At 35.9% G+C, this 82,219-nt stretch carries 77 protein-coding genes and 2 pseudogenes; 22 read left to right on the top strand and 57 right to left on the bottom strand.

Annotated elements, in window-relative coordinates; all coding sequences use genetic code 11:
* Positions 1-89 precede the first annotated feature (89 nt).
* A complete protein-coding gene (locus ACHABW_RS12555; protein WP_435755622.1) occupies positions 90-380 on the bottom strand; it encodes a DUF5316 family protein in 291 nt (96 codons plus the stop codon).
* A gap of 72 nt (positions 381-452) precedes the next feature.
* On the bottom strand, positions 453-584 hold the full coding sequence (locus ACHABW_RS12550) for a hypothetical protein (protein ID WP_435755621.1): 132 nt from the start codon (positions 582-584) through the stop codon (positions 453-455).
* A gap of 152 nt (positions 585-736) precedes the next feature.
* On the opposite strand from ACHABW_RS12550, the gene ACHABW_RS12545 reads away from it, so the two are divergent.
* Both ACHABW_RS12545 and ACHABW_RS12540 read left to right on the top strand, forming a co-directional pair.
* Positions 737-1,159: a VOC family protein gene (locus ACHABW_RS12545; RefSeq protein WP_435755620.1), complete on the top strand. Its 423-nt coding sequence runs from the start codon at positions 737-739 to the stop codon at positions 1,157-1,159.
* Between the two features lie 24 nt (positions 1,160-1,183).
* Positions 1,184-2,266: a DNA alkylation repair protein gene (locus ACHABW_RS12540; protein WP_435755628.1), complete on the top strand. Its 1,083-nt coding sequence runs from the start codon at positions 1,184-1,186 to the stop codon at positions 2,264-2,266.
* A 221-nt stretch (positions 2,267-2,487) separates the two neighbouring features.
* On the opposite strand, the gene nasC is transcribed toward ACHABW_RS12540, so the two are convergent.
* From nasC to ACHABW_RS12455, 17 genes are all read right to left on the bottom strand, one after another.
* Positions 2,488-4,626, bottom strand: coding sequence for an assimilatory nitrate reductase catalytic subunit NasC (gene nasC, locus ACHABW_RS12535; protein WP_435755619.1), 2,139 nt, complete (start codon positions 4,624-4,626; stop codon positions 2,488-2,490).
* Positions 4,627-4,672: 46 nt separating this feature from the next.
* A complete protein-coding gene (gene nirB, locus ACHABW_RS12530; RefSeq protein ID WP_435755618.1) occupies positions 4,673-7,033 on the bottom strand; it encodes a nitrite reductase large subunit NirB in 2,361 nt (786 codons plus the stop codon).
* A gap of 353 nt (positions 7,034-7,386) precedes the next feature.
* On the bottom strand, positions 7,387-7,746 hold the full coding sequence (locus ACHABW_RS12525) for a hypothetical protein (protein WP_435755617.1): 360 nt from the start codon (positions 7,744-7,746) through the stop codon (positions 7,387-7,389).
* 153 nt (positions 7,747-7,899) lie between these two features.
* A complete protein-coding gene (locus tag ACHABW_RS12520) occupies positions 7,900-8,163 on the bottom strand; it encodes a stage VI sporulation protein F (RefSeq protein ID WP_435755616.1) in 264 nt (87 codons plus the stop codon).
* A 194-nt stretch (positions 8,164-8,357) separates the two neighbouring features.
* Complete coding sequence (locus ACHABW_RS12515) at positions 8,358-8,678, bottom strand: LOG family protein (protein WP_110935992.1); 321 nt, start codon at positions 8,676-8,678, stop codon at positions 8,358-8,360.
* Positions 8,679-8,687: 9 nt separating this feature from the next.
* A complete protein-coding gene (locus tag ACHABW_RS12510) occupies positions 8,688-9,968 on the bottom strand; it encodes a peptidase (protein WP_110935991.1) in 1,281 nt (426 codons plus the stop codon).
* Between the two features lie 22 nt (positions 9,969-9,990).
* Positions 9,991-10,653, bottom strand: coding sequence for a 3-oxoacid CoA-transferase subunit B (locus ACHABW_RS12505; RefSeq protein WP_435755615.1), 663 nt, complete (start codon positions 10,651-10,653; stop codon positions 9,991-9,993).
* Positions 10,638-11,330 carry a CoA transferase subunit A gene (locus ACHABW_RS12500; RefSeq protein WP_435755614.1) on the bottom strand — a complete coding sequence of 231 codons (693 nt, stop codon included), beginning with the start codon at positions 11,328-11,330 and terminating at the stop codon, positions 10,638-10,640. Before ACHABW_RS12500 ends, ACHABW_RS12505 begins: the two co-directional genes overlap by 16 nt.
* The gene (locus tag ACHABW_RS12495) at positions 11,327-12,673 is read right to left on the bottom strand and encodes an aspartate aminotransferase family protein (protein ID WP_435755627.1); all 1,347 of its coding nucleotides are present in this window, start codon (positions 12,671-12,673) and stop codon (positions 11,327-11,329) included. Before ACHABW_RS12495 ends, ACHABW_RS12500 begins: the two co-directional genes overlap by 4 nt.
* Before the next feature lie 32 nt (positions 12,674-12,705).
* Positions 12,706-12,981, bottom strand: coding sequence for a YokU family protein (locus ACHABW_RS12490; protein WP_110935988.1), 276 nt, complete (start codon positions 12,979-12,981; stop codon positions 12,706-12,708).
* Positions 12,982-12,983: 2 nt separating this feature from the next.
* The gene (gene ablA, locus ACHABW_RS12485) at positions 12,984-14,405 is read right to left on the bottom strand and encodes a lysine 2,3-aminomutase (protein ID WP_435755613.1); all 1,422 of its coding nucleotides are present in this window, start codon (positions 14,403-14,405) and stop codon (positions 12,984-12,986) included.
* A gap of 365 nt (positions 14,406-14,770) precedes the next feature.
* Positions 14,771-15,574 (bottom strand): putative beta-lysine N-acetyltransferase, encoded by an 804-nt coding sequence (gene ablB, locus ACHABW_RS12480; protein WP_435755626.1) that lies wholly within the window; start codon positions 15,572-15,574, stop codon positions 14,771-14,773.
* Positions 15,575-15,638: 64 nt separating this feature from the next.
* Entirely contained in the window at positions 15,639-17,027 is a 1,389-nt protein-coding gene (locus ACHABW_RS12475; RefSeq protein WP_435755612.1) for a sigma-54 interaction domain-containing protein, read from the bottom strand.
* Between the two features lie 446 nt (positions 17,028-17,473).
* Complete coding sequence (locus tag ACHABW_RS12470; RefSeq protein WP_435755611.1) at positions 17,474-19,669, bottom strand: RNA degradosome polyphosphate kinase; 2,196 nt, start codon at positions 19,667-19,669, stop codon at positions 17,474-17,476.
* 267 nt (positions 19,670-19,936) lie between these two features.
* Positions 19,937-20,656: a 3-ketoacyl-ACP reductase gene (locus tag ACHABW_RS12465; protein ID WP_435755610.1), complete on the bottom strand. Its 720-nt coding sequence runs from the start codon at positions 20,654-20,656 to the stop codon at positions 19,937-19,939.
* 291 nt (positions 20,657-20,947) lie between these two features.
* Positions 20,948-21,556, bottom strand: coding sequence for an RlpA-like double-psi beta-barrel domain-containing protein (locus ACHABW_RS12460; RefSeq protein ID WP_435755609.1), 609 nt, complete (start codon positions 21,554-21,556; stop codon positions 20,948-20,950).
* A gap of 146 nt (positions 21,557-21,702) precedes the next feature.
* Positions 21,703-22,758, bottom strand: coding sequence for a peptidoglycan-binding protein (locus ACHABW_RS12455; RefSeq protein ID WP_435755608.1), 1,056 nt, complete (start codon positions 22,756-22,758; stop codon positions 21,703-21,705).
* Between the two features lie 441 nt (positions 22,759-23,199).
* Here ACHABW_RS12455 and ACHABW_RS12450 point away from each other — a divergent pair, with 441 nt between their 5' ends.
* Complete coding sequence (locus tag ACHABW_RS12450) at positions 23,200-24,531, top strand: cytochrome ubiquinol oxidase subunit I (protein WP_435755607.1); 1,332 nt, start codon at positions 23,200-23,202, stop codon at positions 24,529-24,531.
* Between the two features lie 15 nt (positions 24,532-24,546).
* Positions 24,547-25,590, top strand: coding sequence for a cytochrome d ubiquinol oxidase subunit II (locus tag ACHABW_RS12445; protein ID WP_435755606.1), 1,044 nt, complete (start codon positions 24,547-24,549; stop codon positions 25,588-25,590).
* A gap of 21 nt (positions 25,591-25,611) precedes the next feature.
* Here ACHABW_RS12445 and ACHABW_RS12440 read toward each other — a convergent pair whose 3' ends face one another.
* The 8 genes and pseudogenes from ACHABW_RS12440 to ACHABW_RS12405 all read right to left on the bottom strand — a co-directional run bounded on the left by ACHABW_RS12440 (position 25,612) and on the right by ACHABW_RS12405 (position 34,990).
* Positions 25,612-26,592, bottom strand: coding sequence for a Gfo/Idh/MocA family protein (locus ACHABW_RS12440; protein WP_435755605.1), 981 nt, complete (start codon positions 26,590-26,592; stop codon positions 25,612-25,614).
* Positions 26,593-26,651: 59 nt separating this feature from the next.
* Positions 26,652-27,652, bottom strand: a pseudogene (locus ACHABW_RS12435) (D-cysteine desulfhydrase).
* Between the two features lie 28 nt (positions 27,653-27,680).
* Positions 27,681-29,102, bottom strand: a complete 1,422-nt coding sequence (locus ACHABW_RS12430; protein WP_435755604.1) for an MDR family MFS transporter — start codon at positions 29,100-29,102, stop codon at positions 27,681-27,683.
* A gap of 226 nt (positions 29,103-29,328) precedes the next feature.
* Entirely contained in the window at positions 29,329-30,768 is a 1,440-nt protein-coding gene (locus tag ACHABW_RS12425) for an MDR family MFS transporter (protein WP_435755603.1), read from the bottom strand.
* A gap of 277 nt (positions 30,769-31,045) precedes the next feature.
* Complete coding sequence (locus tag ACHABW_RS12420) at positions 31,046-31,768, bottom strand: sensor domain-containing diguanylate cyclase (protein ID WP_435755625.1); 723 nt, start codon at positions 31,766-31,768, stop codon at positions 31,046-31,048.
* Between the two features lie 6 nt (positions 31,769-31,774).
* Complete coding sequence (locus ACHABW_RS12415; protein WP_435755602.1) at positions 31,775-31,939, bottom strand: hypothetical protein; 165 nt, start codon at positions 31,937-31,939, stop codon at positions 31,775-31,777.
* 146 nt (positions 31,940-32,085) lie between these two features.
* On the bottom strand, positions 32,086-33,465 hold the full coding sequence (locus ACHABW_RS12410) for an MATE family efflux transporter (protein WP_435755601.1): 1,380 nt from the start codon (positions 33,463-33,465) through the stop codon (positions 32,086-32,088).
* Between the two features lie 280 nt (positions 33,466-33,745).
* On the bottom strand, positions 33,746-34,990 hold the full coding sequence (locus ACHABW_RS12405; protein WP_435755600.1) for a hemolysin family protein: 1,245 nt from the start codon (positions 34,988-34,990) through the stop codon (positions 33,746-33,748).
* 186 nt (positions 34,991-35,176) lie between these two features.
* Here ACHABW_RS12405 and ACHABW_RS12400 point away from each other — a divergent pair, with 186 nt between their 5' ends.
* Entirely contained in the window at positions 35,177-35,470 is a 294-nt protein-coding gene (locus ACHABW_RS12400) for a hypothetical protein (RefSeq protein ID WP_435755599.1), read from the top strand.
* 76 nt (positions 35,471-35,546) lie between these two features.
* Here the strand turns inward: ACHABW_RS12400 and ACHABW_RS12395 are convergent, their stop codons facing one another.
* The gene (locus tag ACHABW_RS12395) at positions 35,547-35,990 is read right to left on the bottom strand and encodes a HEAT repeat domain-containing protein (protein WP_435755598.1); all 444 of its coding nucleotides are present in this window, start codon (positions 35,988-35,990) and stop codon (positions 35,547-35,549) included.
* Positions 35,991-36,306: 316 nt separating this feature from the next.
* On the opposite strand from ACHABW_RS12395, the gene ACHABW_RS12390 reads away from it, so the two are divergent.
* Complete coding sequence (locus tag ACHABW_RS12390; protein ID WP_435755597.1) at positions 36,307-36,687, top strand: hypothetical protein; 381 nt, start codon at positions 36,307-36,309, stop codon at positions 36,685-36,687.
* Between the two features lie 52 nt (positions 36,688-36,739).
* On the opposite strand, the gene ACHABW_RS12385 is transcribed toward ACHABW_RS12390, so the two are convergent.
* Positions 36,740-37,384, bottom strand: a complete 645-nt coding sequence (locus ACHABW_RS12385; protein WP_435755596.1) for an SDR family oxidoreductase — start codon at positions 37,382-37,384, stop codon at positions 36,740-36,742.
* Between the two features lie 76 nt (positions 37,385-37,460).
* Entirely contained in the window at positions 37,461-37,973 is a 513-nt protein-coding gene (locus ACHABW_RS12380) for a CBO0543 family protein (protein ID WP_435755595.1), read from the bottom strand.
* Positions 37,974-38,103: 130 nt separating this feature from the next.
* Here ACHABW_RS12380 and ACHABW_RS12375 point away from each other — a divergent pair, with 130 nt between their 5' ends.
* Positions 38,104-38,241, top strand: coding sequence for a hypothetical protein (locus ACHABW_RS12375; RefSeq protein WP_435755594.1), 138 nt, complete (start codon positions 38,104-38,106; stop codon positions 38,239-38,241).
* Positions 38,242-38,364: 123 nt separating this feature from the next.
* Here the strand turns inward: ACHABW_RS12375 and ACHABW_RS12370 are convergent, their stop codons facing one another.
* From ACHABW_RS12370 to ACHABW_RS12340, 7 genes are all read right to left on the bottom strand, one after another.
* Positions 38,365-39,117, bottom strand: a complete 753-nt coding sequence (locus ACHABW_RS12370; RefSeq protein WP_435755593.1) for a gamma-glutamyl-gamma-aminobutyrate hydrolase family protein — start codon at positions 39,115-39,117, stop codon at positions 38,365-38,367.
* A 207-nt stretch (positions 39,118-39,324) separates the two neighbouring features.
* Positions 39,325-39,975, bottom strand: coding sequence for a protein kinase family protein (locus ACHABW_RS12365; protein WP_435755592.1), 651 nt, complete (start codon positions 39,973-39,975; stop codon positions 39,325-39,327).
* 449 nt (positions 39,976-40,424) lie between these two features.
* Positions 40,425-40,823 carry a VOC family protein gene (locus tag ACHABW_RS12360; protein ID WP_435755591.1) on the bottom strand — a complete coding sequence of 133 codons (399 nt, stop codon included), beginning with the start codon at positions 40,821-40,823 and terminating at the stop codon, positions 40,425-40,427.
* Positions 40,807-41,604, bottom strand: coding sequence for a phosphosulfolactate synthase (locus ACHABW_RS12355; RefSeq protein ID WP_435755590.1), 798 nt, complete (start codon positions 41,602-41,604; stop codon positions 40,807-40,809). The genes ACHABW_RS12360 and ACHABW_RS12355 overlap by 17 nt, the downstream gene beginning before the upstream one ends.
* Positions 41,601-42,296, bottom strand: coding sequence for a 2-phosphosulfolactate phosphatase (locus ACHABW_RS12350; protein ID WP_435755589.1), 696 nt, complete (start codon positions 42,294-42,296; stop codon positions 41,601-41,603). Before ACHABW_RS12350 ends, ACHABW_RS12355 begins: the two co-directional genes overlap by 4 nt.
* Positions 42,297-42,583: 287 nt before the next feature.
* On the bottom strand, positions 42,584-43,678 hold the full coding sequence (locus ACHABW_RS12345; RefSeq protein WP_435755588.1) for a GGDEF domain-containing protein: 1,095 nt from the start codon (positions 43,676-43,678) through the stop codon (positions 42,584-42,586).
* Positions 43,679-44,063: 385 nt separating this feature from the next.
* Positions 44,064-44,498, bottom strand: a complete 435-nt coding sequence (locus ACHABW_RS12340; RefSeq protein WP_435755587.1) for an Rrf2 family transcriptional regulator — start codon at positions 44,496-44,498, stop codon at positions 44,064-44,066.
* A 217-nt stretch (positions 44,499-44,715) separates the two neighbouring features.
* Between ACHABW_RS12340 and hmpA the strand changes: the two genes are divergently transcribed.
* The gene (hmpA, locus tag ACHABW_RS12335; protein WP_435755586.1) at positions 44,716-45,945 is read left to right on the top strand and encodes an NO-inducible flavohemoprotein; all 1,230 of its coding nucleotides are present in this window, start codon (positions 44,716-44,718) and stop codon (positions 45,943-45,945) included.
* Between the two features lie 66 nt (positions 45,946-46,011).
* Here hmpA and ACHABW_RS12330 read toward each other — a convergent pair whose 3' ends face one another.
* Positions 46,012-46,953, bottom strand: coding sequence for a D-2-hydroxyacid dehydrogenase (locus ACHABW_RS12330; RefSeq protein ID WP_435755585.1), 942 nt, complete (start codon positions 46,951-46,953; stop codon positions 46,012-46,014).
* Positions 46,954-47,205: 252 nt separating this feature from the next.
* On the opposite strand from ACHABW_RS12330, the gene ACHABW_RS12325 reads away from it, so the two are divergent.
* On the top strand, positions 47,206-47,865 hold the full coding sequence (locus tag ACHABW_RS12325; RefSeq protein ID WP_435755624.1) for a DsbA family oxidoreductase: 660 nt from the start codon (positions 47,206-47,208) through the stop codon (positions 47,863-47,865).
* 64 nt (positions 47,866-47,929) lie between these two features.
* Here ACHABW_RS12325 and ACHABW_RS12320 read toward each other — a convergent pair whose 3' ends face one another.
* Positions 47,930-49,297: a cytochrome P450 gene (locus ACHABW_RS12320; protein WP_435755584.1), complete on the bottom strand. Its 1,368-nt coding sequence runs from the start codon at positions 49,295-49,297 to the stop codon at positions 47,930-47,932.
* 258 nt (positions 49,298-49,555) lie between these two features.
* On the opposite strand from ACHABW_RS12320, the gene ACHABW_RS12315 reads away from it, so the two are divergent.
* Together ACHABW_RS12315 and ACHABW_RS12310 are read left to right on the top strand one after the other, a co-directional pair.
* A complete protein-coding gene (locus ACHABW_RS12315; protein WP_435755583.1) occupies positions 49,556-49,957 on the top strand; it encodes a hypothetical protein in 402 nt (133 codons plus the stop codon).
* A complete protein-coding gene (locus ACHABW_RS12310; RefSeq protein ID WP_435755582.1) occupies positions 49,938-50,960 on the top strand; it encodes an alpha/beta fold hydrolase in 1,023 nt (340 codons plus the stop codon). The genes ACHABW_RS12315 and ACHABW_RS12310 overlap by 20 nt, the downstream gene beginning before the upstream one ends.
* 20 nt (positions 50,961-50,980) lie before the next feature.
* On the opposite strand, the gene ACHABW_RS12305 is transcribed toward ACHABW_RS12310, so the two are convergent.
* The 7 genes from ACHABW_RS12305 to ACHABW_RS12275 all read right to left on the bottom strand — a co-directional run bounded on the left by ACHABW_RS12305 (position 50,981) and on the right by ACHABW_RS12275 (position 56,993).
* Positions 50,981-51,730, bottom strand: coding sequence for a YqcI/YcgG family protein (locus tag ACHABW_RS12305; RefSeq protein WP_435755581.1), 750 nt, complete (start codon positions 51,728-51,730; stop codon positions 50,981-50,983).
* Positions 51,731-51,995: 265 nt separating this feature from the next.
* Positions 51,996-52,982 carry a galactofuranose ABC transporter, permease protein YjfF gene (yjfF, locus tag ACHABW_RS12300; protein ID WP_435755580.1) on the bottom strand — a complete coding sequence of 329 codons (987 nt, stop codon included), beginning with the start codon at positions 52,980-52,982 and terminating at the stop codon, positions 51,996-51,998.
* Positions 52,979-53,656, bottom strand: a complete 678-nt coding sequence (locus ACHABW_RS12295; protein WP_435755579.1) for an ABC transporter permease — start codon at positions 53,654-53,656, stop codon at positions 52,979-52,981. Before ACHABW_RS12295 ends, yjfF begins: the two co-directional genes overlap by 4 nt.
* Complete coding sequence (locus ACHABW_RS12290; RefSeq protein ID WP_435755578.1) at positions 53,617-54,000, bottom strand: ABC transporter permease subunit; 384 nt, start codon at positions 53,998-54,000, stop codon at positions 53,617-53,619. The genes ACHABW_RS12295 and ACHABW_RS12290 overlap by 40 nt, the downstream gene beginning before the upstream one ends.
* Positions 53,997-55,517: a sugar ABC transporter ATP-binding protein gene (locus ACHABW_RS12285; protein ID WP_435755577.1), complete on the bottom strand. Its 1,521-nt coding sequence runs from the start codon at positions 55,515-55,517 to the stop codon at positions 53,997-53,999. Before ACHABW_RS12285 ends, ACHABW_RS12290 begins: the two co-directional genes overlap by 4 nt.
* Positions 55,518-55,897: 380 nt before the next feature.
* On the bottom strand, positions 55,898-56,197 hold the full coding sequence (locus ACHABW_RS12280) for a hypothetical protein (protein WP_435755576.1): 300 nt from the start codon (positions 56,195-56,197) through the stop codon (positions 55,898-55,900).
* Positions 56,148-56,993 carry an ABC transporter substrate-binding protein gene (locus ACHABW_RS12275; RefSeq protein WP_435755575.1) on the bottom strand — a complete coding sequence of 282 codons (846 nt, stop codon included), beginning with the start codon at positions 56,991-56,993 and terminating at the stop codon, positions 56,148-56,150. The genes ACHABW_RS12280 and ACHABW_RS12275 overlap by 50 nt, the downstream gene beginning before the upstream one ends.
* Positions 56,994-57,362: 369 nt before the next feature.
* On the opposite strand from ACHABW_RS12275, the gene ACHABW_RS12270 reads away from it, so the two are divergent.
* Genes ACHABW_RS12270 through ACHABW_RS12255 form a run of 4 tightly spaced genes read left to right on the top strand, consistent with a single transcriptional unit; the run spans position 57,363 to position 61,691 of the window.
* Positions 57,363-58,682 carry a cache domain-containing sensor histidine kinase gene (locus ACHABW_RS12270; protein WP_435755574.1) on the top strand — a complete coding sequence of 440 codons (1,320 nt, stop codon included), beginning with the start codon at positions 57,363-57,365 and terminating at the stop codon, positions 58,680-58,682.
* Positions 58,683-58,715: 33 nt separating this feature from the next.
* On the top strand, positions 58,716-59,105 hold the full coding sequence (locus tag ACHABW_RS12265) for a sensor histidine kinase (protein WP_435755573.1): 390 nt from the start codon (positions 58,716-58,718) through the stop codon (positions 59,103-59,105).
* A gap of 4 nt (positions 59,106-59,109) precedes the next feature.
* Positions 59,110-60,672 (top strand): response regulator transcription factor, encoded by a 1,563-nt coding sequence (locus ACHABW_RS12260; RefSeq protein ID WP_435755572.1) that lies wholly within the window; start codon positions 59,110-59,112, stop codon positions 60,670-60,672.
* A gap of 11 nt (positions 60,673-60,683) precedes the next feature.
* Complete coding sequence (locus tag ACHABW_RS12255; protein WP_435755571.1) at positions 60,684-61,691, top strand: sugar ABC transporter substrate-binding protein; 1,008 nt, start codon at positions 60,684-60,686, stop codon at positions 61,689-61,691.
* A gap of 196 nt (positions 61,692-61,887) precedes the next feature.
* Here the strand turns inward: ACHABW_RS12255 and ACHABW_RS12250 are convergent, their stop codons facing one another.
* Positions 61,888-63,057, bottom strand: coding sequence for a TraB/GumN family protein (locus tag ACHABW_RS12250; RefSeq protein WP_435755570.1), 1,170 nt, complete (start codon positions 63,055-63,057; stop codon positions 61,888-61,890).
* Between the two features lie 290 nt (positions 63,058-63,347).
* Between ACHABW_RS12250 and guaC the strand changes: the two genes are divergently transcribed.
* The 3 genes and pseudogenes from guaC to ACHABW_RS12235 all read left to right on the top strand — a co-directional run bounded on the left by guaC (position 63,348) and on the right by ACHABW_RS12235 (position 66,571).
* Positions 63,348-64,331: a GMP reductase gene (guaC, locus tag ACHABW_RS12245; protein ID WP_435755569.1), complete on the top strand. Its 984-nt coding sequence runs from the start codon at positions 63,348-63,350 to the stop codon at positions 64,329-64,331.
* 188 nt (positions 64,332-64,519) lie between these two features.
* A pseudogene (locus ACHABW_RS12240) lies at positions 64,520-65,266 on the top strand (glycerophosphodiester phosphodiesterase).
* A 15-nt stretch (positions 65,267-65,281) separates the two neighbouring features.
* On the top strand, positions 65,282-66,571 hold the full coding sequence (locus ACHABW_RS12235; protein WP_435755568.1) for an MFS transporter: 1,290 nt from the start codon (positions 65,282-65,284) through the stop codon (positions 66,569-66,571).
* 78 nt (positions 66,572-66,649) lie between these two features.
* Here ACHABW_RS12235 and trpB read toward each other — a convergent pair whose 3' ends face one another.
* The 5 genes from trpB to ACHABW_RS12210 all read right to left on the bottom strand — a co-directional run bounded on the left by trpB (position 66,650) and on the right by ACHABW_RS12210 (position 73,584).
* Positions 66,650-67,816 (bottom strand): tryptophan synthase subunit beta, encoded by a 1,167-nt coding sequence (gene trpB, locus ACHABW_RS12230; protein ID WP_435755567.1) that lies wholly within the window; start codon positions 67,814-67,816, stop codon positions 66,650-66,652.
* A 128-nt stretch (positions 67,817-67,944) separates the two neighbouring features.
* Positions 67,945-69,087 (bottom strand): glycosyltransferase family 4 protein, encoded by a 1,143-nt coding sequence (locus ACHABW_RS12225; protein WP_435755566.1) that lies wholly within the window; start codon positions 69,085-69,087, stop codon positions 67,945-67,947.
* A gap of 160 nt (positions 69,088-69,247) precedes the next feature.
* Complete coding sequence (locus ACHABW_RS12220) at positions 69,248-70,069, bottom strand: alpha/beta fold hydrolase (protein ID WP_435755565.1); 822 nt, start codon at positions 70,067-70,069, stop codon at positions 69,248-69,250.
* Between the two features lie 229 nt (positions 70,070-70,298).
* On the bottom strand, positions 70,299-72,578 hold the full coding sequence (locus tag ACHABW_RS12215; RefSeq protein ID WP_435755564.1) for a beta-L-arabinofuranosidase domain-containing protein: 2,280 nt from the start codon (positions 72,576-72,578) through the stop codon (positions 70,299-70,301).
* Positions 72,579-72,795: 217 nt separating this feature from the next.
* Positions 72,796-73,584, bottom strand: coding sequence for an HAD family hydrolase (locus tag ACHABW_RS12210; RefSeq protein WP_110935939.1), 789 nt, complete (start codon positions 73,582-73,584; stop codon positions 72,796-72,798).
* Between the two features lie 491 nt (positions 73,585-74,075).
* Between ACHABW_RS12210 and ACHABW_RS12205 the strand changes: the two genes are divergently transcribed.
* Together ACHABW_RS12205 and ACHABW_RS12200 are read left to right on the top strand one after the other, a co-directional pair.
* Positions 74,076-74,405, top strand: coding sequence for a cytochrome C oxidase subunit II (locus tag ACHABW_RS12205; RefSeq protein ID WP_435755563.1), 330 nt, complete (start codon positions 74,076-74,078; stop codon positions 74,403-74,405).
* 801 nt (positions 74,406-75,206) lie between these two features.
* Positions 75,207-75,362 (top strand): hypothetical protein, encoded by a 156-nt coding sequence (locus tag ACHABW_RS12200; RefSeq protein WP_183041186.1) that lies wholly within the window; start codon positions 75,207-75,209, stop codon positions 75,360-75,362.
* A 589-nt stretch (positions 75,363-75,951) separates the two neighbouring features.
* Here ACHABW_RS12200 and ACHABW_RS12195 read toward each other — a convergent pair.
* The 3 genes from ACHABW_RS12195 to ACHABW_RS12185 form a co-directional block, all read right to left on the bottom strand.
* Positions 75,952-76,539: a DNA-3-methyladenine glycosylase gene (locus tag ACHABW_RS12195; RefSeq protein WP_435755562.1), complete on the bottom strand. Its 588-nt coding sequence runs from the start codon at positions 76,537-76,539 to the stop codon at positions 75,952-75,954.
* Positions 76,540-76,567: 28 nt separating this feature from the next.
* On the bottom strand, positions 76,568-77,536 hold the full coding sequence (locus tag ACHABW_RS12190; protein ID WP_435755561.1) for a calcium/sodium antiporter: 969 nt from the start codon (positions 77,534-77,536) through the stop codon (positions 76,568-76,570).
* Between the two features lie 189 nt (positions 77,537-77,725).
* On the bottom strand, positions 77,726-78,049 hold the full coding sequence (locus ACHABW_RS12185; RefSeq protein WP_435755623.1) for a toprim domain-containing protein: 324 nt from the start codon (positions 78,047-78,049) through the stop codon (positions 77,726-77,728).
* 158 nt (positions 78,050-78,207) lie between these two features.
* Between ACHABW_RS12185 and ACHABW_RS12180 the strand changes: the two genes are divergently transcribed.
* Entirely contained in the window at positions 78,208-78,342 is a 135-nt protein-coding gene (locus tag ACHABW_RS12180; protein WP_259457970.1) for a hypothetical protein, read from the top strand.
* 77 nt (positions 78,343-78,419) lie between these two features.
* Here the strand turns inward: ACHABW_RS12180 and ACHABW_RS12175 are convergent, their stop codons facing one another.
* Both ACHABW_RS12175 and ACHABW_RS12170 read right to left on the bottom strand, forming a co-directional pair.
* Entirely contained in the window at positions 78,420-78,911 is a 492-nt protein-coding gene (locus tag ACHABW_RS12175; RefSeq protein WP_110935935.1) for a YajQ family cyclic di-GMP-binding protein, read from the bottom strand.
* A gap of 440 nt (positions 78,912-79,351) precedes the next feature.
* Positions 79,352-80,638 carry a PcsB-like coiled-coil domain-containing protein gene (locus tag ACHABW_RS12170; RefSeq protein WP_435755560.1) on the bottom strand — a complete coding sequence of 429 codons (1,287 nt, stop codon included), beginning with the start codon at positions 80,636-80,638 and terminating at the stop codon, positions 79,352-79,354.
* A 526-nt stretch (positions 80,639-81,164) separates the two neighbouring features.
* Between ACHABW_RS12170 and ACHABW_RS12165 the strand changes: the two genes are divergently transcribed.
* The gene (locus ACHABW_RS12165) at positions 81,165-81,446 is read left to right on the top strand and encodes a YqhV family protein (RefSeq protein WP_110935934.1); all 282 of its coding nucleotides are present in this window, start codon (positions 81,165-81,167) and stop codon (positions 81,444-81,446) included.
* Positions 81,447-82,219 lie beyond the last annotated feature (773 nt).

Below are 82,219 nucleotides of genomic sequence, written 5' to 3'. Positions count from 1 at the left end.
AGAAAAGGACACGACAAAGGATTTTTTGTCGTGTCCTTACTCGAATGAAATGCCCAGGCATTGCGTTCGGGTATTTGGTCAATACTCACTTAGATAACAAAGATTAAGATAATCGCCAAAATAATATTGGGAATTGTAATTAAAACAGTATCTGTTCCCATTTTTGTTTTTCGTCGACGATCCTTTTTAGCTTCACGCTCATTGGCACTACTTCTACCCCCGCCTATAAATGCCCCTAAAAATAGTCCTGAAAGCACAATTCCAATAATAGAAATTAAACAAGCGATGGCGAACACAGAGTCCCAACCACTTCCAGCCAGCAATCCGATTAGGATGGCTATACCTGCAACTACGATACCGAAGCCTAAATATTTAAGCACACGATCCCCTCCTAAGTTCTACATACGGCTCATAAAAGTGAAAGTTTCACATAATTTCGCCTCTAGCCTTCCCTATTTTACCCAAAGTGTCAAAGAGATGGCAAGTCTAAATCCAGCCTTTTTCACATTTTTCTGTGTGGACTCACTAAATTTTTCCATCAGTTCTAAACTAATCTTCCGAGAATAATAACTTTTTTGATGCAATTATTCTCCTCCTTAAAAATAATTTATATTTTTAAAAAGAAATTCGATAATACTAGTGAAAAATCCTCTATCCTATAAGTCTTAAAACGGCATTAATGGTTTGTATATGATAAAATAAAGCAATTATTCTTTCTAAAAGGAGATCACTACAGATGGATAAAAAACTAGATCATATCGGGATTGCAGTACGAAATATAGATGATAGTCTGATGTTTTATATAGGTGTTTTACAAGCGAAGTTAATCGATCGGTACAGGAGCGAAGCAACAGGCGTTGAAAGTGAAATCGCTATTTTAGAAATAGATCAGAGTAGGATTGAGCTCCTTGCACCGACGAATAACACAACTTCCCCAATTGCACGTTTTATTAAACAAAAGGGGAAAGGTGTTCATCATGTTGCTTATTATGTTGAAGATCTGGAGCTCGCTTTAAAAGAACTGGACGAAAAAGGGATACGGGTTATGGAAGAAACAAGAAGAATAAATAAACATGGCAGAAGATTAATTTATCTGAATCCAGCCGATACAGACGGAACGATTATTGAATACTGCGATTATCCAAAGAGTGAAAAATAACCGGAAAAGCAAGGAGTGTTTACTCTGGCAAAAGTAAAAGACATTTATAGTGATGACTTTATAAAGAGGCTTGCAAATGAATTACATAAAGCGACTCCCCTTTTTAACGCTGATAAATTTCTCTTGGCAATCTATTCTGATGACTGGAATAAGTTAGAATTTAAACAACGTGTCAGTCGGTTGTCTACAGCGATGTATCAGACTCTTCCAAATGAGTATGAAGAATCTCTTGCAGTTTTAAAAGGAATTTCACCAAAGTTTCAAGGACTTTCAGGCATTATTTTTCCTGATTATGTAGAGAAATTCGGTTTAAAAAACTGGAATGAATCGATTCAAGCTCTAGAATATTTTACGAAGTTCTCTACATCCGAATTCGCAATTCGTGCTTTTATCTTGTTAGAGCAGGACTCAATGCTGAGGAAAATGTTCCAGTGGTCTAACGATGTAAATGAACATGTGCGAAGATTAGCCAGTGAAGGTTGTAGACCTAGGCTTCCATGGGGACAATCTCTTCCATCGTTTAAAGAAGATCCGTCGCCTCTATTACCACTATTAATGAATTTAATTCGAGATGACTCGTTATATGTTAGGAAAAGCGTTGCCAATAATTTAAACGACATTTCAAAGACGCATCCTGAAGTTATAATCGACATCGTCAAACAAGAATATGGAAAAGATCCAAGAACGGATTGGATCTTACGACACGCTTCACGAACATTATTAAAACAAGGAAATAAAAAAGCACTTGCATTGTTCGGTTATGAAGCAAATGAATCGACACGCGTTACAAACCTGAATCTTGATAAAACAAAGCTATCAATTGGAGAAAGTCTTTCCTATTCCTTTCAAATCGTCGCTGAAAAAACGACAAAAATCAGAATTGAATATGCGATAGATTATATAAAAAAGAATCAAAAACGATCGAGGAAGATATTTAAAGTCTCGGAAATAGAGCTAAAAGAGGGGCAAATTAAAACATACTCACGCAACCAATCTTTTAAAAATATGACGACGAGAGTTCATTATCCCGGAGATCACACTATTTCAATTTTAATTAATGGAGAGGAAAAGATTAGTTGCAATTTCACTGTCACACCGACGCAATAACGGATCTGGTATTACTTTAGCTCTTCGCATGCCTAGATGGTTTTTTATTATACAGTTTAGCTTTAAAAGAAAGTTGACAGCTATCTTTACGCCACGCGTGTCAAGGGAAAACCACATCCTTTCGAGTAGCACCTACACGCACTACGTAGGTGCTACTCGGGTGTGGCTAAAAGATCACGCTGTATTTAATAAAAAACGGCTATACTGTTTTTCTAAAGTAATCAATTTGCTACAGGACTAAGTTTTACTGCACTTACTTTAAAACCGGGCATTTTACAGGTTGGGTCAAGTTTTTTTGAAACCAAGCGGTTCACATTTTGTGAATCAGCCCAATGGAATGGAACAAAAACAGTATCTTTTCGGATCGTGTCTGACACTTTACTTCGCACAACGATGTGCCCTCGTGCTGATTCTATTTTAACCAAGGTATTATCTTGTATATGATATTTCTCCGCTGTTGCTGGGTGTATTTCCATATATGATTCAAAATCATGTGCCGCCAGTGTTGAACTCTTTCTTGTTTGGACACCAGTTAAATAGTGAGCCATCACTCTTCCAGTTGTTAAATAGAGCGGGAAATCCACCGTCGGAGTGTCTTTAGGTATTTCAGGTTTATTTGGTACGACAATCATGTTTGCTTTTCCATCAGCATGAGAAAATTCTTTTTCGAACAATCTTTCCGTGCCAGGATGATCTTCATCCGGACAGGGCCATAAAATCCCCTCTTTTTCTCTAATTCGGTCATAAGTTATCCCTGAATAATCTGCTTTTCCACCTTTACTGGCAACTCGTAACTCATTGAAAATTTCTTCTGGAGAAGAAAATGAAAAATACTTTTCTTTTCCAAGTGCTGCCGCAAGTTCGCAAATAATTTGCCAATCATGCTTTGCTTCTCCTTGAACAGGAAAACTCGCTTCGCGCAAAGTAACTCTACCTTCTACGTTCGTCATTGTACCAGGTGTTTCTAAATACGAGGTGGCTGGTAAGATTAAATCTGCTAATCTAGCAGTCTCGGAAATAAACATATCTACAGCTACGAAGAAATCAAGCTTCTCTAGTGCTTTTTTTACAAACTCAGCGCTTGGATTAGAAACAACTGGATTTGAACACATCAAGAACATTCCTTTAATTTCCCCTTCATCTATTTTTTGAATCGTTTCAAAGGCAGAAACCCCTTTACGAGGCAAGTCTTTTTCGTTGATGCCCCATACGTCAGAGATATATTGTCGGTGTTCTTCATTCTCAATGGATCGATATCCAGGTAATTGATCTGCTTTTTGTCCATGCTCTCTTGCGCCTTGTCCATTTCCTTGTCCAGTTACTGCTCCAAATCCAGAATTTTTCTTGCCTATTTTCCCAGTAGCAAGCAGAATATTTAAAAAGTTTCGCACAGAGATCGATCCATCCGTCTGTTGCTCTACTCCTCTTGCAGTAAAAATCATCCCGGAATCTTCTCTGCCAAAAACAGTGCCTGCTTTGATGATTTGCTCAACCGGGACCCCTGTTTGTTCGGCAATCTCATTTAAATCTAATGTAGCTATATGTTCTTTAACTTCATCAAACCCATTAACACGTTCTTCTATAAAGCTTTCGTCGATCAAATTTTCATCTACAATCACTTTTAGAAGTCCATTAGCTAATGCGGAATCCATTCCTGGCTTTACTTTCAAATGTAAGTCTGCCATTTTTGTAGTTGACGTTTCGCGTGGATCAATTGCTATAATAAATGCTCCATTTTCTTTTGCCCGCTCAAAGTAAGGCATAATTGTTGGTTGGCACTCGGCAATGTTTGTTCCAGCAAGGACAATGCATCTTGTGTGAGGGATTTCACTGATTGTGTTAGTAAAACCACGATCAACCCCAAAAGTCTGTGCTGCTGCAGAAGCTGCTGCTGACATGCACAAGCGACCATTATAATCAATATATTTCGTCTCTAATCCTACTCGGGCAAATTTGCCAAGTAAATAGGCTTCTTCATTTGTAATGGTTGCACTACCATACACGGATAATGCGTTTTTCCCATGTTTAGTTTGAATGGCGGCAAATTTTTCGCTTATTAAAGCATATGCTTCGTCCCAAGAAATTGGTTGGAATTCACCATTTATCTTTCTTAATGGATGTTTAATACGGTCCGTGTGCACAGCATGTTGATGAGCATTTAAGCCTTTAATACATAAACGTCCTTCCGAGGTGGGATTATCTTTTCCTACCGTTTGGTACTTTTTCCTAGTGACCGTTGACTGTTCAATTAGCTGCATTTTACATTGCATACTGCAAAAGGGACATTGTGTATCGTACAATTTTTCTGTTTCTGCTTCCTTTTGTCTCGTTCTGAAATATCTTAATAACTTTTCAGTCAATGTCTCTCATCCTTTGTTTGCGTATTTGCCACGATAGGACAGGTTATTATATCTGAACAGACTTTTCTAATGCTTTTCTGTTTTGGTAGGCATCGTTGCCCAAGCTTTCAATGAGTTGCTCTCTCAAGTCTTTATCAAATAAAACTTCTCTTATATGCAATAGATTGACTCGACTAATCCAGTCCCAAGTTCGTTCAGCAAATTTTGCCGTCTCACGGTAATATTGGATAAACCCAATAATAATACCGATTACCTCTTCCTCTGAATCCGCGACACAAAGCAATTGTCCAGGAAGTGCATTTCGACCACTGCTTCCGCCAACATAAATTTCCCAGCCTCGATCAAATTGGATGACGCCGATATCTTTTGTTGTCGAACCTGCTCCATTGTGCATACAAGCTGAAACTCCCATTTTGATTCGATGTGGAGTTACGAGATAATCCGTTTTCTTTTCTAGTTCAACCGCTAATTGAAGTGCATGATGTTTTTCACAAGTACAGACGGTTTCACCAATACAGGTCTTGATATTTTGGACCGTATTTCCAAAAGTACTACTTAATTGTAAGTCTAGGTCACGCCATATATCTTTAAGATTGTCTTCTTTTACACCGAATAAATGAACTCTTTGTTCACTAGTTATCGCAACATTGGGAATCTCGTATTTCTCAACGACATTTGCAATTTTCCGTAATTCTGCTGCATTCGTAACACCGCCATAGCTTTGTGGTGTAAGTGAAAATGTTCCGTCTTTTTGCTTTGTTGCATTCATCCGTTGATTGATAAATAGTGATTCTTTATTTAACTCGTATTCTGGATAAATCATGCCAAGGTAATATTGCAAAGCAGGAACACATGTAGAACAACCTTCCTGTTTAGACCAGCCAAGTTCCTTCATCACATCATGAATGGAAGCTAGGTTTTTAACTTGCATCTCCGAAACTATCTCTTCGTCTGTAAGTGTTGTACAAGCGCACATTGGTTTTTTTTCGATCACTTCATCAAAATCTTCACTTTGGATGTACATCAGCAGGTCTGTCACTAATGGTTTACAGCCACCGCATGCACTCGAAGCTTTTGTACATTGTTTTACTTCTTCAACAGTAGTTAAACCTTGTGATTGACAGGCCTCAATAATTGTTCCTTTTGGAACAGCATTGCAATTACAGATCAATTCAGTTTGCTCCATTGATGCAACCTGAGACGTCTGGTCTGATGCGTGCAATATTAGCATTTTTTCTTCATCAGTGATGACTTTTTGTTTGCTAATGATATCCAGCAGTTTATTACCAGGCTGAGTATCGCCGAATAATACAGCACCTATTACTTTATCTTCCTTCAAAATTATTTTTTTATAATTTCCGCTTAATTCGTCATATTGAGAAATCGTTTTTGAATCTTCATCAGCATAAAATTGACCTACAGAAAAGACATCAATTCCAGCTATTTTTAATTGTGTCGATAAGGTAGAACCTTGATACCCGACAGACTCTATCCCACATATTTTCTCCGCAAGAATTCTTCCTTGCTCGTAAAGTGGTTTTACAAGTCCATAGACCATTTCCCGGTGTTCTACACATTCACCGACTGCATAAATATCTGTCACACTTGTTTCTAAATAGTCATTGACTAAAATGGCACGTTTCGTTTCTAAGCCACTATCTTTTGCCATTTGAACATTTGGTTTTACACCTACAGCCATAATTACAGCATCAGCTTCTATTACGGATCCGTCTTTAAATCGTAAGCCTTCTACATGCGTATCTCCAATTATTTCTTCGGTAGCTTTTTCTAAAAGGAAGTTCATTCCTTGTTTTTCTAACTCAAGTTGAAGCATTTTAGCAGCAGTTGGGTCTAATTGCCTTTCCATTAAACTATCGGCAATATGTACCACATCTACTTCCATACCTAAATTAAGTAACCCTCTTGCTGCTTCAAGACCTAAAAGACCACCGCCAATAACAGCTGCTTTTTTGCCTGTTTTTGAAACGTTTATAATTTTCTGACAATCCTCTATAGTCCTAAAGCTAATAACTCCCTCTTTATCCGATCCGGGAATGGGTAATACAAATGGGACAGAACCCGTTGCAAAAATGAGTTTATCGTAAGGAACTTCTCGATTTTGATCAGTAATAAGTGTTTTATTATCAGTATCCACTTTCAGTACGGTTTCGCCTTTATAAAGTACAATATCGTGTTCATCATACCAGGCACGATTTTTTAAAGTGATGTCCTCTACCTTTGTATTTCCTTGAAGTACAGTTGATAATAGAATTCGATTATAATTATCATGCGGTTCACTGCCAAACACGGAAATATCAAACATGTTAGGATTTTTCTTGAGGATTTCCTCAATACAGTTCATACCTGCCATACCATTTCCTATTAAGACTAGCTTTTGCTTTTCCATTTATGAAACCTCCAGATAAGAATCTAATCTCTTATTCCACTAATATCGTTCATGGTCATAAACCGATAATATTTGTATATAAGTGCTTATTTAATGATTATATCTTTTAATCTTAACGATTGTTCGTGATAAAATCTCCTACTATGTCAGATGAATTGACAAGGAAATCTGAGCACTTAAATCTAAAGCATTTTAGAGAATAAATGTGAAGCGCTTACAACCAAGGGGCGCGAAGAAACCTTAAGAATGCTGAACTTTTTCATAAAAAATCTAATAATAAGCATATGAAAAAAGCTTGAAAAAACTCCCTTTTCAAGCTTCTATATGTACTATTGAAATGGCTTATTAATTAGTTACTGAATATGAATGTCGTAAACAGCATTTTCCGTTTCTACTTTTAAATTTTTTTTATTACTCGAGGTGACTATTTTCCCGTTAAGCGGGATCTCATAAATGTTTTGAGGTAATTGTTCTTCTTCGGTTTCGGTTATTTGAACAATGCCGTTTCCGTGAAGTACTAATTCCTTGCTTGAAATGTAATCATCAAAGGTGTCCTCGTTTGACTCAATAGAAAAATGTTCAAGTTGAAATGTGACTCGATCTATATCAAAGAGTTCCTTTAATCCTGTAGATAATTCTCCTTTTTGAATAAGTACAGTTTCACCCGTATGCGATTCTAACCATGTTGATAATTCATTAATGTGCTTGTCCATTTTAAACCTCCATTCTTTCCTTATATAAATGGTACTTTTCCCAAATAAGTCCCTGTTCATTCTTTTAGTAAAAATAACGAAAAAGAATTTCGAGGGTAAGAAATTCTTTTCGGTAGAAATTTTATTACATTGAATATAAACAGATGCCTGAATTTACTGTCCTTTTTTATCAATCATGTTAGAGATTTTATTTATATTTATTGCGTTTGGATCCTCGGTTATAATTTTGACAAGTTGATCTTCTTTTTCCTTAGTTATAGATTTATTTGCAGTAGCAGCAACTTTTTGGACTATTTCTCTTACTGTCTTTTCGTCTTTAAAGTTTGCTCCCTGAATAGAATTAGCTAATTTAATAATATCTGTAATTTTTACACCTGATTTTTTCTGGATGTTTTTAAATATTTTATCGAAAGCCATAGTAAACACCTACTTTCTATTGTAGAAGTCAACAATTCAAGATTTGTTGCATCACCTGACAAATCAACATTGTTTGGAAGACTTACAATAAAAGTATGCATCTTAAATTTATTTGTTTGGGTTCATAACGATTTGAAGCTAAAAACTTTATGATTTTCAATATAATTTGAATCTAATATTAATAAAAAAAAGTGCTATTCCTTTTTTGAAGGAAAGCATCTCTTTAAAATAAATACTCGATTAATAAAGTCGATTTTACGATTTATGTAGTTACTCACCTTATAATTAGTAATTCGGTCAATTAGTGTTGTTGCATCATTTTCCATGACGACCATTTTTCTATACTTTACCTTTACAAACCCCTGACTAACCATGTGATCGAACAATGCAGCGATCGGTGTATAGTAGTCATTAATATTGAGTAGTGCACAAGGTTTATGATGATACCCGAGCTGAGCCCAAATTTGGCAAACAACCGTATCAAATGATAGCGGTTGTTTGCTGTTAGTTAACAAACCTTGTAATCAATATTCAACTCCACACCAATCAATCAGTGTTAAAACAATGATTTCAGCTGCTTCAAATACGCGATCTAGCTCAATATATTCATTTGGAAAATGAGCTTGGTCAGTTACGCCTGGTCCAAAAACAATCGATGGTATATTCCCGACCTGAGTCAATAATCCTCCATCTGTACCCCATGGGGAGGCTTCAATTATAGCTTCCTCATTTAAAACAAAACGATAATTTTCGGACAATAAACTAAGCAATTCGTGATCGCTGTCAATTGAACCTGGAAGCCACCTGCCACCATACCACTCAATACTAGCAGGATGAACATTAAACCACGGTTCAACTTCACCTAACCCTTCAATCCATGTTTCTATCTCCAACCGAGCATCTTCCATCTGTTCATCGGGGGAAACGCCCATTCTCCCTTCTAGGATGACAAAGTCAGGAACGGACGATGGCCACTCTCCCCCTTCGATTTTTCCAATATTGATTGGTATCGGAATGGGGATTTTCGCATATAAAGGATCAGTAATTCGTTTATTTCGTTGATCCTCAAGTTCTTTAATATGCTTAATAACGATCAAACTTTTATCGATTGCACTAACCCCTTCATATCGCGTACCACCGTGTGCAGATCGTCCCTTCACATGAATCCGAAACCACATTGATCCTTGCTGCTTAGGAAAAATTTTCATGTTGGTTGGTTCAGGAATGAGAGCTGCATCTGCTTGATATCCCCTAAGAATGGCTGCTAATGTTCCAGATCCGCCACTCTCCTCCTCAATCACACTTTCGAATATGACATCCCCTTTTAGCCTAATATTTAAGGTTTGAAGTGTTTTCAGTGCTACTAGCATAGAAACATTTCCACCCTTCATATCAGTTACCCCTCGACCGTACATCTTTCCATTCTTTACGATTCCGCTAAATGGATCTTCCTCCCATTGATTCCTGTCTCCTGCCGGTACAACGTCTATATGTCCATTTAATATGATTGAACGCCCCCCACCCGTTCCTTTCAAAACCCCTACCACATTTGGACTTCCGCTAAAATCGTATCTAGAAGAAGCAAAATAAGGACTTGCTTGTAATTCTTCTCCATTAGGCTCCCATAGATCAACATCTAATCCCATATCAAAAAGTGTTTCCAATATAATTCGTTGTGCATCGGCTTCTTTTCCTTGTGTACTAGCTATTTGAACAAGTCGTTTAAGGAGGTGGATTCCGTCTTTTCGATTTGCTGTGATTGACTGATGAATGTTCTTTTGTAATATATTTGTTCTTTCCCCCATCGTTCATCCTCCCAATTTTTAATTAGGTGATTGTTGTTACATTATTAGAAAGAAGAAGTGAGGATGCCGTATTTTCAATAACATCATTTATTGTGTAAGGAGCCATCACCTCTTTTAATACTAACCCCCGTTCTGTCACATCAATAACTGCCATGTCTGTTATAATTAAGTTAACACAACGTTTAGCAGTGAGGGGCATCGTGCATTCCTTTAGTATTTTTGGTTTTCCATTTTTGTTTGTATGGTTCATTAAGACAATTACTATTTTTGCTTTTTTGGCAAGTTCCATTGCACCGCCAATCCCGGAGACTCTTTTTCCAGGAACAATCCAATTGGCCAAATCCCCCTGTTCACTTACCTCTAATCCACCTAAAATGGATATATCGAGATAACCCGATCGAATCATCCCAAAAGCAGTAGCACTGTCAAAAAAAGATCCACCCGGAACAATCGTTACCGGAAAACCAGCAGCATTACATAAGTTAGGGTCTTCTTCTCCTTTTTCGGGAGATTTACCCATTCCTAAAATGCCATTCTCAGCGTGAAACATCACATCGATACTTGGGGGCAAATGATTGGAAACAAGTGATGGGATACCTATTCCTAAATTGACGATCATGCTGTCTTTAATTTCTGCTGCAGCTCGTTTGGCCATTCGATTTCGGCTATCTATTCCCATGGCCATTTCCAATCAACTCCGTTGCTTTCAATGACCATATCAACGTAAATTCCTGGAGTTTCAATTTCCCCTGGATCTAGTTCACCTATTGATACAATTTCATTTACTTCTGCAATGGTAAATGTACCCGCCATGGCTACTAATGGATTCGTATTACGGGCACTTGTTTCATAAATAAGATTGCCATACGTATCTGCTTTGTTAGCATAAACAATAGCTATCTCTGCAGTTAATGGCGTTTCCAGTAAAAATTCTTTTCCATTAACAATCACTTTTTGTTTTCCTTCCTCAATCATACTATCAAGTCCTACGTCTGTTAGAATTCCACCAAGCCCTACTCCTCCTGCACGAATACGTTCTGCTAGTGTCCCTTGAGGGGAAAATTCAACTTCCATTTTACCCTCAACCATCAGACGACCTGCAACTGGATTGGAGCCAATATGAGAGACGATTACTTTTTTTGCTCTCCCTTGACTAACGATTTTTCCAATTCCGATCTCAGGAAAACCGGTATCATTGCCAATAAGAGTTAAATCCTTTACATCTTTTTCGATGATTCCATTAATTAAAGTGGGAGGACTACCGATTCCACCAAATCCTCCAAAAAGTAAAGTGCAACCATTGTCTATATGTGAAATGGCTTCTTCTAAAGTGGCAACTTTATTTAATGAGTTTGCTTTCATATGTTTTCCTCCAATCGAGCTTGAACATCACGCAGCGTCTCTTCAAAGAGAGTGACTAACAAATCGATTTCTTCTTTTGTTATAGTAAATGGTGGTGAGATGATGATTGCATCACCGTCTATTCCATCCTTTCCTGCAGAGGCTGGATAGAGAAGTAATCCTTTGTTTCTCGCTGTTTCAACGATTAGTTTTGTTAAGGTTTTTGCCTTGTTAAAGGGTATTTTTGTTTTCAAATCAGCAACAAACTCAATACCTATCATGAGTCCTTTTCCTCGGATATTACCTATTATGGGATAGTTATTTTTTAAGTTTGCTAGTTTTTGAAATAAAACAGTTCCAGATTCCTTAACTCTATCCACCAATTGATTTTTCTCAATATAGTCAATTACAGCTAAAGCAACTGCTGCTGATTGTGGGTTCGCACTATACGTATGACCACTCATGATTGATTTAGATCCGTCAACAATTGACATCATCACTTTTTCGTTTGCAAGTGCAGCAGCAATAGGGCTATATCCTGCACTCATTCCTTTTCCTAGGGCGATAATGTCTGCCTTCACGTTCCAATGATCAAGTCCAAACATTTTTCCAGTCCGTCCGATTCCTGTCATCACTTCATCAGCAATAAAAAGGATGTCATATCTATCACAAATTTCTTTGATTTGTTCATAGTATCCTTTCGGTGGAACAATCACTCCCCCAGCTGCTCCAATCATTGGTTCGGCAATAAAGGCTGCGACATGATCGACTCCAACACGCTGAATGGCTGTTTCCAGTTCGCTCGCACAAAAAAGCTGACAATCTGGGTACTCAAGATTAAATGGACAACGATAACAATAGGGAGCCGAGATCGATGGATAATTTTCCAATAGCGGGACAAATCGTTCACGCCTTTTTACATGACCTGACATTGATAGCGCCCCAATTGTTATCCCGTGATAACTAATCCAACGAGAAAGAATTTTATTTTTTTTGTCCTGGCCCCGTTCTTGCCAATACTGAATCGCGATTTTCAATGCGGTTTCAGTTGCTTCTGAACCACTGTTAACAAAAAATGACCAATAATCAGTTTCAGCATTAACAAGTTGATTTAATTTCTCTGCTAATTTCTCTGCTGGATCCGATGTAAATTGCGAACGATAGACAAAAGATAGTTTTTTTGATTGTTCATGCATGGCCTCAATAATTTCAGGAACTGTGTGGCCAAGACTCGCTGTTACAGCTCCTGATGAACCATCGAGATATTGTTTGCCACTATCGTCAAAAAGGTAAATACCTGAGCCACGAACTGCTTTTGGGTAGAAATCATCCATGTTTGGTTTAATTAATAAAGAACGTGTCATCATCGCGGTACCTCTTTCCTGTCGTAAAACATTCAGTTAAAACGAAAATAGTTTCTTTTCAACAGCTTTGGAAGACTCATTAGCTGGTCATAAGTGATGCTTTTTCCTATTTTTTCTGTATCGATTAACATCAGGTGATCTTCTAGTTCTTCAATAATATCTTCTGTTTGATATTCCATTCCGCAGGATAAACAATGAATTGCAGGTGTGTCTAAAATTTCGATAGCTCTTAATCCATCAGGAAGTTCCCAATAAACTGTACAAACAATTGATTTAGCTTCGTCCTTTTCACACCAGTTGCATCTCATATTTAGACCTCCTTCGAATCTTCACAGTTTGGAGTGTTACCTTGTTTTTTTAATTCCGCTTGATATTTCTTTTCTTTTAGTTGATCACGTTTTTCCCGTTTATCTTTTAACGTTTCATATCCTTCAATTTGTTGATAGTTTTTTCTACGGTCATATCGTTCCAATGAATTAGGAACAATTGTTTTTTGTTTATCTTGTAATAAAGATGAAATTCCTGTAATCGTGTGGTTTTCTTGGAAATTTTCATATATACCATTAAAATAGTCATCTGCTCGACCAGGAACGTAGTTTTCTGGCTCAGGGTAACTAGTGATCACACCTTCAAAATTTCGAAGAACTACTTTTTCTGAACTTTGAGAAATTAAATAGTTTGGCTGTAAAGTAATTTTGCCTCCCCCGCCTGGAGCATCGACAACAAATGAAGGTACACTATAACCAGATGTATGGCCCCGCAATCCCTCAATAATCTCTAAACCTTTAGAAACTGGTGCTCGAAAATGACTAATTCCTTCAGAGAGGTCACACTGATAAATATAATAAGGTCTTACTCTTATTTTTACTAAGTCGTAATTAAGCTTTTTCATAATGGGTAGGCTATCGTTTATTCCTGCTAAAATTACTGCCTGATTCCCTACTGGTACACCTGAATCAACAAGCATCTCACAGGCCTTTTTTGATTCTTCCGTGATTTCAATGGATGTGTTGAAATGTGTATTTAACCAAACAGGATGATACTTCTTTAAAATATTGCAAAGGTTTTCTGTAATACGTTGCGGGAACACGACAGGTGCTCTTGTACCAATTCGAATAATTTCAACATGGGGAATTTCTCTAAGGTTTTTGAGTATATATTCAAGAATGCTATCATTTATTAGTAGACCATCCCCTCCTGAGAGAAGAACATCTCGAACTTGTGGTGTTTGTCTGATATATTCAATGGCACCATCAAGTTGTTTCTTAGGGACCCCCATACCGATTTGCCCTGAAAACCGTCGACGTGTACAATAACGACAGTACATCGAACATTGGTTCGTCACAAGAAATAAAACACGATCAGGATAGCGATGAGTTAACCCTGTAACTGGTGAATCTTCATCTTCTTCAAGGGGGTCTTCTAAATCATATTTCGTTTTATAAATTTCACTATCAATAGGAACTGACTGCATTCTAATCGGACATCGTGGATCATCGGGATTCATAAGCGCTGCATAATATGGGGTAATGTTTAACGGAATTGTTTTAGTAGATATTTTAACTCCTTCTTCTTCTTCAGGAGTTAGATTAATCACTCTCTTTAGATCATTAAGAGTTCTAATCGTGTTTGTTAATTGCCAAATCCAGTCATTCCATTGTTCATCTGTTACATCCTTCCATATATCTATCTCTTTCCAGTGACGGTTTGGTTGATATAAATCCATTTTCATTAGGTTTCCTCCTAGTTAACAGCTTACCAATATACTTGCAATTGTTGTGCCAAAACGTAATGATACAAACAAGATAACCTACTTTATTACAATGACACTGAAAAAGTTCCTTTAACAGATTCAAGGAAGCAGCAATGGCTTCACCTTTGCTTTGCTTAAAGGCCACTTAAAAAGGAGAAGAATTACCTTTTTAAGTGGCCCCTATTATTACAGGATTTTTTTATTTTAATTTAAACTGTGGATGTACTCTCCTGTTGGTTAAAAACAAAAAAACTGCTCAATTATTGGCATTTTTTAATAAAATATATAGTTTTGCTTTCATGTGGTGCTGAATTTCTGGCAAAGTAATTAAAAAGTTGGCATCTCTATTTTGATAAATCCTTTACCCAGACATTCATATCTTCTAACGCATGATAAATGTAACAATTATTTGCCATTCTACCTCTGTATTCATATCCAAGTTGATAAAAAGCAGCATTCATGCCAAAAGACAGGGATCTTGCAATCGAAAATACACAAAAGATTTGTTCGTTTTTTAGATCATCCTCAAGCATAATAAGTAACTTTTTCATTAATCCATACTTTCGATGTTCAGGTGCAGTAGCACAATCCGTTAATTCTGCATGATTATATGTTTTGTTAACATCTGCTGAAGCAGCACTAACAATTTGTTTGTTACATTCGACTATATAAAAAATTGCACCTTCAATCATAACTTTTTTTACGTAATTTGGGTCATTCATCGGTGTCGGGTAAATTGGAAAAACTTGTTCATAAAGCATAGCGAGTGATTCAGCATCCCTAACAATTGCTTTTCGGTATTGGTAAATTTCAGGAATATCTTTGATTGCTATTTGATTCCGACCTGTATTCAAAATAGAAGTTAAAATTTGATCTTCTTTAATCCAATTATTATTCGTTCTCCTTTCAACTGATTTATATAAGGCCATTGCATAATTATCTGTTCCATTAAAAAAACCTTGAAAAATTGCTTCAAGTTCAAAACCGAATGAAAGCAATAATTTCCAATGTTCAGGCCTACAATGAAAAATCATTTTTGAAAGTGGATGTTCATTAAATAGATCTTGTATATCATTCACAATGCTCAGGACATTTCCACGATAATCAATGACTCGAAGGCGTTCATTAAAAAAATCTAAGGTCAACATTGCTGTATAGTTTGAAGTTGTTAGGATTTTTGTTTCAGAAGGTGTTTTCAACGAAATTCTCCCCTCAGTTTAATTTATATTTTTTCATTTTATATTGAAGTGTTTGTCTTGGTATATCTAAAAGTTTAGCCGCCTGGAGAATGTTGTTTGATTTTTTTAGTGCCATTTTGATCATATCGATCTCTGTTTTTTCTAAAGTAACTCTAAAAGAATCTAGAATTACCTGTTCATTTAGCTTTTCTGGTATTTCTTTTAAATAAGTTGGAATATGTTCCATCGTAATCGTATCGCCATCGGTCATATTCATTGCGTATTCGATCGTGTGTTCAAGTTCACGAACATTTCCTGGCCACTCATGGCTTTTTAGTTTCCTAAGAACATCCTTTTCTACACCAAGAACTAATTTATTAAATAGATAATTATATTTTTTTATAAAATTCTCAACTAACAATGTAATATCTTTTTTTCGTTTTCTTAATGGTGGAATTTCAATGAAAATTACATTTAAACGATAATATAAATCAGTACGCAATTGTTGACTCTCAATACAAGATAATGGGTGTTCATTCATTGCGACAATCATTCTAACATCCACTAAATAAGAGTCAGTTCCACCAACTCTGCGGATTACCCCATCTTCAAGGACCCGTAACAATTTCGTTTGAAAATCGAGAGACATTGAATTAATTTCGTCCAAAAACAGTGTGCCTTTATGAGCAAGTTCAAACAAACCAGCTCTATCTACAGAACCAGTAAAACTTCCTTTTTTGGTTCCAAATAATGTGCTTTCAAGCAATGAAGCTGGTAAGGAGGCACAGTTCTGCGCAATAAAGTAGTTTTTTTGACGTGGAGATGAATTATGGATGGATTGAATCAGTAACTCTTTACCTGTTCCAGTCTCTCCGTAAATCATGACTGGAGATGAGGTATAAGCAGCCCGTCTAGCTAGATTTTTCACATGTTCCATTTCTGGACAAGCCGAGATAATATCATCGAAGTTATATTTTGCTCCTGATATAGAAACTGGTTTTGCTTTTTGATTATTTACTTTTCCTTGAAGCTCAAGCAAAGATTGAGAAAGTCTTTTAACGGTTGTTAAATCTTTGGCGATTTCCACTGCCCCCACAATTTTGTTTCCAACTCTAATGGGCAACGTCGTATTGACTGTATCGATTAATTGTCCTTTATTATTTTTATAGGTTTGTGATTGTTGATAAATTGGTTTATCGTTTTCAATGACTTTTAATAGTGTACTAGATTGTCTATTTAAAGATGGAAATACATCAAGTAAGTGTCTACCAAGTACATCATTGATTTGCACACCATCATTTGACGCAGCTACTTGATTATAAAAAATAGTCATACCATTCACATTAATTACGTGAATGGCTTCATCAATACTTGCTAATATATCCTCTAACATTTGTTTTGTCTCAGAATTATTTAATTGCATTAAAATCACCTCGAATCTTTGTACATTTATATGGATAAAAGGCTAATCCTAAAACAAAATTTTAGTGGATTTATAAAGCTTTTTCTAAATCTTCTTTTAAAATGTATTTTAATTGCTTTTTAGGGAATTTATGTATGTTACTGGATATGAGGATTTAAATGACAAATGTATTTGAGTCGGTCAAATACTTTTTACAAATGAACCTGAGAATTCACTTCATGTAGGTGAAGTGATGAGTTGTTAAATGTATTTATTCCTGTCTCTAAAAACTATCATAATTTTTCTATACATAACACTGAATTAGTCCCAATTGTAAACTTGATTATTTCTAGCTTCACCGAACGTAACAAGAACGCAAATAAACACTAGCTGCCGAAAGGTATTTTTCAGATGCAAGTGTTTGCTTTATAGTTAGACTAATACCCAAATTACAGGGGCAATTACGTTTATTTAGTCTTGGCAATTTTCATTAGATTAAGTAAAAATCTTATAAATAATGAATGTTCCGGATTTAATTTAGATATGTTTGTATTAGGAGCTGACCTGTCGATAGCTTCTTTGATTTCCAGTTGGCTGTTAATTAACAAGCTATCTCGATCAGGCTTAACATAATAATAATTACCTTCTTCATCTTGCTCCCGAGCTTTCACATTATCTGCCAAATATAAAAGTAACCATTCTTTTACTTTTTGTTTTAGTACTTTATCAAGGACGGGAAACAGGATTTCTATACGCATTTCCATATTTCTAGTCATCATATCCGCGGAAGAACAATAAAGCCTTTCTTCTCCATTATGAAAAAAGTAAAAAATTCTACTATGTTCAAGGAACCTTCCAACGATACTTCTTACCTTAATATTTTCACTTACCCCCTCAATTCCGGGTCTTAAGCAACAAATCCCTCTAATAATCAGTTCAATTTTCACGCCTAAAATAGATGCCTCATAGAATTTTTTTATTAACACATCATCCGTTAATGAATTCATCTTTAAAATCATATGACCATTTTTATGCAGCTTGTGATGCATCATTTCCTGATCTATTAATCTAATAAATTCTTCACGAATATCAAATGGTGCAACTGACAAATGGTGATATTTTGGTTTTTCTGAATAACCACTAATATAATTAAAGAAATTAGTAGCATCCACACCAATCTTTTCATTTGTAGTAATTAATCCAATGTCAGTGTAAAGCTTTGCTGTAGCACCATTGTAATTTCCGGTGCCTAGATGAACAAATCTTTCTATACGTCCCTTTTTCTTTCTGACAACCATGGTAATCTTACTATGGGTTTTTAAGTGGGTCATTCCGTAAATAACATGACAGCCTTCTTTTTCTAGTTCTTTCGCCCAACTTACGTTGTTTTCTTCATCAAATCTTGCTTTTAATTCAACTAGGACAGTTACTTGCTTGCCATTGATAGCTGCTTGTTTTAACGATTTTATGATGGTGGAGTCTCTACTGACACGATATAGTGTCTGTTTTATTGCTAAAACACTAGGATCTGTCGCAGCTCTTGAGACAAAATCGTTAACCGGTTCAAAAGAATTATAAGGATGATGCAAAAGAATATCTTGGTTCAATGCAACGGTGAATATATCTTTTCCCCCAGCTAATTCAGGATTTAACAGGGGAGTCATAGGTTTATCCACTAAAGATTCGTAATGATTTTCGATCCATTTATAAAACGAAAATAAATAGGTTAAATCCAAAGGGCCATCTACGATATAAGTATCCCCTCTATGAATTTCTAATCTCTTCTGCAAATATAATAGAAGATTTTCATCATAATGAGGTCCTTGTATCTCTAAGCGAATTTCTGCTCCCCATTTACGTTTCTTTAATTCTTCCTCGATAACGCTGAGTAAGTCGGCAGCCCCATCTTCATGAATTGTTAAGTCTGCGTTTCTAGTAATGCGAAAAGGTGTCACACTTTTGATCTTATAACCACTGAACAACTTACGAATAAAAAATGAAATGAGATCCTCCAGTAGTATAAATATCTTATTTGTTGAAGAGGAAGGCACTTCGACTAAACGATCGATCACTCCCGGAACTTGTACGATTGCCATTTTGCCTTTAAATAATTTGAATTGTTCTTCATTAGAATCGTAATCGTCGTGATCGTCAATGATAATCGCCAGGTTTAAGCTCTTATTCAAAAATTGAGGAAAAGGTCGGTAATTATCGATGGCTCTGGGAGTTAGAACGGGAAAAATCTCTTCGTCAAAAAACTTTTCCATCTGAGTTTTTTGAGAGTCTGATAATTGATTAACGGAGGTGATGGCAATGTCTAGCTCATTTAGATAAGGGAGAAGATTTTCGTTATAAGTATAATACTGTTTTTCAACTAGTTCTTTCGTTTTTTGGCCAATGGATGATAGCTGTTGTTTTGGGGTTAATCCCGATTTATTGTCTGGTTTTTTGAAACCAACTTTTACTTGGTCTGTAAGTCCTGCAACGCGAACCATAAAAAATTCATCTAAGTTAGCACTGAAAATAGCTAAAAATTTAAATCTTTCTATTAATAGATTTCTCTCATCCATGGCTTCTTCCAGTACTCGTTGATTGAAAGCTAGCCAACTTATTTCCCTATTGTTAAAAAGTACTGGATCATTTAGTTTTCGGTTCTGATCCAATTGTAATGCCCCCCTATTAAATAAACACGATTTATTCCTTAATTCGATAATATATGACTTTGTTTTTATTTACAATTGATTAAATATTATATTTGTGTAAATTTTTTGTAAATTACACAAAATTAGTTTTATTAGTAGTTACATTTATAAATATGCCTCTGACTTGGAGATCATACATTAAGTAAACTCATTAAAATATAAATCAAAGAAAAGAAGCCATTTAAGAGGATTTCTTAAATAGCTTTTCTGTAATTAATCTTTATTAAATTAAGGATTCGTAGACCATAGTCCTGCTGATTTCACGAAAACACGAGGGTGAAGTTTTAGTTGGGAGATGATATATTCCGCCAAATCTTCGGGCTGCATAACTTTTTCAGGATTGCCATCAGTTAAGTTTTCTCTAATCGCAAGATCCGTAGCCACCGTACTAGGTGTGAGAGCAGACACGCGAATATTTTTCTTGCGAACTTCCATTGCGAGGGACTCAGTTAAACCGAGAAGCCCGAACTTAGAAGCACTGTAGGCACTCGTAACTGGTGCTCCTTTTTGACCGGCTGTTGAAGAAATGTTTATAATATCTCCGCCATTTTTTTCGATAAGCTGAGGAAGTACCGCTCGAGTCACATAGTAAACTCCCATTAAGTTAACATCAATGATATTTTTCCACTCTTCTGGAGTTAAATCTAGAAAACCACCAAACTTTGCAGTACCAGCATTGTTAATTAAAATATCAAAGGGACCTAGCTCGTCTGTCACATGATTTACAGCTGCCTCCACTTTTTCTAATGATGAAACATCAACTGTTGCATAGGCAACTTTAACACCGGTTTTTTTTATCTCCAAAGCTACGTTCTTCAAATCTTCCTCTGTTCGTGCAAACAGTCCAACATTTACACCTTCATTTGCTAGAGCAATTGCCGTTGCTTTACCAATCCCTTTACCTGCTCCGGTAATGAGTGCTGTTTTTCCTTTTAATGATTGGCTCATTTGATCGATCCCTCCAAGTTCCGATTCATTATCCTAAATGAAGGATAGTGTTTGTAGTATGATTATTAATCATACAAAAGGAAAATTTTTAAGTCAAAAAGACTGCCTGTTATAAAGACACTATATATATAAACACTAGTTGTTTTTATGCTTTCGAACAGAGGGATCGATTTCGCTCTGGGCGGACGCTTTCTGCGGGTTATTCAGTCGTTGATTTACCGCAAGAGACGCCGCATTCGCTACTTCGAGTTATTCGTTTAAAAAAAGAAAATCAAAGGGATTAGCTTACATTTACAATCCCTTTATATCAATTGAAATCATTTTATTGGTGAATGGATTGAAGATTAGGTTCGTTCGCACTAAAACTTGTTCCGAAGAAGGGGATAGTAAAGAAAATTCGTATATTTCCTTCACTTCATCCCGGAAGATCTCTTCGTTATCTATAGACTGATAGCTAACTATATTGAACCTTGGGTAGGCGGATTGAATGACATTTAACAGATAAGTAGCTCTTGACTCCTGGTTGGTATCGTTAGATGGAAGAATTTCGACAGGAATGATACCCTCCTCCACGTCAGCTCCTAATGCTTCAAAAGCTTTACGATGCAATGTAATATTCCCTTGACCAGATTCACCAATTTGATCGACTACTGTCACCGCTATTTCTTGTTCGGGTTCAGACAAATTTTTGACAATAAGTGTTTCCCCACACCTGTATGGTGTATTTGCCGCTACAGCAACTGTCATATATTGACTGTGTGACCATGGAATACCACACTTCGTTACTTCTCCCCCCTCAGTCCAAGTTGCTTCTCCTCTCACCGGCTGTTGACGATTAAATGAATAAAGGGAAGCAGTTGATGCTTCATAACTACTATTGTAATAGGATTGGTACATCATTTATTTCCTCCTTCGGCTAAGATAATCGATGCTGTGGTAAGTTATGCAATGATCAGGTTGGCCTGTGACATTGATTTATATTTAGGGAATCTAAATGAAAAAAAGAGCCGAATTTTTCGGCTCTTTTTCAGAATAAGACTATAAAATTATTCTAACACGGTGATCTGTAAACTTCGTCTCCCGAAATTTAACGCATCTTCTCGATTTGGCATGAACAGGTCAATTTTATTACCTTTAATTGCCCCACCTGTATCTCCTGCAATGGCTGTTCCATATCCTTCCACTTCAACTGTTGAGCCTAATGGGATAACACTTGGGTCGACTGCGATAACTTTTTTGCCTGGATTATTTCTTAAATCTATGCCTGTAGCAGTAGTTCCCGAACAACCATTACAATATGCTGTATAAGCAGTGGCTTCCACTGTCATTGTTCTACCGCCACTCTGATTGGAACGACTTGTTTCCGTTGATTCTTCAGTTTTAGAATTTGTATTTTCATTACTAGAAGGTTCCGGTGCTTTTTCTTCTTCGCTGGACGATTCCTCAGGTTCGGTATTTGTCTCTTGCTCGCTTGCTTCGTCACTAGTAGAAGATCCACTTGTGTCGGCGACAGCAATTTCAGTTGTTTCGGTTCCTTTTACGCTGGTTGGACTTGAATTTCCCGAGATATTAATGGCCTTGTGCAGTGCCCCATATGTTTTAGGGCCAGCTAAGCCGTCAACAACTAATCCTTCTGATTTTTGAAAGCCGGTTACAGCTTCATGAGTGACTGGACCAAACACACCATCTAGTTTAGCGTCATAATATCCGAGGCTGTTTAAGGAGTGCTGAAGAGCTAATACCGCTTTGCCCTCATCCCCCTTCTCCAGAATACTAAGTGCTCCAATGGTTTGAGTTCCAGCCATTCCATCTACATATATTCCTGCAGTTTCTTGAAAATCTATTACCGCTTCTTGTGTAGCGCTGTCATACAAGCCTTCTGATACACTATTACTTATGTATCCTCGCTCATTTAAAAGTTCCTGTAGCTCTGATACGTGCTCGTGGTTCTTTCCTTCTATTAAAAGCTGATCTCCAAACTCAGCTTCCTCGTTATCGTTAGCTTCACCAAATACCGGGCTCATAAAGAAAAAGGTTGCAAACACAAACAAAATAATACCTATGAAATGATTCCTTTTATATCCTGTTATTAAATTTCTCAATGTTGTTGCCTCCTTTTAATTTCTATCTACTATTACAGTATATTAAAAACTAGGAAAAGAGAAGCCCGAATGGAAGAGTTTAAGTAAACTGAAATATAACTGTAATCACTTTGATATATGGATTCATTCTTTCTTTTTTAATCGACTTTATTCTCTTTTTATCGTTCTTTTCACCTAAAAAATAATCACAATTTGTTTTTATAATATAGTAATATTTTTTTGTGGAATTAGGCATAAATCAATAATTGATAGAATAGACTAATAGTTTACCTCCTATAGTACAACCTATTGAAAGATATATTTATGACGTAATTCTCTTTAACGGGAAATATTTAAACTCCTAAAAATCACCCAAAAATACCTCTACTGGTAAATTAATGAATACTATTATCTAAAAGAAGCATTCTACTAGAGACAACTGGTGAATGGAGATGTGGTTAAATGGATTCAGTAATACTTTCCCGTATGTTATTCGGTACTTCAATGGCATTTCATATCATTTTTGCAACGTTAGGTGTTGGAGTAACGTTAATGATTTTGTTTGCAGAGCTCATGCATTGGTTTAAGAAAGACAGTGATTATGGACTTATGGCAAAAAGGTGGACAAAAGGATTCGCCATTCTTTTAGGAGTTGCAATACCTTCAGGGACAATTGTAGGGGTGATGCTTTCGTTGTTATGGCCCGGTTTTATGGAGATTGTCGGAAAAGTTATTGCTGTGCCATTTCAAATAGAGATTTTTGCTTTTTTCCTTGAAGCTGTATTTATGTCCATTTATGTATATGCTGCAGACCGCTTATCTCATATGATGAGGATAGTGAGTGTGACCTTTGTTGCTTTTGGTGCGTCTTCTTCTGCTTGGTTAATAAATATTGCCCATTCTTGGATGAATACACCTCGTGGGTTCGAAGTAACTGATGGTATTGTCACGGATGTGGATCCATGGGCAGCAGTATTAAATCCAAGTATGCCTTATACGTCTAAACATGTTTTAGCAACTGCCTATATGACAGGTGCATTTGTACTTGTCTCTATTGCTGCTTATCGGTTACTGCGCAAAACCAGCTCCAAGCAAGAACGTGCTTATCATAAAAAGGGGTTAATGTTAACACTGGTTATCGCTTTACTTGCAAGCATTTATACGGCATCAAATGGACATGCTACAGCTGGAATGTTGCATGAAGAAATGCCGTTAAAACTTGCTGCGGCGGAAGGTCTTTTTGAAACGCAGGCCAATGCCCCGTTAGCAATAATGGGGACACCGAATATTGAAGCTCAAACGGTTGTGGGCGGAATCGAAATTCCAGGGATGTTAAGTTGGCTTGCAACAGGGACAACCGACGGCGTTGTTCAAGGTTTGAATGACTTTCCACAAGATGAATGGCCCCCACTTTTCGTACATACGCTTTTTAACCTTATGGTAGGGATTGGCTTTACTCTGCTTGGGCTTGCGATTTTTGCATTAGCTTGGGCTATTATTTTCAGAAAAAAAGATTTGCCTGCTTGGTTATTGGTCCTATTAGTCACAACAGGTCCACTTTCCATGTTTGGAATTGAGATGGGTTGGATTTTCAGTTGTACTGGCAGACAGCCTTGGACCATATATGGAATTCAGCTAACAAGTGACGCCGCTACACAATCAGGAAATGTAGGAATGTTATTTTTCCTTTTCATTGGACTCTATATCATGCTACTTGTATTAACAGCTTTAGTTTTACGATTTTACTTTTCACGGAATCCGGTACAGCAAGATTTAACCGTAATGAATGGGTAGGTGTTTATTTAAATTATGACTGAAACGTATGTAGCAATTTCGATTATTTGGGCGTTCTTATTTATCTACGCAATAGCAGGCTCTATTGATTTTGGCGCAGGTTTTTGGGCGATGTATTATTCAAACAAAGAAACGCAGGCATCCATCCTTGCAAATCGGTACTTGTCTCCTTCATGGGAAGTTACAAATGTATTTCTCGTTTTATTTGTTATAGCCATTGTTGGTTTTTTCCCTGGTGCAGCTTACTATATGGGAACGTTAATGATTCTTCCGGTCAGTTTTGTCTTAATGTTATTAATCATTCGGAGTGCCTTTATGGTTTTTTCTTTTGCTGTGCAAAGATATACGAAACCACTTGTAGTTATTTCCGGTTTAACCGGGCTTTTAATCCCTGCACTAATGGTGGCAATATTACCAATTTCTATTGGTGGTTTCATCGGTGGTACTGGTGAGCAACAGTACATTTTATTTGATCAAGTCCTTTCAAGTCCGACTTTGTATACTCATGTAGGTTTCGGCTTGGCAACGGAGCTTTTTTTAGCAGCGCTGCTTTTAAGTGATTACGCTCGTGAATCCGGTTCTGAACAAACATACGCTGTATACCGAAGAAATGCGATAATATTAGGCCCCATTACGTTGTTTTTTGCAGTTACTGCCTTGTGGACATTAATCCCTGAGGCCCCGTGGATGGTTGATACAATGATTGATATTTGGTATTTATTCGCCTTGTCTTTAGTCGCTGCATCGATAGGTTATAGTGCGCTTTGGTGGCCATCAAAAAAAGCCAATCCTGGGCGACCCAGGATTGGTGTAGTGTTTATCATTTTGCAATTTGGCTTAGCTAGTTTTGCCTATGGACTTTCTCACATGCCTTATATTCTTTACCCAGATCTAACAATATTTGATGCTTTTACAGATCCGACCATGTTCAAATGGTTATTATATGGCTATGCAGGTGGATTTGCTGTATTAGTTCCAGCCTTCGTTGTCTTTTGGCGATTATTTATGAAGGATAAAAACTATTTACAGATAAAGCAAGACGATGAAAATAATTATTAGTTCCAATGGATTCCTGCGTTATTACGAGTTAATTTTAATGGGTACGCCTTTACGTGCAGATTCCAAGGAAGCGCAAGTAATTTGGTGGGTCAAGTATGCATCTGCGTAGTCGGAAAGAATGCGGGAAGTGTCGCCAGTTCTGACTGCATGCAGAAATGCTTCGGTTTCTTTTCTATAAGCGTTATCTTCTTGCCACTCTTCCTGTTTTAGACCAATGGCTTCTGTAATTTCAAGTTTATCTGGTTCCCAAGTGACTATTGATTTGTCTGTATAAAAACTCATGCCAACTTGAGACATTCCTGGTGGCAATATACACGTATTCGATAACGTGGCTACAACGCCACTTTTTAACTTTAAACTGACCGTACCTACATCAGCTACCGTCACGTTATCAAATTTTTTGTGATTCACAAGATTTCCGTAAGATGCATATACCTCTTCAATTTCTCCGGCTATGTAACGGAGTAAGTCAACAATGTGAGTCGTTTGTTCAATGAACAGTCCACCTGAACCCTCTTGTTTTCTCCACCAATGAACTTGTGGCATATCACCCATCCACTGACCAGAGACTATACCAATTTGCGAATCTGTTAAGCTTTCTTTTAATTTTTGAACTGAGCCTTTATAACGAAAATGATAACCGACTGAGGTGATCAAAGATGTTTCTTTAAGCTGATTTATAATTGAAAGAGGTGTCTCTCCCTCTGCTGCTAGTGGTTTTTCAATTAGAAAAGGAATTTTATGATCTATTAATTGCTGTTCAATTTCTCCATGTGCCATCGGAGGTACACAAACATAAACAGCATCTAGCTGTTCCGTTTTTAACATTTCGGTTAATAGACCGTATCCTTTTGCACCTTCGAAACTTGCAGCGATTTTATCTGCCTTTTCTTTACTGGATCCACAAAAAGAGGGAACGATTACATCTTTCATTTCAGATAAAATCGTTGCATGCATTTTGCTAAATGAGCCAGTGCCAACCATTCCAATACGTAATGTCATAGCAACCTCCCTAAAAGTTAATCATCATGTTTTGATATTTGTGTCATCTATATCCTATTCTAGGTTAAGGAGTAGAATCCTTTAATTTTAGCATACATGGCTGGTATTCCACCAGAATGAAGGAATAAAATGGTATCACTTGGATTAAAGAATCCTTTCCGGATAAGGTCAATCAATCCGGCCATTGCTTTTCCTGTGTAAACTGGATCGAGTAAAATAGCTTCGGTACTAGCTAAAAGCTTTACTGCCTCGACCATTTCTTTTGTGGGTAGGGCATAACCTGGCCCTACATACGAGTCAAAACAAGTGACTGCGTCACGTGGGATATTAATTTCCAAATTAATATTCTGAGATGTTTCTTGCACAAGATGATAAACTGCTTCTTCTTGGATTGTTTTTTTTCGGCTCACGTTCATGCCGAGTACTTTTGTTTTGTTATTTAAACCGCGGAAACCGGTAACTAAACCTGCATGCATTCCACCACTACCGCTGGCGCACACTATATAATCAAATGCAATCCCCAGGTCTTTCGATTGTTGCTCAATTTCTTCTGCACAAGACACGTAACCTGTTATTCCTGTAACATTAGAACCTCCAACAGGAATGACATATGGTTGTTTTCCTTCTTTCCTTTTTTCTGCCGCGACTTTCTGCATCACGGCTTCTATATCTGTCCCATTTGGCACAAGTTTGATGGAGTTTGCTCCTAACAGTTGATAAAGAAGATAATTTCCATTCGATTGTGTCATTGTTCAACTTCATTTTCTTCTAATATGAGAATACATGCGAGATTTTCTTTAATGCAAGCTGCTAAAGTGAGTCGACAATGGTTAGATTGGATCCCGCCAGCTGTAATGACTGTGTCTGCTTGTTTTGCCTGTGCATCTGCAATAAGAAATTCAAGTTTTCTCGTTTTATTGCCACCTTCTGTGAGACCAAGTAAGTCATCACGTTTAATATATACATTGGGACCTGCGAGTGCCTTGGAAAAACGAGGTGCTCGTTCAATGGGTGTTGGCGCTAGTGTATAACGATTTCGTGGAAACTGGTTAATATTCATTGGATCCTCCATTCCATTTTCAATCATCCTAAGATTCATTAGAAACTTCGTTTTCCTTATACGCATATTCCGGCAATTCTTTGGGAAGTAAACTTGTTACGAGAACACAGGCAACTGCTAGAATTACTAAGATAATAAAGACGGAGTGAAGCCCAGCACCTAAAAGCTCGGGAGCAACATCTGCACCGTCGTTTGTTTGACCTCCAATGTGCTGATTAAGTACAGTCCCTAACACAGTAATACCAAGTGTTTGGCCCAACGTTCGCAAAAATGCATTGGACGATGCGGCGGTTCCTCTGTTGTTCCAATCGACGGAAGATTGCACAATCACCGTAAAAACAGTCATGGATAAACCAAATCCTAACCCTACAAAAAACATAATTACAATTAAAACGACATTTGGCGTTGCAACTGAAATAAAGGTAAGAGAAAGTGAGCCTAATGCAATAAATATAACGCCAGCAAGTGCAAGTGGTTTTGTTCCTATTTTAACAATAAAGCGACTGCTAAAAAAAGCACCTAAAGGCCAGCCGATAGACATAGGTATCAATGTTAATCCTGAAGAAGTTGCTGCCAAAAGCAGAACTCCTTGCACCCATAAGGGTAAATAAGCAGTTAATCCAATTAAAATAGATCCGAGCAACAAACCACAGAGATTAGCAATTAATAAATGACGATTTTTAAAAAGATAGAAAGGTAGCATTGGTTCTTGAACCTTTAACTGAATAATAACAAAAGTTACTAAAAAAAGGAGCGCAATTCCAAACAAATAAAACATCGTAGGTTCACCCCACCCTATCTCGTTCCCACCAGAAAGTAATGCGTAAAGTAACGCTCCTGTCCCTATGATAAAGGTAATAGCTCCAAAATAATCAATGGTACGTTTTCTTTTATCAATCTTTTCTTCTAGATTTTTACCTATTAAATACATAGATACAAGAGCAAATGGGATGTTGATATAAAATATCCAATGCCAGGTGAAAAAATCTACAAAGAATCCCCCAACTAACGGTCCGAAAACCCCAGCGACTCCCCATATTGAACCAATAAGTGCTTGAGCTTTTGCACGCTGTTCATATTTAAAAACATCCCCAACAATTGTGAACGTCATCGGCAACAATGCCCCTGCCCCAACTCCTTGAAGCGCTCGGTAAATAATGAGTTGTTCCATCGATTGTGCAAGTCCACACAAAGCAGAACCTATTAAAAATAAAGATGCCCCAGTTATGAATATCCTTTTCCTGCCAAAAATATCAGCTAGTTTACCAAAAATCGGTGTCGTAACCGCATATGTTAAGAGATATATTGCAAATACCCAACTAATTAAATCAAACCCTCCAAGATCTTTCGCGATACTGGGCATTGCCGTACTAATTACAGTAACCTCAATGGCAGATAAAAAAGTCGCAATCAGCAGGGCAATCACAATTTTGCGTTGATAATGATCCATGTATGTACATCCCTTTCACAATTTAACCCCTTATTAATATTTCTTGATTCGAGTTTTTGTCAATCAAAATTAACTCATACTTCTATTGTATCTAATTATACGACTCGCTAACAAGAAGTACTTTTATTTAATAATCTTGCAGGTTGATCAGACTGCTAGAAAAAGGATGTATCAAAAGGGCAACAAGACCTTTTGACACATCCTCCTCTGATCTTAATAGTGTCCTTTATTTATTGCTATCCAGCTGAGCTGCTCTATCTTCTGCAGGGGTTGTTCCCTTTAAAAAGAACGCCATGATAAAACCTGCTAATGTAACGAAAGAGATGACCCAAAAAGTGATGTTTACGCCATGGATGAGATCACTTGATGTTGGACTATTCCCTATATTAAGAGCGGTCGTCGTCATAATCGTTACTAATATAGCTGTGCCGATAGACGCTCCTACTTGTCTCATCGTATTATTCATTGCTGTCCCATGAGGAATTAACCTTAAAGGCAATTGATTTAAACCAGCCGTTGTTACAGGCATCATAACCATCGACATTCCTGCCATTCGGATAGCAAATACAATCGTTAAATAAGTTAATGAAGTAGTCTCAGTTAAGTTAGTAAACATAAATGTAGTTATTGTCATTAGTCCCATTCCTGTAATCGCTAATTTTCTTGCTCCTATTTTATCAAAGATCCGACCAGTAATTGGAGACATTAATCCCATTAATAAGGCACCAGGGAAGATCATAATCCCTGATTCTAAAGCAGAGAAATTGGCCATGTTTTGCATGTATATCGGTAAAATGGTTTGTGCACCAACTAAACCAATGAATACGATGACACCAAGGATCGTTGTCAGTGTAAATGTATTATTTTGAAAGACTCGGAATTCAAGAATCGGTTGTTTAAGTTTGTATTGGCGCAGGATGAACAATGTAAGTGAAACAGCACCCAATAAAATCGAACCAATTACTGTAGCACTGAACCAACCTTGGTTTCCAGCACTACTAAATCCATACAACAATCCACCAAATCCAAGGGTTGATAGAGCTATGGAAGAAAAATCAACTTTAGGAAAAGTTCGTTTCGTTACATTTTTTAATAATAGGTAGGCAAGAAGAATATCAATGATTATAAATGGGAAAATGATATAAAACATCACTCTCCAATCATAATTTTGAACAATGTACCCTGCGAGAGTTGGACCTATAGCCGGTGCGAAGGATATAACTAATCCTACTAACCCCATTGCAGCTCCTCGTTTTTCAACAGGGAATATAGTTAAAAAGAGTGTCATCATTAACGGAAGAATTATTCCAGCCCCACTTGCTTGAACAATCCTGCCTGCAATCAGGACGCTAAACGTAGGGGACCAAGCACAAATGAGTGTACCGATACCAAAAAGTGCCATAGCAGTGATGAATAATTTACGTGTTGTAAAAGTTTCAATCAAAAAGGCCGTGATCGGTATCATTACCCCATTTACAAGCAAAAAGATGGTCGTCACCCATTGAGCTGTGTTCTCCGTAACCTGGAAGTCAGCCATTATATGAGGGACAGCTATAGCCATTAGGGTTTGATTTAAGATCGCTACAAAACCGCCAGCTAGCAGAACGATTACTATTAAATTTCGGTTATAACTCGGTACTTCTTCTGTATTTTCTTTCGTTTCCAAAACGACATCTCCATTCTGTAGATATTCAACTTACATTTAATTCATTTAAAATTATAGGAACAACTCATAATATACTACCACTAATTATGCAATATAATAAATATTAGGCTTCTCTACATCTTAAGAATTGCCGCTTGTTAACCATGAAAATCGGCAAATGTAAATAAAGCAAACAGCTATGATAATAAGCCGTTCGCTTGCGTAAAAAAAGCTAGTGTATACAGTTTCTGATATTTGGAAGGTCATTTCTGATTAGAATTTTCATGTTATAAGTAGTTTAGATACTCAAAAAATGACAGGAGTTTTTACCTTTGTTTTTTGCATGATACATTGCAGTGTCGGCTACTTTTAAAAGGGTTGATAAATTTAACTCATTGCTGTAAAATTTTACAATTCCAATACTAGCAGAAATATTTACGTTATAAGGGAGAGAATCCCAATCAGATAACGCGTTTTTAATAGATTTTCCTTTATCCTTAATGGAAGTAATCTCTAGTAAATTCGGAAAATAGATAACAAACTCGTCACCACCTATTCTAACTCCTATTCCATCTTCAGATAAATTTTCCGTAATACGCTCTGCTACCTTTTTCAAGACAATATCACCAACATCATGTCCATGATTATCATTGACTTGTTTGAAGCCATCTAGATCGAGAAGCATTAATGTACCCTTATTTATAAGATTATCAAAATTTTCATAAAGATAATTACGAGTATATAGTCCAGTCAAAGAATCAAAAGTCACCTGTTTTTCCAGTTCAATTACACTAGTGAATAATGCGGAAAATTTTTCAAGTATTTTAACATCTTCTTCTTTAAAATCACCCTTTATAGAATCCATGACACATAAGGCACCAAACATATCACCATTTTTATATAATATCGGAACACCTAGATAAGAATGAATATTTGAACTATATATGACAGATTTTTCTAAAGTTAAAGGATGACTGTGAGTGTCATTAATTAAAAGTGGTTCCCGACCACTAAAATAAATATTATGTCAAAAAGAATCAGCTATCGGAATCGACTGACCATCTTTAAAGAATCTTTCATCACTTGCTTTAACAATCGAAAGAGATTCTTCTGTTGTCCGAGATACAAAAATAGTTCCTTCTATAAGAAGATTAACTAACTCCACTAAATCATCTACTGCCTTAAAATCCATTTTTTACTTCCCCTTTTCAATAGGTCGTCTTTTATTTTAATATAATAAAGACAATACTAACATAAGCCCCTTAGAACGAAAGAGATATTCCAATGAAAGCAAAAGAGAAACGATAATTATTTGACTATCGTTTGCACAACATGTCATCACTTACTGCTCAATGTCTTCTTTGCAATTTCTAATTCTGCACGTCGTTGGACTATTTGTAGTCGGATTTGAAACCCAATTGCAGCAAAAGTTAAACCTAATGTAATTCCAACCCAGAGTCCGAAAGGTTCTAATCGTGTATATGCAGCTAAATAATAGCCTGCAGGTATACCGATAATCCAATAGGATGTAAATGCAATGATAAAAGGAATCTTCACATCTTTATATCCCCTTAATACACCTTGTAGAGAAGCTTGAGCAGCATCGGACAGTTGATAAATGATCGCAATAATAAAGAATTGACCAGCCATTAACACTACCTCTCTATCCTCGGTATAAATATAGGCAATTTGTTCTCTGAAAAAATAAAGAAAAACTGCCCCTACTGCGAGAAAACCAATTCCTCCTAATACACCAAGACGGCCGTATTGCTTAGCTGCTTCCAGTTTACCTCCTCCAACTGAAAAACCTACTACAATCGTTAAAGCCATTGAAATACTCAACGGAATCATAAAAATTAATGAGGTGAAACTTAGTGCTATTTGATGCGCTGCTATCGTAACGGTCGTAAACAGGATCCCCATTAACAAGGTAACGACAGAAAAAATACTTGCCTCAAAGAAAATGGAAAGCCCGATAGGAATTCCAATGGAAAGCTGTTCTTTCCAGGTAGTCCATGATGGCTTCATCCATTTTACAAATATTTTGTAATGTTTGATTGCTGAAACCTTAAACGTCATCCAAATACTAAACACCAAGATTATCCAATACGTAACTGCAGTGGCGTATCCAGCGCCGATCCCCCCTAGGGCAGGTAATCCAAAGTTACCAAATATAAATCCATAGTTCAGAAAAACATTAAAAGGTACCGCTAAAAGAATGATAATCATCGTTATTCGTGTAAACCCTTGTCCATCAAAGAAATTTCGTAATACACTAGCTAAAAACAGCGGAACAATTCCAAAGGATAAACCAATTAAATAATGAAATGAAATATGATTTACTGCCTCTGTTAAATTCATAATAGATAATATAGGTTCAAGCAAAAATATCCCACTAATGACTACGAGAAATGCAAGCACCATTGATAAATACAAACCTTGAGTCACCGTTTCTGATATTCTATCGCGGCGACCACTTCCAATCAGCTGAGCAACGATTGTTGTAACTGCTAATAATATGCCATTTATTCCTGTAAAAATAGGCATCCATAAGCTAGAACCAATGGCAACGCCTGCTAGGTCATCTGTTCCAACTCGACCGGACATAATGGTGTCCACCAGATTCATGGCGAACATCCCGACTTGAGTAATCATTATAGGCCATAAAATTCTTATAAATAGTTGGAGTTTTTCTTTTCTAGTTTCTACATGTTTCATTTTATTCACCTGATATTTCATCATAGATTTATTCTTTTAAGTTTTTTCACATAAAGATTGGTTATTAGAAGCAAATCCACCAAAAACAACGTTCATTTATACTGATACGCTTTTTAAGCACTTTGTTTATTATACCGAAACTGGCATTAAAATGCTCATCATTGTCATTAATTTTTTTGCGGGTGTGTGCAGCAGAAAGATTTCTTTAAACAACAAAACTGCATCCCTTCTGAAAGAGAACGCAGTTTTATGGGATGCTTATATATTCTCTTGTACAATACTACTGTTGTGTATTTACCATAATGGACCGAATTCGTCGTTCATCCGACTCATGTATTTTAAGCAGTGTATGTTCATACCGAAGTTCTTCATCTTTATGAGGAATGCGTTGAAATTCTTCTGATAACCAGCCACCAAGTGTATGGTAACTCGTATCAGGAAGTTCTACTCCAGTCACTCGAGCAAAACCGTCCAACGGGTAATCGGCGTGAAATAGATAGGTAGATGGATCTACTTGTTTAAACAACTTCACTTCGCTATCGTGTTCGTCGTAAATCTCACCTACAAGTTCTTCTAGAATGTCTTCAAGTGTAATAAGACCACTAGTTCCACCATATTCATCAATAACAATCGCCATATGGGTTCTTTCTTTTTGTAGTTGCGGCAGTAATGTATTTATTTTCATTGACTCCACAACAAAAATTGGTTCTCTAAGCAGTTCCTTTATTTCAACATTGTTCTTAATATATGATGTTAAAAAATCACGTTCAGATAATATACCAATAATATTGTCAATATTACCCTCATAAATTGGGATTCTTGATAAGCGTTGTTCAAAAAACTTGTTCTTAATCGTTTCAATGCTATCCGTTACATTTAATGCAATCATGTCCGTTCGAGGTCTAAACACCTCCGTTACGATAATATCATTAAAATCGAAAGAGCGATGAACAAGTTCCTTTTCATTTATACCAATGACTCCTTCATCTTCACTTATTTGAACCATCATTTTTAATTCTTCTTCCGTATTTGAAGGGCTTTCTTCATTTTTCTCAATTAATAAAGATACACCATTTTTAATTTGGAGAAAAATCCAGTTAACTGGATGGAGAATCTTAATTAGCAAAAGTAAAATTCCTGATATTTTCGAAGAGAAGGTTTCTGCATATTCCTTAGCTAGGGATTTCGGTAATATTTCTCCGAAAATTAACACAAGAATAGTAACAACAAATGTGCTAATAAAAACGCCTAAATTCGGCCCAAAAATTCGAGTGGCAACCTGAGCTGAGATTGTTGCCGCAGCAATATTCACCAAATTGTTTCCTACTAAAATTGTTGATAGCGCCTGGTCAAAATGATCTGTTATATAAAGAGCTTTACCTGCCCCTTTATTACCTTTATCTTTCATCGATTTTAAACGAATACGATTTGCACTAGAAAAAGCCGTTTCAGCTGATGAAAAAAACGCTGATAAAAAAAGAAGTACGATAAATAACAATATTAAACTAAGTGGAACATCTTCCAATTCTTTCACTCCCTGTAAGGTATTTCATTTATTATATATTAATTAACGGATTCTGAACAGAATTGAACTGCTTAATAGATGTATTATTTGTTAGATAATCGGCTTTATCCAAATAAAGTGAACAAAATTATCCGAATTTTCCTGAAGAAAGAGGACAAAATAAACCTCAGATAAAGGAGTGAGATAATGAACATAGATCTTATAAGTCTGAGTAATGAAATGCCTAACTTTGTAAATCACGATCAAGCAAGGGGATGGTTTAAAGAGCAATTTGAGGAAAGATTTTCACTGATGGATATGCGAGAATCAGAAGGTAAAAAAGTATTTTATTATCATATCATTAAAGATCCGGAAAGGTATCAACAGTATATGGAGACTTTCGCCAAACCAATCGAGCACGAAATTACGAATATGGAAACATTTGAAAGTTACTCCACTGTTGAAATTACGGAAGATGGAGATATTAGTTTGACCTTGTAATTGGTTATAAACCAACTTATAACAAGCATGCCCATCACTAGAATGTGATGGGCATGCTTTAAATTAACCTCTACATTTATCTTGTGCGTAATTCTGACCAAGTTTGTTCCAGCCATTTATCAAACTCAGTACCTTTTTCACCTTCATACGTATCGTAGACATCTATTCTCATTTTTTTCACTTTTTCTTTGAAATCTTCATAAGAATGATCCTCAGGCAGACTTTTCTTAATTCTGACTAGGATTTTTTTCGTGCCTTTGATAGGATCCTCGTCTTTTTGTTTCGGCATTGTTACGTCTTCACCTAAAGCTTCGAGTTTACGGTAGGCGGCAACCTGGACTCTATATACAGGATCTCCACTCATACTGTGCTGTAAAAGTTCAATTGCTTCGCGGTGTTTCCACTGACCTAATTCATCAACCGCATCTAAACGAGCTCTCCAATTAGACATTCTATTAACCGATTTCTTTAATTCACTAAAGTTCTCTGGTAATTGTGCTTTTGTTTCGTTATTACTCAAACTATTCAATCCCTTTCATATTTGAAACTTTTGATAAAAATTTCCTATTAGCTATTGTACCATTATATTAGCATTTAAATACTTATTATACAGCTAAAACTACTAAAACTTTGTCATCTATTCTTTTATTTTAATCATTAATTTATTGTAATACCAAGTTACCGTATGAAAATGAGGTTCTTTAGTCAATTTTTTTCTATATTTAAACACAAATTTATGTACTAATGATATACATTTGATATAAACTGGTTTTAGACACTCAGTTTAGTGTTATTATCAAATATTTATGAATGTAATTATAAAAGGAGAGTTAGTTGTGAAGAAAAACACTGTCACTGTTAATATATTATATAATTCCGAAAAACTTTATGAGAGATTTGAAAGTGCCTTTCATTCAATAGCAGAGATTTATATCAAATGTACCCCTATAGATATCTCGAATATAGAAGTTAAAAAAAGTAAAGAGAATATTTTCGTAGAATTTGATTATAATAGTTTAGAACTAGAGTATGAATATGAATTTGAAGAAGGTGCAGTAAAAGAAAAAGCATCACTCCCCAATGGGGATATAGTGGATTCTTTCATGGAATTCTGGATTAAGTGGGTTGTAGAAGGATTTTTTAAAGAAGAACTTAAAGTGGATACAAAACATACTGAAATAACTTTTAATGAAGTAGATGGAAAGAAAACGATGTAACAATTTATTAAAGTAGCGAACAGTATTAGTCGCTGTTCGCTACTGGGCTTCTTTAAACTTTCTTAATGGCATCTTCAATTGGTGTCTCACCGTTTAAAACCTCAAAGATTTTACCGTAAGTATTTGTCTTATCCAATGTTTCAAAAACTACATGCCCAACATCTGCACGAGTAATTTCGGCATTTCGATGTCCGATTTTTTCTTCTAGCAATATTTTGCCTATTGGATCTTCGTTATTTAGAGAACCTGGTCTTACAATCGTATAATCCAAACCACTAGCTTTCAGGTGATCATCCGCCAATTTTTTAGCTACCACGTAATGACGCATTTTTTCGGGTGCTGCTTCCGGGTCATCCACATTTATAGCGCTAACCATAACAAACCGTTTAATCCCATTCTTTTTTGCTTCGTCTATCGTTTTTATAGCGCCCCATAAATCAATGAGAACTGTTTTGTCAGCTCCGGTGCTAGGTCCGGATCCAGCTGCAAATACGACAGCATCTATTCCTTTAAATGCTTCGGAAATGTCTCCTTCAAGATCTGCAATGACCGTTTCAGTAGCACCCAATTCTTTCAATTCAGATGCTTGTTCTTCTTTTCGAATCATCGCTACAGCGTCATGTTTACTTGAATTTTTAAAGTGCTGTAAACTACGTCTCGCAACTTTACCGTTTGCACCTATAATTAATACTTTCATTTAAAAATCAACTCCTTTTTCTCTTAATCTTTCTACATGTTCCCCGTAGAATTAGTGCTCAAACTTTTCTAAGGTTTTACTCTCTAAATTGGGCATCACTTAAGATGGTTACTTTTTTAGTATTTAGTTTTCTAATAAAAGCAATTATAAGCCGGCAGAGCAAAAACTTCATAGCCATCGACAGAAGAGAATGATACCATTTCCAACCCTTATTAAAGGTAATTAAATCTGTCTTTTTTTCAGCTATTGCTTCAATAATAATCTGTGGTATAACAAAAACTAAAAGTTTTAGGAATATCCCGGTAATTTTGCTGTTTAGTGTCCACTGATTATAATAAAGTAAGGCTAAAGGATACTGGATTAGATCAAATGGAAGATGTACAGAAAACATTTTTGATTTCGGTCTTATTTTATATTTGACATAGCCTTTAGAAACGAGAGTGCGGTCGGCAAATGTATTCCCGATGCAACTAACTAGATAAACGATTATCCAATCTTTGAATGAACGTTTATAGATTGCAAAAGGTAAGAGAAATAATGCAACCATTGTCGTAATCCTTAGAAAAGATACCTCTTTACTTTTTTTCATGAAGCAGACACCTCCAATTAATAAGGTGTCTATTTATTTTGTTTCTATCCTCTAACTTTTAAAAACTTTATCGTATAGATTTCTAAAACTTACTTAAACTATCTTTATTAATTACTTCAAGGAGGAAAAAATGAAAAAACGAAATCCGAATAAAAATAAAACGTTAACCAACAATCAAACCCCTACTGAAAGTCTCCCTGATCGTACAATCGAACACCCTGAGTCACATAATCGCGAAATTGAAAAACCACACAATAAAAAAATATAATATTATCTTTGTATTTTTCCAGTTCAATGTATGGAGAACTTGATTTCATTTTCGTAAAAGGGTACGTTTAAAAGCGGTTTTAACACTTTTTCCGTACCCTTTTTTTTACAATAATTTCCTTCATTATTCTATATTTTCGACCACAGGTTTTGTAATTTTTAACGACAGTTCACACGATTTTACAAATTCGAGAAATAACTTAGCGCAGTTTGCATCAATGTGATAATTAAATTCCGGATGCCATTGCACTGCTAAAACAAAGTTTTTCCCTGGTATATAAACAGCCTCAATAAGGTCATCCTCAGATTTAGCACCAGGGACTAGTGAGTCAGCTAAATGTTTAATTCCTTGATGGTGTAAGCTATTAACCATGATTACTTCCTTTTTCATTATGTTATAAAAAGTACTGTCTTTCTGTATGTATACTTGATGGACCGCTTGATCATAAGAGACAGTTTGTTTATGCTCTAACTGATTTTCTCCAGGCCGTTGTGCAGCAATATCCTGGTAAAGTGTACCACCTAATAAAACATTAAAAAGTTGCAATCCACGACAAATTCCGAATGCAGGTTTATTTAGCCGCAAAACATGATTAAAGAGAATCCCCTCCATAAAATCTCGTTCTTCACAGATTTCATCACAATAATTCTCTTTTTTCTCACCATAGAGATTTGGATTTACATCCTGACCTCCTGTAAAAAGAAATCCATCAAACTTCTCTGCTATTGCCAAAATATCTTCTTCATTTGCAGTCAAGGACATTATGACCGGAATTCCCCCTGCTTCTTCAATCCCTTTCATATACCCTGGTAACATCCAGTAACTTTCTTTGGCCTTGTCATAGAGCGGTAAAACAGCAATCATTGGTTTTGACATATGGAAACTCTCCCCACCGAATGTATTTCTAACTTCTCAAATACTTTAACATAATAATTACGATAGTATCTTCCATTAAGAAAAACTGAGCAACGAAAAGAAAACAGCGAAAGAATTTCTTTCACTGTCTAAAGTATTCAATGGCTAGCAGTTTTTGAAATCACAATTTATTAGAATGATTAATTTACTACTTAGTTCCCCTTGAAATCAACCTGCCATTTTATTTTTTAAATTTGATTTCTTAATAAAAAAACGATGAATTAATTTTTTCTTATAAAAGAATGCTATTGTATTTAAAAGAAACGCAGGTATTTTTTTAGGGAAAATCCGATATTTATAATAGTGATAAAATCCTGTTTTCAGGTCTATCCACTGTGAACACTTTTTTGTTTGTCTAAAACGAGCAACATCAATTATTTTTATATCTCCATGAGACGTGATCATAATATTTCTTAGATGAATATCTGACGGATTTAGTCCCTTTTTCTTTGCTTGTAAAAGAGCAGAGTCAATTTCTTTTATATGGTCGCTTGTGACCATTATTCCCTTAACTAGACAGTCAAATAACGTGTTTCCGTCTACATAGTCAATAACTAAATAATTTGCTCCAAATTCATATAATTCCGGATAAGATGGAATGCCGATTAGTTTTTTGTATATTTCAGCCTCCTCTTTTGCCAGATGACAAAAAGGCGCGAAAAATACTTTTATTACTTTATTTGTAGAGTTAATTCTGAACACAAAAGCACTTCTGCCTTCACCAATTAATTCTAATGCTGGATCTTTATGATTAACTCTTGTTCTCGAGCCGGTTATTTCATATTTTACACTGTAAGCCAATTCGCTGAATGACTTCATTGAAGGCCTCCCTTTTACTTAATCCTACGCCTTTCTATCCAGTACAAAAGCGCTTGCCACAATGTTATAAGAATTTTTTCTTCAGTCAGGATAGCCGTAAATCTAAAACTAATATAGAAAAAACCTTTACCAACTATGGCAAAGGTTTATAAACAAAAAATTCCTTCACCACTTTCCGGTAAAGGTCTTGCTAACAACGTTTCGGTTGCCAACAAAGCCGAGAGTACAAGACTCCGAGATGACGACTATGCTGTAAAAGCTACTCCCCTTTAAGGAGATGTATTTAATTATATACAATTATTATAAGTGTTTTTCATTATTCTGTCAATTACTTTAATTCATTTAAGTACCTTTTATCTATCAATTTAATTCGAAGTGATCCCCGGAACAAAATGAATGTAAAAACAGATTGAACGATTCGCCCAACCTGTCATGTGTCAAAAATATTTTTAGTAAACCATAGTTATGTCATGATAATATTTAAATTCTAATAGGTTGTTTGCAGGATCTACCAGAAAAAAAGTAAGATGCTCTTCAGGTTTTCCTTTAAAGCGAACCATTTCTTCTTGGAAAAAAGGTAGTTCTTCATCCATCGCTAGTCGCAAACAAGTCTCATACTCGTCTTTATTAGTAAATGTAATACCGGAATGTCTTGGGTACATCTTTGGAATCTCATCAATCTCATCTGGATTAAGGTGACAAACAACCTGGTCTCCAAAAAAATCAAATGTGACTCGGTCTTGATAACGTCTAGCTAATTTACACCCTAGTTTTTCATAAAAATTCACTGTCTCATCTAAATTTTTACAAGGTATAGCAAGGTGAAATACTTTATTTTTGTCTCTCATGTAAACTCCCCCAATCAAGATTAACTAAATAAAACGTATCGGATCGTAATCCAAGCCTTAAGGTTTCAAGCGAAATAATATCCTGAAAAGCTATGTTTGCGAGGTTCACTTCCGGACCTATCATTTTTATAAATAATGCCTGTAATTTTTTTAAGGGAGCCTCAAAGATGATATTTTTCATATTAATGTCAGCGGCCAAAATATCTTGAAGGTATTGCAGTTTTATCTCTCCATCCTTTGTGCACAAGCCACTTGTACCACTTTCTCTTGCTTCTGTGATGACTTTTACTGCTCCAGCCTCGAAATCTTCTTGAATGTATTCGACCCATTCAGTCGAGGTAATTAACTCGGATTTATCACAATCCTTGTAGCCTACTTCACTAAAAACTTGGAAATCCGAAGAAAAATCTGAAATGTAAGACGCCTTTTCTTTGTTTGTAATATCTATGGTCCCGTTTGAAATCTCAATATATTTACAGTTGAATTCTTTGCAATAATTATAAAAGTCGTCTAATTTATGTTGACTAAGAAACTTTTCAAACAACGTTCCTCCAAAAAAAAATTCAATCCCATGTGCATGTAAACACAGCATTTTTTCCTCTAATTGTCTTGTTATAACAGAAGTACCCCAGCCAAATTTAACGAAATCAATCAAATCTGGAGAACTGTTTATCATGTCTTTAAACAGTTGAGTGGATAGACCATTATCTATTAATATTGTTAATCCGTTTTCTCTTGGTTTGGGTTCCCTAATCGGTAAATTTAGTCCTGATTCTCTCATATATCTACCCTCTCGATCCTTGGTACGCGATTCGTTTGATTCACAATCATTACAAAATCACTTTCCAATTCTTTTAAGCATATAGCAATGTCTTCTTCTTTAAATTCCGGTCGTTCAGAATCGTAGAATTTCTCCGCTACATGAGAAGCTTGTATTCTCTTTTCTACCATCTTTGCGGATTCAATGATATTTTCTTCTAGAATTCCCTTTATATATTCCGCACATGCTAAATCATCATCACCACTTAGATGTGAAGCAACGAGATGAATGGAATTATCTTGGTTGATAGAACAATATAATTTTTTCACATAATCTGCTGTATTTTTTGCATTAGAATACCCTGTTACAAAAACAATGTCTGCATTTAGTGCATGTAAAGTTGCATTAACTCCGTTTGTTGTTTTTTGAACTAATGATCGCCCATTTAAATTACATTTGCTAATTAATGAGGGGGAGTTATCTAGATCAAAGCCTTCTATACCTCTGCCTTTCACCTCCCCTGCTAATAAATATGATGGGTTACTTTTCTTTAATTCAAAGGCTTCTTCCACTGTTTTTACTAGCAGTATTTGTTTAGCTCCTTGAATAAAAGCGTGATGTGCAAATGTAAATGCCCGTATCACATCAATGACAACATTCACATCTGAGAATTCCAGTTCTTTGTCATTTCCTTGAACGATCTTAATGAGCATCTCTATCTCTCCTACGCAAATATTCTATTGTATGCAATTATGCATATTCACCTATAGCCCGATAGGTGTCAAATTAGTTCTTGGAATTTATAAATGTGATTTACAGGTGGAGGATCCTTTAGAATTGGAGGAGGAACTTGCTAAAGAAATGGTCCTTTAATATATTAGAGGTAAGAGGCTTTGTCATTTTTCTGAACTCATACCCATATGTGATGGCTGATAATTAAAGTAGCTGCTTAAGTCCTGTTAATATAACTATTAGCTACAGGAACTTATACGATAAGTTATTATAAATATGACGTAACCGCTTCTTTGTTGTAAAAAACTTGATTTTTACCGCTTCTTTTCGCGTCGTACAACAATGCATCAGCATTATTAAAGAATTCATATTTTGTCATTCTGTGATTGAAATTTTCTATTCCGATACTAACCGTAACTTTCCTATCTTGTATTTCATCGTGACTTAAGCTTGCAATATTTTCTCTAATTTCTTCAACAATACGATAAGAGGCATCAAAATCTTTTCCCTGAAATAGAATAGCGAACTCTTCGCCCCCGTAACGGGCAACAATATCATCTTGTTGTGCACTATTTAGAACGGTGCGAGCAACTTTTTTTAGGACGATATCTCCTACGCTATGACCAAAATCATCATTAATCTTTTTGAAATTGTCAATATCTATAACAGCAAGTTGCAAATCGCGTTTTTCACTGATACTTTTTACTACAAGGTCATCCATATACTCTTGGAACATTTTATGGTTGTAAAGGCCAGTTAAGGCATCTGTTTTCGAAAGTTTTTCCATCATCGTACTTTTAACAATGAGCTCTTTTTCTTTTTCAGATGCTTGTTTAAGATTTTCCAGTACTTCGTTACCCCTTTGAAGAATTGCTACGTAGACAACATATCCAGCACATAAGCCAAAAATGTAGGAAAAATATTCATATTCCGATACAGCTATTCTAATTGAAGGAAATATCAAGTAGATCATTGTAAGTCCAATAGTATTTACCATAAAACTAAAAAATAATTTCTTTTTATCAAAATAAATTAATGCTATTGCCATCGGCAACAACAATGTAAGTTGTAATCCAGGAACATTTGGATTAATTACTACGATTACCAATGCCAATATTGTACCGGCTATGATCAAAACATGAGAACTATATATCTTTTTAACTCTTATTATGTATTCGCACACTAGTAAAATAACTAAATGAATACTCGTTGGTAGTACAATTGTTCCCAATACAAAATCCCAGATGTATTCTGGGAAATAGTAAATAGTTACGATTAACCCTATACAATGTCCTACAAATGAAAGGGTAATTATCAACCAATAAAAATTAAGTATTTTTTCTGACCATAGTTTATAATCCATTGACATCCCGCCCTTAAATAACTGATAATGCTTTCATTATACACAAATTAACTCCAAATTCGTATAAAGTTTTAACTGGAAACTCTTTTTTGTAACGAGATATATTTAATTAGTTGACATATTGTTCTCTTGCAAATATTGTGCAGTAATCTATCAAAAAAGATGGTACAGACGTTATTTTGTCTGAGTACCATCTTTTTTTAGCGGCTGTGTTTTATTTCGAACAGAGGGCTCGAGTTAGCTCACGGCAGCTGCTTTCCGGGAGCAACTCCTTTGGCTATTGGTTTTGCAGCAGGAGCCACCTTTGCTACTTCGAGCTTTTAAAAATCCAGCGTTAAAAGGAAGCAACTGCTTCTACTTTAAAGACGCTATGCATTTTTCTTATTTACTTCATAAGAAGTTGTTTTATATCCTCTTTATTTACAAGAAGATCGCTCAACGTATAGGAGTCAAGTACATTCAAATAAGCTTCAAGTGCTTCTTTTAATGCTCCCTTTAATCGGCATGCCGAATTAAGTTTGCACGTATTTTTTTCTTCATTAAAACATTCGACGATTTCTATTGGACTTTCAGTATGGCGTACTAATGAACCAATATTGATTTCCGAAGGTTTTTTAGCGATCTTGATCCCGCCATTTCGACCTCTTACTGTATCTACCATACCTAACTTTCCTAATTCATAGACAACTTTACTTAAGTGATTAAAGGATATGCTATAAAAATCAGAGATTTCTTTTATATTTGATCGCTTCTCTTCCGGTTGCACTCCTAGGTATATAAGAACACGTAACGTATAGTCCGTGAATGAAGTTAATTGCATGACATCACCTTGTTTCCTCATTATAAAATATGAAAAAATAATCATTAAATTTTACTATAACATAAGAATGAACAGGGAAATATTATTTTGAATTGTGAACATTCCGTTAAACATGTATTAAATATATTGCTTTTAGTTGTCGCGTGCAAGTATAATATAACATGTATTAAGAATATATGTTTAACACTGTGATTACAATAAAAAAGGGGTTTTAGAAATGTCAACGGAACAATTAGATGCTAAAACAATTGAAATTGTAAAATCAACTGTCCCAGTATTAGAAGAGCATGGAGCAACTATTACAAAACGATTTTATGAAATGATGTTCGACAATCATCCTGAACTATTAAATATTTTTAACCAAACGAATCAGAAAAAAGGTACCCAACCAAGAGCTTTAGCTAATACGATTTATGCCGCTGCACAATACATTGATAATCTAGAAGCGATCGTTCCTGTCGTGAAGCAGATTGCACATAAACATAGAAGTTTACAAATTAAGCCAGAGCATTATCCAATTGTTGGGAAGTATTTGTTACTAGCAATTAAAGATGTTTTAGGAGATGCAGCTACAGATGATATTATTGAAGCCTGGGGTAAAGCGTATGGCGTGATTGCTGATGTGTTTATTCAAGTTGAAAAAGATATGTATGAAGAAGCGTCTGCTCTTAAAGGCGGATGGGATGGCTTTAGACAATTTGTTGTCCAAAATAAAGTTAAAGAGACAGATGCTATAACCTCATTCTATTTGAAACCAAAAGATGGAGGATCAATTCCAACGTTCGTTCCCGGTCAATATATTAGTATTCGCTGTGCGATACGAGAAGGAGAATATTCCCAAATCAGACAGTATAGCTTATCAGATTCTCCCGGGAAAGACTATTTCCGCATTACTCCGAAAAAAGAAACTACCGACAATGATGTTCCTGATGGTTTAGTATCTAACTATTTGCATAAGTCTGTTCATGAAGGCGATATTGTGGAAATCACATCACCTGCAGGAGATTTTATATTAGACTTGGAGCAGTCTGAGCCAGTTGTACTAATTAGCGGAGGTGTGGGGTTAACTCCGATGATTAGTATGTTGAATACAATAGTCGAACAGCAGCCTGAACGGGAAGTTACATTTATTCATGCTGCAATAAACAGCGGTTTTCATGCAATGGATGACCATGTAAAAGAGATCGCCAACAAATATAATACAGTAGATTACTATGTTTGCTATGAAAAGCCAAGCGAGTTAGATCAAAAAAACAAAACATTTCAAAAAGAAGGTTACCTTGACCTAGAGTGGTTAAAATCTATCTTATCTGATAACAATAAAGTGTTTTATTTCTGTGGTCCATTACCTTTTATGAAGGCTGTAAAAGATGCATTAACCGAGTGGGAAGTACCTGAAAATAAGTATCATTTTGAATTTTTTGGACCTGCAGAACAATTAAATTAATAGATGCAGCATCATTTTAAAAAAACGAAAGCATTTGCTTTCGTTTTTTTTATAGAGCTACAAATGTCAAAATCCCTTTTCTACATCTACTATGTTAGAAGGTATTCTGTCGGTGTTGATAGTATGTAATGTGTCGAGAAAACAATCTAGTCCTTCCTCAGGCGTTGTTACAGCGGATATATGTGGCGTTACAATAACTCTTGAATGAGTCCAAAACAGATCTTTTTTTGGAAGAGGCTCCTTTTGAAACACATCTAAAATGGCTGAGTTTATGTTTCCACTGTCCAAGGCTTCAAGTAAAGCATGATTATCAACAGACTCCCCTCTTCCGACGTTAATAAAAACTGTGTTTGTACATTGGCTAAAAAGTGATGTGTTAAACAGTAGCTTCGTATCTTTCGTTAAAGGCATTGTATTAATAATATAATCTGCTTTTGATAAAACATGAAAGTAATTTGATTTTGAAGAATATACGTTTTTAAAATGTTCATTGGCATTTCCGCTAAGGGAAACCCCATCAACCTTCACTCCTAAATAGGATAGTGACTTTGCTACCTCTTGGCCGATGACCCCGGTTCCATATATAACCACGTGTTTTTCATGCATAGGAGTTGGAGGTATAGGATTCCAATCATTTTTTACGTTCATTTCAGAATACTTCTCGTGGTTTTGAGTGTCACGTAAAATATAGCTTAAGCAGTATTCACTGATTTTTTGACCAAAAGAAGATATTGTTCTTGTTAATAAAACATCTTTTTTCCATTCTGAATCATCTAGCAACTTATCTACACCTGCACCTAAAGAATGAACCCATTTTATATTTTCGAACAGGAAATTTCCTGGCCTTTTGAATGAAACGAAAGCATCAGCCCATTTATAATCTTCCATAGTTACATTTTCCTCTGAGCAGAATCGGAATTGTTTCGTCTGGTATACTTCTTTATCTTTCAAAAGTTTTTCAAGTTCATTGTGCATAGGACTGGCAAATAAAATATTATTTATTAACATATGTAATGTCCCTCCTTTATTTCCTCTATATTGTGATCGAACGAAGTTAATTATATCATGATTGAATTTTGAGGCATCCCTCTTGCATGAATATTACCTCCTTGAAGATAGAATTATTTTCAATAGTAAAGAGCAAATAATTGGTCAAATTAAATCATAATAGATATACTAACTGTGTAAGAAAAATAGATGGAGGTTTTAACTATGCTATTCATTGATATGTGGACGGATTTCGCTTGACCATTTTGCCATATTGGCAAAAAGCGTCTGGAAGACGCCCTTCAACAAATAGACCATCCTGTTACTGTAAATTATAGATCCTTTGAGTTGGATCCCAACATGGAACGGGACGTAAATTATAATATTTACGAGAAATTAGCAGAAAAATATGGAATGAGTTTGGAACAGGCTAAATCCAATTGTAATAATATGGAACAAATGGCCCAAGAGGCTGGTTTGGATTTTCAATTTGAGACGCAAGTATTAACCAATACATTTGATGCACACCGTTTAACGATGTTCGCCAAAAAACATAGCCTAATGCATGAAATGACTGATCGACTTCTACGTGCACATTATTCTGAATCAAAGCATATTGGTGATCACGATATGCTCATAGAGTTAGCCGAAGAGGTTGGTTTAAATCGAGATGATGTTGCTGAAATGCTTGCAAGTAATGATATGAGTGAAGAAGTTCGTGCAGACGAACAAAAAGCACAGGATCATGGTATACAAAGTATTCCTTTTTTCCTCATTAACGGAAAATACGCAATTACAGGTGCTCAACCAACGGATGCATTGGTACAATCTTTACAGCAAATTATCGACCAAGATGAACTTTCTCTAGAAGCGAATAGTCCGACAGGTGCTATTTGTGATGAAGATGGTTGCGAGCCACCTTCTAAAAATTAAATAGAATGAAATTGAGGGTGTTTCAAAAAGTCTTTACCTTTTGAAACACTCTTTTCTATTGCTGTTATGAATTGCTTGCCCGCCTTTTTACAATCATTCGAAGCCCATGCTTAGGTCTAAGAGTAACAAGAGGTTGTGGTGTAATTTCTCCATGATTTGGTGCCATTTTCACACTGTACTCTTTCATCATTACAGCTAATGCGAGGACTCCCTCCATTAATGAAAAATGATTTCCAACACAAACTCTGGGACCTCCTCCAAATGGAAAATAGGCATAAGTTGGTAGTTTCTTCATAAAATTATCGGCAAATCGATCGGGGATAAATTCCTCAGGATTGTCAAAGTATTCAGGATTTCGATGCATGACATATTGACTCATTAACACCATTTCACCCTTTTTAAAATGATAACCTCCAATGTTCACTTTCTTGTCGACTTGTCGCCCAATAACATAGGCAGGTGGATATAAACGCATGGATTCCCAGATAACAAATTGAGTATAGGGAAGGTCAGCAAAGTTCTTAGGAGTCACCGGATTATCGCCAGTGACATGAAGGATTTCATCGCAGAGTTTTTTCTCCGCTTTTGGGTTTTGAGACAGTAAATAAAGCGTCCAGGATAACAAATTAGCCGTTGTTTCATGACCCGCGAGAAAAATCGTCATTAGTTCGTCTCGAAGCTGCAAGTCAGACATCCCTTCTCCGTCATCTTCGTCTTTTGCTTCCATTAAAACACCTAATAGATCAGAGTGAACACCTGGCTCTTGTCGACGCCTTTCAATAATCTGATAAATCTCTTGATCAAGTTTGGATACAGCTTTTTTTAATTTACGATTGTTTTTTGTTGGAAGCCAGAGAGGTAGTTGAATAAGTGACCTCATTCTTTTAACCCCAATCTTCATTACTGCATCCATCGGTTCCCCTAGTTTTTTGGCACCCTCTTCGAAATCCATACTAAACATTGTTTTTGTGATGATGCCAAGTGCAATATCCATCATGTCGTCAGTGATCACTTTTTCTTCTTCATTCTTCCATTTTGAAATAAAAGAATGTGTTGTATCTATCATATCTTGTGCGTAACTTGAAATATGCGATTTTTTAAAAGAGGGTTGTATCATTCTTCTCTGCTGCATATGCATGTCTTTTTCGCTTGTTAACAGTCCCTCACCCACCACAGCTTTAAGTGTTTGGATATCCCGTGATTTCACAAATGACTTTTGTTTTGTAACAAGTATTTCTTTTATTAAGTCTGGTTCATTTACAAGGTAAACATTTTGGAAAGGTCCAAATCGAAAGCAACTAATTGGTCCGTATTCCTTTGCTGTTTTGAATAAAAATGGTAGAGGTCCAGCTTGAAAATCGTTTAAACTGCCTTTTATTACTTTCCCTTTTGGTCCAGGAGGCTGGTTTCGTTTCTTACCTCTATTTAACATTAATTTTTCTACCTCCTTCTAAGATGGTGACTTAGTCATTCTATGTAAATCTATCGAAGAAGGGATGTATATGAGTGGAGATTAAGATAAATCAGTGAATAAGTGGAAGTTTATCATCGTTATAGTTAACTGTATGAAATACTCCTGTTGGAAGACAAACAACTAAATTGTGAACCAATGCTTGTTCGAATGTGTATAGTATAAAAAGAGTTCCTCTCAACTCTTCCAAATGATCGAAAAGCGAAAGGATGTATTCACATGAGCAATGATAAAAAAATGATGTTACGTGATTATCTATCGGAACTCGCCTCCCAAACAGATGCGCGATTAAATGAACGTGTTCAAGAGTTATTGGATGATCCTAAAACAATAAAAAGAGCGCACAAATTTATGGAAAAGCATTCTTCTATTTTAGGAAAGCTTCATGAGTACAGTGAAATTTTAGCTCTTCAACTAAACATTCCTACCAAGGATGATGTAGCAAACGTAGCTAGACTTTGTATGCAGTTAGAAGAAAAGCTAGACACCATCGAAGAAGAAATACATCAGTTAAAAGCTCAAAAAGAAGAAAAACAACAAACGTATGAAATCGTTAAAATGCCTGCAAAACCGAAAATTTTTAAAAAGGAGAAGAAAGGATATGCGGAGAGACGAGGGTGATAAAAAAGAAAAAAGTATAAAAATAAACAGGAAAGTCGGAGTATCTACGCGAGAAGTAGTATGGAAGAGGAATAAAACAGTACTATGGTATTACCCTGCTTCTAAAAAAGTCTATCGTACGCCCTTATTTTTGGTTTATTCTTTGATTAACGAAGCGTATATACTTGATTTAGCTCCTGGTATGAGTATGATTGAGACGTTTACAGACAAAGGATATGACGTTTATTTGCTTGATTTTGGCAGACCGGGTTATGAAGATAAAGATGTGTCCCTTGATGATTATATTATGAGTTACATCAAAACTGGTGTAGATAGGGCCCTGCGACATGCTCAAACAATGGAGATGAGTATGGTTGGCTATTGTCTTGGAGGAACTTTGGCGGTTATTTATACAGCTATCATTAATGAGTCTATTAAAAATCTCATCTTATTTGCTCCTCCTCTAGACTTTAGCTCCTACGATGTTTTCCCTAACTGGTTTCAAGTTTTGAAGAATGATTCAAGTAGCGTTGATCAATTATTGAACGATTACGGAATGATTCCATCCAAATTTATTAATACTGGTTTACGATTGGCGACTTCCCCCTTTACAATCAGTTCTAAGTTAGCCTCACTGACCCCATCCCGAAGTGAGAAGACGAATGTAAAGCGTCAACTCGTTAACGAATGGTTGTCCAGTCATATCCCGTTTTCTGCTCTAACTTTAAGACAACTTATGGATGACCTTGGTGGAAAGAATAAATTAATGGAAAATAAACTGAAAATTCAAGGGAAAACGGTATACCTTTCAAATTTAAAAGCAAACTTGCTTGTTATTTCTACTACCGATGATCTTATTGTTCCTGAAAAACTTACTTATCCTATTATGAACAAAGTATCGAGCATAGATAAAACGTATAAAAGAGTAAAAGGGGGCCACATTTCTCTTGCCCTTAAAGGTGAATTACCTTACTTCATGGAAAAATGGCTTCATGACAGATCCATTTCAGTGAATGAGACCTAATATTGAAAAACAAAAAAGGTTTATGAATCCTTTTTATTTTTTCGGTGAAAAGGGCATTCTGAAGCTGTCGTATTGTCATCACGAATAAAATATTGTTTCCATTCATGGTTATCGTCTTCTCCATACGTTTTAAGGTCTGAGTGAACGGGAGCATTATCGTAGTTTGAAAGACGATTGCGTATTTGGTTTTTAATTTTATTACTTTTTTCTATGGATTCATTAAACGAGTTTAGCACAGCGCGCGGAGTTAATGCCAATGTAAACACATCTGCCTGCCGACTCGGTCGGTTGATATGAGCAGGTGTTCCACAAAAAACAAAATATGGTTTATGATCATAACAAAATTCCCACTTTGAGTTAGAAGGATCAATAGGAATATTTACCGGCCATTCTTGTTCATCTATTTCACAGGTTTTATTAAGTAAAGACCAAAATAATTTCTCGTAATCCTCAACGTTATAAGAAGCCAATAGATCATCTGGTGTTTGAAATAAAATGATTAAGGACGATAAACCTCCCTTCTCATGAGGGATGTCACCGTAATTTTTTATAAGTGATGCCATTTGTTCCGGGGTCGTTTGCTTTCGTGGGTCCTCAACAAATCCGTAGTGAAAGTGGCCAAGATGGAAACCTTGTATAGCCGGAATACAAGGAAACGAATGATGATTATCTGATATTTTCATCGAAAAGTGATGATAGGCACGCTGTTTCCAATCATCAAGCAATCCGAGTTCTGACTCTAGCTGACAGCTAGTAAAAAGTTGTGTCACAACTATCCCTCCTCCTCTCTAAAGTATGGAGTTAAAGGGAAATGAGTGTCTGTCTTTGAAATGTTGGAGAGAAATTGTGATTTTACTGTGGTCTTCATGCGCACAAGAAAATTGCACTGAAAAAGTGAATACCAACTTTTTCAGTGCAATTTCGAGTAACCCGAATAGTAGCTTTATAGCTGAATTACCACAGGACAGTCTCTCTCCAACGAGGCGACAGTGTATTCGATGGTTATCAGTTTTAAAAAATAATCTGTTAGAAACGCTAGTGTGCAGTAGCCGTGTCTTTTTTGGCGTCACTTCGAAGTACAATAATTCTCTGCAGTACAATAAACAGTAATAATAATAAACCTATGGCAATTTTTGTCCACCATGCACTAAGGGAACCTTCAAAAACAATGAGAGATTGTATTGTTCCTAATATAAGGACACCGACCAGACTGCCAGCTATATATCCTATTCCACCAGTTAGTAAAGTCCCCCCAATGACTACCGCAGCAATCGTATTCAATTCCAAACCGTTTGCGTGTAGTCCATAACCGGATAACATATAAAACGTAAATACTAATCCAGCAAGAGAAGCACATAAGCCACTAACTGTATAGACCAATATTTTAGTTTTACCGACAGGAAGTCCCATTAAAATGGCAGACTGCTCATTGCCCCCAATGGCATAAACATTTCTGCCAAACTTCGTATAATGTGCGGTGAAAATGGCGATGCAAACGACAATAAGAGCAATGACTACGCTTATGGAGATAAAGTAATCACCTAAGTAAATTCTTGTACTCGCCATGAATTTAAATAAACTGTCGTTAATTGTAATTGTCTCAACACTTATAACTAAGCTTAATCCTCTCGCTAGAAACATCCCTGCTAATGTGACAATAAAAAGTTGTAGATTAAAGAAATGAATACAACAACCCATGAGGAAACCAAAGACAGGACCTACTAATAATGCTATTGGGATAACTAGTATTGGTGAAAGACCAGCCATCAGCAGGCTTGCTGCTACCATACTTGTTAATGCAATAACGGAACCAACAGAAAGATCAATTCCACCTGATAAAATGACAAAAGTCATTCCGACAGCAACAATGATTAAAAAGGCATTATCAACGAAAAGGTTTAAAAATACTTGAGGTGATGAAAACACAGGATACCTGAGCGTACCGAATGTATACATGAGGACAAACAGACTAAGTGTGATTATTACCGGGAGTAACTTATAATTTAAATGAAAGTACTTCACGATAATGTCACCCCCTTATCCGTAGTCTTTTTCCGACTAGAGACCAATCCCGAAACCTTTTTTCTGAATTCAGGAGATTGTAGCAGGCAGACAATTAATACCACTACAGCTTTGACTACAAGAATAATTTCAGCTGGAATTCCAATCGAATAGATGGTAGTAGTTAAACTTTGAATAATCAATGCGCCAATGACTGTCCCTACTAAAAAAAATCTACCACCCATTAATGAAGTACCACCAATGACTACTGCTAGTATGGCATCCAATTCATACCAAAGCCCAGCATTATTACCGTCTGCACTTGCTACATTAGAACTCAGTATTAAACCGGCTATCCCAGCGCACAAACCGGAAAAGATATATACCATCAATATAATATTTTTGGAACTAATCCCTGATAAATGACTCGCTACTGGATTTCCACCTACGGACTCAATAAATAGACCGATTGCTGTTTTTCGTGTAATGAATAAAGCCAAACATAACACTGCAATGACAATATAAATAGAAAATGGCAGCATGAATAAATGGCCGCTTCCAATAAAGGAATATGGTTGATAGTAAATGGTAGTGATCTGTCCATTGGTAATAAGTTGAGCTACTCCCCGTCCCGCAACCATAAGAATTAGCGTCGCTACAATCGGCTGTATACCGAGACGAGTAAGCCGTTCCATGTTCCGGTCGCCATTGACAGAACGATTGCTAAACCTACTGCAATAAAAAGTGGTAACAAACTATCAGTATCTCCCATAGTCCCTCCAACAACCATGGCGGCAATCGCACCGGACATAGCGATCACAGAACCTACACCTAAATCAATCCCCTTCGTTGCAATCACGAGAGTCATCCCGATAGAAATTAAAATGAGAGGGGCTCCTCTATTTAATATGTTTATAAGACTCCCAGTTAATTGTCCATTTCTTACTTCAATAACAAAAAAACCAGGATTATAAAACAAATTTACAAGTAGTATTAAAGCTAAGACGACTAGTGGCCAAAATATCCTAGACTTTGTCATAGTTTTCCTCCAGCAATTTCATGCATAATATATTGATGGTCAACTTTATCATCATTGAAAACCTCGGAAACTTTCTTATGATCTCGAAGTACAGCAATTTTCCGGCAACACCGTATCACTTCTTCTAGCTCCGAGGATACAAAGACAATCGACTTTCCTTGTTCGCTTAAAGAGAGCATCAGTTTTTGTATTTCAGCTTTTGCACCTACATCAATCCCTCTCGTTGGTTCATCAAGTATTAATAAAGCAGGATTAGTGATTAACCATCTCGCTAACAATACTTTTTGTTGATTACCACCACTCAGATTTTTTATTAACTGTTCCGGGTTTGGAGGATTAATATTTAGCAATTGAATATATTCTTCGGCAATTTCAATTTGGCGCTTTTTAGGAATAAACGTCATCCATCCTTGCATTCCTTGCATTGCGAGAATCATATTTTCCCTAATAGATAAATCCGGTATTATTCCTTCTGCTTTTCGATTCTCAGAACAGAAAGAAATTCCCTTTGATATGGCATCTTTTGGTGAATGTAAAGTGGTTTTATCCCCGTTGATTCTGATTTCTCCTGTGTCAACTCTATCTGCACCGAAGAGTAGTCTTGCGAGCTCCGTTCTTCCCGATCCAAGAAGTCCTGCGAGACCAACAATTTCTCCTGAATGAATTTCCAGATTGAAAGGTTCCATGCTACCTTTTTTTGATAATTCTATCGCTTCAAAAAAGAGATCATCTTTCTCTTCCTTTAAATCTGTATTCGCTCTTTCAGACTTTGTCTCTAATTGAACGAGTTCTTTACCTATCATTTTCGAAATTAACTCAATACGCGGAAGCTCATTGGTTAAATATTCACCAATATACTCTCCGTTTCTTAACACGGTAATCCGATCGGTAATCTCATAAATTTGATCGAGAAAATGACTTATAAAGACAATAGCCAAACCTTTCGTCTTTAACTTTCTTATGACATCGAATAAGTTATTTACCTCATTTAGATCAAGACTAGAAGTAGGTTCGTCAAGTATGAGTACTTTTGATGATATGTTTAATGCTCGTGCTATAGCCACCATTTGCTGAATGGCAACAGAATAGGAAGAGAGTTCCTTCATCACATTAATTTCTAAATTTAACTCGGCAAGTAATTCTTGAGCTTTTATTTTCATTTTCTTCCAATCTATCCTACCTTTTTTCATCATTTCGCGTCCAATAAAAATATTTTCTACGACTGATAGATTCGGACACAAATTTACTTCTTGGTAAACCGTGTTAATACCTAATTCCTGAGCATGGAGCGGGCTCGCTACATGAATGAACTTATCTTCAAACAGAATGGTGCCACTATCCAGTGGATAAACTCCTGTTAATACTTTTATCAAGGTTGATTTACCGGCCCCATTTTCTCCCATAAGTGCATGCACTTCACCAGGAAATAGTTTAAAAGAAACATCTGACAATGCTTTAACTCCCGGAAAAGACTTGGTGATATTGTCCATAACAAGTCTAGGTGTTTGTTCTCGCATGCCTATACCTCCTCTCCTTCTATTCAAAATAGGAAGCCACTTTTAATCGAAGCTTAAAAACTTCTCTTGAAAAGTGGCTATATTTTTTTACAAGATAAGAATTTATATAATTGGCAGCTACCTTCACACCGCGCGTATCAAGGGAAACCCATCCTCCTTTCGAGTAGCACCAACACGCAATACGTAGGTGCTACTCGGGGCGGTGGAAGCTGACGCTGCATTTAATAAAAGACGGCCATGCCGTTTTTCTTACAAGATAAGAATTTACAAGTTGACAGCTATCTTTACGCCACGCGTGTCAAGGGAAACCCATTCTTGACACTTAAATGATGGTGGCGAAAGATAACGATGTATTTAAGAAAAGACGCTACGCGTTTTTCTTAGTAAGTTCTAGAATCTAATAATTCTTCAGCTTGATCCATTGTATACATATCTTCTTCTACTGCAATTCGCTTCGGTAGTTCCTCACCAGCCATATGAGCTTCGATTAAATCAACTAATTGAGGACCAAACTGTGGATTACATTCAATGGTTACATTCATTTTTCCTGCTGCCATCGCTTCAAAAGCACCTCTTACAGCATCGACACCGATCACAACGATATCTTCTGCCGGTTTTAGGCCATACTCTTCAATTGCTTGAATAGCTCCAATAGCCATCATTATGTGCATATAAAACATCGATATTGTCCCCGTCTGACCTTAGGAATGCTTCCATGACTTCTTTTCCTTCCGTACGAGTGAAGTTTCCTGTTTGCGATTCGGTAATCGTGAATTTTGACTCATCCGCTATGACTTCTTCAAACCCTTCTTTACGATCAATTGCTGGTGCTGAACCAACTGTACCTTGCAGTTCGACGATATTAATATCCTCATCCTGATCAGCCATTTCTTCTATTAACCATTCCCCTGCTTTACGACCTTCTTCAACAAAGTCAGATCCTAGGAAGGTTACCCATAAAGAATCATCTTCAATGTCTACTGCCCTATCTGCTAAAAATACAGGAATCTCCGCATCTTTTGCTTCTTGCAGTACGGTTTCAAAACCAGTTTCAACTACTGGAGAGAAAACAATCGCGTCTACTTCTTGGGAAATAAAAGAACGAATGGCCATAATTTGATTTTCCTGTTTTTGCTGCGCATCGGAAAATTGTACTTCATGTCCTGCTTCCGTTATCGCATCTTGAATCGATTGTGTGTTAGCAGTTCGCCATTCACTTTCCGCTCCAACTTGAGAAAATCCTATCACTAGCTTTTCACTAGAAACCTCTTCCTCCGTTGCACTTCCCTCTTCATTTGTTTCTGCTTCGTTACTATTATTGGCATCAGTTTCCGCAGTATTAGTCACTTCAGGATTGCTATTACTGCTGCTGTTTGTTCCACTTGTCTCATCATTTGTATTTCCACATGCTGTCATGATGAACAATAACGCGACACCTATAAATAGTAGAAATTTTGCCCCAGAAATTTTTTTCATTGATAATACCTCCTTAGATTCGCTTGTAATGAATATGCGTAGCTTTATTGTAAAACGCTTACATAAAAGACGTAATAGATTTATTTTCGATAATTGTTCACTTTTTATAGATTCTTCCCACTATAATTAATGCGAAAGTGTAATATCTTTTAAAATTAATAGATTATTTTTTTATTGTGACTGATTATGTATTAGATCTGAATTAAATTGAGGTAAGATATAAATAAATCACGGTTAATTTCCTATACAAATAAAGATACTTATAAATGGTGGAAATTATAATATTTGCAAAATATTACATTTTTATAAGGAAAGCGTTTACAATTATGCTATAATGAAGCAAACCTTTTACTGGATGGGTGTAAAACTATGAAAATAATAGCGCTTTTAGTTTCCAGTTTGCGTTCTAAACTTCTTATTATGTTTATTCTTTTAACAGTGATCCCACTTATTTTTGTAGGAATGATTTCTTATAATAAGTCAGAAAAACTCATTTCTGAGAATGCTTTTACTGCTGCTGAACTTCAAGCGGCCCAGTTAAGTCAGGAAATAGATGTTATCTTTCAGGATGCTCTCCGGTTCACTGAAATAGGTAAGCAAGAAGATACGATGAGATTTTTAATCCGAACTGGTATGGACACATATGAGGAGGCAAAGACAATTTTAAGCCTGTTTGCTTTCTATCGTGAAATTATCCCCTCGAGTAAAAACATTCTGGATGTAAGCATAACGAATCATGAAGGAAAAACGATAAGTGAAAGTAAAGGTGTTTTCAAAAAAGATCAATCAGAACTAGTAAATCTGGTGGAGAAAGAAGTAAATGGCACATCTAATGATATTAAAATCGACACGATAACTATCAATAATATTCCTGTTATTTCGATTACGAGACCGATAATCTGGGATATTACTTATGAAGTCATTGGCTATATTACGATACTTCTTGATTCAGCAGTCGTTCAGGAAAAGGTAGAAAATGCTCTAATCGGAACTACTGGTTCATTTTTCATAACATCAAGTGAGGATGAGAAATTTATATTTCCAAACATGAATGATTCATCCTCATCTTCTAAGAATGATAACTCTTCATTAAAGATTGCTAGTTTTCAAGAGGATTCTTCTGACCGATCTATCTTTACTGTTAGCCACACATCAGATGTTACTGGTTGGAACATAGTTGGTGCAGCTCCTAAAAAAGAAATTATGAAAGATGCTAATGATATTAGAAGTCTTATTGTAGTTAGTGTTTTAAGCAGTATTATTTTCACAATTACGCTTTACTATTTTATTAGTTCTAGACTTATCCGTCCGATACGTAACTTAAAAGAAAAAATGAAGCAAGCTTCTTTGGGTGATCTTGATGTCAAAGTTACAAGTGAGAGTTCGGATGAAATAGCTGATCTAGGTATTTCCTTTAATAGAATGATCACTAAAATTAAATCATTGCTTCAAAATAGTATCGATGAAGAGAAAAAACTCAAAATTGCAGAATTACGTGCATTACAAGCTCAAATAAACCCCCATTTTCTTTATAATACGTTGGATACGATTATTTGGAGTGCAGAAGCAAATAAAGGAAAAGACGTCATTAATATCACGAAGGCCCTCTCCCATTTTTTTAGAATATCTTTGAGTAAAGGAAAAGATTTAATTACGATAGAAGAAGAAGTCAAACACATAGAGAACTAATTAATCATTCAAAAAAACAGATATCGAGATATATTGGATGTAACGATCACAATAAACGAAGAAATTTCGAATTTCATCATCCTAAAACTTACTCTTCAGCCACTTGTTGAAAATGCGATATACCATGGTATAAAAAATAAGCGTGGAAAAGGCCATGTGCGAATCGAGGCTGATTATGATTCGAATGGTCACATTTGTTTCTGTATTTTAGATAATGGCATAGGAATTAAAGAAGAAGACTTGTTAAATATTCGCGATCATTTAGACAAGGGACAAACGTTAAACAAAGCTGACGGAGGATTTGGTATGTATAACGTCCAGGAAAGAACCAAGTTGTTTTACGGCGAACCATTCGGTTTAACGATTGACAGCATTTATGGTACAGGTACAACTGTTTGCTTAACTATTCCTGCTAAGAGGTGATTTTATGAAAAAGATATTTCTGGTCGACGATGAGATTGTTGTTCGTGAAGGAATACGCAACTGTATTGACTGGGAAAGCGAAGGCCTCGTTTATTGTGGTGATGCACCTGACGGAGAAATTGCACTACCTCTCATAGAAAAATTAAATCCTGATATCGTTATCACGGATATTAAAATGCCTTTCATGGATGGTTTAGAGTTAAGTCGCATCCTAAAAGAGAAAATGCCATCTATTAAAATAATAATTCTAAGTGGACACGATGAATTTGAATTCGCTAGAGAGGCAATGCGTATCCAAATAAATGAATACTGTCTAAAACCTATCAGTTCAAATGACCTATTAAACATCTTAACTAAAGTGATTTCACAAATTGACCTTGAGAAACAAAACGAAAAATTATTGGAGAAATTAAAAGATCAAGCGTCACAAAATGTATCACGTTCCCAGGTAGATTTTTTAAAGGAACTGTGTGAAGGAACTTACTCCACCTCTGATGCGATAAATGAAGCAGCGAACCATCGTATAGACATTATTTCGAACTACTACCTAGTTTTAATATTAAAGTTAGAAGATATTCCCGGCGATTTAGAGGAATGGTTAACGGAAGATGTTTCTACGATTAGTTTTAAAAGCAATCTCAAAGAAACAGTATATATAATGAGAAGTAACTCCAGAAATCATCTGGAAAGCCAGGCACTATTAATCAAACATAGATTAATTCATCTATCAAATACTGATCCGGACAATCCGGTGGTTTTTGGACTTGGAAAAGTAAGAAGTCGAGTACAAGGTATTGCTCTCTCCTTCTCAGAAGCAAATGAGGATAAAATATTTTATTGTATTGTAAACAAATATCATTTATTAAAATCAGGCGAGGATGTTTTATCTAAAAAAGATATCCAGCATGTTAATCGTAAAGAATTAATCCATTTTTTGAAATTTGGTGACCTAAAAAACATCGCTCAGTTTTGTGAATACTACTCTGCTCACCTTAATAAACCAAGAAGTCAAACAACCTTTTACTACTATTATTTTTTAATAGATTTTACGATAACTGTGTCAGAATATATGAAAGAACAAGTGCAACCTCCTAAAAGCATAATAGAAGAAATTACAGTGCAAGAAAATAGAATTTCCCGTGTCAGCGAACTTTCGGAAGTATTGGAATATATGAATGAGATACTTTGTATCGTCATTCAAAATCGTGAAGATTCTAATAGTAGATTTTATCCTATTATACAAAAGGCAAAGGAATATATTGAGGAACATTTTAATGAAGCGCATTTGTCTCTTCAAATGATAGCCAGTGAAGTTAACGTCAGTTCCTCGTATTTCAGTCATATGTTTAGTCAGGAAACGAATCAAACCTTAAGTGAATATCTAACTAGGGTACGTCTTGATAAGGCAAAAGAACTTCTAAAAACAACGAATGACAAAACATATGAGATTGCTCATAAAGTTGGTTATAGTGACGCACATTATTTCTGTAAACTGTTTAAGAAAGATACGGGCATGACCACCAAAGAATTCAAAACAAAGGATATGTCACTGGAGTCCTATGTTTAAGGGGGATTACCATGATGAAAATGTTGTTTACAGTAATGACAGGATTATGCGGAATCATCATAATGAGTTCTTGTAATCCCCTTGAGTCCACTGAAAAACCTGTCTCTATAGAACCGGAGGCAGAGCAATCAATTAAAGACGGAGAAAGACTAACTTTTGCCATTGTATACCCTGTGGCACACCCTTTCTTTGAAGGAGTCACATTAAGTGCAAAAGAAACAGCTGAAAATGTCGAGAAAGGAATTGATATTCTTATTCGCGCCCCCGCGGCAGCTAGTGTTGAAGAACAGATTCAAATAATGGAAAACCTGATTCAGCAAAAAGTTGACGGTATAGCTGTTGGACCAACTGATTCTTCTGCATTGACCCCTTATATTAATCAAGCAATAGATGCTGGAATAAATGTGATATGTTTTGATACAGATGCACCTGAAAGCAAACGAATTTCTTATATCGGTACAGACAATCTTGCTGCTGGTAAACATATTGGAGAAGTAGTTGCACGGTTACTGAATGAAGAAGGAACAATCATCGTAAGTACTGGATTATCAACGATGCAGAATCTTAACTCCAGAATTGAAGGGGTCAAAAACACTCTGAAGGATTATCCGAATATCGAAGTTCTCGATATCAGATTCAGTAATGGAATTCCTTCTGATACTATCACAAATATTGAAAATATGATTGAGGACTTTCCCGAATTTGATGCGTTAATCGGAGTAGATTCGCTTTCGGGTCCAGCAGCAGTAACAGTATGGAAAGCTAAAGGGCTTACGGATAAAAAAATGGTTACTTTCGATGATTTACCTATGATTCTTGATGGAATATCTAACAATCAAATATCAAGTACGATTTCCCAAAGTCAGTTTACTTGGGGCGAATTAATTGTAGAAAATCTCTTGGATTCCTATCTTGGCAAAGAGGTCCCCTCTTTTGAAGAGACCGAAACGCTCGAAGTAAATTCTAAAAATATAGATCAGTATATAAATGATTCAAAACTCGTTCCATACAATAATTAAAACTTAAATTTTCATGAAAGCACATTGAAACGCCTATCAAATCTTTATGATTTGATAGGCGTGTTTTTAAGATTAATATGTATACGTTAACAGCTTTCTTTGCACCACAAGTGTCAAGAGAAAAACAGCCTTGACACTTAAATGTTATGGTAAAAGCTCACATTATACAAGTTTTTCTATTATTTTACGTGATTATTTAAGTAAGGTTTTGCAGGAACAAGCGGATGACATCCGCACCACCAATAAAGGTTCCGATCGTACTGCCAATATTACTCAAAACTACTACGAGTAAAATACGTGTTACTTTATTATCCCGGAAGCCTTTAAAATTATAGACATCTTCTGATAAGCTTTCAAAATCACTCACGTTTGGACGCCTAAAATACGTTTGTGTAATTCCAGCAAACCATCCTGCTGCTATAAGCGGACTCAAAGAACTTATAGGCGCAATGAGGAAAGCTGTGAGAACTGCTGCCGGATGGCCAAAGGCAATCAAAGCACCTATTGCAGAAAAAGAACCGTTCCAAAGTATCCAACTAATAATTTGTTGGATCCCATCAGCAGGATTGGCAATTAATGTGTACGCGATAATACCAACTATAGCTAACGGAATTGCCCAAGCAAGAATCTTTGGAATTTTTGATTTAGCTGGTTTTTCGCATAATGCTTCTAAATCGTGATCCTTTTTTATTTCTTCTTTAATACCTGGGATATGTGCCGCACCTAAAACAGCAACGATCTTTTTCCCTGGAGCCTCTTTGATCTTCTGAGATAAATATTGATCCCTTTCGTCTATTAAAGGAACCTTTAATTTTGGAAAAGATTTCGTGAATTCCTCAAGCGCAGAATTCAGCATATCTTCCGACTTCATTCGTTCTAAATCTTTTTCGGAAAGTTCTTCCTTGCTGAAAATACTGGCTACAATAGTTGTAATTAGTTTTGCTTTTCCCCATATACCTATTCCATTCCAAATACGAGAAAAAGTGATTTGAATATTCCTATCTGCAAGTACTACTTCAGCCCCTAAATTATTTGCTGATTCAATCCCTTGAATCATCTCTTGACCGGGCTTTATATCAAATTGCTTTGCCATTCTTTTTTGGAAAGAAGATATCAGTAGATTCATAAGAAGTAAGGTAGCTTTCTTCTCTTTCACAACTTTAAATATGTCCATATCCTTCCACTGGCTATCCTGCATAACCGCCGTATATCTTTGTTCATCCAATTCCACACATACAGTATCTGGTTTTTCAGCTTCAATAACTTCTTTTACTTGTTCGGCACTTTGCTTGGAAACGTGAGCAGTGCCTATAAGGATCAGTTCCTTATCACCTATGTTTAATCTAGTTATATTTTGCTCTGTCATATATTTCCTTCCTTTTAACTATTCACTGGTTACGATAGTTATTATATTATTTGATTCAATGGTTAACAATAATTAGCATAACACTTATCTTCATTATATCGCTATGTTATCAATAGTGTAAGTATAATCTATCTAGTGAATTCTTGTAACCGTTATTTACACACTGATATAAATAATAAATAGAATCATCACGAATACTTTGACATTCTCTATTGATTGATGTAAATTATCTATTGGGCGAACATTAATACTGAAAAAATATTTATTATTCGTTTTTAGGAGTGGATATCATGGATAATGCGTTTGATTATGAAGATATACAGTTAATTCCGGCAAAGTGTGTAGTGAAAAGTCGATCCGAGTGTGATACAACGGTTGAATTGGGTGGACGTTCTTTTAAATTGCCTGTTGTACCTGCGAATATGCAGACAATTATTGATGAAAAAATTGCAACTTTTTTAGCAGAGAAAGGCTATTTTTATGTAATGCACCGTTTTGAGCCGGAAAAAAGACAATTATTTATTAAAGATATGGAGTCACGAGGTCTATTTACCTCTATTAGTGTAGGAGTCAAAGCGGAAGAATATAAATTTATCGAAGAATTAGCCTCCGAAAGTCTTATACCTGATTACATTACTATTGATATCGCTCATGGTCATTCAAATGAAGTGATTGAGATGATTCAACATATTAAAAAACACCTTCCAACAAGTTTTGTTATTGCTGGAAATGTTGGTACACCAGAAGCTGTACGTGAATTAGAGCACGCTGGTGCCGATGCAACAAAAGTCGGTATTGGTCCAGGTAAGGTTTGCATTACAAAAATTAAAACAGGATTTGGAACTGGTGGATGGCAATTAGCTGCTCTTCGCTGGTGTGCAAAAGCAGCTAGTAAACCAATTATTGCTGACGGAGGCATCCGTACAAATGGAGATATCGCTAAATCATTCAGATTTGGAGCGACAATGGTGATGATTGGTTCCTTATTTGCCGGTCATGAAGAATCACCTGGTGAAACGTTTGAGAAAGACGGGAAGCTTTTTAAAGAATATTTTGGTTCAGCTTCAGAATTTCAAAAAGGTGAAAAGAAAAATGTTGAAGGTAAAAAAATGTATGTTGAACATAAAGGTTCACTGGAAGAAACGCTGAAAGAAATGGAACAAGATCTCCAATCCTCTATCTCTTATGCTGGAGGAAATAAGTTGGAAGCAATTCGCACTGTTGATTACGTCATTGTGAAGAATTCTATCTTTAATGGCGATAAAGTCTACTAGGACTAGGCTTTGCTAGACAAATCGAATACGTTTATGAAATGAGCGGGGATTTTTCAATCCTCGTTCTTTTTTTGATTATCCTATTTAAACTTTCTGTAAATATTTATCAGATTAAAGGAATTGATACCTTGAGGTTGGTATATGTATAGAGAGATAATAGACTAACCAAGTTGAGGTGATTGATTGAAATGATACATAATACTGCAATTTTTGCTCACAGGGGTTCTGCTGGTACTCATCCCGAGAATACAATGTTATCTTTTGAGGCTGCCTTAAAAGCTGGTGCGGAAGGCATAGAATTTGATGTGCAGCTAACGAAAGATGACATCCCTGTAGTGATTCATGACGAGACGGTTAATCGATCGACTAATGCTTATGGATGGGTTAAAGACTTCACCTACGAGGAGTTGAAATCATTCGATGCTGGAAGCTGGTTTGCGCCTTCTTTTCAAGGAGTCACGATCCCATCACTTGAAGAATTATTTAGGTGGGCTGTCCATACACCACTTATATTAAACGTAGAACTTAAAAGTGGCGTTATTCATTACCCTGGCATGGAAAAAATAGTGATAGATCTGATCACCAAGTATCAGTTAAAAGATAGTGTGATTATTTCATCATTTAATCATTATAGCCTTGTTGAGTGCCATCGATTAGATCCTGAAATGGAGACAGCTTTTTTATTCATGGAAGGCCTGTACGAGCCATGGAATTAAGCGCATAGTATTGGGGCTAGTGGATTACACTGTTTTTTACCAGTAGCAAGTAGTCCAGATTTACTGGCTGGTGCTCATCAAGCAAGTATGCCAGTTCGACCATTTACTGTGAATGAAGACGACCATATTCAAGCTTTGATAAAACGAAATTGTGCAGCGATTATTACTGATTGGCCAGAAAAAGCAGTACACATTCGTAAGGCAATGCAAAAGGGATAAACTGGAGGCGTTTTAATGACACAGGATAAACCATTTTCGTACGGGAAAATATTCGCTATTGGCAGCGGATTCTTTGCTTTAACGCTTGTATGGACGTTTTATAATGCTTATATGCCGCTTCTTCTTGGTGACTACATTGAAAGTAGAGCTATTCGAGGGGGAATAATGGGTTTAGACAATTTACTTGCGGTCATCCTCATACCCTTTATTGGTGCTTGGTCGGATAAAGTTGATACTAAGCTTGGTAAGCGACTGCCTTTTATTGTCGTAGGTATGCCGGTTGCCGCTCTTTTCTTTATTCTGATTCCATATGGAGCTTTGAATACACTATGGCTGCTGCTGGCTATAGATATCATGTTTTTGCTTGCAATGACGATTTATCGTGCACCAGTTATCTCATTAATGCCTGATCACACCCCTTCTGAAAAACGGTCAACAGCGAATGGGATTATTAATCTCATGGGTGGTATGGGCGCGCTAATTGCATTATTTGGTTTATCCTCCTTATACGGAATAGACAGGACTCACCCGTTTATTGTGGCTGGGATTCTTCTATTACTGTCATTTATATTTCTTTATTTTACTGTAGATAGACGTCCGCCTTATGTTGGTTCATCCAAAGACGAAATAGAGGCAATACAAGCGTCTAAGTCTTTTTTTCATGGATTTGGCAAAATATTAAAGCCTGAGTTCAGAGGACATTTCTTTATCCTTTTGGCGATCTTTTTGTATTTTATTGGTTATGCAGGTTTAGAAGCACAATTCACAGTATACGCTGTTGAGTTCTTGAAGATGGAAGCCGGTAAGGCAGGTTTTACACTTGGATTTTTCAGTTTAGCTTTTGTTATTTTTGCTGTTCCTGCTGGTCTTTTGGGAAGTAAGCTCGGTAAATTGCCGATTATGCTCATAGGTTTAGTTATTTTACCACTCACATTCATTTCCATTCCTTCTCTCCCGTTATTAAATACTGTATTTCCGGAATTAAACCAGGTGCTGGTTTTGCAACTCGTTCTGTTTAGTGGAGGAATAGCTTGGGCGTTCATTAATGTGCAAGCCTATCCTTTAGTTGCTGATCTAGGTGGAATGAGTAAGATCGGTTTTTTCACAGGATTATATTATTTGTTCTCCATGGCCTCTTCTATTATTGCTCCTGGATTACTTGGTTTAATAATGGATGTGTTCTCCCCTCCTTCTTTATTTTATGGAGCAGCTTTGACGTTTGTGATTGCTTTTTATTTCTTGAAAAAAGGAAGTAATATTGTTAGTAAAAATAAAGCTCAGATTAATGACAGTATCTCATTTTAACAAAAGGCGTAAAAGTAAACTAAAGAGGATGTCCCTAAGGTTTTTTCACCTTTCGAGACATCCTCTTTTCAATATAATTTATTTATTTAATAGTTTAAAGACTTGCTCTACATCCTTATCTCCCCGACCTGACAAATTAACAATAATGATGTCATCGTGACTCAGTTCTTTTGCAAGTTTAATAGCATAGGAGATGGCATGGGCACTTTCTAAGGCTGGAAGGATTCCTTCTTTTTTGGATAGAAGCTGAAAGGCTTCCAGGGCTTCATCTCCAGTTACTGTAACATATTCAGCTCGTCCGGATTCCTTTAAATAACTATGCTCTGGACCAATGCCCGGATAATCTAACCCTGCAGAAATGGAATAAGTTGGTTTGGGATTTCCTTTTTCATCTATCAACGTCAAACATTTAAATCCATGAATAACCGCTGAGACACCTTCTGTTAAGGTCGGTGCTTCAGCTGGCTCTACACCAATTAATCGAACGTCTTCCTCGTCGATATAATGCGCGAATGCTCCGATAGCATTGCTCCCACCACCAGTACAAGCTACGACAGCTGTTGGGAGTTTACCTTCTTTTTCTAAAATCTGTTTTTTCGATTCCTCACTTATAATTGATTGAAAATGTTTGACCATCGTAGGGAATGGATGTGGACCTACAGCAGAACCTAGTAGATAGAAAGTATGTTGATAGTTTTCTACTAAGTCATTTAAGGCAGCATCTACAGCATCTTTTAATCTTCCTTGACCGGCATCAACAGAGATAACTTTTGCACCTAAAACCTCCATACGAAAAACATTCAATGCTTGACGTTCCGTATCCAGTTTACCCATGTAAATGATACATTCCATTTTGAACATTGCGCAAGCAGTTGCCGTGGCTACACCATGTTGACCTGCACCTGTTTCCGCAATAATTCTTTTGGCACCCATGCGTTTAGCAAGCAGTATTTGACCAATGACATTATTAATTTTATGGGCTCCCGTATGATTTAAGTCTTCCCGTTTGAGATATATTTTGGCTCCGTTCGCATATTCAGTAATGTTTTCAGCAAACGTTAATGGGTTTTCTCTACCCACATATTCTTTTAAATAATAGTTATATTCTGCAATAAATTCAGGATCATTCTTGTAATATTCAAAGTTTTCTTCGAGTATGTCCATGACCTTTTGAAGTTCTTCAGGAATGAAACTACCTCCAAACTCACCAAAATACCCTTTTTTCACTTCAACTTCTCTACTCATCTCAGCTACACTCCTCTATTCTCAGCTATTTTATAAAGATGAGTTTAATTATAAAGCTTTACTACTTTTCTATCAATATAAAAGTACAATAATTTTAATACTTTTCTGAATTTTTATCGATCGAACAGTTAAGCAGAGTGCCGAATGGTCTTTTTCAACACATTTTCATAACCTTTGATTAACTCCGCTAAGATTTCATCCCATGATTGAGTTAAAGCGTATGTTCTTGCCTGAGAGCTCATTTCTTTCCTTTGCTCCTCATTTGAAAGTAATCGTTCCGTATATTTTATAAAATACGTTGTGTCATCAGGAGGACATAAAAAACCAGTAGTATCGTGGTCAATCAAATGTTGAACCCCTCCTGCTTTTGCTCCTATAACAGGTAACCCAGCGGATAAAGCTTCGAGCACAACATTTCCAAATGTTTCCGTAGAGGATGGGAAAATGAACAGATCACTTGAAGCGTACACTTCAGCTAGTCCCTCTCCTTCTAAAAAACCTGTAAAGGTCACTTTTTCCTGATTAGCTTGTTTTAATTGGTTTAATAAAGGTCCATCACCTGCAATAATGAGGTGTGTTTGATGATATAGGGTGGGAGGAAGCGAGTGAAAGGTGTCTAATGCTATTTGGACGCCTTTTTCAGCGGATAATCGTCCAACGTACAATAAAATATTTTTTTCTTTTATTCCGTATTTTTTCTTCAGTTCAATTGTACGATTGGCAGGGGAAAAAAACTGATTATTGACACCTCTTCCCCAAACATCAATTTCAGAGTGGATTTTGTGTTTATATAATTTATCTCTTGTACTAATAGATGGAACATACAGTTTTTCAAATGAGCGATGGAACCACACCATATACCGCCAATACCATGTTTTTAAAAGTGGTAAGTGATAATAGTCCAGATATTCGTCAAAGTGCGTGTGATAGGAAGCTACCATTGGAATATTGTATTTTTTACCGTAGTAAAGACCGTAAAGACCAACGTTAAATGGAGTCACTATATGAATGAGGTCCGGTGAAAAATCATGAAGAGATTGTTTCAACAGGTTCATATTCGGAAACGCCAGTCGGCATTCAGGATATAAAAGCAACGGGATACTCGCTAATCTCTCAACACTAGTAATGTCAGGAGTACTGAGCTGATTTTCAGGTACAAATAATTTGTATTCAATACCTACTTGATCCAAATAATCCGTCAATCTCTTCAACGTTCTGGCTACTCCGTTTATTTCTGGGGAATACGTATCAGAAAAAATTGCTATCCTCACTTTATAACCTCCCAATTGATCATTAACTATCTGTTTCAAACTTAACAGATAATTGTGAACTCATTGTTGAGGCAGCATAAAGGTTTTGTTTTCTCGTAAACAAAATCTATACATATTCTTTACAACATTCATTTAACTAGCTTACCTACTGAAAAATTTGCTAACAGCAATGAGAGATGATCGCTTCACAAACTTCATTAGGACGTTCTTCGGTAATAAGATGTCCAGTCTCTTTGAAGGTGATCATCCGAGCTTCGGGTAAATCTTCCGCTAATTTATTACCAATGTGAATAGGGACAACGCGGTCTTCTTCTCCCCAAATTAATAAAGAGGGTATGGCTATCTCTTGAAGCTGTTCCGATGTTAAGTCTCCTTCCCTGTAACGTAACAGCCTAGCAAGACCTTTATAGAAGTTTTTATCTGTTAATGGTTTACCAAACTCTTCAACATGTTTTTCTGTAATCAATGATTGATTATACACGACATTTTTTAATGCTTTAACAACGCCTGTCCGATTAACGTATAAATAAATGAATCTATCAAAAAAAGGAAGGTAAGAACTGTAAATCCAAATCTTGCGTGATTTTTTTAGGTAACCAGAACATCCAAGTAATACTAGCCCCTTCACTCTTTGCGGCATTAATTTAACAACATTCAAAGCAATTTGTCCTCCCATAGAGTGACCAGCTATATAAAATTGCCCTAAGTTGAAATAGTCTGCACATTCTTTCACAAATTTAGCGTAATTATGGTAGGAGTATATAAAGGATTGTGATTTTTCACTTTTTCCAAAACCAGGAAAGTCAATCGCAATTACAGAGTAATGCTCTTGAAGCATAGGGGTAATACGATGAAATGTATACGTTGAAGACAAGAAACCATGTAAAAGTAAAATAGGAGGTTTGCCATTCATGACATACTCACAATGAATCTCTAATCCATCTATTAAACATATTTCATTTTTTATATCGAGCTTTTTCATCACTTTTCTCCTCTATTAATTTCTATAACCTCTCTTAGACAACATTCCCTAATACAGTAATTTAATCCTTGAATTTTTGTAAAACTTTATGTAAAGAGCTCAAAATAGAGAAAAGTGAAGATGAAGTACTGACTGTTCTATTAAGGAAAACTCACAGCGTCTTATTTTACCTTATTAAAATAAAAAAATGCCTAATCTCTCGAGGAGAAATCAAGCATAAAAAAATTTTCTATTCGTTTAACTTAACAATTCTGACTCCATATATACCTCCAGCAATTTTTCCTTCGGAGGACTTAAATTTTACTTCTATCTTTTGTTTTCCTCTCAATAGATCCTGTGGTATAGCATATTGAACTTCAAATGTACTAACAGGTGAACCGTGACCATCCAACGTTTGATTTACAATTGGGGTGTCATCAATTAAAATGTTAAATTCACGAACGTATTTTTTCTCATTTTCTATTATTGTTCGATCGCCGCCAAAATAGGTTACTTCTAAATACATTTTTTTGTCCGATTCAACAGCCATGTCGTAGCTAAAGAATCCTCCATCTCTTGCATCACGCCATCCTCTTTGGACAAGTGCCAGATAGTCAGATTGCGAATTTTGTTTTTGGATATTGTGTTCCACTTCAGGTTGTTGTTCATTTGGCTGAACCTCATCTACCGTATGTGCTCGACGTTTTTCGAGTTCATCTTGCACTTTATCCTCAAACACTTCAAATTCTTGTTGCTCCATCACATTCCAATACAATGTGTACCTTTCATGATGGAGATTATAAAATGGAACAAGAGTCAGTTTTTGATTCCCAGGTTGACCAATAGCATCTGTCTCAAATGTTAATTGTTTACCATCGACTTGTTTTAGCCAATCCTGCACATTTTCTTTGTCTGCTACAAGTGTAGGCACATGAATTAACGGGTGATTATTTAACTTTAAGTGATCAGCAAGAATGTCACTTTCAGGGAAATTTTCTTTCCCTAATGCCCCAGCTAGTACTAGAGGACCATACATCATTCCTATTTTATTCGATTGATCTTTTGCTTTATAGGTATGCAGATTCATAGGGAGATGAATGTCAACGGTATCCCCAGATTGCCATTCTCTACTGAGTGTTAAATATCCATTTTCAGAGCGAGAATACTTCTCTTTACCATTTATCACAACGGATACTTCGCCTGCAACCCAATAAGGAACACGAATATGAAGATTTAATCGTTCACTTTCCGCTTCTTCAAAAACTAACGTAGTCTTATCAGTGTTCGGAAAATCTGCCTTCTGTTTGATTTTAACCTGTTTTTCATCCATATCAAGTTCCGATGAAATAAACAAATTTACATATAAATCGTCATTACTTGATTGATAAATGTTTCGCGTATAACGAGCCGGGTTTTCCATTCCTGTTCCTGTACAACACCAAAAAGAGTCATCTGGTGAGCAATAGACCTTGAAATGGCCAGGTTGTGAAGAAATAAAATATGTTTTCATTCCTGAATCTGGATCTTGAGATGCTAATATGTGATTGTATAATGCTCTTTCATAATAATCAATGTGTTTAGCCTCCTTGAACCAGTCAAACATATGCTCCGTCAGCTTCAACATATTGTAAGTGTTACAAGTTTCCGTTGTCTGAACACCAAGTTTTTCGTCATTGCTTGGACCAAAATGTTCATTAATACTATTTCCGCCAATAATATAGGAACGAGATTCTGTAACTAGATCCCAAAAGAAACATGCTATTTTTTTATACTTCGTATCCCCAGTGATATTAAAAAGTTTTGCAGCACCGATTACTTTAGGAATTTGAGTATTTGCATGTTTTCCTTCTAGGTCATCAATTCCTTTTGCTAAAGGGTCCAGTACAGCAAGATGGCAAAATCGGATAGCGAGATTTAAGTAGTCTTCATTTCCTGTAATCGTGTACAGATCAGCCATTGCCTCATTCATACCACCATGCTCACAAGTAAGCATTTTTTGAAATTGCTCTTCGGACAAATTATCCGTGCCTTTCTTCGCCCAGTCTGCTAGATTGATAACAACCTCCAGAGCTTTATCATTACCAATAAGTGTATAAATATCTATGAGTCCGGCAAATATTTTATGTAAGCTGTACCAAGGAACCCATTGTCCAGCCAAACTAAAATGTTCTACTTCAAAATCGCCGGAAAAAGCTTTGTCATAACAATCTCTGGGAAATCCACTTACATAACCCTTATCATCAAAACGTTGAATATGAGCAAGTTCGTCAACGGCATATTCCAATTTTTCTAAGAGCTTACCATCTTTTGTAATCGTGTACATTTGAGCAGCAGCTGATAACCAATGTCCTATCGAGTGACCACTTATTCCTGTCGATTCCCACCCACCATATCGGGGCTTTTTAGGTTTTTGTGAAGCCGATTCATAACAAGGTGCGACTAAACGATCAACATCAAGATAGAGCAAGTAATCTTTTCCTTTTTGCTGCGAATCCTTGAATATACCACTTAATAAAGTAACTTTATCCATATAATCGTCCTCCTTTTAACCCTATTAAACCTATTTAATTAATATATAGATTAATTAGATAATATAAATAAATATTATCATAGAATTAAATATGGTAATAGTGGAATGTGTATTTCTCCTGGATAATCTGGTATTTCAAACACAACAAATCCGAATCGGGTTGAACGATTCGGTAAGGCGTAACATTTTTAGTTTGTTTTACCGGGATTCTATCATTTTATACAGCATACGAGCTAATTAAATAGCGCTCAATAAATTCGGCGAGACCATCGTGTTCATGATGACCGGTGACGAAGTCCGCAGCTTCTTTTACCAAACTACCAGCATTACTCATAGCGACGCCTGTTCCTGCATTGCTAAGCATTTGGATATCGTTTGGTCCATCCCCTATGGTGACTACTTCAGTCGTTGGAATACTATAGGCCCGAAGCAATGTTCGGATAGCAGACCATTTTGATACGCCATTAGCGAGAATTTCAAATCCATCATTCCAATCAATGACCTCACCATGCTTTGAAAACTTCCTTGCAAACTCTGTACTCGAAGTTCCTGTCCGAATACTATACTTTAGTACATCCCGATAGTTAGCAAGCCTTAAATCTCCAATATAGGATGGAGGTATGTTCCCCTCTCTCGTCCACTCATCTATTTCAATACTGGTCCGTTTACAATATAGTCCAGTTGCCGTATGAACAATGACATTGCAAGGATCATCCCCCGTCAATTGGTGAAAATACTCATCATCTAATAGAATTGTTTTTTTCTGAATCGCTTTACCTGTTCGACCATCGTGAATAGAAGCCCCGTTCAGACATATCATTGGTGTCATTAATCCTAGCGCTTTATGGTAGGGAGCAGTAATTTCATATTGTCGGCCTGTTGCGAGAAAAACTTTGATCCCTTGGTTAATTAGTGCATGAATTGCTTCCTTATTTCTCTGAGAAATTTCGTTTGAAGTTGTTAAGAGCGTTCCATCCATGTCGATAAACACTGCGCGCACATCCATCGTAAAAATTACCTCCTCGTTTCCTTTGATGAGATCATCGTATCATCTGGATATTAAGAACTTTTTAACGGATTGTTTTATTTAGATGAATTTCGTAAAGCAAACGTAAAGGAAAATATCACATTCCGTTTCTGGTGAAGTAGCAGTTTTAATTTATATGAACCCGTTTCCCCTATTATTAGGGATCTAAAGGCTATCTATCTATTAAGGAAGAAACAAATCTATAAAAGCTTTTTGTTACTAAACTATTTCAAAAACGATAAATAAAGTGTGCAGTGAACTGCCCAACTTAGTCAATTACTTTCTGCATGAGATTTTGCATGGATCGTTTTCTAACTTAAATAAACCAAGGTGGTTCACAAAATGTTCAATGTCTTCCTTTTCCCTGTGATATAAATCACTTAGTTTATCTGAATTTCAATTTATAATTACCTTAGACATACAGTATTTAGCTGAAACTGCATGTATCTAATTATAGGAGGTTTTCTATTATGGGATGTAAGGTATTTACAGTAATTACTAGCGCTATTTTATTACTGACGTTAGTTGGTTGTGGGGGAAATGAAAATGCTCCTTCAAGTGGAGGCAACGAAGTTAGTTCAGAGGTTACGATTGAAAGGGTTAATTGGGAATTTGACTCTGATACTTACACTATTCCTTCAGGTGAAGCAGTAGCAATTAATTATGTAAATGGTGAGGGTAACCATGGGATTAAGATTATAGGTACGGATGTAGATATTGAAGATGGAGAAAGTGCAACTGTTAACCTTGAACCTGGGGAGTATAAAATGCAGTATCATGTGCGGAGCAGATCACGATGATATGACAGCAATGCTTGTTGTTGAATAACTAACATTACATGACGTTAAAGTATGTTTCTATTGCTTTAACGTTTTTTTGTGTAAATAAAAATTGATTAAGTCTTAGTGTTTAGAGATTGTTATTTTCGTCGATCGAACAGAGGAAAGTCTCTTTTCCCCATAAGTGAAGTGATGGTGAAAATATTTAATTCTATTCGATCGTCATCTATTTTAGTTATTTATAACTTCATTAAAGTGTGTTACATTTAAAGAAGTATTTAATATATCCCTTTCAACTCTCCTCACATCTGTTCTTCTAAGCTAATTACGTGATGAGACATTAGGCAATACTGGTATGTATAATATTCTAATATTTTTGCAGAAAGGATTTTAACACTATGGACTATATTCCTTACCTCATCATAACCTTAATTATATGCTTAGCAGGTCTTGTCGGAACCGTTCTTGTTGGTATGAAACCAGATGACAAAAACTATAGTAAAGACACAAAATCTCGCTTGATTATTTTAAGCATTATTTATGTTGTAACGTTTGTTCCAGCACTTATAGGGACAATTGTTTATTTCTTCTTTGTATAGTTTGAGCTTTAATTTAAATTAGCTAAATAGATTGAATTTGCTTTCTCAATCAAAACTGCCCCCCTCGTATTACGAGGGGGGCAGTTTTGATTACATGAGAGCAATGACTATTTATTCAATAATTTGAATTGACAGAAATCTTTCTGTCATAAAACCTTACGCAATGGAACATTAATTAACTAACCTGTACTATACTAAAATTATCAAAGGAGGGGATACACAAATGGAAAACATTGAACTGTCCCTATATACAGATGAAGAAGTATACTGGGCTATCTATCAATATGAGCAAAATAGAAAGCAAACAAAATATAAATTGGTTCGTAACAGAAATGAGCGTTTGTATAAAAATGCTACTAGAACAAGTATCTGTACTTGATTAGGACTTCCATGCTAAAAGTGAATTTAATCAGTTGTTTTATACTTAATAATAACAAATGGAGGATATACAAATGGAAAACATTGAACTGTCCCTATACACAGATGAAGAAGTATACTGGGCTATTTACGAATACGAGCAAAAAAATCAACATAAATAAGCAAGGTGGTAACTATATAAAAATATAAAGTTCGTGAGAAGGAGAGTGACTTATAAGTCACTCTCCTTCATATCTATGCACTATGTTAACTAAAATGAGCTGGGTCATTTTTATTTATAATACCTTCGAAAAATCTTTCAGTTTATTTACATAATAATACATGTAAAGGAGAAATATTCTAGATAGAGGTGAACAAAAAGCAATGTCTAATAAGAAAAAAGGAAATAGTACTCCTGATGACCTTGGACTTGGAAATCAAAGCAAAAAAGCTAGGAAAAGAGCCGTAAGAGAAGATAAAAAGAAATAACTACACTGGTTAAAGTTATATATAAACAAAGCACTTGTTCGATTAATCGAACAAGTGCTTTGTTTAGTTTAAATATGTTTTTTTGATATTACCCTTTGCTATAGATTAACTAATTACTATCGTCAGCGAGAAACAAAACGATTACCTGTTTCCCAAAACCGCCAAGGATAATCTTTTGCCTCGCCACTATTTGCAATTCCAATTCTTGGTCCGTGGGAAATAGAGAGTGGTGTTTCACCTTCAGCGATAAAAATGGTATCACTATCTAATGGTTTTCCATAGTCATTCATTGTGATACCCATTGCTTTTGTAAGTTTTCCCGGGCCACTCGTTAAATCTGTTTCTTTTTTTACTTTATCACGTCTTTGATACATTAGTTCAATCCCGGAAAGAGGTTCAACGGCCCGAATTAACACGGCTTGTGGTTGGCCTTCCTCTCCGCAAACAACGTTAACGAGACAGTGCGTGTGCATCGAATACGTGTAAGTATATCCTGGTGGACCAAACATGACCTCCGTTCGTTTCGTTCGTCTGTTTTGATAGCTGTGAGCTGCTTGATCCATTGGTCCCATGTAAGCCTCTGTCTCCACAATTCTACCTGCCGCTATGCCCTCTTCTGTTTTTTTCGCAAGTAGTTTCCCTAACAAAGACTTGGCCAACATTAACGCTTCTTGTTCGTAAAAGGTTTTAGACAAAGGCTGTAATAACATCTGATTTCTCCTGACTGTTATTCATGTATTAATTTCTTGCAATGATATAGAAAAGATAGATTACATAAGCGATAACTAGGAATATCCCTTCATTTTTACCGATTTTAAAATGACTTCTAGAAAAGACAAGCAATACTACGGTGAGGATAATCATTAATAGTACATCAATAAAGATTTTTGGATCAATTTGCAAAGGAACAATGAAGGCCGAAGCACCTAGTACAAACAAAATATTAAAGATGTTACTTCCAACAATATTACCCAATGCAATTTCTGTTTGTTTTTTTATAGCTGCTGTAATAGAAGTAACAAGTTCGGGTAGAGATGTTCCAATAGCGACAATAGTCAAACCAACTAATGTTTCACTCATGCCTAATGCATAAGCAATCTCAGTACTACTATTAACGACTAAATTTCCTCCAAAAATGATTGCAGCAAGACCGATAAGAGTTAAGAAAATTTGTTTGCCCCATTTAGGACTTGGACTATCCTTTTGTTTTTCTTCAACTAGAGGACTGATATTATTTCTGTTTGCTCTTGCAACCTCCAAAATATAGTAAATGAAAACTGAAAGGATCAAGAATAAGACTAAGCCTTCACTTCTTGTTATAACATTCAAATTTCCAGACTGTAACACAATGTCACTCATAAATATAAGTAAGGCAACACTTGCTAGTAATGTAAAAGGGATTTCTTTTCTTATCGTTTCATTCTCCACTGTTAAAGGAGCAATGATAGCAGTTACACCAACTACAAACGTGATGTTAAATATATTACTACCTACTACATTCCCCATTGCAACATCAGCATTTCCATTCAATGCTGCCATTATACTAACTGTAGCCTCGGGTGAACTCGTACCAAAAGCTACAATCGTTAATCCTATAAGCATCGGTGATACGTTAAGTAAGCTTGCAATGTTAGAAGAGCCATCCACAAAATAATTAGCGCCTTGTATTAATAAAGCAAATCCAATAATTAAAAATAAATATTCCAATGTCGTATTCCACCTTTCTTAAAAAACATTTATAAAACCTTTTGAGATATAGTCTGCTACTTAGATTTACTAATCTCGATTTAACGCTTATCTTAAAACTCTTGCGTATTGATTATTCTTCCTACGTTAAGAAATACCTGAACTGAATTTTACTGTAAAAAATAATCACAGTTGTCAATTTGCTGGTTACTATTCTTTGACATTAAAATGACCCTCTAATATTTCTGTAAGATAATGAAAAGGAGTTGTTTCTATTTGTCCATACGTCTTTTCTGTGTGAATATGAGTTGCGTTAGGTAATTCTCTTTTCAATTGTTTTCTCAATTTTTCACCTGATTGATCAGCATCAACTAGAATATAAACATCCAAATCTTCTATTGGAAAAATAAATCGTTCCAATTTCTCATCGCTTAGCGTGCCGTAAGTACAAATCACTTCCACTGCTTCATCAAGTACTTGCTTCACTCGTTTACGATCGTTCTTCCCCTCTACGATCAAAACTTTATCAATCATCATTTATCCTCTCGCTTTTGAGTGTCTTTTAAAAAGATTTCTTCTACGTACGATATAACTAACAGATTTCTAAAGATAATTCTTTTCTATACCAATATATTTCTCTTGAATTGCCAAAACTAAACATACAATGCAAATCATAAAGGAGGTATTTGATCATGGGGAAAAAAACGGTAACAGGAACAGATATTAATGAAGTTAAACGTCTTAATGATAAGTCTGGATTGACCTATAACGAAGCAAAAGCGGTCCTAGCTTCGAAAGAAAACAATAATGTGAAATCTAAGAACTAAATGTAAATTAAAAAGGCTTCTCCCGGCTTTTCATGGGAGATGCCTTTTTCTTTAATTATATCTGTGTCACTTTAATCTTAGCGATAATTCACGTACTGTACTGGAATAGACAGGTCTGACTCTCTAATAGCAGCGATAACTGTCTGTAGATCATCTCGGTTTTTACCACTCACCCGAATTTGGTCGTCCTGAATTTGAGTTTTTACTTTCAGACCTTTATCTTTAATAAGCTTCGTAATTTTTTTAGCATTATCTTTATCGATACCCTGGACAAGTTTTGCCCGTTGACGAACAGTACCACCAGATGCACCTTCCAATTTTCCGTAATCAAGACTTTTCAAAGAAACCTCTTGTTTAATGAGCTTACTGATGAAGACATCTTTTAACTGATCCATCTTGAATTCATCATCAGAAACAAGAACGAGCTCTTCTTTTTCTAAAGAAAGACTACTTTTACTTCCTTTAAAATCATAGCGAGTTTGTATTTCCTTCGTCGCCATCACAACCGCGTTTTGCACACGGGAAAAATCTACTTGGGAAACAATATCAAATGAACTTTCTTTAGCCATAATATACCTCCGAATTATTTGTCTTCATTATTATAGATGATATTCGTTTCCTCTTCAACCAAGATCCACTAAAATAGATAGGTACATTGTAAGTAGAAAACAAACATTTTTACATTCACATTGAAAGATGATTAAATAGTTATGGTTTAAAAATGCGCATTCAGAATGTGATGTTTATCCGTCATAATGGCGAATTAAATTATAAGTCTCTATTATAACAGATATCCCTAATGTTCTTGTTATGTAACTAACTATATCGAATTGACGAATGATAGTTTTCCCAAAAAATATTATAAGTTCCTTCAAAGAAAGCGGATGTTCTATTCTAATTTTAAAGTGAACGGTGTATAGTCATCAATACAGCATAATTGAAAAATAAAAACGCTAGGATATTTATCCAAGCGTTTTTAAGCGTATTTCTCTCATAAAACAATACTTAATTAATTTAACACCCGTAGTTCAACTGATCGACGTCCGAATGATAAGGCATCTCCGCAGTTGGACATGTATATATCAATCTTATTTCCATTGATTGCGCCACCAGTGTCAGCTGCTAAAAATGTCCCATAGCCTTTCACTTCAACTCGAGATCCAAGTGGAATGACGCTCGGGTCAACTGCAATAACCTTACTGTTAGGATTTCTATTTAAATCAATTCCTGTACTCGTAATTCCTGAACACCCTGCGCAAGAAGCAGTGTATGCTGTTGCGGAAAATGTTTTCCAGCTCTGTACTTCTGAATCAGAAGATTTAGAGTTTGACGGTCCCCTGCTAGTCAAGGTTTCAGAGTTGCTTGAATTGCTTGAAGTGTTTGCTGTTGAAGAATTATTGTTATTAGTACTAGTATTATTATTATTACTATTATTAGTGTTATTATTATTTTCTTTTGATTGATTTACAGGTTTTTCTTGGATAACGGCGGCTTTCTCAGCTTCAGCCTGAGCCTCTTTTTCAGCATTTTGCCTTTGAACTTCTGCTTCAATCCTCTCACGTATATCTTCTTCCTTTAAAGCAAGATCTTGCTCTTCTTTTATTAACTCAGCAATGAGAGCTTCTTGCTTTTCTTCGTTTTCTTTCAAATCATCTCTAATTTGAGTTGTTTCTTCACGTTGTTCCTTAATATTAGCATGTAAGACCTCAAGTTCAGTAACTTGATCACGAAGCTCCTGAATAATGTCTTCATGTTCTTTTTGTACATTTTCAAGCTTTTTTTGATTTAGCTCTAATTGCTTAATAAATTCATCATCTGCTTGTGCAATTCTTGAAATCGTCACTACACGAGTCACGAAATCTCCAAAACTTTCAGATCCTAAGACAACTTCAATGTATGAAGTACTGGCTCCACCATTTTTCTGGTAAGAACTCGCTCGGTCTTTTAATAACTCAAATCGCTGATCAATGTCATCTTGAAGTCGTTCCATTTCCACCGTCAAAACTTCGACTTCTTCCTCATTTTCCGCTATATTTTCTTCGGTCTCAATTATCTTCTCTTGATTCTCCGTAATTTTCTCATCTAGATCCGAGAGTTGATTATTTAATACGTCGAGTTCCTGAACTAATGCAATAAGTGAAACCTCTGCATCAGAAAGTTCTGACCGTACAGTTTCTCGTTCTTGTTGAGTTCGTTCTTGCTCATCCTTAAGTCCTTCTGTGGCATAGGCATTATCAACAATAATAGAATGCCCTAACCCTAAGACCAAGGTGGTTACTATTAACTTTTTAAGCACAGATTTTCCCCCTAATAGTTATAAGTTTCCATCTATATCGGCTACAAATGAAAGAAAGTGCTTTTCGTCTCTTCCAAAACAATAACAGAGAAATATGACATTCTTGTAATAAGAGTATTATATTTCTGTATCAAAACTGTAACTTTTCATAGATTTAATCTAATTTTCAGGCGATATTAACATATTTCGCACTAAAATTGTCGCTTATGTCAAAATAACTGTAACAAAACAACAACAATAAAAATCCTTACTGGCTTATATATCAGCAAGGATTTCTATTATAGATTTAATTTCCTTCAATAGTATATCAGTTTTAAAAAGCAATGAACAGAAATTTGTCTTTTATAGAAAGACTGTCCGTTAAAATAGATAAATATTACCAATATATATAAATAATATTGGTATATGCATACTACCAAGTTATCGTAATAATAAATAAAATAAAATAGTTTTGCTTTTTTGGCAACTTTATCTCTTGTCCATCATAGAAGTAGTAAGAGCAAAAGGACTAGAGGTAGGTGATTTTATGAAAACATGGTTAGCAACTATTGAAGTAGCTTTAATCGGGATGGTTTTACTTCGTTTGTTATCAGGTACTTTTGAAATAACAGCAGCTCTTTTAATGCTTAAATTCAACAGTATCGAGAAAGCACTTGCTATTAATGCTGTTTTGGCTATTGTTGGTCCGCTAACATTGATTCTTACAATGTCTTTAGGGCTCATAGGTGTAGCTGGTGGTCTTCCTTTTAGTAAATTATTTGTGATAGGAATTGGTGTTTTTCTGATCCTTGCCGGATTAAAAATGTAAATAATTTATGTTAAAATGGATCATTTCCCATTAGAGCATTTTAATTGAATTCATAAAGTTTCAAAGATGGCAAATTTCATACTGTGTATACCATTGAAGATATTCTACTTTCAATTAGCTAACAAAAGGCAAGATAATGTAGCTATAGTAACATTCAGAGGAAGAAGTTAGAATCCTGTCTAGCTAGGAAATGGTTTATTCCCTTTTGAGGACTATAGCAATTAATGGTTGTTACTAACCAATGTAGATGGATGCACTTACTGCCCCAACATAATGTAATTGTATTTTTAAAGTGTACCTTATATATTTAACTTCAAATTCACTTATTCTCGCTCATGCTCCCGGTTACTACATGCTACGTTTGTAGGTGTTACCAGCGTAGCACCTACCTTGAAAAGAGCTATTCAAACTCTCTTATTCTCGCTCATGCTCTTGGTTTCTGCCTACTACGTTTGTAGGTGCTACCAGCGTAGCACCTACCTCGAAAAGAGCTTTTCAAACTCACTTATTCTCACTCATGCTCTTGGTTTCTACCTGCTACGTTTGTAGGTGCTACCAGCGTAGCACCTACATCGAAAAGAGCTTTTCAAACTCGCTTATTCTCGCTCATGCTCTTGGTTTCTACCTGCTACTTTTGTAGGTGCTACCGCCGTAGCATCTACCTCAAAAAGAGCTTTTCAATCTCGCTTATTCTTGCTCATGCTCTTGGTTTCTACCTGCGACGTTTGTAGGTGCTACCACCGTAGCACCTACCTCCAATATTATAGCCGCAT

The sequence above is a fragment of the Salipaludibacillus sp. CF4.18 genome, from assembly GCF_051262595.1.
Lineage (GTDB): Bacteria > Bacillota > Bacilli > Bacillales > Salisediminibacteriaceae > Salipaludibacillus > Salipaludibacillus neizhouensis.
This window is presented reverse-complemented; position numbering and strand designations above follow the sequence as displayed.

Coding starts and splice junctions, on each gene's coding strand:
- ACHABW_RS12175 (WP_110935935.1), bottom strand. CDS start 78,911: ATGGCTAAAGAAAGTTCATTTGATATTGTTTCCCAAGTAGATTTTTCC.
- ACHABW_RS12205 (WP_435755563.1), top strand. CDS start 74,076: ATGGGATGTAAGGTATTTACAGTAATTACTAGCGCTATTTTATTACTG.
- ACHABW_RS12500 (WP_435755614.1), bottom strand. CDS start 11,330: ATGAAAGCAAACTCATTAAATAAAGTTGCCACTTTAGAAGAAGCCATT.
- ACHABW_RS12320 (WP_435755584.1), bottom strand. CDS start 49,297: ATGTTAAATAGAGGTAAGAAACGAAACCAGCCTCCTGGACCAAAAGGG.
- ACHABW_RS12505 (WP_435755615.1), bottom strand. CDS start 10,653: ATGGCCATGGGAATAGATAGCCGAAATCGAATGGCCAAACGAGCTGCA.
- trpB (WP_435755567.1), bottom strand. CDS start 67,816: ATGAGTAGAGAAGTTGAAGTGAAAAAAGGGTATTTTGGTGAGTTTGGA.
- ACHABW_RS12270 (WP_435755574.1), top strand. CDS start 57,363: ATGAAAATAATAGCGCTTTTAGTTTCCAGTTTGCGTTCTAAACTTCTT.
- ACHABW_RS12295 (WP_435755579.1), bottom strand. CDS start 53,656: ATGGAACGGCTTACTCGTCTCGGTATACAGCCGATTGTAGCGACGCTA.
- ACHABW_RS12195 (WP_435755562.1), bottom strand. CDS start 76,539: ATGTTATTACAGCCTTTGTCTAAAACCTTTTACGAACAAGAAGCGTTA.
- ACHABW_RS12490 (WP_110935988.1), bottom strand. CDS start 12,981: ATGAGATGCAACTGGTGTGAAAAGGACGAAGCTAAATCAATTGTTTGT.
- ACHABW_RS12375 (WP_435755594.1), top strand. CDS start 38,104: ATGAAAAAACGAAATCCGAATAAAAATAAAACGTTAACCAACAATCAA.
- ACHABW_RS12255 (WP_435755571.1), top strand. CDS start 60,684: ATGATGAAAATGTTGTTTACAGTAATGACAGGATTATGCGGAATCATC.
- ACHABW_RS12210 (WP_110935939.1), bottom strand. CDS start 73,584: ATGGATGTGCGCGCAGTGTTTATCGACATGGATGGAACGCTCTTAACA.
- ACHABW_RS12310 (WP_435755582.1), top strand. CDS start 49,938: ATGCGGAGAGACGAGGGTGATAAAAAAGAAAAAAGTATAAAAATAAAC.
- ACHABW_RS12465 (WP_435755610.1), bottom strand. CDS start 20,656: ATGAGCCAATCATTAAAAGGAAAAACAGCACTCATTACCGGAGCAGGT.
- ACHABW_RS12250 (WP_435755570.1), bottom strand. CDS start 63,057: ATGACAGAGCAAAATATAACTAGATTAAACATAGGTGATAAGGAACTG.
- ACHABW_RS12290 (WP_435755578.1), bottom strand. CDS start 54,000: ATGACAAAGTCTAGGATATTTTGGCCACTAGTCGTCTTAGCTTTAATA.
- ACHABW_RS12260 (WP_435755572.1), top strand. CDS start 59,110: ATGAAAAAGATATTTCTGGTCGACGATGAGATTGTTGTTCGTGAAGGA.
- ACHABW_RS12410 (WP_435755601.1), bottom strand. CDS start 33,465: ATGAAACATGTAGAAACTAGAAAAGAAAAACTCCAACTATTTATAAGA.
- ACHABW_RS12275 (WP_435755575.1), bottom strand. CDS start 56,993: ATGAAAAAAATTTCTGGGGCAAAATTTCTACTATTTATAGGTGTCGCG.
- ACHABW_RS12165 (WP_110935934.1), top strand. CDS start 81,165: ATGAAAACATGGTTAGCAACTATTGAAGTAGCTTTAATCGGGATGGTT.
- ACHABW_RS12495 (WP_435755627.1), bottom strand. CDS start 12,673: ATGACACGTTCTTTATTAATTAAACCAAACATGGATGATTTCTACCCA.
- ACHABW_RS12340 (WP_435755587.1), bottom strand. CDS start 44,498: ATGCAATTAACTTCATTCACGGACTATACGTTACGTGTTCTTATATAC.
- ACHABW_RS12440 (WP_435755605.1), bottom strand. CDS start 26,592: ATGACATTACGTATTGGAATGGTTGGCACTGGCTCATTTAGCAAAATG.
- ablA (WP_435755613.1), bottom strand. CDS start 14,405: ATGAAAATGGATTTATATCAACCAAACCGTCACTGGAAAGAGATAGAT.
- ACHABW_RS12350 (WP_435755589.1), bottom strand. CDS start 42,296: ATGCTCATTAAGATCGTTCAAGGAAATGACAAAGAACTGGAATTCTCA.
- ACHABW_RS12185 (WP_435755623.1), bottom strand. CDS start 78,049: ATGATTGATAAAGTTTTGATCGTAGAGGGGAAGAACGATCGTAAACGA.
- hmpA (WP_435755586.1), top strand. CDS start 44,716: ATGTCAACGGAACAATTAGATGCTAAAACAATTGAAATTGTAAAATCA.
- ACHABW_RS12345 (WP_435755588.1), bottom strand. CDS start 43,678: ATGGATTATAAACTATGGTCAGAAAAAATACTTAATTTTTATTGGTTG.
- ACHABW_RS12475 (WP_435755612.1), bottom strand. CDS start 17,027: ATGCAATTAAATAATTCTGAGACAAAACAAATGTTAGAGGATATATTA.
- ACHABW_RS12400 (WP_435755599.1), top strand. CDS start 35,177: ATGAACATAGATCTTATAAGTCTGAGTAATGAAATGCCTAACTTTGTA.
- ACHABW_RS12200 (WP_183041186.1), top strand. CDS start 75,207: ATGGAAAACATTGAACTGTCCCTATATACAGATGAAGAAGTATACTGG.
- ACHABW_RS12365 (WP_435755592.1), bottom strand. CDS start 39,975: ATGAAGTCATTCAGCGAATTGGCTTACAGTGTAAAATATGAAATAACC.
- ACHABW_RS12285 (WP_435755577.1), bottom strand. CDS start 55,517: ATGCGAGAACAAACACCTAGACTTGTTATGGACAATATCACCAAGTCT.
- ACHABW_RS12180 (WP_259457970.1), top strand. CDS start 78,208: ATGGGGAAAAAAACGGTAACAGGAACAGATATTAATGAAGTTAAACGT.
- ACHABW_RS12520 (WP_435755616.1), bottom strand. CDS start 8,163: ATGGCTTTCGATAAAATATTTAAAAACATCCAGAAAAAATCAGGTGTA.
- ACHABW_RS12450 (WP_435755607.1), top strand. CDS start 23,200: ATGGATTCAGTAATACTTTCCCGTATGTTATTCGGTACTTCAATGGCA.
- ACHABW_RS12430 (WP_435755604.1), bottom strand. CDS start 29,102: ATGGATCATTATCAACGCAAAATTGTGATTGCCCTGCTGATTGCGACT.
- ACHABW_RS12545 (WP_435755620.1), top strand. CDS start 737: ATGGATAAAAAACTAGATCATATCGGGATTGCAGTACGAAATATAGAT.
- ACHABW_RS12315 (WP_435755583.1), top strand. CDS start 49,556: ATGAGCAATGATAAAAAAATGATGTTACGTGATTATCTATCGGAACTC.
- ACHABW_RS12445 (WP_435755606.1), top strand. CDS start 24,547: ATGACTGAAACGTATGTAGCAATTTCGATTATTTGGGCGTTCTTATTT.
- ACHABW_RS12370 (WP_435755593.1), bottom strand. CDS start 39,117: ATGTCAAAACCAATGATTGCTGTTTTACCGCTCTATGACAAGGCCAAA.
- ACHABW_RS12380 (WP_435755595.1), bottom strand. CDS start 37,973: ATGAAAAAAAGTAAAGAGGTATCTTTTCTAAGGATTACGACAATGGTT.
- ACHABW_RS12355 (WP_435755590.1), bottom strand. CDS start 41,604: ATGAGAGAATCAGGACTAAATTTACCGATTAGGGAACCCAAACCAAGA.
- ablB (WP_435755626.1), bottom strand. CDS start 15,574: ATGTTGACCTTAGATTTTTTTAATGAACGCCTTCGAGTCATTGATTAT.
- ACHABW_RS12510 (WP_110935991.1), bottom strand. CDS start 9,968: ATGGGGGAAAGAACAAATATATTACAAAAGAACATTCATCAGTCAATC.
- ACHABW_RS12220 (WP_435755565.1), bottom strand. CDS start 70,069: ATGAAAAAGCTCGATATAAAAAATGAAATATGTTTAATAGATGGATTA.
- ACHABW_RS12460 (WP_435755609.1), bottom strand. CDS start 21,556: ATGATGTACCAATCCTATTACAATAGTAGTTATGAAGCATCAACTGCT.
- ACHABW_RS12330 (WP_435755585.1), bottom strand. CDS start 46,953: ATGTTAATAAATAATATTTTATTTGCCAGTCCTATGCACAATGAACTT.
- ACHABW_RS12280 (WP_435755576.1), bottom strand. CDS start 56,197: ATGTTTTATATGCACATAATGATGGCTATTGGAGCTATTCAAGCAATT.
- ACHABW_RS12215 (WP_435755564.1), bottom strand. CDS start 72,578: ATGGATAAAGTTACTTTATTAAGTGGTATATTCAAGGATTCGCAGCAA.
- ACHABW_RS12415 (WP_435755602.1), bottom strand. CDS start 31,939: ATGGATTTTAAGGCAGTAGATGATTTAGTGGAGTTAGTTAATCTTCTT.
- ACHABW_RS12235 (WP_435755568.1), top strand. CDS start 65,282: ATGACACAGGATAAACCATTTTCGTACGGGAAAATATTCGCTATTGGC.
- ACHABW_RS12360 (WP_435755591.1), bottom strand. CDS start 40,823: ATGAGAGACAAAAATAAAGTATTTCACCTTGCTATACCTTGTAAAAAT.
- ACHABW_RS12385 (WP_435755596.1), bottom strand. CDS start 37,384: ATGAAAGTATTAATTATAGGTGCAAACGGTAAAGTTGCGAGACGTAGT.
- nirB (WP_435755618.1), bottom strand. CDS start 7,033: ATGGAAAAGCAAAAGCTAGTCTTAATAGGAAATGGTATGGCAGGTATG.
- ACHABW_RS12525 (WP_435755617.1), bottom strand. CDS start 7,746: ATGGACAAGCACATTAATGAATTATCAACATGGTTAGAATCGCATACG.
- guaC (WP_435755569.1), top strand. CDS start 63,348: ATGGATAATGCGTTTGATTATGAAGATATACAGTTAATTCCGGCAAAG.